Below are 115343 nucleotides of genomic sequence, written 5' to 3' on the forward strand. Positions count from 1 at the left end.
TAACATCCTATTAAAGATGCTGGGTTCCCCCATTCGGAAATCTCTGGATCATAGCTTACGTACAGCTCCCCAAAGCATATCGGTGTTAGTCCCGTCCTTCATCGGCTCCTAGTGCCAAGGCATCCACCGTGCGCCCTTATTCACTTAACCTTATCAACCTTTCGGTTGGGTTTTGATCCTTCTTCTAGCGATAGAAGTTAGATCAAGAAAATAAGCAATTGAACTTATTAAAAAACTCATTCAACGCGGTGTTCTCGGTTTGTATTACTTACATTTACTTCAAATATCCAGTTTTCAATGAACAAAAGTGTTTGAGAGTAAACCTCTCAAAACTGAACAAAGTAAAAACAAATTGTGTAGTCTCCGTAATATTCCTTAGAAAGGAGGTGATCCAGCCGCACCTTCCGATACGGCTACCTTGTTACGACTTCACCCCAATCATCTATCCCACCTTAGGCGGCTGGCTCCAAAAAGGTTACCTCACCGACTTCGGGTGTTACAAACTCTCGTGGTGTGACGGGCGGTGTGTACAAGGCCCGGGAACGTATTCACCGCGGCGTGCTGATCCGCGATTACTAGCGATTCCGGCTTCATGCAGGCGAGTTGCAGCCTGCAATCCGAACTGAGAGAAGCTTTAAGAGATTAGCTTAGCCTCGCGACTTCGCAACTCGTTGTACTTCCCATTGTAGCACGTGTGTAGCCCAGGTCATAAGGGGCATGATGATTTGACGTCATCCCCACCTTCCTCCGGTTTGTCACCGGCAGTCTTGCTAGAGTGCCCAACTGAATGATGGCAACTAACAATAAGGGTTGCGCTCGTTGCGGGACTTAACCCAACATCTCACGACACGAGCTGACGACAACCATGCACCACCTGTCACTTTGCCCCCGAAGGGGAAGCTCTATCTCTAGAGTGGTCAAAGGATGTCAAGACCTGGTAAGGTTCTTCGCGTTGCTTCGAATTAAACCACATGCTCCACCGCTTGTGCGGGCCCCCGTCAATTCCTTTGAGTTTCAACCTTGCGGTCGTACTCCCCAGGCGGAGTGCTTAATGCGTTAGCTGCAGCACTGAAGGGCGGAAACCCTCCAACACTTAGCACTCATCGTTTACGGCGTGGACTACCAGGGTATCTAATCCTGTTTGCTCCCCACGCTTTCGAGCCTCAGCGTCAGTTACAGACCAGAGAGCCGCCTTCGCCACTGGTGTTCCTCCATATATCTACGCATTTCACCGCTACACATGGAATTCCACTCTCCTCTTCTGCACTCAAGTCTCCCAGTTTCCAATGACCCTCCCCGGTTGAGCCGGGGGCTTTCACATCAGACTTAAGAAACCGCCTGCGCTCGCTTTACGCCCAATAAATCCGGACAACGCTTGCCACCTACGTATTACCGCGGCTGCTGGCACGTAGTTAGCCGTGGCTTTCTGGTTAGATACCGTCAAGGGATGAACAGTTACTCTCATCCTTGTTCTTCTCTAACAACAGAGTTTTACGATCCGAAAACCTTCTTCACTCACGCGGCGTTGCTCGGTCAGACTTTCGTCCATTGCCGAAGATTCCCTACTGCTGCCTCCCGTAGGAGTTTGGGCCGTGTCTCAGTCCCAATGTGGCCGATCACCCTCTCAGGTCGGCTATGCATCGTGGCCTTGGTGAGCCGTTACCTCACCAACTAGCTAATGCACCGCGGGTCCATCCATCAGCGACACCCGAAAGCGCCTTTCAAATCAAAACCATGCGGTTTCGATTGTTATACGGTATTAGCACCTGTTTCCAAGTGTTATCCCCTTCTGATGGGCAGGTTACCCACGTGTTACTCACCCGTTCGCCACTCTTCTTTTTCCGGTGGAGCAAGCTCCGGTGGAAAAAGAAGCGTACGACTTGCATGTATTAGGCACGCCGCCAGCGTTCGTCCTGAGCCAGGATCAAACTCTCATAAAAAGTTCGAACAATCTTGCGATTGTTAAGCTCAATTTGTTTGCTAGCATATTGCTTGCTTGTTAAAAATGTTTGTTGTCTTGAATTGAATCAAGACGCCCTACACATTTGGTTTGTCTTACTTTGTTCAGTTTTCAAAGGTCTACTTCATCGGAAATGTTTTTCCGATTTATTTTGGCTGCCGTAGCAACTTTTACATCATATCAGAGTGGCAAGTAATTGTCAACTCTTTTTTAAAAGTTTTTTTCGATTTCGTTTTTCGAAATCTTTCAGCAACTCATTCATTATAACTTGTCGTTTGTTATTTGTCAAGAACTTTTTTGAAGTTTTTTTCAATAGAATCAACCTTCGCAAGCTGTTCTTTTTTAACGACTCAGTTATCTTATCATGTCACTATCAACATGTCAATAACTTATTTTTTATTATTTTAAGTTATTGGTGTTCTTTTGAACAAATAATAATATATCAACATCACATACGAAAGTCAATAAGAAAATGCTTATTTATCAACATTTCCAGCTTATATGATCGTTAGTTAGTTCTGCTCCTTTTTTGTTCGTCTTTATAACCTTAAAAAACGAAAAATCCTTTTATTTTCAGTTTAACGTTCATGTTTTTGTCCTATTTATGAGGACCAAATCTCTCACCTTCTAAAATTTTCCTTAACAAAGTGCTGCTTTTATCTATTTCTGCTTTTTTTTGCTAGAATAATAGTAACAATATGACTCTGGAGGATTTATTTATGAAAATTTTGATTGCTGACGACGATAAAGAAATCGTTGAATTATTAAGTATCTATGTTCACAATGAAGGCTATGAAGCAGTAAAAGCTTATGATGGGAAAGAAGCATTATCTAAAATCAGAACAATCCCTGATATTGAATTACTTATTTTAGATATCATGATGCCAGAGATGGACGGGATGCAAGTAGTGAAAGAGCTACGAAAAGAATCTCAAATCCCAATCATTATGCTGACAGCAAAAACTACTGATATGGATAAGATCAAAGGACTGGTGGCTGGTGCAGATGATTATGTAACCAAACCGTTTAATCCATTAGAAGTAATGGCTAGAGTAAAGTCTCTATTACGACGTACAAAAATGCAGATCGCCCCAGATCAGCCTGATGTATTAGAAGTAAATGCATTAATCATCAACAAAGACTCTCATGAAGTTAAAACAATTGATGGGAAAGAAATCCAGTTAACAGCTTTGGAATTCGGTATCCTCTACTTACTTGCTAGTCATCCTAATCGAGTATTTAGCGCAGATGAAATTTTCGAGCGTGTTTGGAAACAAGAAAGTATTGTCTCTGCTAAAACTGTCATGGTTCATGTTAGCCATTTAAGAGATAAGATCGAAGAAGCAACTGGTGGTGAAAAAGTCATTCAAACCGTTTGGGGAGTGGGCTATAAAATTGACGCAAGATAGTAAACGAGCAACTGAAAAACGCCGTCGGATCAACTTGACTTCAAAAGAAATCAGCGAATTGTTAGCGGAAGGAATCATCACGATCATCCTTTTACTTCTATTAAATGTTTCTATTTTGGTTGTTATCAGTTCGGTAATTAATAGTTCACCTTCTTTAACGAATGCGATTTGGGATTCAAAGAATATTTTTGCGGAACGATTGAACACTGATTTATTTTGGAACGGTCGAAACTTTATTATTCCCTTTTTCTTTCTATTAGATATCGGTGTTTTGTATTGGCGTTTGATTCGAAGATATCGCCAAATGCAATTACGACATATCATCAGTGAACTTCATTACATCGCAAATGGAAATTATGATCATCGTATCCCTTTTGAACTTAGTGGTGACTTAAGCCGAGTTGTAACAAGTATCAATGGATTGGTAGATAGCACAGTAGCAGCGATTGAAGACGAACGTAAAATCGAGAAATCAAAAGATGAATTGATCACAAATGTTAGTCACGATATCCGTACCCCACTTACTTCTATCATTGGATATCTAGGATTGATAGAAGATGGTCAGTATCACTCAGAAGAAGATCTTTTAAAGTATACACATACCGCTTATATTAAAGCAAAGCAGATGAAATCTTTAGTGGACGACTTATTTGAATACACTAAGGTACGCCAGCCTGCTGTCCCAGTAAATTTTTCTGCCTTTGATATGATCCAGTTGATCGAACAGTTAGCAGCTGATTTTGAGTTGGAAGCTTCTAAAAAAAATATCCAAATACTTGTGCAGTCAAAAGTAGATTCCCTTATCATGGATGGCGATACAGAAAAACTTGTACGTGTCTTCAATAATCTTTTGACGAATGCGTTGAAATATGGAAAAGGAGCAACGAAAATCGTGATCGAAGTAGAACGTGTCGGTTCAGAAGTTGTTGCAACGGTCAAAAATAATGGAGCAATGATCCCACAACAGGCAATCGATAATCTATTCGACCGCTTTTATCGTGTAGAAGAATCTCGGTCACAAGCAACTGGAGGAACTGGGCTTGGTTTAGCAATCGCTCAAAGTATTGTGGCTTTACATGGTGGCTACATTTATGCAAAATCAGATAAGCAATGGACTTCTTTCATCATGCACCTTCCAATCAAGAAAAATGAAAAATTACCTATTGATGCACAGGAAGTTATTGACGAAAGCTGAAATATTCGCTATTCTTATTACAATTATTAGAATAAATGAAAAACACAGAACCCAGTACACTTTATTCTTTTTCAGAGAGCTGATGGCAGGTGCAAATCAGCAAAGGGTAATTTGGAAGTTCCAGTTCGTTTACGTGCCCTTTCGAAATAAGAAAGGTCGGTTCAACAGCCGTTATGTGTTCAACAAGTGCAGCTTATGCTGAACTTGGGTGGTACCGCGAATTTCAGACTGATTCGTCCCAAGAATAAGGGGATGGATCAGTCTTTTTTTATTTTCAAAAAGGAGGAAATCATATGTTAGATGTAAAAATGATGCGACAAAATATCGAAGAAATACAAGAAAAATTGATGACTCGGGGCGTTAAAAAAGAAACATTAGCTGAATTCATGGAACTAGATGAAAACCGCCGCAAATTACTAGTCAAAAGTGAAGAATTGAAAAAATACCGAAATGACGTTTCTGCTGAGATCGCTCAATTAAAGCGTGCAAAAGAAGATGCTTCTGCTAAAATCGCTGAAATGAAAGAAGTTGGTGGCAACATCAAAGCATTGGATACTGAAATTGCTGAAGTAGATGAAAAATTGAAACAAATTGCCACTACTTTGCCAAACCTTCCCCATGATTCTGTGCCAGTTGGATCAGACGAAGAGGACAATGTAGAAATCCGTCGTTGGAGCGAACCACGTACATTTGCTTTTGAGCCAAAACCACACTGGGAAATTGCAGAAAATCTGGATATTTTAGACTTTGAACGTGGCGCAAAAGTAGCCGGTAGCCGTTTTGTTTATTATAAAGGGTTGGGCGCTCGATTAGAACGTGCAGTCTACAACTTCATGCTTGATCAGCATATTTACGAACACGGCTATACTGAAATGATCACTCCTTATATCGTCAACAGTAAAGCGATGTTTGGTACAGGACAATTTCCAAAATTCAAAGAAGATGTTTTCCAATTGGAGAATACTGATTTAACATTGATTCCGACAGCTGAAGTCCCATTGACTAACTATTATAATGATGAAATTTTAGATGGTGCGGATTTACCTGTTTATTTCACTGCACTAAGTCCTGCTTTTCGTTCTGAAGCTGGAAGTGCCGGTAGGGATACTCGAGGACTGATCCGACTTCACCAATTCAATAAAGTAGAAATGGTCAAATTCTCGGATGCAGAACATTCTTACGAAGAATTGGAAAAAATGACAGCTGATGCAGAAGATATATTGAAAAAACTGCATTTGCCTTATCGTGTAATGGCCTTATCAACTGGAGACATGGGCTTTTCTGCAGCTAAAACTTATGATTTAGAAGTATGGATTCCTGCACAAGATACTTATCGTGAAATCAGTTCTTGTTCTAACTGTGAAGATTTCCAAGCACGCCGCGCCATGATTCGTTATCGCGATAATGATGGAAAAATCCACTACGCTCATACTTTGAATGGTTCAGGACTTGCGGTTGGCCGTACAGTAGCTGCCATTTTGGAGAACTACCAAAATGAAGATGGTTCTGTCACAGTTCCAGAAGCGCTCGTTCCTTATATGGGTAATCTGAAAGTTATTAAATAAAGAGGTTGTGAAAAAGCTGTCCTGCATCAAGTAATAAGAACTGCCAAACAAAAATAGCTCCTCTGATTTTTCGTTTGGTTGGGCTTATTACCGCAGATGCAAGCTTTTGAACACCGTTTATCGAAAGGTTGTGAAATCAGCGTCCTGGCCTGAGTATTAGAGAAAAAAATGGAAAAATAGCTCCTCATATTTTGCCGTTTTTTGAGCTAATACCGAGGGCCAGCTGATTGAACACCGTTTAAAAAAGAAGTCGTGAGCCTGCCGTTTAACTCCAAACCACAAGGAGTAATTTCAAAAAACAGCTCTTCATATTTTATGAATGTTCTACTTGTGATTCGGAGTTGACAAAGGAACATTGTTTACTTAAAAAAAGAGTGGTGACACAACATGTGTCACCACTCTTTTTTAGTATTTTTAAGATTCAACTGAATAGTTTGGTGCTTCTTTCGTGATTTGTACATCATGAGGGTGTGATTCTTTTAATCCACTGCCGCTCATTTGGATGAATTGCGCTTCATCACGTAATTGCTGTAAATTGGCTGCCCCAACATAACCCATCCCTGAACGCAAACCGCCGATCATTTGGAAAATAATGTCTGCAACACTTCCTTTGTAAGCAACCCGACCTTCGATTCCTTCTGGTACTAATTTATTTGCTTCATTGACACTACCTTGGAAGTAACGGTCTTTTGAACCTTTTTCCATCGCGCCTAATGAACCCATACCTCGGTATGTTTTGAATCGACGGCCTTGGAAGATTTCGAATTCACCTGGTGATTCATCTGTCCCCGCCAACATACTGCCTAACATAACTGCATGTCCGCCGGCAGCTAATGCTTTGACGATGTCACCAGAGTACTTGATTCCTCCGTCTGCAATAATCGCTTTGCCATATTGACGAGCAACTGATGCTGCATCATAGATAGCTGTGAGCTGAGGTACACCTACACCGGCTACCACACGTGTCGTACAAATCGATCCTGGTCCGATACCGACTTTTACGACATCCACCCCTGCATCATATAAAGCTTTTGTCGCTTCAGCCGTTGCAACGTTCCCAGCAATCAATGTTGCATCTGCAAAAGTTGAACGGATTTCTTGGATTTTTCGGATTACACCTGCACTATGTCCATGAGCTGTATCGATGATGATTGCATCTACCCCTGCTTCTAATAAAGCATTCGCACGCTCGAATGTATCGCTTGTTACACCAACGGCTGCTGCTACAAGCAATCGACCATGTTCATCTTTTGCTGCATTTGGAAATTCGATTACTTTCTCGATATCTTTGATTGTAATCAATCCGCTTAAACGACCTTCGTTATCAACGATTGGTAATTTTTCGATTTTATGTTTTTGCAAAATCTTTTCTGCATCTTTTAGAGAGGTACCTACTGGGGCAGTCACTAAGTTGTCTTTTGTCATCACATCAGCAATGGGCATGTGGTAATCTGTTACAAAACGCATGTCGCGGTTTGTAATGATCCCTACCAATTTTCTGTTTTCAAGTGTTTCAACGATTGGCACACCGCTGATACGGTATTTGCTCATCAATTCTTCTGCATCTGCTACAAGATGCTGTGGTGTTAAGAAGAACGGATCAATGATGACACCACTTTCAGAACGTTTGACTTTTCTTACTTCATCCGCTTGCTGGCTGATCGTCATGTTTTTATGGATCACACCTAATCCGCCTTGTCTTGCCATAGCGATGGCCATCTTGCTGTCGGTAACGGTATCCATACTTGCACTGATGATTGGAATATTCAACTTAATATTTTTAGCTAATTGTACGCTCATATCCACTTCGTTTGGTAACACGTGACTTTCTGCTGGTATCAATAAGACATCATCAAAAGTAAATCCTTTTTTCGTGAACTTTGTTTCCCAGTTGGACATTTTTAGTACCACTCCTCTAATTTAGTTTATCTATTAAAATAATTGATTTTTTCATTTAAGTCAATGATCTACATGGAATCAAATTAGCTTTCTCATAGAATACCAATATAAACCGCTTACATATGTGTGTATGCTAAATGAGGTTGTGAAAAAGCCACTTAGTTTCGAGTATTAATAAAAATTTTGTGAAAATGACTTTCCATATTTTTGCATAGATTTGGCTTAATACCGATAAACTGGCTTTTGAAGACCGTTTATTTACAAATAAGGACTGTGACAAGAATTTTGTCACAGTCCCTTGCTATTATTTAACTATGGATAAACGGAATAAGGTCCTTTACTACCTCTTAATATTTAGTAAAGCTACTGCTCTGCTTTCTGGTTTATCTTCTTGGAACGGATAAACTTCCAATGATCCCATACTTTTTCTTCAAGTAGTAACGGACGGCTAAAGCTGCTGCTCCGATGATGATAACTACTATCGGATCTAATACTGGGTTGATAACTGGTGGCAATAGCGTTGTCGCAGAAAACAGCACGACCCAAAGAAGTGTCGTTCCACCTAGGATAAGCAATGTTTTACCCATTCCTGGTTTCTTGCTTCGATCTGCTCCTGGGTATTCATACTGATAGATGTACTTGTACATCATATAAAAGACCCAGCCACCGATTGCAGAACCTAGAACGAGTGTAGAGAATCCATAAGCTGGCGTTGTTCCACGTGAAAACAATCCGGTAATCGCGATCATGATACTTAATAGACCAAGCAGTAATAACGTATTATCCAACCACATCAATAAAGGGGTCGATGTATTTTGTACTTCTGCTGGTTTATTGATGATTGCTTCCGTTCTTTCAGAGACTGTCCCGAACAATTGGCGAGCTGTTTTTCCGCCTTTTTGTTCTGCAACTAAAGTAGGCAGAATGTCATGAAGGGCTTTTACTTTTTCTTCTTCAGACAAATTCGCTGCTTCTAAAGATTTTTTCAAATCAAAAATGTACTGTTGATTTCTTTTGGTTAATTTTGTTTCTAAACTATTGTTTTCTTTTACGATTTCTCGTAATTGTTCTGGTTCCATTATCTAATAGTCCTCCTTAGCCGTTCCTTTTCTCAACGGTCGTCACAAAAGACATTCTACCATATTCTACAGCTAGTTTGATAGCCCTTTTACACATTAAAGCGGAATAACATTACATCGCCGTCTTGTACGACATAATCTTTTCCTTCTAATCGAACACGTCCAGCTTCTTTTGCTGCATGCATGTTTCCATAATGATCCAAGTCTTCAAAAGAGACAGTTTCCGCACGAATAAATCCACGTTCGAAATCTGAATGGATGATTCCTGCTGCTTGTGGCGCTTTGATTCCTTTTTTGAATGTCCAAGCACGTACTTCTTGTTCCCCAGCAGTAAAGTAAGTAGCTAAGCCTAACAAATCGTAAGCGGCACGGATCAACTGATCCAAACCTGATTCTTCGATTCCTAAAGCTTCTAGAAATTCCGCTTTGTCTTCTTCATCTAATTCTGCGATTTCTTCTTCTGCACGAGCGCTGACCACGATTACTTCTGCATTTTCTTCTGCAGCAAAGTTGCGCACTTCTTGTACATAATGATTCGCGTCTGCATCTGCCACATCATCTTCTGACACATTTGCTACGTAAAGAATCGGTTTTGTCGTCAATAAGAATAGTGATTTAACGATTTTTTGTTCTTCTTCTGTGAATTCGATCGTTCGAGCAGATTTTCCTTCTTCCAGTACAGGTTTGATTTTGTCCAATACAGCTAGCTCTGCCACTGCATCTTTATCTTTGGTTTTAGCAACTTTTGCTACACGAGTATAGCGTTTGTTGATAGATTCCAAGTCTGCTAACACTAGTTCCAAGTTGATTGTATCAATATCTTCTAGTGGATCGACGCGTCCTTCTACGTGAGTGATATTATCATCATCAAAACAGCGTACAACGTGACAAATAGCATCTACTTGGCGGATATGGCTTAAGAATTGATTCCCCAAACCTTCTCCTTTACTTGCGCCTTTTACGATCCCAGCAATATCTGTAAATTCAAAAGTCGTCGGAACAGTTTTTTTCGGATGTACAAGTTCTGTTAAGCGTTGCAGACGCCAGTCAGGTACTTCTACCATCCCTACGTTAGGGTCGATCGTCGCAAAGGGATAGTTTGCTGCTTCTGCTCCTGCTTTTGTGATCGCATTAAACAAAGTTGATTTTCCTACGTTGGGCAACCCAACAATTCCAGCAGTCAATGCCATAAATTTATTCACTCTTTCTCTGCATTTTTTTCAATTACTTTTTTTAATTTCTTTTCAAAATCTCGACGGGTCATCATGACGATATGTCCGCAATTCATACATCTGATTTTGATATCTGCGCCCATTCGAATGACTTCCCAGCGGTTCGTCTGGCAAGCGTGAGGTTTTTTCATTTCAACGATATCGTGCAAGTCGTACATAAAAATAGCCTCCTTTTTGTTTATTCTTCATCAAATTGAATATTCAAGATATCAAGAATTCGTGTCAAATCTTTTTGAGAAAGGTATTCGATCTCGATCTTACCTTTCCCGTTTTTTTCTTGGATAGCTACGCTCGTACCGAATTTATCCATCAAACGATCTTCGCTTTCTCGGATATAATATGGTTTTTCCTTTGCTAGCCTTGGGATTTTTTTCTTTTCTTTTCCATCGTTTTGATTTAACTCAGAAACGATCTGTTCCAGTTGGCGGACAGTTAAATTTTCAGTTACTGCACGATTGGCTAATTTCAAGATCAATGATTTGTTTTTCAAGCCTAACAGCGTACGAGCTTGTCCCATAGATAAACGTTGATCTTGCACCATTTCCTTAACAAGATCTGGTAAAGAAAGCAAGCGCAAATAATTGGCGATATAAGGTCTGCTCTTTCCTAAACGACTAGCCACTTCTGCTTGTGTCAGTTTCAGATTTTTCATCAGCATTTCATACGCTTCTGCTTCTTCTAATGGATTCAGATCTTCCCGTTGCAAGTTTTCCAACACGGCTACTTGCATCATTGCTTCTTCGTCAAAGTCTCTGACGATAGCAGGGATCGTTTCTTTTTCAGCTAGTTTGGACGCTCGAAAACGTCTTTCCCCTGCGATGATCTCATATCCTTTTACTGCAGAACGGCGTACGATGATTGGTTGGAAGACGCCTGATTGTTCAATAGAATTAGCTAGTTCTTGCAAAGATACTTCTTCAAATGTCTTACGCGGCTGATACGGATTTGGTCGCAGCTCATTCAATGGCAACTGGACCACAGTATCATCTTTTACATCCACCGTCTCTAAGTTTTCTAAATCTTGGAACAATGCATCGATTCCTCGGCCTAATCCTTTACTTTTCTTCACGACTTACCACTTCCTTTGCCAATGCTTGGTAGACTTCAGCTCCCCGAGAACGTGGGTCGTAGTCGATGATCGGTTTTCCATGACTAGGTGCTTCTGATAAACGAATATTTCTTGGGATGATTGTTTCATAGACTTTTTCGCGGAAGTATTTGCGTACTTCTTCTACGACTTCATTTCCCAGATTTGTTCGTGCATCATACATGGTCAGCAAGACACCTTCTATTTCTAATTCTGGATTGAAGTGCTTTTGAACTAAACGAACCGTATTCAGTAATTGGCTTAATCCTTCCAATGCGTAATATTCACACTGAACAGGTATCAAAATCGAATCACTTGCTGTAAATGAATTGATTGTCAAATGGCCAAGAGAAGGCGGACAGTCGATCAAGATATAATCATACTGGCTGCTGACTTCTGCTAAAGATCCTTTTAATCTTGATTCTCTTGCCATCATTGATGTCAATTCGATCTCTGCTCCTGCTAATTGGAGAGTCGCAGGCACAATACTCAAATTTTCGTGTTCAGTGATCAAAGTCGCCTCATCAATTGGCAATTCATTGACTAGAACGTCATAGATGTCTTTTGTCACATCGGGTTTTCTGATCCCGACACCACTGGTAGCATTTCCTTGGGCATCCATATCCACTAGCAATACTTTTTTGCCAAGGCTGGCAAGACAAGCACCTAGATTTACCGTCGTCGTTGTTTTGCCGACGCCACCTTTTTGGTTCGCAACAGATATTATTTGTGCCATCTCTTCTCCTCCTATTTGATTGGCTGCTTATTAGGCAGACCGGGCTTTCTTGGGTATTTCTTTGGGGTTATTTTCTTTTTTTGAATGACGATAATATGCCGTTGGTCAGAGACATTCGGCAAGGTAACTGCCTCTTCTTTGAGGAATTTACCACCTAATAAAGCAATCGCTTGTTTTGCTTCTGTCAGTTCCTCTTCACTTTTTGCTGCTTTCAATGCATAAAAATAGCCTTCTTGTTTAGCCAAGGGCAAACATAATTCTGCTAACACATTCAAACGAGCAACTGCACGAGCAGTGACAAGGTCAAATGATGCACGAAATTGAGGATTTTGTCCAAATGTTTCTGCCCGGTCATGATATAAGGAAGCATCGATTCCTAATAATCGAGTTAGTTCAGACAAGAAGGTTATTCGTTTATTCAGAGAATCAACAATCGTTATCTGCAATTCAGGAAAGGCAATTTTTAAAGGTATGCTAGGAAACCCTGCTCCTGAACCGACATCGCATAAAGATAAAGGTTGCGTAAAGTCTACTTCAAATGCTAATGTAAGCGAATCGTAAAAATGCTTCAGGTATACGTCTTTTTCATCCGTAATGGCTGTAAGATTCATTTTTTCGTTCCATTCGACTAATGTCCGATAATAGATAGCAAATTGATCCATTTGATGATCGGTAAGCTCTATCCCTTTTTCTGCCAAAGATTGGCGAAATTCTTCTGGTATCATAATTATTCCTTTCATTGTGAAACAGCAATTGTTTCACAGATTCTCTCCCTACTTTAACGCAAAATCCCAAGACATGCAATCCTTCCATATGGATTCTTAAAAATTTGAAAAGTAAGAAAAGTCGATAGATTTTTTCTTTCTATTATGGCACTTATAAAATACACATAGAAGAGAGAACTAGCTTTGAGCAATTTCTGCAAAAACTGGTTCTCTCTTCTATTTATTATTACGTATTACGCTGGTTCACTGACTTTCGCAATCTTCCCTTGTTCAATGTAGACCATTAAGATGCTTAGATCTGCAGGATTTACCCCGCTGATCCGGCTAGCTTGGGCAATCGTTTCTGGTTGGATTTTCTGCAATTTTTGTTTTGCTTCTGTTGCTAATCCGTTGATTGCTGCGTAGTCGATGTTTTCTGGAATCTTTTTCGCTTCCATGCGTTTTAATTTTTCTACTTTTTCCATGGCTTTTTTGATGTAGCCTTCATATTTGATTTGGATTTCTACTTGTTCGATTTCTTTTCGTGTCAATTCTTCATTCTCTGGGATAAACCGTAGAAGATCTGCATAAGTAATCTCAGGGCGTCTTAAAAAGTCGCTTGCTAGTACGCCATCTTTTAGAGGTGCCGCATTAATCGTCGCTAAAAAGGCTTGAACTTCTTCTGTTGGTTTGATCCGTACATTCATCAAACGTTTGATTTCTTGTTCAACTGCTTCTTTTTTCTTCAAATAAGCCTTGTATTGGTCTTCTTTTACTAAGCCCACACGGTGGCCCATTTCTGTCAATCGCAAATCTGCATTATCATGACGTAAAAGCAGACGGTATTCAGCACGTGAAGTCAGCAAACGGTAAGGTTCGTTCGTTCCTTTTGTCACCAAATCATCGATCATGACACCGATGTAACCGTCACTTCGTTTGATTACTAAAGGTTCTTTTCCTTGAACTTTCAAAGCTGCATTGATACCAGCAATCAGCCCTTGTCCAGCCGCTTCTTCATACCCGCTTGTACCATTTGTTTGTCCAGCTGTATAAAGATTTTCAACGACTTTAGTTTCTAATGTCGGACGGAGCTGGTGTGGTTCTACTACGTCATATTCGATAGCATATCCTGTACGCATCATTTCTACTTTTTCCAAACCGGCGATGGAATGAAGCATGTCGACTTGGACATCTTCTGGTAAAGAAGTAGATAACCCTTGAACATAGACTTCTTCTGTGTTCAAGCCTTCTGGTTCTAAAAATAGTTGGTGACGTTGTTTGTCTGCAAAACGCACGATCTTATCTTCGATGGATGGACAATAGCGAGCACCTACCCCTTCAACGATCCCTGTAAACATTGGGGCACGATGTAAGTTGTCTCGAATGATTTGGTGAGTCGTCTCACCTGTATAGGTTAGCCAGCAAGATTCCTGATCTAGTTTATAGGCACTATCTGGTGTGCTGAAACTAAAATGATTCGGCTCTTTGTCACCAGGTTGTTCTTCTGTAACAGAATAATCGATCGTACTTGATTTTACTCGAGGCGGCGTTCCTGTTTTGAACCGTTCGATAGCAAAGCCAAGTTCTTTTAGATGATTCGCTAGTCCAATAGAAGGTTGAGAGTTATTCGGACCTGATGAATATTTCAATTCACCGATAATGATTTCTCCGCGAAGTGCTGTTCCGGCTGTAATAACAACTGCTTTTGCCCGGTAGCTCGCTCCTGTGGAAGTCACTACACCATGACAAATACCATCTTCGACGATCAGTTCTTCGACGATTCCTTGTCTTAGCGTCAAATTTGGTTCTTTTTCGATCGTATGTTTCATTTGTGTTGAATAAGCATGTTTGTCTGCTTGTGCTCGCAATGCTCGGACAGCTGGGCCTTTTCCTGTGTTCAACATACGCATTTGGATATAGGTTTTATCGATATTCTTACCCATTTCTCCACCTAGCGCATCGATTTCTCGAACAACAACGCCTTTAGCTGGTCCGCCTACAGAAGGATTACATGGCATGAATGCTACCATATCCAAATTTATTGTCAGTAATAACGTTTTCGAGCCCATACGTGCAGCAGCAAGTGCAGCTTCTGAACCGGCATGTCCTGCGCCGACAACGATCACGTCATATGCATCTGCTTCATAATGTTTCAATCGTTTGTTCCTCCTTTTATTTTCCTAAACAAAATTGACTGAATAATTGAGTGATCAATTCATCTTGTACACTGTCGCCAACTACTTCTCCTAGATAATCCCAACAACGCGTCATATCGATTTGAACGAGATCCACAGGCATTCCTGCATCAATACCTGCAATGACTTCTTCAAGTGACAGAGAAGCTTTTTCTAACAATGCGATATGGCGGGTATTGGAAACATAAGTAGCGTCTCTTTCTCCTGTTTCTCCGCTGAAGAATAAATCAGAAATAGCTGATTCCAAACGATCTAGTCCGTCGTTTTTAGCTACGGAAATTGAAAAAACTGGTTCATTTTCGATCAATTTGTTCAATTTTTCTTGTTCCAACTGTGCTGGCAAATCTGTTTTATTTAGAAGAATGATCCGTTTCAATCCCTTTGTCGCTTCCAGTAATTGTTCATCTTCTGCTGTCAGTGGTTCGCTTTGGTTTAGAACAAGTAAGATCAAGTCTGCTTCTGCTAATGCTTTACGGCTTCTTTCGACCCCGATACGTTCCACCACATCTTCTGTTTCCCGAATTCCAGCTGTATCGATTAACTTGAGCGGTACCCCCCGAACATTGACATACTCTTCGATTACATCTCTAGTCGTTCCTGCAATGTCCGTAACGATTGCTTTTTCTTCTCTTAACAAATGGTTCAACAAACTTGATTTACCGACATTTGGCCGGCCGATAATCGCCGTACTTAACCCTTCCCGCAGAACCTTTCCTTGCTTGGATGTAGCAAGTAGTGCTTGGATTCTTTGTTGGATCATCTGTGCTTTTTCAAGCAATAACTTCGTAGTCAATTCTTCGACGTCGTCATATTCCGGATAATCAATATTTACTTCTACTTGGGCTAATGTCTCTAAAATCTCTTGTCTCAATGAACGGATCAAGGCAGACAGATTGCCGTCTAACTGATTGAGGGCTAACCCCATTGCTTTATCTGTTTTTGCTCGAATCAAATCCATCACAGCTTCTGCCTGTGAAAGGTCAACACGACCATTCAAGAATGCTCGTTTTGTGAATTCGCCTGGCTCAGCTAATCTTGCCCCTTCTCTTAACAGTAACTGCAAAATTTGATTGACTACGACGATCCCGCCGTGACAATTGATTTCTACCACATCTTCCCGCGTAAATGTCTTTGGTGCTCTCATCACGGAGACCATGACTTCATCGACTAGCTGATCGCTCTTAGGATCAACGATATGTCCATAATGGATCGTATGGCTTGGTACTTCTGATAGTCGTTTATTCCCAGAATGATAAACTTTATCTGCTAGTTGCACAGCTTGATCGCCACTTAAACGAACGATACTGATTGCTCCTTCTCCAGGCGGGGTAGAAATTGCCGCAATCGTATCAAATTCTAAAGTAATTTCAGCCATTTTTTCACTTCCTTTTTCATTTTGCGCACAAAAAAAGTGCCCACTCCACCCTTTATGCATAATAAATGGTGAACTTCGCACTTTGACTGCTTGTTCTTGATTAAATTCTGGTCATAGGTTATCACACTTGTCATAAGGAATCAAGTGTTTAAAACAAGTTATATGAAGTTGTACCTTACTTGATTCCATTACCTTACATTTAATTGCCTTTGGCTGTCTCTTTGTGTTCTTTGATTCTTTTTTGAATTGGAATCAATAATGATTTTACGCAGTGTTTCTACTTTTTTCTGATCAAATTGATCACACCTATTTCTTATCGCTTTGATTTCCGCTCCTGTTATGTGACGGGATTCAGGAACTACTTCTTTCCGAGGAACAAATGGGATTGTCCAAATTGCATTGTTATATTTATCACCCCAAAATACTTTATGGATTTTTTTATTCTCCAGTGGAAGCTGTTCTCGCTCTTTTTTTCTATCCAAATAATGATCATAGGCTTTTGAAATAAAATTTCTCACTTCTTCTTTACCATATCCCGATTTTTCCAAGTGCATGATCATTAGTTCATTCATTACATAGTTGAATTTTTCTGTCGATAATGTTTTGTATTTCGTTTGCCAAAAGTTTCTGTCGTGGATAGTGACTTGTTTTCTGGTTCCCAAAATATATTTTAAAGAAGCATTCATATTATTTATTTCACAGTTTCCTTGAACATACTGAGTAGTAGCAATATGATTCGCAACATATTCTTTTTCTGTGCAGTTACTTAGCTTGTTTAAAATGTGATAAGTTCTTTTAGCTGTAGCAAATGGATTAATTCTTTCTTCAAAGGTAAGATGCTGCCTTCCTATCCGAAGCACTTCTTCCAATCCTTTCTTCTCTACTCCTTCATAGACATAAACTGGGGTGATTTTTAGGGTCTCTTGATCGAACCACAGCTTTTCTTGAATCTTTTTTTTCAATGCTCTTTTATCAGGGCAGTGCATTCTCATTTGTGCTTTATCATAAACTTCTACGTTCAGACGATCTTGCTCTTTTTTTATGATGAAAGTGACGCCATGACCATTTTTGAACCATGAATACCACTTTTCTTTATAAAACATCGAAACTGGTACAACTAAAAAACTATCTTTATGATTATTCTCTAGCTCATTGATGTAATTTTTAAATAATTTTGTATGGATTGAACCATAAATACTTTTTTGAATGGATTCTTTGATTTTGTTGATGTCCCGACCTTCGAATTCATCTGGATAAACATTGAGGATTTGTTGGTAAACGGTCATAAATTCAAGCGTCGGGCTTGTACTGGGTTTCGTCTTAAAAAAAATATCATTTCCAATCATGTTCCAATTTTGTAAAAGAACACTGCACATTTCTGGCACATATTTTTCGCTATTTACGTACTTTTCTCTTTTTTTATCCGCTGATTGAATCAGCATTTCTACTTGTGCTGCATCTAAAAGATCCATCTTTAAACGCTCCTTTCTTCTCTCTAACAAATGAATAATACTGTATGAGCAAGGATTTATCTTTCTTCAAAAAAGGGAGACTAAATAAATAGGATAACGCTATCTTAACGTTTCTTTTAAAAAGAAAAATGACCTATTTATCAAACTTCTCTTATAACACCTTGTTCTTGTTGTCTTCTTCGTCGTTCAACCATCGTACTAAACGAAGGAACTGATATTCTTCGGATAATATTGTGTAGTTGTTGTTGCCTAGATTCCGTACACTTTATTTTGACAGAGAGAATTTCAATAGGCGTTAAATGATAACAACTTTTCTGTTTATTTTCGCTAGAAGGCAGTCCATAAGAAAAACAAAGCGTATGGTCGATGGATTTTCTAATTTCAGTCGGGATAATCCAATGATTATTTTTGTTGATTCCTCCCCATTCTGATTTATGTGCTATTTTGTCAATCATATCAAGAGCTGATCGCTGACTTTTGGCTTCTTTATAGACTTCATAAGCATTTCTAATGAAATTTTCTGTCACTTGTCCATAGCCTATTTTTTTCAAATGCGTGAACATCAGCTCATTTATTGTGTGATTTAATTGTTCCGTAGATAACGTTTTGTATTTCGTTTGAAAGAATTTCTTGCCATCAATAATAATTTCTGACTTTGTTCCTAGTATGTATTTTAATGCCGCATTCATGTTTTTGATTTCGCTGTTATCTCTTACATATTGAATTGTCCCTACATGAGAGGAATATCCTTCTATTGTTGCGTACTTACTTAATTTATTGTAAATATAATAACTCTTCTTATATTTGGGAAAAGGAACTGCTTTTTCATGCCAATTGTAATGATTTCTTCCTATGCGTAAAACGTCAACCAGTGATTGAACATCGCTCAGTTCATATGTGTATATAGGAGTTAGTTTTGCTATTTCTTCCTTTGTCCATGAATTTTTATGAACATTTTTTTTCTTCGCATATTCATCTGGACGAACTGCTCTGATTTGAACTTTGTCATAAATCTGGACATTTATCTGATTATTTTGTTTTTGGATAATCACTGCAACATCAGATTTTTTTGTGAAATCAGCAGATCTATAACTTAGATAATAAAATGAAACAGGTACTACTAAAAAGCTGTCTTGATGATTGTTTTTCAATTCATTGATATAGTTACTGAACAACTCGGTATGGATCGAACCATAAATACTTTTTTGAATCGATTCTTTGATTTTTTTGATGTCACGTCCTTCGAATTCCTCAGGATGAATATCGAGAAGCTGCTGATAAATTGCCATAAATTCAATCGTGGGAGTTGTACTAGGCTTTTCTATTAGAAAAGTATCATTGTCGCGCATATTCCAATTTTGTAGAAGAAGACTGCACATATCCCGCGCATAGATATCACTTTTTAAATAACGATTTCGCTTTCGATTTGCTGATTTGATCAAATCTGTTACTTGTTTTTCAGTCAATATATTCATTCTATATGCCTTTCCTTCCTTCATTGAGTAAAACAACTTTTAAGACTACGAAATACCCAATTAATTATAACATCTGTGGTTTCTGTATATTTTCTAGCTTTTTCAAAATAAAGAAATAATTGTTTCTCTTCTATTCATGCTTTTTCTTTCTTCATAAAAACGGTAAACTAGAATGGGAGCGCTATCTAAAATATTTGTTTTTGAAAGGAGAAAAGGAATGAGCCAGTTCAACTCTGATGCATTGAAAGAAGAAAGTGATCCTCGGATCAATGATGTTGTTTTATCTACAGGAAATATCAATTAAAAATATATCGTCCGCGATATCGTTTTTGTTGTGGAATGCTTAGAAGCAGATTTGTTTGACCCAGCTTTTCCCAAAGAGGATCTTTTCTTGACAACGAAGAGGAAATTAAAAATGAAGGTTCTTGAATATGGTGCCAACGCGGTGATCAACTGTCATTTTGAGTATCAGCAAAGAAATCGGGATGGAAAGTATTTTCTGGAACTTTTTGCTTATGGAACAGTGATCCAATTTATCCAAACGACGATTGGTTAAATGAAATAGACAAAAAAAGCGGAGCAAAACTGAAAACAGTTTCGTTCCGCTTTTTTCTATCAAAGTTAGTGACTACTTCATCGTATACTCTGATAAGAATGATTTCTAGTAAAATATACTTGGTTTGAAAAACTTTGTCAACGTGATTTATTCAAAAAGTAATGGAATCAATAATATTTTTTAGCAGGTTCAACTACTAAGTAACGATAAGGTTCCTCACCTTCCGAATGTGTTTTTACATGTTCATCTTTGCTTAATGCCGCATGGATTTGTTTACGTTCAAAGGCAGGCATTGGTTCTAAGAAAACAGGCTGTCCTGTCCGTTTTACTTTTTCAGCCGTGCGATCAGCTAAACGCTGAATAATCTCTTGACGCTTTTCGCGGTAATTGCCTACATTGACCACTACAGATAGCTTATTTCTTGCTAAACGATGGATAAAGACTTGTGCCAGATATTGCAGTGCATTCAACGTTTTTCCATGTTTCCCAATCAGTAACCCTTGTTTTTGTGTTTCTAAATGAAAAACGACCATATTATTTGATTCTCTTTCCATTTTAACAAGTGCTGGAGCATCAAGTTGTTTTGAAATTTCAGTAAGATAGACTGCCAATTCCGTTAAAGCTGCTTCATCACCTAGCTCACTTACTTCTTCTGTTTTTTCTTCAAGAATCGTTTCGTTGACTACCTCGATCTCAGCTGTTGGTTCTTCTTCTAAAATCTCTTCTACCGTCTGTTCTACTGTTTCAGAAATTTTTTCGCTGATACTTGGCTGGATCGAAAGCCGTGCATTCTTTCGGCCCATTCCTAGGAAACCTTTTTTTCCTTCTTCCAATATTTCGATTTCAACTTGGTCTTTGGTCAAACCCAAATCAGCTAGACCTAGTTGAACAGCTTCATCTATTGTTGCAGCTTCATAAATCGGCATTAGCATTCCCTCCCCTATTATTTCCGTTTTTTCTTAGGATTCATTGCTTTCTTCAACGCACGTTCTCTTTCGCGGATTTTCCGTGCTTCTTCTTCCCGTTCTTTTCGAATTTTGAAAGGATTGTTGATCAGCAATGTTTGTACAACTTGGAAGGCATTGGAAACCACCCAGTATAATGAAAGACCGCTGGCTAAATTGACACCCATCACTAAAATCATTACAGGCATCACGAAATTCATGATCTTCATTGATGCATTCGATTCAATTTGACTCATACTAGATAAATACGTACTTGCAAAAGTAAAGATTGCTGCTAGAATCGGCAAGATAAATGTTGGATCCGCGTTCCCTAAGTTCAACCATAAGAAATGACCTTGTTTCAACTCAGGTACACGGGAAATAGATTGCCATAACGCCATCAAGATTGGCATTTGTACCAATAAAGGAAGACAACCAGCATATGGATTGACTCCATTTTCCGCATATAAACGCTGTTGCTCTTCTCTTAATTTACTTTGTGTTTCTGGGTCTCTTGAACTATATTGTTGCTGCAGTGCTTTTAATTTCGGTTGTAATTCTTGTGTCTTACGCATGCTCTTTGTTTGGAAATGCATCAGCGGCAACAAGATTACACGGATGATCAATGTAAATAAAATGATCCCTATTCCTGCATTACCAAATGACAACGCCTTGATCGCCTCAGCAAAGTAATAAACAATATAACGATCCCAAATTCCTGTACTTTGTGCGCTGACTTCCCCAGTTCCGCAACCGGATAAGACGATGACCAAACTAACGATAGCGGCCATCAAAAGTAAACGTTTGTATTTCTTCACTTACTCTTTTCCTCTCTGTCGATTATTTTTGCAAGTTTTAAGACGTGGACTAAATTGGAGCGAACCTCATCATAAGTCAGCCCCTTCACACTTGGTCTAGCAATCACAATAAAATCCAACTCCGGATCAATCTCTTCTTTTATAGAATAAACTGCTGCTCGGATTTTTCGTTTGACTTCATTGCGGCTTACCGCGTTGCCGACCTTTTTTCCTACAGATAAACCAACTCGAAAATGAGGCTGTCCCGGTTTTTTCAAACGGTAAACGACGAATTTGCGGTTAGCAAAAGAATCTCCCGTATGAAACACGGCTTGAAACTCTCGTTCTTTTTTTACTCGATACGCTTTTCTCATTAGTTTTCTTTCCTTTTCTATCTCTCACTTACGCTCATAATCATACCATAATTACGATTGTCCTTTCATCATTTCCCTAAAAAAGAGTATAAAAAAAACCACTGAAACCCCAGTGGCCTAAGCTGAAAGAACTTTTCTTCCTTTACGACGACGGCTAGCTAACACACGACGTCCATTTTTAGTACTCATACGTTTACGGAATCCGTGAACTTTTTGACGTTTACGTTTATTTGGTTGGTATGTTCTTTTCATATATTCCACCTCCAAAATGTTCTTATCTATTTTATAAACACAGACATACTTTGATAGTATAACGACAAAGTAGTGATTTTGTCAATATAAAATAGAAGATCGATTGTCAAAACTTATCCACAAGATTATTTTTTTCTATGGGAATCTCATGTGGAAAAAGTTATACACAGGAATTATCCACAAATAATAACGAGGCACTTTTACACAGAAAACACACGTGTAAAAAAAGTAATCCACAACCAGACGTTTTCCTGTGCATTTCGTCCCTAAACTATTGATAAATATACATTTGTTATCCACAGGTACAGGAGGAAACCTAGTGATTTTTACAAGTTGTCCACCTGTGCATTAGTGGTGTGGAAAACTTTTTTTGACAGCTGTGTTTTTCTCTTTTTTTTATTTGTCGATTGTGTGGATAATTGTAATTAAAAAATTTTTTTCTTCGGTTTCTGTGGAAAACTATTAAAAAAAATGCTAAATTAGTACTAGTTATTCACTTTTTAATGAAGGAGGAGGCCTTATATGGTATCCCTCGATGCTTTATGGAATGAATTAAAAGCAACATACCAAAAGGATTTATCGCCTGCTAGCTATAATACATGGATTGAAACAGCGAACCCTCGAACTCTTGATCAAAACCAGCTCGTTGTTGAGGTTCCTAGCAAGATTCATAAAGAATATTGGGAAAAAAACCTGGCAACAAAAATCGTTGAAGTCGGTTATATGTTATCAGGAAATGAGATTATCCCTCGCTTTATTACTGGCGAAGAAGCAGAGCAAGAAGAAGTTGTAGAAGAAAAAAATCCAAAAGTTGCGGCACCTAGCCCGCTAAAAAAAGCCATGCTGAATCCTAAATATACCTTTGATACGTTTGTCATTGGTAAAGGAAACCAGATGGCTCATGCAGCAGCGCTCGTTGTAGCAGAAGATCCAGGTTCTATTTATAACCCGCTCTTCTTTTATGGAGGCGTAGGACTTGGTAAGACTCACTTGATGCATGCCATCGGTCATCAAATGCTGCAAAGTCAGCCTAATGCCAAAGTAAAATATGTAAGCAGTGAAACTTTTGCTAATGATTTCATCAATTCGATCCAAAACAAAACAGCAGAAGAATTCCGTCAAGAATATCGAAATGTTGATTTACTATTAGTAGATGATATTCAATTTTTCGCAGAAAAAGAAGCTACGCAAGAGGAGTTTTTCCATACTTTCAATGCCTTGTACAATGAGGGTAAACAAATCGTTCTAACCAGTGATCGGTTGCCAAACGAGATTCCAAAACTACAAGAACGCCTTGTTTCTCGCTTTGCATGGGGGCTCTCTGTTGATATTACGCCACCGGATCTTGAAACAAGAACAGCGATTTTGCGTAAAAAAGCGGCAGCTGAACGTCTAGAGATCCCAGATGACACGCTGAGCTATATCGCAGGACAAATTGATTCTAATATTCGTGAATTAGAAGGGGCACTTGTTCGAGTACAGGCTTTTGCTGCAATGAATAGTGAAGATATTTCGACTAGTCTAGCTGCAGATGCGCTGAAAACGTTAAAGTCAGGAAAAGGACATCCTCAATTGTCGATTTTGCAGATCCAAGAAGAAGTGGCAAAGTATTATCACATCCAATTGAAAGATCTCAAAGGAAAGAAACGCGTCAAATCTATTGTTGTACCTAGACAAATCGCTATGTACTTGGCACGTGAGCTCACAGATAATTCTTTACCGAAAATTGGTGCTGAATTCGGTGGCAAGGACCATACAACGGTTATCCATGCCCATGAGAAAATCCAGCAGCTGATGGATTCTAGTGTCAGCATGCAAAATGAAGTATCAGAAATCAAAAACTTTTTACTAAATTAATTGTCGATTCTACCAACTGAAAATAGCATGTGGATAAAAGAAAAAAACAAGCAAAAGTTATACACACTTTTTCCACAGCTGTTTTTTCGTTTCTCTCTTGCGTTTTTTGAGTTTTCCACAGAATCAACATGCCCTATTACTTTTATTATTCTTTTTAACTAATAATAAATAAACAAACATTCAAAGGAGATACATCATGAAAGTTACTTTAAACCGAGCTAGCTTTATGCAGGAATTGCAAACTGTTCAACGAGCTATTTCAAGCAAAACCACTATCCCTATTTTGACAGGTGTAAAAATCACACTGACACAAGAAGGTTTGACTTTGACAGGGAGCAACGCTGATATATCAATTGAAACTTTTTTGTCTGTTGAAAACGAAAAAGCAAATATGCAAATCGAATCTACCGGATCAATTGTTTTACAAGCTCGTTTCTTTAGCGAAATCATTCGAAGACTTCCTGAAGAAACATTTACTTTAGAAGTATTAGAAAATAAACAAGTAGCGATCACTTCTGGAAAAGCGAATTTTATCGTGAATGGATTAGATGCAGATAATTATCCTCATCTTCCTGTTGTCGAAAGTCATAACCAGATGAAATTACCAGTACACGTATTGACTAAACTAATCAACGAAACAGTTTTTGCTGTTTCGCAGCATGAGAGCCGTCCAATCTTGACGGGTGTGCATTTTATTTTATCTGATCATTCTTTATTGGCTGTAGCTACCGACTCTCACCGTCTAAGTCAACGGGTGATCCCAGTAGAACAAACGGCTGATCATTTTGATATTGTTATTCCCGGGAAAAGTTTGATCGAATTGTCTCGCTCATTGACAAATGAAGAAGAAATCGTCGAAATCAGCATTATGGAAAACCAAGTCTTGTTTAAAACGGAAACAATGTATTTCTATTCCCGCTTGCTAGAAGGAAACTATCCTGATACCAATCGTTTGATCCCATCAAGCTTTAATACAGAGGTCGAATTTTCTGTTCCTAGCTTTCTAGCAGCAATCGAACGTGCTTCTTTACTTTCTCATGAAGGCCGCAACAATATCGTTCGTTTATCCATTCGTCCAGATGCGGTTGTTTTATACGGAAATTCTCCAGAAATCGGGAAAGTAGAAGAAAGCTTGAGCTATACAGCAAGCAATGGCGATCCATTGGAGATTTCTTTCAACCCGGATTATATGAAAGCAGCGTTGCGTGCATTTGGAGATATGAGTATCAAAGTAAAATTTATTTCCGCTATTCGACCATTCACGTTGGAACCAACGGAAGATGGCGTTCAATTTATCCAATTGATTACTCCTGTACGTACAAATTAACAAAGATTTTCAAAGATATTGAAAATTTAATTGAAAAGAATTAGAAAAAATAAAATTTAAACAGAAGGCCCTAAAATCTCTTTTAAGGCTTTCTGTTTATTTTTGTCTAAATCACCTTTTTTAGATTAAATCGTCTTATATGGAAAAATATATGGATAAATTTGTTTTATTGCGGAAAAAAAGGTATAATAGAGTATACTTTTAATAATGAAAATGAGGGATGGACATTGAAACAACAAGTCATTCTAAATACGGAATTCATGACGTTGGGTCAAATGCTGAAAGAAGCCACCGTTATCGGTAGTGGCGGACAAGCAAAATGGTATTTGGCAGAAAACACTGTGTTAGTCGATGGCGAGCCGGAAAATCGTCGTGGACGCAAGCTTTATCCCGGTATGATGGTTGAAGTTCCAGAAGTAGGAACTTTTTTTATGGTAAAAAAAGGAAACGACGATAATGAGGCTGAATAAGCTGTATTTAAAAAATTATCGAAATTACGAAGAGCTGAACATCGAATTTTCCAAGAATCTGGTCATTTTTTTAGGTGAAAATGCGCAGGGAAAAACAAATCTTTTGGAAAGTATCTATGTATTGGCTATGACGCGAAGCCATCGGACAAGTAGTGAGCAGGAATTGATTGGTTGGAATGACGATCAGGCAATGATCCAAGGAGAGATCGCAAAAGGTTCATCCACTCTCCCATTAGAAATCTTATTATCTAAAAAAGGCCGAAAAACCAAGATCAACCATATCGAACAAAAAAAGTTAAGTACTTACGTGGGACAAATGAATGTCATTTTATTTGCACCAGAGGATCTTTCGTTAGTAAAAGGCAGCCCGCAGATCAGGCGGAAATTTTTAGATATGGAATTAGGTCAGATCAATCCAATTTATCTTTATGATCTTGTCCAATACCAAGCGATTTTGAAGCAAAGAAACCAGTATTTGAAGCAATTGAATGAAAAAAAACAAACTGATTTGCTTTATTTGGATATTTTGTCCGAACAACTAGCAGCGTTTGGTAGCAAAGTATTGAAAGCAAGAGCACAGTTCATCAAGCGATTGGAGTTTTGGGCTAATTCTTTACATCAGCAAATCACACATCATAAAGAGCAGCTGGAAATCGAGTATCTCACCGCAGTCGATTCTTTAGAAACACATACGCAAGAACAAATCCAAGAACAATTTCTCACACTTTTGAATCAAAACAAAAAGAAAGACCTTTTTCGGGGAACGACGACAGTTGGTCCTCACCGTGACGATCTTTCCTTTTTTATTAATCAAAAAAACGTGCAGACTTATGGATCGCAAGGACAGCAAAGAACGACTGCTCTAAGTGTCAAATTAGCAGAAATTGATTTGATCAAAGAAGAGACAGGGGAATATCCAATCCTATTATTAGATGATGTGATGAGCGAGCTGGATGATAATCGTCAGCTCCATCTGCTGGAAACAATCGAAGGAAAAGTTCAAACGTTCTTAACAACGACGACACTTGACCATGTAAAAAATAAAATGACTGTTGAACCTGAGATTTTTTATGTTCGACAAGGGAAACTAAAAGGAGAAGAAACTGAATGACAGAAGAAAGAAGTTTAGTAGAACGCGCTAAAGAATATGATGCCAGTCAGATTCAAGTACTTGAAGGACTTGAAGCCGTTCGTAAACGACCTGGCATGTATATCGGTTCGACTAGTTCTGAAGGTCTGCATCACCTTGTTTGGGAAATCGTCGATAATTCGATCGATGAAGTATTAGCAGGTTTTGCAACGAAAATCCATGTGATTATAGAAAAAGACAACAGTATCACTGTTATTGACGATGGACGGGGGATACCAGTAGATATCCAAGCAAAAACCGGACGTCCTGCAGTTGAAACGGTCTTTACTGTTTTACATGCTGGAGGAAAATTTGGCGGTGGCGGATACAAAGTTTCCGGTGGTCTTCATGGAGTGGGATCTTCCGTCGTAAACGCACTTTCTACGCAACTTGATGTCAAAGTATACAAAGAAGGAAATGTGTACTATCAAGAGTATCGTCGTGGAGCTGTAGTGGACGACTTAAAGATCATTGAACAAACGGATCGCCATGGAACAACGGTTCACTTTACGCCAGATCCTGAAATTTTTACAGAGACAACTGAGTTTGATTTTTCAAAATTGGCTACCCGAATCCGTGAACTAGCTTTCTTGAACCGCGGGATGCGTATCTCGATTGAGGACAAACGAGAAGAAGAACCAGTCATCAATGAATACCATTATGATGGCGGGATCAAAAGTTATGTCGAATACTTGAATGCAAACAAAACCGTGATTTTCCCAGAACCTGTATATTTGGAAGGTGAGCAGCAAGATATCGCAGTTGAAGTCTCTATGCAATATACAGACGGCTACCATTCCAATATCATGAGTTTTGCCAACAATATCCATACGTATGAAGGCGGAACACATGAATCAGGATTCAAGACTGCATTAACTCGGGTAATCAATGATTATGCTCGAAAACAAAAGCTGATGAAAGAAAATGATGACAACTTGACTGGTGAAGACGTGCGAGAAGGATTGACAGCTGTTATTTCTATCAAGCATCCTGACCCTCAATTCGAAGGACAAACAAAAACAAAATTGGGCAATTCCGAAGTACGGACAGTCACTGATCGGTTATTTAGCGAGCATTTCATGAAATTCTTGCTAGAAAACCCAAGTGTGGGCCGTCAAATCGTTGAAAAAGGATTATTAGCTTCCAGAGCTCGTCTAGCAGCGAAACGTGCGCGTGAAGTAACGAGACGTAAAGGTGCTTTAGAGATCAGTAATCTGCCAGGAAAATTAGCAGACTGCTCTAGCAACGATCCTGAAAAATGCGAATTGTTCATCGTCGAAGGAGATTCGGCCGGCGGATCAGCTAAGCAAGGTCGTAATCGAGAATTTCAAGCTATCTTGCCTATTCGTGGGAAAATCTTGAATGTTGAAAAAGCAAGTATGGATAAGATCTTGGCAAATGAAGAGATCCGGTCTTTATTTACCGCTATGGGTACAGGGTTTGGAGAAGATTTCGATGTATCGAAAGCTCGTTATCATAAATTAGTGATCATGACTGATGCCGATGTTGATGGTGCGCATATCCGTACATTGCTGCTGACTCTTTTTTACCGTTACATGCGTCCAATTGTTGAAGCTGGTTATGTCTATATTGCTCAGCCGCCTTTATACGGGGTAAAACAAGGGAAGAATATCACGTATGTACAACCAGGAAAGAATGCAGAAGAAGAGTTGAAACAAGTCGTTGCTTCACTTCCTGCTTCACCAAAACCAAGTGTTCAGCGGTATAAAGGACTTGGAGAAATGGATGATCATCAACTATGGGAAACAACTATGGACCCAAGTAATCGAATGATGGCCCGCGTCAGCGTGGACGATGCTATTGCGGCAGACCAGATATTTGAAATGTTGATGGGGGATCGAGTAGAGCCTCGTCGTGCATTCATCGAGGAAAATGCACATTACGTGAAGAACTTAGATATTTAATCATGAAGGAGGAAAAAGAATGAGTGAAGAAATCAGAGAAAACATCCATGATGTCAATCTAACCAGCGAAATGAAAGACTCCTTCATCGATTATGCGATGAGTGTTATTGTCGCACGTGCACTGCCTGATGTCAGAGATGGTCTGAAACCCGTTCATCGCCGTATTTTATACGGCATGAACGAATTAGGTGTGACACCGGATAAAGCCCATAAAAAATCTGCCAGAATCGTCGGAGATGTCATGGGTAAATACCATCCTCATGGGGATAGTGCGATCTATGAGTCAATGGTACGGATGGCGCAGCCATTTAGCTACCGTTATATGCTAGTGGATGGCCATGGAAACTTTGGTTCTGTTGACGGTGACGGTGCCGCTGCTATGCGTTATACCGAAGCACGGATGAGTAAAATCGCTACAGAAATGCTGCGTGATATCAATAAGAACACTGTTGATTTCCAAAGCAACTATGATGACACAGAAAAAGAACCCGTTGTATTACCTGCTCGCTTCCCCAATCTTTTGGTGAACGGAACGACGGGGATAGCCGTGGGTATGGCAACGAATATCCCACCTCATAATTTATCTGAGGTAGTAGCGGCTATCGATTTGCTGATGGATAATCCTGATGTGACGACCAATGAATTGATGGAAGTATTACCTGGACCAGATTTTCCAACAGGTGGTTTAGTCATGGGAAAATCAGGAATCCGAAGAGCGTATGAAACAGGTAAAGGTTCTATTACCGTACGTGCAAAAGTTGAGATCACTGAGATGCCAAATGGCAAAGAACGGATCCTCGTGACGGAATTACCTTATATGGTCAATAAAGCCAAATTGATTGAACGGATTTCTGAGTTGCACAGAGACAAGCGTATCGAAGGAATCACGGATTTGCGGGATGAATCTTCCCGTGAAGGCATGCGAATTGTCATTGACATTCGTCGTGACGCCAGCGCATCAGTTATTTTGAATAACTTATACAAATTGACATCCTTACAGAATTCATTTGGATTCAATATGTTGGCCATCGAAAAAGGCGTGCCGAAAGTTTTAAGTTTGAAACAAATCCTTGAAAACTATATCGAACATCAACGCGAAGTCATCACACGACGGACGGTCTTTGAAAAAGAAAAAGCAGAAGCAAGAGCACACATCTTAGAAGGTTTGCGTATTGCTTTGGATCATATCGATGAAATCATTGCGATTATCCGCGGGTCTAAATCAGATGATGAAGCAAAAGCAACAATGATCGAACGGTTCGATTTATCCGATCGCCAATCACAAGCTATCTTAGATATGCGTTTGCGTCGATTGACCGGTTTGGAACGGGAAAAAATCGAAAATGAATATCAAGAACTATTGAAACTGATTGAAGATTTGACTGACATTCTGGCAAGACCCGAACGTGTCACGGAAATCATCAAGAATGAGTTAGCAGACTTGAATCAACGATTTGGTGATAAACGACGCACAGAATTACTAGTCGGTGAGGTCTTAAGTCTAGAAGATGAAGATTTGATCGAAGAAGAAGAAATCGTTATTACACTGACAAACAATGGTTATATCAAACGTTTGGCAAATAATGAATTCAGAGCTCAACGAAGAGGCGGGCGTGGTGTCCAAGGAATGGGTATCCACAATGACGACTTCGTCAAGAATCTAGTTTCTTGTTCTACCCATGATACATTGTTATTCTTTACGAATAACGGAAAAGTGTATCGGGCAAAAGGATACGAAATTCCAGAATACGGACGTACAGCCAAAGGTATCCCAATCATCAATTTGCTGGGTATCGACTCGAGTGAAAGCATCCAAGCAATTATTGCGGTGACGGGAGAAGCAGAAGAAGGCCACTATCTCTTCTTTACGACGCGTCAAGGTACAGTTAAACGTACGTCTGTCACTGCTTTCGCTAACATCCGAAGCAATGGTCTGATTGCAATTGGTTTGAAAGAAGATGACGAATTAGTCAATGTTCTATTGACAGATGGACAGTCAAATATCATCATTGGCACACATAACGGCTACTCTGTGACCTTCAAAGAGGAAGCAGTCCGCGATATGGGACGTACAGCTTCCGGCGTCAGAGGGATACGTTTGCGTGAGGAAGACTACGTTGTTGGGGCAGCCCTGATGAAGGAAGACCAAGAAGTACTAGTGATTACAGAAAAAGGTTACGGAAAACGGACCAAAGTATCGGAATATCCAGTGAAAGGCCGCGGTGGTAAAGGAATCAAAACGGCGAATATCACTGAAAAAAATGGTCCACTAGCCGGATTGACCACTGTTTCTGGAGATGAAGACATCATGCTGATTACAGATAAAGGTGTGATTATCCGTTTCAACGTATCGACTGTTTCTCAAACTGGACGTTCAACATTGGGTGTACGTTTGATGAAGATGGAAGCTGATACGAAAGTCGTCACAATGGCAGCAGTCGAGCCAGAAGCGGTAGAACAAACAGTTGAAGAGCAAGCAACAGAAGAATAATCATAAAGATGAAGTGTTTAAGTTAACAAAGAGGTTGTGACAGAAGTGGTCAGCTTCAAGAAATAAGAAGGAATTCACGAAAATTGCTTCTCAAATTTTTGTGAAATTTCGGCTTATTTTTCGAAGAAGTTACTTCTGGAACACCGTGTAGGAGGTTATGAAAAAGCTGCTCTGCATCAAGCAGTAAGAACAATCAGACAAAAATAGCATTCCATATTTTTCATCTGATTGGGCTTAGTGCCATAGATGCAAGCTTTTGAACACCGTTTAAGGAAGAGGTCGTGAGTCTGCCGTTTCACTCTGAGTCACAAGGAGTTGGCAGGAGAACACCGTTTATTCGAAAAAAGGGAACTGCGACAAGACTTTTGTCACAGTTCCCTTGCTTGCTTTTTTGATTAATTGAATTTCTCTTAAAATATTTGAAACTGTTTATTCTGTATTGCTTTTGACCAAAATAGAGTGTATAATCAAAGCTTGTGAGTAGTCTAATTAATTAGATAACTCTCCTTGCTCTTAGGAACCTAAGAGCCGAAAGTCCACAGGGAGGTGAATATCAATGGAAAACACGAAATATGAAATCATGTACATTATTCGTCCAAACATTGATGAAGAAGCAAAAACTGCTTTAATCGAACGTTTCGATGCAATCTTGAAAGATAACGGAGCAGAAGTTATCGAATCAAAAGATTGGGAAAAACGCCGTTTCGCTTATGAAATGAACGGTTACCGTGAAGGTATCTATCACATCGTTAAAGTATCTTCTCCATCATCAGCAAATGCTGTCAATGAATTTGACCGTCTTGCTAAAATCAACGACGACATCATTCGTCACATGATTGTTAAAGAAGAAGCTTAATTGTTGTTTCATGTGAAACAATAGAAAAACGATGAGAGGAGATGACTATTTTGATTAATAATGTTGTATTAGTTGGACGTCTGACGAAAGATCCAGATTTGCGTTACACAGCAAGTGGTACGGCAGTCGCAACATTTACTTTGGCTGTGAATCGTAATTTTACAAACCAAAGCGGCAATCGCGAGGCTGATTTTATCAACTGTGTGATTTGGCGCAAATCAGCAGAAACTTTAGCAAACTATGCTCGTAAAGGAACACTTTTAGGTGTTACTGGACGTATCCAAACTCGTTCTTATGATAATCAGCAAGGACAACGTGTATACGTGACAGAAGTAGTAGCTGACAACTTCCAATTGCTGGAAAGTCGTTCTGCATCTGAAAATCGCCAACAAAGCGGCGGATTCCAAAGTTCTGGTCAATCAGCTGGCGGATTTGGCGGAAACAATAACTCTAATCAAACATCTCAATCATCCAACGGTATGCCTGATTTCGACCGTGATACTTCTGACCCATTCGGCTCAAGTTCAACGATCGACATTTCAGATGATGATTTACCATTCTAAACGAATTTGATAGGAGGGAAATAGAATGGCACAACAAAGAAGAGGCGGACGTAAACGTCGTAAAGTAGATTACATTGCTGCTAACCATATTGAATATATCGATTATAAAGATATCGAATTACTAAAAAGATTTATTTCAGAACGCGGTAAAATCTTGCCACGTCGTGTAACTGGTACAGGCGCTAAAAACCAACGTAAAATTACTGTTGCAATCAAACGCGCACGTATCATGGGCTTGCTACCTTTCGTTAGCGAAGACTAATAAATCCGAGGAATTGAATGACTGATCCTTTTGATCAGCTATTCAATTCTTTTTTTTCTGTAAAAATAACCGATATTCGTTTAGTCGCTTGAATGACGAAAGTTATGGTAAAATCAAGTTAGTCATATATGGGAGGAAAATTATGGAAAATAAAAACAATCATTTATCCCCAAAACCTCTCTTCCTTATCCTGTTTATACTAATCGAAGTATTGGTAGTCTTAATTTTACCATTTCGTTTTGTTAGCGCTTTGGTCATTCTTTTGATGAATTTATGGGGCGTTCGCTATTGGTTGAAAATGAAACGCTGGCTTATTTTAAATAAACGTGAAAAAATCCAGCAGGCTTCGACCGTAGCCGAAACAAATCTGGCTTATGTCTCAGAAGTCATGCCTGTAGGAGTGATTGCTTATCAGCCATCAAGCCAAAAAATCGAATGGCTCAATCCTTTAGCATTGAAAGTCAAAGATCAAAGTGGATTAACAGAGGAAGAATTGTTAGATACTTTTTTTACTGCAAAAGAAAAAAAGAAAAACCAAGTCTATCTAGCAGATAAAACATTTCAGTTTGATATGGATACAGTAAAGGGTGTCGTTTATTTTAATGATATCACCCAAAACCAGTTGTTGAAACTTCATCAGGCGAACAGTCAGCCAGTAATCGGTATTTTATCTATTGATAACTATGCAGATGCTATTGATAAATTGGATGATAAAGAGATTTCTTATTTGAACTCTTTCGTCACTACACTAGTTTCTGACTGGATGAATGAATACCATGTCTTTTTCAAAAGAATCAACGCAGAACGGTTTTTCTTCGTCGCGCAGATGATCGATTTGAAAAAGATGATGGATAAAAAATTTGATTTGTTGGACCGCTTTCGAGCAGAAGCTGAAAAACAGAGCTCGCCTGTCACCTTGAGTATGGGGATTGCTTATGGCGCAAGATCCCTCGATGAAATCGGTGGAGAAGCTCAGAACAATTTAGATGTTGCTCTAGTCCGCGGAGGCGACCAAGTTGTCGTGAAAGAGGTAAAAGAAGGTGCGAAACCTGTTTATTATGGCGGTAAATCAGCTAAGAATGTCAAACGCACGCGTGTCCGTTCTCGAGCGATGAGTACTGCTTTGCGCCGGATTTTTGATGAAACAGGCGATGTGTTCATCATGGGACATAAATTTCCGGATATGGATGCTTTAGGCTCTGCTTTTGGTGTCAGTTGTCTTGCACGCTTCAACCAGAAAAAGGCTTATATCGTTATCAACGAGAACGAAATCATTCCAGATGTAGAACGTTGTCTCGAAGAAATCCATAAACATCCAGAATTAGAAATGCAATTGATCTCTCCAGAACGCGCCATAGAGCTGAAAAAAGATGAAGACCTCCTCGTGATGGTGGATTATCATAAACCTTCTCTATCGATCTCTCAGAGCCTATATGAGCAATTTGATAAGATCGTGATCATTGATCATCACCGCCGAGGGGAAGAGTTTCCAAGCAAGCCTTTGCTGACTTATATCGAATCTTCAGCCTCTTCCGCTTCAGAGCTAGTTTCTGAGCTGATCCAATACCAAAGCAGCAAAACGAATCGCTTAGATCGCTTTGAGGCCACACTATTACTTGCAGGGATGGTTGTAGATACGAATAGTTTCAATGTTCGTACAACTGCACGAACTTTTGATGTTGCCAGCTATTTAAGGTCTTGTGGAGCAGACGCATCCTTAGTACAATATTTATTGAGCTCGGACTTAGCGACATACTTGGAAATCAGTCATTTGATTGCTGGAAGCGAGTATGTGACTTCTGATATTGTTGTGGCGGCAGGAACAGATGAAAAAGAGTATAATAGTGTCATAGCGGCAAAAACAGCAGATACACTGCTTTCGATGATCAATATCAACGCAGCTTTCGTCATTACGAAGCGGACAGACGGATTGATTGGGATCAGTGCCCGAAGTACCGGTACGATCAATGTCCAAATCATCATGGAATCCTTAGGTGGTGGAGGACACTTCACAAATGCAGCTACTCAACTGGAGAATACGACAGTTGAAGAAACAAAACAGAAGCTTTTTGCTGCAATCAAAGAAAATATGAATCAAATATATGATAAGGAGTAATCCAAATGAAAGTAATTTTTTTACAAGACGTAAAAGGAAAAGGTAAAAAAGGGGACATCAAAGAAGTTCCAGCAGGTTATGCACAAAATTATCTAATCAAAAATAACTTGGCAAAAGAAGCAACGAAAAGTAGTATCAGTCAGTTAGCTGGACAGAAGAAAGCCCAAGAAAAACACGAAGCTGAAATCTTGGAAGAAGCTAAAAAATTAAAAGAATTCTTGGAAAAAGAAGATACGGTAGTCGAGTTAAAAGCAAAAGCAGGGGAAGACAGCCGTTTGTTTGGATCGATTCCTTCAAAACAAATTGCTGAAGGGCTAAACAAACAATACAAAATCAAATTAGATAAACGAAAAATCGAACTAGAAAACCCAATCCGTTCACTAGGCTACACAAACGTACCTGTGAAGTTGCATCATGAGGTGACGGCTACGATCAAAGTTCATGTCGTACAAGAATAACAAGTTTTGATAGTGATGTTCAGTTGGTAAGAAGAACCAGAAGGAGAAAAGACAAACCGAAATTTATCTGAGAAAAGCAGCTGTAGCAACAAAAGCACAAGCTGCATATCGATTTCAGATTGATTTCGGTTTCTTTTTTGAGAATAGTAAAATAGCATGAAGAAAACGAGTATAATAAAAGAGAGCTATTTTTTTAGGATACTTTCGATGCGAATGATGACTTTTCCATCATTTTCTTGTAAAATGAAGCAATTGAAGACAAGGAGCGATACGTATGAATGAAGTGTGGCAGGATCGAATCCCACCGCAAAATATTGAAGCTGAACAAGCGGTTCTAGGCTCTGTTTTTCTTGATGCAGAAACGATCATTGATGCCATGGAGTACATAGAGCCAAAAGACTTTTATCGTCGCGGCCATCAAATTATTTTTGAGACAATGATCGAGTTGAATGATCGTAATGAAGCGATTGACGTTGTTACTGTTAAAGACCGACTAGAACAAGCAAATTTGTTAGAAGATGCCGGTGGTTTAAGTTACCTATCAGATTTGGCTTTAGCAGTTCCGACAGCAGCAAATATCGTCTACTATGCAAAAATCGTTGAAGAAAAATCATTATTGCGTACATTGATCCAGACAGCAACGGGTATCGTTACAAAAGGATTCGAGCAAGGAGAAGAAGTTCAGACGATCTTAGATGATGCAGAACGCAGTATCTTGGAGGTTTCGGAAAAAAGAAATCGAAGCGGCTTTTTATCCATTGCTGAAGTACTGAACTCAACGATTGAAAATATCGATCGACTAGCTCAAAATAATGAAGAAATCACAGGCCTACCAACTGGCTATCAAGGTCTGGACAAAATGACAGCAGGTTTCCAGCCCGAAGAACTAATCATTCTGGCTGCTCGTCCGGCGGTAGGTAAAACTGCGTTCGCATTGAATATTGCTCAAAATGTAGGAACCAAAACAGATCGTTCTGTTGCGATATTCAGTCTGGAAATGGGGGCGGAATCTCTTGTAAATCGGATGCTTTGTGCAGAAGGTTCGATTGAAGCCAGCCATTTGCGTACAGGTCAGCTTTCGGAAGAAGAATGGTCGAATCTAATCGTTGCGATGGGAAGTCTTTCTCGAGCAAATATTTTCATCGACGATACACCAGGGATCAAGATCTCTGAGATCCGCGCGAAATGTCGGAAACTAGCGCAAGAAAAAGGCAACCTAGGCTTGATATTAATCGATTATTTGCAGTTGATTGAAGGTAACGGTAAAGAAAACCGTCAACAAGAAGTATCAGATATCTCTCGCCAACTGAAAAAACTGGCAAAAGAACTGAAAGTACCTGTCATTGCTCTGTCGCAGTTGTCTCGTGGAGTAGAACAGCGACAAGACAAACGTCCAGTACTAAGTGATATTCGTGAATCCGGATCAATCGAACAAGATGCGGACATCGTAGCCTTCTTGTATCGGGATGATTATTATGAAAGAGAAGGCGGAGATGACGATGATGGAAATGAGCCAAAAAATGACAACGTCATCGAAGTCATCATCGAGAAGAACCGAAGCGGTGCGCGAGGAACAGTTGAACTGCTGTTTATCAAAGAATACAATAAATTTTCGTCGCTTTCGCCAAGAGAAGAATTTTAAAGAAGAGGTTGTGGAAGCAGCGTTCAGCCTTGCGCAATGACCAAGAGCACTCGTATAAGATGCGACGAGTAACTGCAAAAGTGACTAGAGCACTTAATTAAAACAGATTTCCAAAGGGATTGTGACAAAAGTCTTGTCACAGTCCCTTTTTCCGAATAAACGGTGTTCCAGAAGTAACTTCTTCGGAAATAAGCCGAAATGCCACAAAAATTTGAGAAGCAATTTTCGTACATTCCTTCTTATTTCTTGAAGTTGACCACTTCTGTTACAACCTCTTTTTTAACAATCATTCTAAAACGATAAAAGTTCGTTTTTTAAGCGTTTTTATAAAATAAAAATAAAAATCATTCGATTTTATTTGAATTATGTATCTATTATTGATACAATGGTTCAGGATTAAATAATATAGAACGAGGTGTTCACATGTCATCTGTAGTAGTAGTAGGTACGCAATGGGGCGATGAAGGGAAAGGAAAAATCACAGACTTTCTCAGTGAAAATGCTGAAGTGATTGCACGGTACCAAGGTGGCGACAATGCAGGGCACACAATCAAATTCAACGGTGTGACTTATAAACTGCATTTGATTCCTTCTGGGATTTTTTATAAAGACAAGATCAGTGTGATTGGAAATGGCGTCGTAGTCAATCCTAAATCATTGGTCAAAGAATTAGCTTATTTACATGAAAAAGGTGTAGAAACAAGTAATCTGCGTATTTCTGACCGCGCACACGTAATCTTGCCTTATCATATCAAATTGGACCAATTACAAGAAGATGCGAAAGGTGAAAACAAAATCGGTACAACGATCAAAGGAATCGGACCAGCTTATATGGATAAAGCCGCTCGTGTAGGTATCCGTATCGCAGACTTATTGGATAAAGAAATTTTTGAAGAACGACTTCGTTTGAATCTAGATGACAAAAACCGTCAATTTGTAAAAATGTTCGATTCAGAACCACTTGATTTTGACGATATTTTTGAAGAATATTATGAATATGGTCAACAAATCAAACAATACGTCACAGATACTTCGGTTATCTTGAATGACGCCTTAGATGCAGGTAAACGAGTGTTGTTTGAAGGGGCACAAGGAGTCATGTTGGATATCGACCAAGGAACCTATCCTTTTGTTACTTCTTCTAATCCAGTAGCCGGTGGTGTTACAATCGGAAGCGGTGTAGGACCTTCAAAAATCAATAAAGTCGTCGGCGTCTGCAAAGCCTATACGTCACGTGTCGGTGATGGACCATTTCCAACTGAACTATTTGATGAAACAGGAGAACAAATCCGCAAAGTAGGACGAGAATACGGTACGACAACTGGACGTCCTCGTCGTGTCGGTTGGTTTGATTCTGTAGTTATGCGCCATTCTAAACGGGTTTCAGGTATTACCAACCTATCTTTAAACTCAATCGATGTATTAAGTAGATTGGAAACCGTAAAAATTTGCACGGCTTATGAATTAGATGGCGAACTAATCTACCACTATCCAGCAAGCTTGAAAGAGTTGAACCGTTGCAAACCAATCTATGAAGAATTGCCAGGCTGGTCAGAAGATATTACAGGATGCAAAACACTTGCAGAACTGCCAGAAAACGCACGTAACTATGTACGTCGTATCTCAGAGCTTGTTGGTGTACGTATCTCAACATTTTCTGTCGGACCTGATAGAACACAAACAAACATCTTAGAAAGCGTCTGGGCGCAAATCTAAGGATAAAAACGACGACTGAATCAGGACGTTCTTACCAGAGCGAGTCGAAGTGTTTATCTATACGATAATAATAACTTGAACACTGTTTATTCAGAATAAGGGACTATGACAAAAACCGTGTCACAGTCCCTTTTTTCGAATAAATGGTATTCAAAGGCTTGCATCTACGGCACTAAGCCCAATCAGATGAAAAATATGGAGTGCTATTTTTATCTGATTGTTCTTACTGCTTGATGCAGAGCAGCTTTTTCACAACCTCTTCCTTAAACGGTGTTCAATCAGCTGACCCTCGGTATTCGCTCAACAAACGGCAAAATATGAGGAACTATTTTTCCGTTTTTTTCTCTAATACTCAGGTCAAAACGCTGATTTCACAACCTCTTATTCACGGTGGTCCAGAAGTAGCTTCTACGGAAATAAGCCGAAATTCCACAAAAATTTAAGAAGCAATTTTCGTAAATTCCTTCTTATTTCTTGAAGCTGACCACTTCTGTCACAACCTCTTATTTTGATTAGAACTTGCGAAAATAAACCGGTTAAAGTGTGTCTAGCGCAAGAGATTTGCTATAATAGACGATAAGGGTAAAATGTAACGAGAAGGGGTTGAAAAATGTGTATCAAATTGTAACAGATTCTTGTTGTGATCTGCCATACCATGTATTAGCAGAAGAAAAAATTGATTTTTTATCAATGAATCTCCAATTGAATGATCAAGAGTTAGTAGATGATCTCGGAAAGACATTCAATTATGACCGCTACATGAATCAGCTGAAAAATGGTGCGATGCCTACGACATCACAAATCAATGTTGGCCGATATTTAGAATTTTTCCGTTCTTATGCGGAAAAACAGATTCCTGTCTTATATGTGGCTTTTTCCAGTGGATTAAGCGGCTCTTACAGCAGTGCGCTTCAAGCTGTTGAATTACTGAAGGAAGAATATGAAGACCCTGAGATCTATGTTTTTGATACAAAAGCTGCAAGTATCGGGGAAGGGCTTTTAGTATTGGAAGCTGCAAGATTGAAAAAAGAAGGGAAAAGTATCGAAGAAACCTTAGAGTGGCTGGAAAAAAATTATTTGAAAGTCCATTCATGGGTAACTGTAGACGATTTGAAGTATCTAGAACGAGGCGGTAGGATTTCCAAAGCAAGTGCTACTCTGGGCAGTCTATTGAGTGTAAAGCCTATTATTACGGTAGATAAAGAAGGAAGGCTGACGAATGTTGACAAAGTTCGCGGAAGGAACAAGTCGATCCAGACAATCGTCAATGAGACAGTAAAAACAATCGTTGCGCCACTTGATCAAATCGTTTATGTGGCTTACGCTGGGGATCTAGAGAGCGCGGAGAAGGCAAAACGGCTTTTGGAAGAGCAGATAAAGATGAAAGATGTCAAGCTTTATCCCTTAGGACCAACGATCGCCAGTCACACAGGCTATGGCTGTATCGCGATTTTTTCGATGGGAATCAGTCGATAAAAGCAGTAACTCATTCTGTAAAAATGCCTAGGATTTGAATGTAACAAAAATAGCGACTCTTAAAAGATAGATGAGCATTCTATCTCTTAGAGGTCGCTGTTTTTTTGTTTTTTAAGCTAAATAGGTCGTTACGCCCATAACTCGTTCAATTGTTTTTGAATATCTGTGTTTTCCAAGAATTCATCATATGTCGTATCAGCCCGATCAATCACACCTTTATCTGAAACAGCAATGATACGGTTTGCCAATGTTTGGATAAATTGATGGTCATGAGAGGCAAACAGGATCGAGCCAGTAAATGCCATCAAGCCATCATTCAATGCGGTGATTGATTCTAAGTCTAAATGGTTCGTTGGATCGTCTAATACAAGTACGTTAGCTTTCGAAAGCATCATTTTTGAGAGCATACAACGGACTTTCTCTCCACCAGATAAAACATTTACTGGTTTCAATACTTCTTCACCAGAAAACAGCATTCTTCCTAAGAAACTTCTTAAGAAGGTGTTGTCATCTTCTTCTTTACTTGCATATTGGCGCAACCAGTCTAAAATCGTTAGATCCGTGTCGAATTCTTTCGTTGTATCCTTTGGTAAATAAGAATGACTGGTTGTTACTCCCCAACGTACTGTTCCAGTATCTGGTGTAATTTCACCCATTATAACTTTGAATAGCGTTGTTGTTGTTATATCATTTTCTGCGACAAAAGCAACCTTGTCTTCTTTGCTTAAATTAAAAGATATATCATCTAAGATTTTCTTTCCATCAATCGTTACACTTACATTTTCTACCTGCAATAAGTCGTTTCCGATCTCACGTTCAGGTTTGAATCCAACGAATGGGTAACGTCTAGAAGAAGGCTGGATATCGTCCAAAGTAATTTTTTCAAGCATTTTTTTACGTGAAGTTGCTTGTTTTGATTTTGATGCATTCGCACTAAAGCGAGCAATGAATTCTTGGAGCTCTTTGATTTGTTCTTCTTTTTTGGCATTTGCATTCGCTTGGAGTTTAGCCGCTAATTGACTAGATTCCAACCAAAAATCATAATTTCCTACATAAAGTTTGATTTTACCAAAATCCAGATCCGCCATATGTGTACATACTTTGTTCAAAAAGTGACGGTCATGGGAGACAACGATCACAGTATTTTCAAAATTAATCAAAAATTCTTCCAACCAATTGATCGATTGGATATCCAGACCGTTTGTTGGTTCGTCTAGTAAAAGAACATCAGGTTTACCAAATAGTGTTTGTGCTAACAACACTTTTACCTTTTGTCCGCCAGTCAATTCACTCATTTGCTGATGGTGCAATTCTTCAGGGATGTTCAGTCCTTGCAGTAAAACAGCTGCTTCTGGTTCTGCTTCCCATCCATTAAGCTCAGCAAATTCTCCTTCTAATTCAGCTGCTCGAATACCATCTTCGTCAGTGAAATCTTCTTTCATGTAAATTGCATCTTTTTCTTTCATCACTTCATACAGACGCTTGTGTCCCATGATGACTGTTTCAAGTACAGTATAGTCTTCATAGTCGTAATGGTTCTGTTTCAATACGGCCATCCGTTCATCTGGTCCCATAGTAACGGAACCTGTGGAAGGCTGCAGATCCCCTGATAACACTTTAAGGAACGTTGATTTACCTGCACCATTTGCACCAATCAAGCCATAGCAGTTTCCGGGGGTAAATTTAATATTCACATCATCAAATAGTTTGCGGTCTGAAAAGTGCAAACTCACATCATTTACAGTAATCAATTTTTTTCCTCACTTTTATCATTATTAGTTTTTGACAAGTCTTATAGAATTATATAGGGGAAAGGTAAAAGATTCAAGGCAATCGAACATTCTTTGTGTTTCACGTGAAACAGAATGAAGAAAATAAACATAAAAGAGGAGTAGAAATAGCTGCTATAGGATTTTTTAGTTTGAAACAGCATAATTTTTGACGTTATTTATAAGAAGGAGTACTATAAAACTGTAAAAGAAATGAAAGAAGGATAGAAAATGGATGAAAAAAGAACCATCGACTGGGGCTCATTGATTTTGGGAATTTTATTTGTACTTGTCTCATTGTTATCATTTCAAGACCCTGTCGGAAATTTAGTTGCAATTGTAGTAGTCTTTGCGATTTTTGCATTTATTAAAGGAATATTTGAACTGTTTGTACGTAACAGATTAAAAGAGTTAACAGGATATAAAGGAAAAATGCCCTTAATAATCGGGATCATCGATATTCTAGTTGGCGTCTTTTTCTTATTCAATATTGGTGCAGGAGTCGCAGCATTACCTTTTGTTTTTGCAGTATGGTTTATTGCTGATTCCGTTTTAGCGTTATTTACTGCTGACTTGGCAAGAGGAGTAAGTGAAGGTTATTATTGGTTTACGATCATCGTCAATATTTTAGGAATTTTATTAGGAATTTTCTTATTGTTTAATCCAATTTCTTCTGCGTTGACATTAAGCTTTTTAGTTGGGTTCTATTTTATGTTATTCGGCATCACACATATCGTCTATGCGTTTAGATAAGTGAAATCAAACAAATAAAAAAGCCAGCTTCCGGTAACAGTTTGACTGTTGCAATTGGTAGCTGGCTTTTTTATCATGGACAAATATGCACGAGGTAATCTTTAGGTGTCGAGAAAAATTTATGCAAAAATGTGAAAAGCAATACGCATAAATTTTATCTTAATACTTGAAACATACCGCAGTTATCACAACCTCTTGATATACGGTGTTCAAAAGTTTGCATCTGCGGTAATAAGCCCAACCAAACGAAAAAATATGACGAGCTATTTTTGTTTGGCTGTTCTTATTACTTGATGCAGGGTAGCTTTTTCACAACCTCTTGATACACGGTGCTCCACCTGCTGCTTCTCGGTAATAAGATCGCCGTCCTAGAAAATATGAGGAACTATTTTCTGTCCATCGTTCTTATTACTCGAAGCATAGCGCAGTTTTTACAACCTCTTTTCATATAATTCATTCAATACTGGCAAATCATGGACTTCATATTTTTCTTTGAATGCTTGGATTTCTTCTTCAGAATATTTTCTTGGATCTAAATGCAGATCTTCTACTGGCAATGGGCGCTTGTTATTGATTTTCACATCGATCACTACAGGACGATCTGATTTTGCGGCTGCATCAAAGGCAAACCGAAGTTGCGAGTATTCTGTGACTGTAAAGCTTTTTGCTCCGAGTGCTTCTCCAACTTTACCGAAATCTGCATCTTCTAAAAATACACCGAATTTCTTTTGTTCCGTATCTTCTTGTTCTGCTTCGATGAAACCATAAGAATCATTAGAAAAAACAACATTGATAATTGGAAGCTGATATTTAACTTGTGTAATGATATCTTGCATGACCATAGCAAATCCGCCATCACCACTTAAGGTAAATACTTGTTTTTCTGGGTAGCTTAGTTGTGCGGCAATTCCTCCAGGCACACCATTACCCATAGTGGCGAACCATCCAGAGGTTGTATGTTTTTGTTTACCGTTCATATTTAATAAGCGAATAGAATGGATAGTCGTGTTACCGACATCTGTGACGAAAATCGCATCGTCTTCAGCAATCCGATTGATTTCTTTATAGACAGCCTCTGGTCGAATCGGTTCTTCCTCACGATCTTCAAAAGATTTCAACCAATTTACCCATTTTACTTTATTTTCCTGATTTGCTAGGTACCAGCTATCAGCAGGACGAGTATCACCTAATTCGACCAGTCTTTGCAAAGCTGTGTTTGCATCACCGAGAATCGACAGAGATGTTTCATGGCGCCGCCCGAATTTTGACGCATCAATATCGATTTGGATAAATTCAGCAGTTGGATTAAAAAATGCACGTCCAAACGGGAAGTCGCTGCCGACAAATAAGATTAGATCGGCTTCTGCCAATGCTTCATTTCCGGGTTTAGTAGCGACACGTCCAGCAAAACCAAGAAAGTTTTCATAATCATCAGGAATAATTCCTTTTGCTAGAACGGAAGCGACAATAGGAACTGAAAAATGTTCTGAAAATTCTTTGATTTGCGGAAATCCGTTTCGCGTTCCTTGACCAACATAAAGAACTGGTTTTTTTGCTTTTTCAAGATAAGGCAAAGCAGCCAGCAAATCTTTTTCTTCTGGTAATATCACACTTGTTTTATGAGTGTGAGCAGTAGAGAAAGGTTGTTCATCAATTTCTTCAAACCCAAGATCAACAGGAATAGTTACGATAGCCACACCTTTATGCTCATAGGCGGCTTTAATGGCTTCATCTACGACATGTGGAAGACTTTGGGGCGTCATGACTGTACGATTGTATACGCTGACATCTGCGAAAATAGGATTTTCATTTAATTCTTGGAAAGAGTTATAGTTCATGGATGTAGAAGCAACTTGTCCTAAGAACGCTACTAGAGGTACATGGTCCATCTGTGCATCATACAAACCATTGATCAAATGTGTCGCACCAGGTCCTGCAGAGCCGAAGACAGCGCCAACTTTCCCGGTTAATTTTGCATCTGCGGCGGCTGCTAGTGCACCGACTTCTTCATGACGGACTTGAATATATTTGATTTCGTTTTTTTCGTGATATAGCGCATCCATAATCGAATTGAAAGATCCTCCGGGAATGCCATAAATATGGTCGATGCCCCAGCTTTCAAGAACTTTTACCATTGCGACTCCTGCATTGATTTTTGACATGGTGTTTCACTCCTTTAGCAATGATGATTCATAATTTTTTGGTATCTAGAGTATAGAACTTTTTATCGAAAATCCCAACTAATTCGTCTTTTCACAAAAATGTAGTCATGTTTTTGGGAATATGCTAGAGTAGTACATAAATAGATTCAAGAGAGGGGAATGGCATGGTTGAATGGCTATTGAGGCTTGATCCTTGGCAGCAAGCACTTGCTGGGACAGCTTTTACTTATTTTATGACAGCTCTTGGTGCCGGATTGGTTTTTTTCTTTAAAGAAATCAAAAAAGAAGTGCTAAATTTGATGTTAGGATTTGCTTCTGGTGTCATGATTGCTGCAAGTTTTTGGTCCTTGCTCGATCCAGCAATTACAAAAGCAGAAGAAAATGGAGATATTGCTTGGCTAGTTGTAAGTATTGGATTTGGTTTAGGTGGGGTGTTTTTATATATGGCAGATAAAACACTGCCCCATATGCATTTTGGACCGCAACATGAAGCAGAAGGATTGCCTACCCATTTAAAGCGGACAATCTTGCTTGTTTTTTCTATTACATTGCATAATGTTCCTGAAGGTTTAGCCGTGGGGGTAGCATTCGGTGCAGCAGCAACTGCGAATAATCCGACAGCCGCTATACTAGCCGCTGTTTCGGTGGCGCTAGGTATTGGTATCCAAAACTTCCCAGAAGGAGCAGCTGTATCAATCCCATTGCGACAAGAAGGTCTGAGCCGTAAAAAGGCCTTTGTTTACGGACAAGCTTCTGGAATCGTTGAACCAATCGCTGGGGTAATTGGCGCACTACTAGTAACGAAAGTGGAGCTGCTGCTTCCTTATGCACTTGCTTTTGCTGCAGGAGCGATGATTTATGTCGTGGTGGAAGAATTGATTCCCGAAGCACAGCAGACATTGTCCAGCAAACGTCATTTTGCAGTTTTTGGTGTTATGAGCGGATTTATCATTATGATGATCTTGGATGTAGCATTAGGATAATTGGGAAAATTCATATATGATATATCAAATAGGGTCGCGAACTTATGTCGTGACCCTATTTTTAAGTAAGTTATATCATAACGGAGTGATTATGTGATTCATTAATAATAGTTTTTTCGATGTGTATTGCCTTTGATCCAACGAACGAGCCAGATGATAAGTGCGATTGGAATCAAAACTTTGACCGCAAACCATAAAAGGCCACTTACGACACTAACAAAAAGACTGATGACAAAGCTAGCAGCAATCAACACTAAAAGAACCATGAAGATATTTAAGAACATATTTTTTTGACGCATACAAAACCCTCCTCTTGTTCATTCTTTACTATAGAAAAAGTATAACAGGGATTCTCTAAAAACACCTCCAACTGCAGACTGATTTTTACTTCATCTGCTTAAATGATCAAACAATTGCTTTTTCCCTTGTTTATCATCTAAAATAGAGCGGAAAAGGAGGAGAATATCATGCCTAAAAATCGTCTTGAAGCATTTACAGATGCTGTAATCGCCATTATCATGACTATTTTAGTTTTAGAACTTCATGAACCTAACGGAGATACGTGGGAGGCGCTCGCAGCATTAGGCTACCGATTTTTTATCTATATTGTCAGTTTCATCATCTTAGCGATTTATTGGAACAATCATCATCATTTATTTCAAGTTGTACATAAGATAAATGGACGGGTCTTATGGGCGAATAGTTTCTTTATTTTTGCGCTTTCACTTTTTCCATTTGCCACTTCATGGATCAGTGAGTACATCAATAGTCTGGCTCCAGAAATGACTTATGGTTTTGTTACCTTGATCGCTAACATTGCGTATTATATCTTGGCAAAAGAACTTGTCAAAGCAAATAAGGGTCACGAGAAAGCATTGAAGGCGATGCTGAATGATTACAAGAAATCGTACTTATCGATTGGCTTGAATGTCTTAGGAATTGTCTTAGGCTATTTAGTAGCGCCAGTAGCCGTGCTGATCGCAAACATCGTGATTCTGGCTGCTTGGATCATCCCCAGCCGTACCATCGAATCACAATATCGGTAAAATGATCTTTGTTTAAAATTTAAGAGAAAAATATAGAAAAAATAATCAAACGATCAAATATCCGAGTGATACTAGTATTCAAAGAGGGATGCAGATGGATCAAAAAAGACTTCATGTAGGACTGATTACTAGTTTTGTCACGATGCTTATTTATTTGGATCAAGGTCATTTGACTTGGACAGTAGTTAGTGTCACGGTATTTTTGACATTATTCGCAGCAATAAAAAAATAAACATCTTTATGTAAGCTAACATTCTATCTATTTAATAAAAACAGGTTTACAGCAGTATGATTCTGTTGTAAACCTGTTTTTATTTGTGGAAAATTTTTATTTTTAGGAAAGTGTATTGAAATATAAATCGTTAGTTTTTCCACAGTGGATAACTTTATGATAGCTAAAAAAGCAATAGATTAGTTAAAGGAGGCATATAGCTTTCTTTTGTCAGGGGATATACAATAGAAATGAATAAATATTAACGAGAATTCAGATGGGGTTAAAAAAGTAAATTCAGAGGAGTGAAAAATAACTAAACAACTATATTTAACTTGTTATTTAATAGTTAAAAAATAACGATACACTTGTTTTGATTTCTCTGCTACTTCTAAGAAACTGCTGCTTTTTCCTTTGAAATGTCTTCAAAAAGTAGGATCAGGTAAAATCTACTGGCAGAAATCAAGGAAAAAGATACCTTCATAAGAGAGAAAAATGATAGAAAAGAAGAAAAATTATTTATAGAACAAGCTTTTTGTAACAAATTAATATACCTATACGGGGTATAAAGAAGAGCGAAGATTTCTCAATCGATTTAAGTGTCGAATAGGAAAATGCTAAGATTTAAAGCATGTAAGCTAAAAAAATAATCATTTTTGATTAAAATGCGTACTTAAATTATGAACGGCTTATGGTAATACTTGTTTTTCAAGTAAAAAGAGCAAACCTAACCAATTTAACGAATAAAAAGGGAAAGTAAACAAAATATATATTTCTGTACTTTTTGTGATAGCGCTTTAATGATACACTTGAAAGGAGGAATAAGCCTATCTAAGAGTTTCTTTATAAACTATCAGACAATGTTTCCTTTAAACATATGGAAAACTGGAGCAGGTATTCTACTCCAGTCATATGAGTGTGTTGATACTATTTTTTTGAATAGGGATTGCTAAATGGAAAATCGTACCCTCTTTGTTGCTTTTAACTCGAAGAAGCCAATCATTTTTTCGAACGAGGGAGGCAACAATAAATAGTCCGAGCCCAGTTCCTCCAGCTGTAGTTTTCGTTGTAAAAAACGGAGTGAATATCTTATCTCGTATTTCTTCTGGAATACCAGGTCCATTATCTGCTATTTTGATAAAGACCCAATTTTTTCCTTGTTGCGAAACAGGGATATCCGTCATGCATTTAGAAAGTTCCGCGCATTTTTTTGATGTGATGTGTATATGGGCATCGTTTTTTGCTTGATAAGCGTTCATTATCAAATTATAGAGGACGATTTGCAGATCTTCTTTTTCAAATCTGCTACTTCCATTAGCGGAAAGTTCAGTATCTAGAATGATTGTCTTAGGAAGTAAAATACGAATCGTTTGTATCGCTTCTTGAACCGTTTCTGATACTTGATGGACTGACTGTTCCCCTGAATGTACTTTTGAAAAGCGCAAGACATTGGTAGAAAGTTGCAGTCCTTTTTCTGCAGATTGATAGATTTCTTTTAAATCTTCAGTTAATTGTTCATCTTCTTGGCGTTCTTCTATCAAAAGCTGCAAGTTACCGATCATGGGTGTCAAGAAGTTGTTCATGTCATGAACGATCGTAGTAGTCAATAAACCGATTGTCTCTAATTTGGATTCTTGAAGGATACTTTTTTCCAGCTCATATTTTTCTTGTAAAAGCAGTTGTCGTTCTTGTAGACGAATATTCTCTAAGTAAGTTTCATTTCGTTTTACATAATAGCGGATGGAAACAGTTAACAAAAAAATAATGACTAGCAAGAACATTAACAATCCTAGTGTAATCAGGTTATCCTGTAGGAGCAGCCCATTTCTTTCGTAATAATCTTCATTGCTAGCAGCGATAAGTCGAGCGTTACCAACTGTAAACCACTCATAGGAAGAAATCTTTATCACTTGTTTAGGATGTTTTTTTGTCCACCAGTATGAATAGTAGGTCAGGCTGCCTTTTTTATGTTTCAGTTGTTCTTTTTCTAGCTGCTCCAAACTAGCAAAATCAAAAGTTGGGAATTTTTCTTTTCGATCATCTACCACTGTTAAGCCAATCTGTTCCTGAGAAGGATGCATGATGATCTTCATTTCTGCATTTTTGACCATTGTATAGCCGATGACTGCAGAATCTTTTGAAATATTGGTCTGATAAATCTGTTGTAAATCAAGCGGCATGACGAGTAGAACTTGTTTTTTAGAGGCGAGAGAAACTTGCTGGTATAAATTTATGTAAGCGTGATGTTGATGGAAATACACATCACCATTTTCAATAGTATTCTCTGACAAAGCTGTTGAAAACAAAGGATCAGCTGTTAGGGTTTTTGGTATATCAATAAAGGCACTCTGAAATTTATATTGGTGAATAAGTTGACCATTAGAAGAGAAAAGGAAAATACCGATTGCAGCTTTTTGATTTTTAGATATAGAGACATCAGATAAATCAGAAGCAAGTTCCTCGTTTTTTATTTGTCCGCTGTACTTGTCCAGTAAGCATTGATAAGAAAAAATCTTTTCTTTGATCAATTCAATAGCAGAATGATTGATTTGAGCTAATTGCACTTCTGCAGATTTTACAGCTTTTTCTTGTGAAGTATGAAAACTGGCAAGTGTAAAAATAATTCCGCTGATCGTCAGCAGCAGGATCAGTGCGATGGGAGCATAGAGACCTTTGTTTGTAGGTTTTTTCATTGTTCGTTCCTTTCTGTTGCTAATCTATCAAATAAAAATAGAGGAGGAGTTTTTGTGCGAAATGAAAAAATTTTAGTTGTAGACGATGAGCCGGCGATTCGGAGACTGATTTGGAAGTCTCTATAATCTACAGGCATTTTAGTTTATCAAAGCGACTCAGTAGAAAAGACGATTGAAATCATGTCACGTGTGACATTTGATCTTTTTTTACTTGATATCAGCCTTGATTATGAAAACGACGGATATCATTTAGCGCAATTGATCCGAGAAGAAGATCTAGCCGTTCCATTACTTTTTCTAAGTGGTAAGAAAAGCGAAGAGGCGATGATTACCGGTTTAGAAGTAGGAGCAGATCAATATTTGACTAAGCCTTTTTCTTTAGATCTTTTACGCGCACAAGTGACAGCAGCTTTAGATCGTAATAAAGCGATTCGCAACCAGTCTGCCCATCCTATAAAAGGAGAGATCAAAGCCGGAGATTTTCGATTTGACCCAATACGTTATCAATTGTTTAAAAAAGATTGTCTGATCAAATTATCATCTAAAGAACTTCAGTTGATCCGTTTTTTCATGGAAAATCCAGATCAGGTCTTTTCCAAAGAACAAATTTATCGCAGTGTTTGGAATGATGAGCATTTTGATGCCAATACGATCATGGTTTTTATCAATCATTTAAGAAATAAAATCGAAGCCAACCCCAAAAACGCAAAGTATTTAAAAACGATTTGGGGGATCGGCTATACATTCTTGCCTGATGGAGACAAGGAATGTTCTAAAAATGAAAAATAAATACTTAAAGCAAGTAGATCAGCAGAACCGCCGGGGCTTAAATGCCGTTTGGTCAAATGGAGGTCATAAATTGTCAGTTCATGGATAAATGCTTGCGCTGATAAATTTTTTTTGAACAGATAGCTGCTTTCAGCTTGTACTTGCTTTAAAGCTTCAAAGCCGCCACGATGGAGCAAATTGCTGTCTTGTGTCTCACTCATCAAAAAAATCAATGCATATAAGTATTTTATCTCTTGGTTGTTCTGCGTATGCTGCCGTAAAAAATCTAACAGCTTATTTAGTGTAGGGTAGCCGCTTGCTGCTTCGCCTCGGATTCCGGTACTGCCGTGTTCGAGATAAAGTTTTTCTCCATAAGTCAATGATTCTTTATCTTTACATGAGAGGTGCTGAAAATCTTTTTCTACTATTCCGGAGACGATCTGCTTTGCTATTTGAAGGACAGACTCAGTATCTTTCTTTGTAAAGGGAAGGGTAGCACCTTTTTTGATATATAGCCCTGTAGCACCTAGAAGAATCGCAAAAGAGAAATTAGCACCCTTATGTGTATTTATACCATTTGTTGCGTGTAGCATTGCTTTTTCTGCTTTTTTTCCAATCTTTCGTAACTGTTCAAAAAGTAAAGGAGCATCTCCTTTATGATTATAACCAGCCTCTGCATATTGATAAAAAAAGGGGGCTAAACTGACGATACTGTCGAGAAAAGTATAAAAATCCATATCGTGATGAGCGCCATTCGAGTAGCGATCGACCAGTCCGGGTTTTGGAGTAAGTGAGACTTCGTATAGCAAAGCCTTTTCTGCATAACTACTGATGGTCTTTAATAAAGGATTAGTCAATTTTTTGCCGCTCCATTTCTTCTAGAATGAATTTTAGCGAGTGATCTAAATGTTCATGGATCAATAAAGTGAGTTGCTCTTTGTTTTTTGTTTTAATTCCTCGATAGATAAGCCAATGTTCCTCCAGGGCTGTATTTCTACGTTTAGAGGAACGAATGGCAATATCACGAAAGTAGATAAGGTAAGATTGCAATTCTAATACAATTCCTTTTAGCCGAAGCATTTGGCTCTTTTCATAAATAAATGCATTGAAATTGGAGAAATTTTGTAGTAATTCATCTACTCGATCTTCTCTATTTAATTTCTCCCCATATATCAACAGCGCTTTCATTTTTTTAAAATCGTCAGTTGTCATTTGATCCATAGCTTTAATTGCGGCGAGTGTATCAAGCGATTTTCGAATATCGTAGATTTCATGAGCATCTTTCGTACTTATTCCCTTTACTACGACACCGATTTTAGGAACATATGTGACTAATTTTTCTGTAGTTAATTGCTTTAGCGCATAACGGATCGGGGTACGGCTGATATTCAAGATCTCAGAAAATTCTTTTTCGTTGATTCGCGTACCAGCAGGAATTTCTCCTAAAATAATCGTTTTTCGAAACGCTTCGTAAAGTAAGATTTTCAAGGTCTTATTTTGTGAAAAATCAAGATTTTTTTTGACTGCATCAATAATCGAGCTCATTTGCCAACTCCTTTCTGACTATCTGAATTGGATTCTAAAAATCAAATAATCAAGCAACTAAAGGAATCATAACGAAAAAAATAACAAAAAACAATTATATATAAAAACAAATTTTCGAATTAATTTTTTTATGGTTATTTATTGAGGAATGTAAAGCGGCATATGTCCTAAAAGAATGATCGTAACGACGAAAATGATGAAGATCCCTAATGCATACTTTGCCGCTTCTTTTTGCCATTGTCCCATATCTAAACCTGTCAGGCGCAAAAGCAGATAAATAAATGCGACTAGCGGACTCAGTAAATGAAAAGCCTGTCCTAATAAGGAGGCAAGAGCCATCTGCATATTAGTAAATCCATAAGCACGACCTGCTTCTGCTAAGACTGGTAAAACACCAAAATAGAAACCATCATTTGAAATAAAAAATGTTCCTGGTGCAGAGATCAAAGCAATGACCAATCCCCAAAACCCAGCAAGCTGCTGAGGAATAAGGTGCGTGAAACTATTAGCTAAAGCGGTGGCCATACCGGAACCTTGGAATAAGCCCATGAAGATTCCTGCGGCAAAAACAAGGATGACTACTTGAACAGCATCGCCACCATTTGCGCCGATTCGTTCTGATTGCTCTTTCAATACTGGGTAATTGACCATCAAAGCAATACATGTTCCTACTAAAAACAAAAGGATAGGTGGAAGAGCAATACTTGAGATGAAAGAACTGGCAACTAACCAGCCGATGAGAAGAATCGTCAATGCAGCATTGAATAAAAAATTTTGTGGACAACGAATCTTTAGCATATCTGGATCAGAAACAGTTGTCATTTCTTTGATTTCTGCATCTGTCAACTCAGTGATTCCAAGCCTCGCCCGCTCTTGTTTTCCCATACGACGAGCAACAAATAAGATGACATAAAGCAATGAGAAAAACATTCCTGGGAGCAAATAAGTCAAGATATCCGCATCAACTTCTAGAACTGCCATTGCACGAGCAGTTGGTCCACCCCAAGGAAGCAGATTCATGATAGTGTTTTGAAGGATGATCAGCACACCAAGATTCATCATTTTCATCTTTAGTTTTTTATAGATCGGGATGAACGCAGAGCAACAAATCAATGTAGTTGTCGTTCCATCCCCGTTTAGTGATACTGCTGCTGCAACGACTGCAGTCGCCACTAGGACTTTCATTGGATCTCCCTTAGCAAAATAGATCATTTTCCTTGTAATCGGGTCAAATAAACCTGCGTCTAACATAATTGAAAAGTATAAAATAGCAAAAAGTAGCATAATCCCTGTATTTGCTGTAGTAGCTACACCTTCTAAGACAAAATCGCCGATATTTCCTTTATCGGCTACACCAGCTAGCATCGCGATAATTGTAAAACAAAGTGGGATAATAACTAACGCTGTAAATGGTGACATTTTCTTTTTCATAATGACAAACATAAACACGATAATCATTGCATAAGATAAAATTGTAAGTATCATGATAGTTCTTCCTCTCTAATTCTAAAATAAATGTAAGCGTTGACATGTTGCTGTAAAAAAATAAATACATTTGGCTCTTGAGCCACCTCACGCCTCCTTTTTGTTTTTTATCAATTCATTGCTTAACGTGGTTAAGAATAATCAATATGAAATACAGTGAAAAGATGAATGATGAAAAAGAACAGAGAAAAAACAATTCCTAAACTTATTTCTTAGCTTTAGCTTAATAAGTTCTTAACGAAATATTAATTCGAAGAAAATACTTATATACCAACGTTTTAAAGAGTTTTATTTATTTTTTGAAAAAAAGGAACAGCGAAAAAACAATTCAAACATAAAATAATGCTAGCTGATTTTTTAGTTATTTTTATAATGGAAATGAGTCGAATAACGGAGAAAGGAGAAAGGACTTGAACTTTTTGAAAAACTTGTTCAAAAAAGAAAAGCAGCAAAAAGAAGAATTTCACACAAAACATCCATCAAACGAAGCTTTATTTTCAGATGAATGGGAAGCGGTTCCAGAATATATTCCCACAAGTTCCGAAAATAACGAGATAGTGAGTGTAATCTCTGCTGCTATTGTTGCCAACGATCAGCCAAAAAGCCGATTCGTAGTCAGAAGTATCCAAGAACGCAATCCTGAAGCTGTACTTGTCTCCATGATTGCGACAAGTATCGTAGCAGGAGAAAAAGAAAAATCGCAATTCATTGTAAGAAAAATTATGAGAAAAAAAGAGAAATAATTATTGGAGGTCGAAAAAATGCTACGTAAATTCAAATTAACGATTGATGGAAAAGAGTATTTAGTAGAAATGGAAGAGATTGGCGGCACTCCTCAACAACTGTCTATGCCTAGCCAATCTGTTGTTCAGAAGCCAATAAGTCAAGAAGAGGAAACACCGTTAAAAAGAGAGACAGCACCCCTTACGCCGATAGCTCAAGGAACAGATGATGCCATCACTGCTCCGATGCCTGGCACGATCTTAAGAATACTTGTTGACAATGGGGAAGCTGTTCAGGAGAATCAGCCATTGATGATTTTAGAAGCCATGAAAATGGAGAATGAAATTGTAGCTGGAAAAGCTGGAACAGTAGCTGCTATCCATGTTACTGCGGGGGATATGGTCAATCCTGGTGATGCATTGATTACGGTTTCGTGATCGTTAATTTAAAAAGAGGAAGTGAAGTTTATGGAGACATTGATTGAAGGTGTAACTGGGATCGCAACGGAACCTGGACGCTTAGTTATGATGATCATCGGTGGCATACTGATGTATCTAGGAATAAAAAAGGAATATGAACCAACCTTACTTGTGCCTATGGGACTAGGTACGATTTTGGTCAATTTTCCCAATTCAGGGGTACTTAGTGCGGGCGGAGAAGCGGGGCCGTTTCAAGTTTTATTTGAAATGGGGATCAGCACAGAATTATTTCCTTTACTTTTATTTATTGGGATTGGCGCGATGATCGATTTTGGACCGTTATTGCAAAATCCGTTTTTGCTGTTGTTTGGGGCAGCAGCTCAATTCGGGATTTTCTTTACGGTAATCGTGGCCGTCTTATTAGGATTTGATTTAAATGACGCAGCCTCGATTGGGATTATCGGAGCCGCAGACGGGCCAACATCTATTTTTGTAGCGAATACGCTGAATTCAAAATATATGGGAGCGATTATGGTTGCTGCTTATTCGTATATGGCACTAGTTCCAATCATCCAACCAGTCGCCATCAAAGCAGTAACGACCAAAAAAGAACGTCAAATCCGTATGAGCTACCGTGCAGGCGAAGTTTCTCAAACAGCTAAGATATTGTTTCCTGTAGTGATTTCGGTCGTAGCTGGGCTTATTGCACCTGTGTCTTTACCTCTTGTGGGTTTCTTGATGTTTGGGAATTTGTTGAGAGAATGTGGCGTGTTGGATCGATTATCTATTACAGCACAAAACGAATTAGTGAATATCATCAGTATTTTGTTAGGTCTGTCGATTTCTGTCAAGATGCAGTACGAAGAATTTTTGAAAGTCGATACATTGATAGTGATCGGTCTAGGGCTAGTAGCCTTTATCATGGATTCTGTCGGTGGAGTGCTATTCGCAAAACTGCTGAATCTATTCCGCAAAGAAAAAGTGAATCCAATGATTGGTGCAGCTGGGATCTCTGCTTTTCCAATGTCTAGTCGAGTCATACAGAAGATGGCAACAGATGAAGATCCGCAGAATTTTATTTTGATGCATGCAGCTGGAGCGAATGTTTCAGGTCAGATTGCTTCCGTTATCGCAGGTGGACTGCTTTTGGCACTGCTCACATAAAAAGGAGGAATAAAAATGACAGAAGATTTATATAAGGAATTCGAATTACTATTGTTTGGCTGGGGCGGCGTATTCGTAGTGATTTTGATTATTTATTTAGCTTCTTTACTGCTGACCAAGACATTTCCGATAAAAAAATAAAGAAGGGCTTTTATGTACGTACTTAAACAGCTTTGGCTATCTAAAGAACATCAAACAATGATTAAGTGGCAGGAATTGTTGCATACTGTAGGGTTGAGTGGAAACGAGTGTCCAGATTATACAGTTGGTATTTATGATGGTGATCAGTTGATTGCCTCAGGGTCTTATGAAGGGCAGGTCATTAAATACATTGCTGTCTGTAAAAAATATCAGTCGGAAAAACTTCTGATTCGGATCATCAACCATTTAATCGAGAAGCTTAGAGAAGAAGGCAAGTTGCATTATTTTATTTATACTAAATTGGAAAATCAAAGAGTGTTCCGATCGTTAGGTTTTAAAGAAGTCTTTTCAACGAGAGAAGTCGCTTTTATGGAGTTAGGAGCACCGAATTTCAATGAATACAAAGCACTACTGAAACAGTCTAAGAAGGCAGAAAGTGCTAGCGGGATCGTCATAAATGCAAACCCATTTACGAAAGGACACCAATATTTAGTCGAATCTGCTGCAAAAGAAAGTGAATATGTGTATCTCTTTGTTTTATCCGCAGAAGAATCAATGTTTTCAGCGGCTGATCGTTTTGAAATGGTCAAAAGAGGTGTAGCCCATCTTAAAAACGTCAGTGTACTGCCAACAAATGATTATCTTATATCTGCTGCGGTGTTTTCTGCATATTTTTTAAAGGAAAAAGCACCAATCGAACAAGCTCGTATACAAGCAACTTTTGATTCACAGCTTTTCAAAGAAAAAATAGCACCAATTTTACACATCAATAAACGCTTTGTAGGGGAAGAACCTTTTTCAGAGGTCACGAATCTTTATAATCAAACCATGAAAGAAGTTTTTGATTCGGACATTTCTCTTATTATTCTTCCTCGTTTGAGCTGTAACGGCGAAACCATTAGTGCGACAAAAGCACGGCAAGCAATAAAAGAACGAAATGAACAAAAACTAATGAAATTCCTACCTGAGACTACGCTTGAATACTTACATCAAAAAGGAGTGATGACATGTGGAAATAAAACAAGTTGCAGCTGCTGGTACCGTTGAATCCAGCGATATTTTGATAACGATCGAACCAAATGAAAAAGAGACACTTAGCATTTCTTTAGACAGTAGTGTAGAGAAACAGTTTGGCAAGCAGATTCGACAAGTAATAACAGAAACACTGACTCATTTAAAGGTAACTTCAGCAAAAGTAACAGCAATCGACAAAGGAGCATTAGATTGTACGATTATTGCTCGATTGATTACTGCCGTTTATCGGGCTGCCGAGAAAGACGCTTATGATTGGGGGGAAATCGACAAATGGAAAAATTGAGAAGAACGATGATGTTTGTTCCTGGTGCAAATGATGCTATGTTGAGGGATGCCCCATTATATGGTGCTGATTCCATCATGTTTGATTTGGAAGATGCTGTATCGCTGAAAGAAAAAGATGCTGCTCGTACCCTTGTGCATTTTGCTTTAAAAACTATAGATTACGGTAATGTAGAAACAGTTGTCAGAATCAATGCTTTGGAACAAAGTGGTGAAGAAGATATCAAAGCTGTTGTCTCAGCCGGTGTGGATGTTATTAGGTTGCCTAAAACAGAAACAGCTCAAGAGATCATTGCAGTGGATAAAGTGATTACCAAAGCAGAGGAAATATTCGGCTGTACAGTCGGCACGACTAAAATGATGGCTGCTATTGAATCAGCAGAAGGTGTGCTGAATTCACGGGAAATCGCACAAGCATCTCCACGAATAGTTGGTATTGCTTTAGGAGCCGAAGACTATGTGACGAATATGAAAACAAAACGTTACCCTGATGGACAAGAATTGTTCTTTGCTCGGAGCATGATTTTGCACGCTGCACGTACTGCTGGTATAGCCGCTATCGATACGATTTATTCAGATGTAGAAAACATGGCTGGATTTCAAGCGGAGACGGCGCTTATCAAACAACTAGGCTTTGATGGTAAATCAGTGATCAATCCTCGCCAAATCCCTGTCGTACACGAAATCTATGCACCAACTAAAGCAGATATCCAACATGCAAAAGAAGTTATTTGGGCAATTGAAGAGGCAGATTCCAGAGGTTCTGGCGTTATTTCTTTGAATGGAAAAATGATCGATAAACCAATCGTGGAGCGTGCTGAGCGGGTGATTGCACTTGCAAAAGCTACCAATCTACTAAGTGAAGAGGAGTGATGAAAATGGTTTTGAATCAAGCAGGTAGAGAGATACCAAAAGAATATGCTGAACATTACGGTATTTTCGAAGGTGAACTTGCGCACATCAATTCGTATAAAGAAGCCAGTCGCAACATTAAACCAAAAACACCACGTGAAACAAAATTGTTAAGCAATTTACGCGAAGCAATTGAGCGAACAGGCTTGAAAGACGGTATGACGATTTCATTCCACCATCATTTTCGCGAAGGAGATCAAGTCATGAACAAGGTTTTGGCAGAAATTTCAGCGATGGGTATCAAAGATTTAACGATTGCGCCTAGCTCGATTGCCAATATTCATGAACCTTTGATCGATTATATCAAAAATGGAGTCGTCACCCATATTACAACTAGTGGATTACGAGACGAGGTTGGGGCAGCAATTTCTTCTGGAATAATGGATGCTCCTGTGATTATACGGTCTCATGGTGGAAGGGCAAGGGCGATAACGGCAGGAGACCTATCTATCGATGTTGCGTTTTTAGGTGCGCCTAGTTCAGATGTTTATGGAAATGCAAATGGAACAGTTGGTAAAGCAACATGTGGTTCTTTAGGCTATGCAATGGTTGACGCAAAATACGCAGATCAAGTAGTAATTGTGACGGACACGCTTGTACCTTTTCCTAATACACCTATTAGCATCCCACAAACAGATGTTGATTTCGTTGTTGAAATAGATTCGATTGGAGACCCAGAAGGTATTGCTAAAGGGGCTACACGATTCACTAAAAATCCAAAAGAGTTACTAATCGCAGAATATGCGGCTAAAGTAATCACTCAGTCTCCTTATTATCATGAAGGTTTTTCTTTTCAGACAGGTACAGGTGGAGCAGCATTAGCGGTGACACGCTTTTTACGTGAATCGATGCTTCAAGACGGGATTAAAGCAAGCTTTGCTCTTGGCGGTATCACGAAAGCGATGGTCGATCTATTGCAAGAAGGATTAGTAGAAAAAATCATTGATGTCCAAGATTTTGATCATCCTTCTGCTTGTTCACTGGGAGAAAACAGACATCATTATGAGATTGATGCCAATATGTACGCGTCTCCTTTGAGCAAAGGATCATTTATCAATCAGCTAGACACAGCTATCCTTTCTGCTTTAGAAATTGATACGGATTATCATGTCAATGTCATTACTGGATCAGATGGGGTGATTCGAGGCGCAGCAGGAGGACATCCTGATACTAGTATGGCTTGCCAAATGAGTTTAGTAATTGCGCCACTTGTACGAGGACGGATTCCGACAATTGTAGATAAAGTCAATACTGTAGTAACACCTGGTTCGAGTATTGATGTGGTTGTTACGGAATTTGGGATTGCTATCAATCCTAAGCGGAAAGATCTGATCCAACACTTTAAACAAATAGATATCCCACAATTTACGATTACTGAACTGAAAGAAAAAGCATATGGGATCGTAGGGACACCAGAACCGATCAATTATGGCGAAGAGATTGTTGCTTTGGTCGAATATAGAGATGGGACGATTATCGATGTGGTAAAAAATGTGTAATCAATTATTCCAAGGAACAACTGTTGGTTTGGAGCAAATGCTTACAGCACGTACGAAACGAGCAGAAATCCAAAAAGAAATGTTATCGATGAAAGAAAATACTGTTTTGCTTTGTGCAACGTTGAATATACCTGGGCCTGTCAAATACTCTGTAGGATTAGCAGAACTATTTGAACAGATCATTGAAGTTGTAGAAGATGCGATAGCTTTACATGCCATCCTTCGTTTATATCGAAAAGAAGTCACTGGACCAGAATATTATTTGCTACTTTCAATGCCTGAAAAGGAAGCGAAGGAGACCATGTTAGAAATCGAAGAAAGACATCCGTTTGGGCGTCTGGTTGATCTAGATATTTTGTGTTTAGTTGACGGGCAGCCGAACCCAATCAGCAGAAGCAGTTTAGGTCATCCCCCAAGAACTTGTTATCTCTGTCAGGAGCAAGCAAAAGTATGTGGACGTTCACGAAAACATAGTATGAAAGAAATGCAGGAAGCGATTCTGCTAATTACAGCAAAGGGGAGGGGAAAAAATAATGGCAAAAAAAATCCGATTGATGGAAACAGTCTTACGTGATGGACAGCAAAGTTTGATTGCTACACGTATGCCAACAAAAGATATGCTACCAATCTTGCATACAATGGATCAAGCCGGTTATTCTGCCTTGGAAGTATGGGGAGGAGCAACATTTGATTCTTGTATACGGTTTTTGAATGAAGATCCTTGGGAAAGATTGAGAAGTATCCGAAAAGAAGTAAAAAACACAAAATTGCAGATGCTTTTGCGCGGACAAAATTTATTAGGCTATAAAAATTATGCAGATGACGTGGTACGATCTTTTGTCGAAAAGTCAATCCAAAACGGGATTGATATCATAAGAGTGTTTGATGCATTAAATGATACGAGAAACCTGCAAACGGCGATTAGTGCTACAAAAGAAGCTGGTGGTCATTGCCAAACAGCAATCTCATATACCACAAGTGATGTTCATACGGTGGAATATTTTACTGAATTAGCAAAAGAAATGGTTCAAATCGGTGCAGATTCTATTTGTATCAAAGACATGGCGGGCGTATTGACCCCCAATACCGGATACGAATTAGTTAGGCGTATCAAAGATGCTGTAGATGTTCCTTTGGAGATCCACACGCATGCAACTAGTGGAATTTCAGAGATGACTTATTTGAAAACAGCTGAAGCAGGAGCAGATATTATCGATACAGCAATTTCTTCATTTGCTGGCGGAACGAGCCAACCGGCAACGGAGTCTATAGCGATGGCTTTGGAGGATATGGGCTTCGATACAGGATTGGATCTACAAAAAACAGAAGAAATCGCAGAATATTTCAATCCTATCCGAGATCGATTTAGAGAAGAAGGACAATTGAATCCAAAAGTAAAAGATACAGAACCTAAAGCATTAATTTACCAAGTTCCTGGAGGAATGCTTTCCAATCTGTTAAGTCAATTGACTTAACAAGGACTGCAGGACAAATATGAAGATGTATTGAAAGAGGTACCGAGAGTACGGGCAGATCTAGGATTCCCGCCGCTTGTTATGCCTCTTTCCCAGATGGTAGGAACTCAAGCATTAATGAATGTGATTACCGGCGAACGCTACAAGCTTGTCCCAAGTGAAATCAAAGATTATGTACGAGGCTTATATGGGCATCCACCAGTTCCTATACAGAAAGAAATAAAAAAATTGATCATTGGTGAGGAGAATGTAATCACCGTTCGTCCAGCAGATTTCATTGAGCCCCAACTTCCAGCTTTTCGTCAAGAAATTTCAAATTATGCAAAATCTGAGGAAGATGTCTTGATGTATGCTTTGTTTCCAATACAGGCAAAAGATTTTCTAGGAAGAAGAGAAGATCGATTTTACGATGTCCCACTCCAAATGGTAGAGGTGAAAATCGATTTTTTTGAAAATCAATAATTGAATAAAAAAGGACTGTCATAGGTACACACTGGAATGTATCTGTGACGGTCCTCTTTTATGAACGATTTTATCGAAGACGGATAGTACGTGTCAAAAATAAAAAAGCTACGATTAGAAATAACAATAAAATGTACCCCAAAATAACGGCTAGGCGATCCAATTTATTTGTCGATATGTGTTTGTTTAAAAGCTGATAGAACCATAATCCAATCAGACCTCCTGTTGTATTAGTAATTACATCAGTGATATCCGCTACGCCAATAACGAATAGGAATTGAATAAACTCTGCGAAGAAGCTTACAAGGAAAATGATCCCTAATTTTTTAGAAAAGGAAAGCCCTTTGAAATTGACATCCAAAAGCACCCCAAAAGGAAAAAAGACAATCAAGTTATAAGTGGTCTCGCGCAAAACCGTCGTATTTTCAAAAGAAAAAGTAGAAAAAGGGACGAGATTGACATTGCTATAAGAATAAGTGAGAAATTGTGGAAGATTAAATGACAGCTTGAATAAAATCAACCATAATAGAAAGAATAAATAAATCCCTAATAAAAATTTTGATACATACCGCATAGACATCTCCTCCATTTAAAAAGTATACCATCGAAAACCGCTGAAAAATCATAAAAAAGTATGAAGTTTAAGGGCCAATGTAGTTATCGTACGAAAATTAGAAGCTTTTTTTGTTGGGAATCCGGTTTCTTTTAAATGAGTTTAAAATGAGAAAATATTCAAATGTATAACTTAAGTAATTTTTATTCATCCACATTTTCCTCTCAAAGATTATTTTTAATAATTATATAAACTAAATGCATATATATATTATTTTTTGTATAAAGATGGAATATGCTATACATGAAAAAATTATGGAAAGATAAGTCTTTCAACACTTTTTTCTTCGGATTCATTCGTTTTACGCTCATTTCATTAATGATATTTACTTTTTTATTTTCTTGATGATAAAAAGAAAAAGTTAGATAATTGCATATATAGTTATATATATAAATTTCAGATAATTCGAATTATTTTGCCGAATCACCTTGACATTGCCTAATACCAATTGTATTATTTCAATAACTTTCATTATCTTTTAATTATTTCAGGTGATTTATTAATTAAACATGTTGCGCAATTATCTGGTTAATAGGGGTTGAAAAGGGTGAAAGCAGTATAAATAAGAGGGGGATATACATTATATGAAAAAAGTTTTAGCTTTGCTTCTAGTAAGTGCCGTTATGCTGGGAGCATGCGGGAGTAATGCAAAAGGGTCTAGCTCTTCAAAGAAAAGTGACCTTGTATCAGAATATAGTTCTGTATATGTAACAGATCTTGAAACGCTAGATTACACATTCTCATCCCGTAAAACGAATAGTGACCACTATACTAACTTTGTGGAAGGTCTTTTGGAAAATGACCAATACGGGAACCTGAAAGGCGATATGGCTAAGTCATGGGAAGTTAGTGATGACGGGTTGACTTATACGTATCATCTTCGCAAAGGTGTTCCTTGGGTGGATAGTGAAGGAAATGAGTATGGGGCTGATGTGACAGCAAATGACTTTGTTACTGGGTTGAAACACGCGGTAGATGTACAATCACAAACGTTATATATCGTGGCAGATAGTATCAAAGGCTTATCTGATTATATAGATGGTAAAACGAATGATTTTTCTACTGTTGGGGTAAAAGCAGTAGATGACTATACGTTGCAATACACATTGAATAAACCTGAACCATTCTGGAACTCAAAAACGACTTACGGTATCTTATATCCAATCAATGAAGAGTTCCTAAAATCAAAAGGGAAAGATTTCGGTAAACCAACACCAGACTCCATCCTTTATAATGGACCCTTCATCCTTGCAAACAATACAGCTAAATCAGTTATCGAATATACGAAGAATGAATCTTATTGGGATCCTAAAAATGTCCATTTAGACACAGTAAAATGGACCTACAATGATGGAAGTGATCCCGATGGGTTATTTAAATCTTACGAAAATGGAGAATTATCTCTTGCTCGTGTTTATCCAAACTCACCAGGATATAAAGACGTAACAAAAGCTTATCCAGATGGTGTGACTTGGTCTCAAACAGGTGGATCCACATACAATTTAACATTTAACTTTAACCGAGGTACATTTGATGCAACTTCAAAAACAACAGATAAAGAAAAAGAAGATACACAGAAAGCTATTTTAGATCGCAATTTCCGTTTAGCTATTCTATTCGGATTTGATAAGAAAAGCTATAACGCACAAAGTGTAGGAGAAGAAGGAGCCAATAAAGCATTACGTAATACACTTGTTCCTACCGATTTTGTAGAAATTGGCGGAAAACCTTACGGTGATACAGTGGCAAGTAAATTAAAAGCACTGGATTCCGATGCTTTTGGCGATGTAAATTTATCTGATGGACAAGATGGGTATTATAACGCAGACAAAGCCAAAGAATATATGGAAAAAGCAAAAACAGAACTAGAAGCAAAAGGTGTGCAATTCCCTATTCATTTAGATATGCCAGTTGAGGAAACTTCTGAGATTAGTGTCAACATGGTCAAATCTTTGAAAAAATCAGTGGAAACTTCTTTAGGATCAGATAACGTAGTGGTTGATGTTCAACTATTGAATGAAGATAAATATTTAGCTGCTACTTATCAAGCAACGACCGGACAAGCTGGCGACTTTGACATTACAAATGCCTCTGGTTGGGGTCCAGACTACACTGATCCATCTTCTTACTTGAATATCTATGATTCACGCAAAGGGGATATGATCCATACACTTGGACTGGAAGCTTCTGCCGTAGTACAAGGAACGGATCCATCAACTGCTGCGAAAAAAGCAATCAACTTACCTGAATACGACGCATTATTGGATAAAGCCGCTGCTATCACTGATGATTTAGATGCTCGTTACACTGCTTATGCAGATGCAGAAGCTTGGTTGTTAGATAATGCTTTGCAAGTACCAATTTATGCGGATGGTGGGACGCCGCGTGTCACAAATGTAGTGCCATTTAGTGGACCATATGGTTGGGCAGGAATTGCTGCAAACAAACTGAAATATGTAGAAGTACAAAGCGATATCGTCACAACAGATCAATACGACAAAGCGAAGAAAGCTTGGGAAACGAAAAAAGAAGAAACTGCGAAAGAAGCAGAAACAACAAGTTCTAAGTAATTTAGCTGAATGAATAGTAAAAAAGGCTTTCAATTTCTATTGTAGCCTTTTTTACTTATATGATGAAAGAGAGGGAAAATTGTGAAAAGATACCTTTTATTTAGAGTCCTGCGCTCTATACTTAGTATTTTTCTTGTAACTACCTTAACCTATGCGGTGATCTATTCACTTGTTCCGAGAAAAACGATATTTCAAAATGATGTGAATTACGGAAAATTAAAGGCAAAACCAGATGAACTGGCAGATTATGAAAACACAGCTTTCAGCAAGATGGGTTATATCGAATACCACACGACGAAAGAACTGAAAAAAGAAGTAGGAAGTAGTTCATCAGAAAAAGCCTCTTCTGAGCAGTTAGAAGAAAAATACCAAGATTGGGCGAAGAAAAATGGTTGGACGCTCAAACAATTTCCAATCAGCAAAGAATATTATGCGACAAAAGATATCCCATTAGTAAAACGCGTAGTGAATTTCTATGCGAATATGATCCAAATCGATCACCCTTGGAAAGTAAAAGATGCCAGCAATCCTAACTTAAAACATTCTCTGCGTATCGAAAACGATGAGTTGGTCGGTTGGGCACTTGTCGGTTCAGGAACACAATATAAATACCAAATCTATTTCAATGGACAATTTCCTTATATCCATCAAAATATCGTTCATTTGAATCTAGGCACTTCATATCCGACATTTGCTGGACAAGCGGTAACAAGCATCCTTTCAGGAGGACAAGGGAAAACAGAAAGTACAGAGACAACATTTAATGATGATTTTACAGCGCGCTCTTCTGCTAACATCTATCTCCGTCAATATCAGAAAACAAAAAACATCTCTTCACGAGACAAAAAATATTTTTCTGATAATTATGTCATCACAGATACGAATTACCAAGACCCATCGATGATCGGCACATCATTTCGTATGGGAGCCATCGCTGTTGTTATTGCTTATGCGATCGGCATACCTGCTGCGATGTTGATGGCTCGTTACAAAGGAAAGATACCAGATAAAGCAGGGATCGCTATCGTAACGGTGCTGATTTCCGTGCCAAGTCTAGCCTTTATCTATTTCTTCCGATTTATTGGAAGCAGCTGGTTTTCTTTGCCAGATTCCTTCCCAGCATTGGGCGCACAAGATATTCGCTCCTATATATTACCGACAGTGATTCTAGGACTATTGTCTGTTTCTGGAATCGTTATTTGGCTGAGACGTTACATGATCGACCAACAGTCTTCCGATTATGTTAAATTTGCGAAAGCAAAAGGTTTGAATGCGAAAGAAATTGCTAGAAAACACATTTTCAAAAATGCAGCTATCCCAATCGTCAATGGGATTCCAGGAAGTATCATCGGAGCGATTGCTGGGGCGACGATCACAGAAACAGTGTTTGCTGCACCAGGTATGGGGAAAATGCTACCTGATGCGATCATTACCCATAACAATCCATTAGTTATCGCAATCGTTTTTGTCTTTACCACAGTATCCGTATTTTCAATCTTAGCCGGGGATATTGCAATGGCATTAGTCGATCCGCGAATCAAACTATCGTCAGGAGGAAAATAGCTTGGAAAATGTGAAAACAGAACAAATGAATGAATTCATTTTTGTAGAAACGAATTCGTTAGCTTCAGAAAAGATTGATACGCCGAAGTATTCGTATTGGCGTTCGGTCATGCGTAAATTCTTTTCAAATAAAGTTGCGATTTTTATGCTGATACTGATGCTGGCTGTCTTATTGATGAGCTTTATCCAGCCATTATTCAGCGGATATAAATTTATGGATGTAAAAGATATCAATGACTTTACGAAACGCTATAATCCACCAAGTGCAAAATTTTGGTTTGGTACAGATGCTAACGGCATGTCCTTATTCGATGCAGTTTGGGCAGGGGCAAAAACATCAATTTCCATCAGTGTCATTGCTACATTGATCACTACAGTTATTGGTGTAGTAGTAGGGGCGATTTGGGGAACATCTAAAGCAATTGACCGTTTCATGTTGGAAATTTACAACATCATCTCGAATGTGCCAACTTTACTGATCGTTATCGTTCTCTCTTATACGTTTGGTTCCGGATTTTGGAATTTGATTTTTGCGATGTGTGTGACGAGCTGGCTGAGCGTAGCTTACTTTATTCGGGTACAAGTCATGATCATCCGCGACCGCGAGTATAATCTAGCCTCAAAAACACTAGGAACACCGACCTTGCGGATGATTTTTCGTAATATCCTGCCTTATCTGATTTCTATCATCGTGACAGATATATCTAGAGCGCTACCTTCGTTTATTTCATATGAAACATTTCTTTCATTCTTAGGCGTTGGGTTAAGCAGTGATGTTCCTTCCCTCGGACGATTGATCGCAAAATATACGAATAACATGAGCAATTACCCTTATCTTTTCTGGATTCCTGTGACTGTACTGGCGTTAGTTTCTGTTTCTTTATACATCGTAGGACAAACTCTTGCAGATGCGGCAGATCCAAGAACACATATTTAGGAGGCAAACAATGGAGAATCAAACAATTTTATCAGTAGAAAACATCTCGGTCAGCTTCCATGTTCGTCACCGTGAATTAAAAGCGATCAGAAATGTCTCATTAGAGCTAAAAGAAAAAGAAACATTAGCCATCGTTGGTGAATCAGGATCAGGAAAATCAGTTCTGACAAAAACATTCACCGGGATGCTGGAACAAAACGGCAATATCACTTCAGGAACGATCCGCTATAAAGACAAGATATTAAGCGAATTGAAAAAGGATGAAGAATGGGAAGATATTCGGGGAAAAGAAATCGCGACGATCTTCCAAGATCCTATGACTTCACTGAATCCTATCAAAACAATTGGCTCACAAATCTCAGAAGTCATCATCAAACACCAGAAGAAATCAGCGAAAGAAGCGAAACGCTTAGCTGTCGAATTGATGGAAAAAACAGGAATTCCTAATGCGGCAAAAAGATATGATGAATATCCTTTCCAATACTCTGGTGGGATGAGACAACGGATCGTCATTGCTATTGCATTGGCTTGCCGACCTAAAATCTTGATTTGTGATGAACCGACAACCGCTTTGGATGTAACGATCCAGGCACAAATCTTGGAACTAATCAAAGAGCTTCAGGAAGAATATCAATTCACAACGATTTTTATCACCCATGATTTGGGCGTTGTCGCGGCTATAGCAGACAAAGTAGCTGTTATGTATGCTGGACAGATCATCGAAAGCGGAACAGTTGAAGAAATTTTTTATGATCCAAAACATCCCTATACATGGAGCTTGCTTTCTTCTTTACCACAATTAGCACAAAAAGGAGATGTGCTTTACTCTGTACCAGGAACACCACCTTCTTTATATAAAGATATCCAAGGAGATGCTTTTGCGCCTCGCAGCGCCTATGCGATGAAGGTCGATTTTACTAGTGAACCGCCTATGTTCCAAGTATCCGAAACCCATTTTGCGAAGACTTGGCTGCTGGATCCTCGTGCACCGAAAGTACTTAAACCAAAACAAATCGAAAATCTTCATGAAAAAATGATTGCTTTGGCTGCAGAATTGGATAGTGAAGAACAAGACGGGGGGAAGCAAGTTGTCAGCTGATAAAAAAACTTTGTTAACTGTAAAAGATTTAGAAATCACTTTTGGAGAAGGAAAAAGCAAGTTCGTAGCTGTCCAAGACGCCAACTTTGATATTTATAAAGGAGAAACATTCTCTCTCGTAGGAGAATCTGGTTCAGGCAAAACGACGATTGGCAGAGCAATCATTGGGTTAAATCCGACAAGCAAAGGGGATATTCTCTTTGAAGGGAAAAAGATCAATGGTCCCTTGTCGAAAAAAGAACAAGCAGAAAAAATCCGTAAGATCCAAATGATATTCCAAGACCCATCCGCATCGTTGAACGAACGGGCAACAGTAGAATATATTATCTCAGAAGGCCTCTATAATTTTAACCTGTTCCACTCGGAAGAAGAACGTTTGGAAAAGGTGGCAAAAATCATCAAAGAAGTCGGACTACTTCCAGAGCATATGTACCGCTATCCTCACGAATTTTCCGGCGGTCAAAGACAACGGATCGGAATCGCTCGTGCATTAGTGATGGAACCTGAATTAGTCGTAGCAGACGAACCAATCTCTGCTTTAGATGTTTCGATCCGTGCGCAAGTGTTGAACTTACTGAAAGATGCACAAAAAAAACGAGAAGTGACATATCTTTTTGTCGCTCATGATCTATCAGTCGTACGTTTTATTTCAGATAGAATCGCTGTGATCAGACAAGGACATATTTTAGAACTAGCTGAAACGGAAGAGTTATTCAACCATCCGATTCATCCATATACAAAGGCATTGCTTTCAGCTGTGCCTATACCAGATCCTATTTTAGCAAGGAAAAGAAAATTACATGTGTATGATCCTAGCATACACGATTATACAAAACACGGTCCGGTTTTCGAGGAAGTACGCCCCGGACATTTTGTATACGGGAATCAAAAGGAATTAGAAGCGTATCGAAAATTGTGAGATCTGCAGTTTGACTGAGCACCGAAAATCAGGTGATCAAACATAATAGTTAATCGATATTTTGGTAAAAGCAAGGGGAAGACAGAGGAGTCTTACCCCTTCTTAGTCCACAAAGGGGTGGATGAATTGGAGGATTGTTTATTTTGTAAAATAGTGAATGGAAGATTGCACCGAAGAAAAATAGTTGAGAGTGAAAATATTCTTGTATTTTTAGATAACGCAAGAGATGTCGATGGTCATATAATCGCTCTAGTCAAAAAACATCGGGTCAATTTAATTGATTGCGAGCAAGAACTATTTATCGAATTGATGAACGTCATTCGAGCGGTTTCTCTTCATTGTGTCGAAAATTGCGGTTTTGATGGCGTCAATTTGATCAAAGCAGAAGATGAGACAGTAGAAGAACATGTCTCTCATCTTCATTTCCATATTATTCCTAGAAAAAAACAAGATGGGGTGGATGCTTGGCCCTTATTTACCGGCGCGATGAATGATTTAGAGACTATGCACCAGCTTCTTGATATGAGACAAAGGACAGGAGAAAAATCCAGTGCATAAAAGAGAAGAATGTACGCTCTTAGATACGATTCATTCGGTTTTTAATAAAAAAAGATAAGGTAGCGAGTTGCTTAGAAAACTTGCTATCTTTTTTTGTTAAAACGACTCGGAATGTTTGTTCTTTGTTCTGACTTTTCCAAGCCTTTTTCTTCTTGATACTAATTTTATGAAAAATCAAGAAACAATTGTTATACTAGGTAATGCTGACAAACGGGATTGGCATTTCATTTTGATTCAGCTTCTTTTCAAATCACTAGGAAGGAGGGATAGATTGTTCAAGACTTATTTTCGTTTCAATAAAATACAAGATAATCCTTTTCGTATCATGAACCTGATGCTACTTATCTTTATCGTATTGTGGTTAGGTTACATAAATCATGACTTTTTGATTTCAAGTTTTTCATCCTTAGGGATCTTTACTTTTTTCTATTATCAAAACATACCGATGAAATCTTTGTTGAAACGTATGTTTTTGATTGGTTGTGGTCTTTTGTTTGCTTTCGTTCTAGGGATTTTGTCAACTTATGTTTTATGGCTTGAACCATTTGCTGTAGCTTTGGTTGCTTTTTCCAGCAGATTTGTGTTGCGATTATTCCATATCTCTAAACCAGGTGGCTTGTTTTTTGCAATGCTTTCTGCCATGGGAACGAGCATGCAGCTGCCAATCGCTCAATTACCGATCGTCTCGCTTTATTTTTTTATGGGTGTCGTTTTTGCCCTGATTGCGGCAGTGATTACAAAATTACTGGATTCACGGCCTGAGCAGACAATTGAAAAAGCGACTCTAAAAGAAAGGTTTTATGAAGAGCCTTTGGTGATCATTGATTCTGTTTTCTACAGTGCCGCCTTGTTTCTGTCCGTTTATGTCAGTCATGGCTTGAATCTGCATAATCCTTATTGGTTGACCTTGTCATGTGCATCGATTTTGCTGGCGGAAAATTTGGATGCGATGAAGCATCGACAAGTCCAATATCTGATTGGATCGATGGGTGGGTTATGTGTGTCAGCAGTCTTGTCATTTGTGCCGTTCACGCAACTGCAGACGATTTTTCTGATTACGTTTCTTTATGGAATCGCACAATTTCTAGTTGCTAGAAATTACGCGGTTGCTAATATTTTTCTTAATCCCATGGCGTTGATGCTATCTACACTTATTCGCGGGGCCTATCTGATGTCTTTGATCGAATATCGTTTTTTAGGAATCATCATAGGAAGTTTCATCGGTTTAGGTGTTGCGTGGGTAATGAATGTCGGACTGCAACATTATTTAAATGTCGTTCGAAAGAAATTAGAATAGAAGGACAAATAGAAGTATATGTGCTAAAAAAGGTTGTGAAAAAGTCATTTTCACAACCTTTTTCTTAATACTCAAAACTGAGCGGCTTTTTCACAACCTCATCTAATCGAATGATACCTCAAAGCGGACAGAAGAGGGGAATTCCGCAATGATTTCGTTTAACATAGTTGGTTTCACGTTTTTTACCTCTTTTCTGTGTTTCCAAACTGGTCGCACTTTTTCTTCTGATGCAACGATTTTATATCTATCCGAGTGAGCTACATGTTTCAAAAGATAGACGAAATTGATTTGCTGATAGGCTTTATCTGTGTTTCCTTCAATTGAAAAGGTAGTTTCAATAAGGGCAAGCAAACGGACGATTTCTGTTTCATAACCAGTTTCCTCCAGCATTTCGCGAACAACGGCTTGTCGACTTGTCTCCAGACGTTTGACCGCTCCGCCAAGCAACACTTGGATGACCTGTTTATCGTTTTCCCTGTTCAAAAGAATATCATCTGTTTCCTCATTCCATAAAATTCCAGATGCCCGTATATCAAATTGAAAATTTTCTTCTACCATACGCAAATCATTTGTTTCCATTCCAACGCCCACCAATCTTTTTCGCAAAAAATTTTTATTTATGTTGGCGGATGGATAAACTTTTTTGAGATAATCAACGTTTTACTTGAAAGTCGTACAGATATTCTTGCTTTCTCCATAGTGAAGGTTCTACACGTCGCTTTTCCGTAAGAGACAAGCTACTTAGGTCGAGTTCCCAAATGATTAGATTATTATCATGATCATGGGTAGCAATCGCTACGTGTTCATCATCAATCACGGAGACAATAAATACCCCACTAAGATCCATGTTTGTCGGGAGTTTTTTAGTAGTTTCTGCAGTCTCAAGATCAATAAAGTAGATCGTGCCGTTACTTGAAAAGTAAACAAGCTGATCTTTATAAATAAAACTTCCTTTTGAAAAACTGAATCCTATATCTTCCAGTATTATTTCTCGGTCTGTTTCTTTAAATGTATACGATGAATCTTTCAGCGAATAGCTAAATAATCCAGCTCGCCGATTATTAGCAAAATCAAAAGCCACTCCGTATAAGTGGTTTTCATGAACATTTAGCCGATAACCTATCAGATATTCACTCCCTTCTATATTGGGGAACGAACCAAGGTTCTCACTGATAAGCGTATCTTCAGAAAGATAGAGTCTATCAACAAATAATTTTCCTATTTCTTCGTCACGTAAAATATAGAGAGACTGCTCATCGTTTCCAGTCGAAAAAATATGCCCGTTGATAATCGTATAGTCATTATTAAAATAAAGATTGTTTTGATAAAGGATGTCATCGGTATCTGGATAGCCATGATTGAACAAAGTAACCAGCTTCCCGTCCAATATGACGCTGTCTATTCCTGTATGTTCTTTTGTTTGGCGCTTTTCCTTTTCGATTTTTCCTGAATGAGGTGTATAAACGAAGTCATGCATTCGATCAGATAAAAAGACTTTTTGATCATGTTGTACGAAAGTGCCTAGTTCCAGTCCTTCTGTTTTTAAAATCACTTGATCCTTCTTTCCGATACCAACGAATCTGCCAGATGTTACAAACTTGTCCATTGTATTCGACAAATAGAGATAATAATCATAATCACCTGTCAGTTCTTTTCCTACACCAGTACATCCCGATATCCCTAACAATAAAAGGAATCCCAAGCTAAGAAATAGGTATTTATATTTCATGACATCTCCTTGTTAACGGTCATATTCTAAAAAACATTCCCATATTATTCCACCTATTACCGATTTTTTCATTCTCTAACACTCCTTTTATTTTTTTATATTTCAACAATTACAGTGTATTCTAACTAGCAATCAAATGTAAGACACAAATCATTGCGCCATATATTCAATTCCTAAATTTTCCGTTATAGTTAATATGGGAGAGAATACTTAAATGAAAGGAGCGAGGGATGGAGATCCATCAGTGGTTGCGTGAGAAGAGAAGGGAAAAAGGGTATACTCAAAAATGGGTGTCACTTCAGTTACATATTACAAGACAAGGTTTGTCCAATTGGGAAAATGGCCGGTCATATCCAAGTTATGAGATGCTCTATAAATTGATTTGTTTGTATGGATGCTCAGCTAAAGAGATTTCAGAACTGTTTACAAGAGAAAGAGAAACAAAGAACTAGGATACACCATTTCTTTTTTAAGATCCCAATCGTTATAGACTCTTTTCAATTACAAATGTTTCTAATATAGTTGATATTGAAGGAAATGGATGCGGTTTAACAACGAGGAGGATGCTTGGATGGTATTTGCTCGATGGCTGACAAAAAAAAGAAAAGACCGAAGTTATACACAAGATTTCGTTGCACGACAATTAGGTATCACAAGACAAACACTTTCCAAATGGGAAACAGGTCTATCGCGTCCCAGTTACGAGATGTTACAAAAAATTTTTCGTTTTTACGACTGTTCGCAAAAAGAAGTAGCTGAATTGTTTAAGACAATCGGAAACGGTAAGATGTGAATGTGGGAAGAATAATTGGTAGATCATATGTAATAATAAAACTTATTTCCGAAGAAGCACCTTTTGGAACACTATTCATTCGGAAAAAGGGATTGTGACACGACTTTTGCCATAGCCTCGTTTTAGCAGGTTGACTTTCTTTTTGACATTTGATACCATTCAAAATGCAAATCGTAATTATTTCGATTTGCATTCTTTAACATGACTACAATCAAAGAAGAAAGTGGGTCGTCTATATGGAAAAAACAGATATCTCAAGTGCGTATCGCCGTTTGAAAAGCCCAAATATCAAAACACGAAAACGTGCGTTGAAAATCATCAAATATGTGAAACGAAATAGTGGAAAAAGGTAAGAAGAAGGAAACTTAATAAAAAAATAGCCGAAAAACGTTGTTAAAAAACGTTTTTCGGCTATTTTCATTTATTTTTGTTCATTCCCACTCCACTGTAGCTGGTGGTTTAGAAGTGATGTCATACACGATGCGGTTGACATGGGCTACTTCGTTTACGATACGTACAGAGATTTTTTGCAAGACTTCCCATGGGATACGGGCAAAGTCAGCTGTCATTCCGTCGATTGAAGTCACCGCACGGATACCGACTGTGTAGTCGTAAGTACGTCCGTCACCCATAACACCGACAGAGCGGATTCCTGGAAGAACAGTGAAATATTGCCAGATATCACGGTCAAGTCCAGCAGCTGCGATTTCTTCACGCAAGATAGCATCAGATTCGCGTACGATTTCTAGCTTGTCTTCAGTGATTTCGCCAAGAACACGAATACCAAGACCAGGGCCAGGGAATGGCTGACGCCAAACGATTGAATCAGGCATGCCTAATTGAGTACCTAATTCACGGACTTCGTCTTTGAATAGTGTGTTTAATGGTTCGATCAATTCAAATTGCATATCTTCTGGCAGTCCACCTACATTATGGTGAGATTTGATCGTTTGTGCTGTTTCTGTACCAGATTCGATAACGTCAGTATACAACGTTCCTTGTGCTAAGAAAGAGACGCCTTCTTTACCAGCAAGTTTTGTTGCTTCGTCATCAAAAACATATACGAATTCATTCCCAATGATTTTACGTTTTTGTTCTGGGTCAGATACACCTTTCAACTTGTCTAAGAAGCGATCTCTTGCATCGACTTTGATGATGTTCAAGCCGAATTTTCCGCCTAGACTTTCCATTACTTGTTCCGCTTCGCCTTTGCGTAGCAGACCATGGTCAACGAAGATAGATGTCAATTGGTCACCAATCGCTTTTTGTAAAAGAACCCCAACGACACTAGAATCAACGCCGCCTGAAAGACCAAGCAAGACTTTTTTGTCACCAACTTGTTCACGGATTTTTTCTACTTGCATATCGATAAAGTTATCCATTGTCCAGTTACCTTCACAGTGACAAACATCAAAGGCAAAGTGGCGCAGCAATTCGATTCCGTATTCGGAATGACGTACTTCTGCATGGAATTGGATACCGTAAAAATTACGTGTGGTGTCTTGGATAGAAGCAATCGGACAATCTTTGCTTGTTCCGACTGTTTCAAAGCCTTCAGGAACTTTGGTTACCAAGTCGCCATGGCTCATCCATACTGTTTGTTGTTTTGGTGTTTCTTTAAACAAGACAGCTTGATCGCTTGTTACTTCTAACAAGGCTTTCCCATATTCGCGGTTTTTAGCAGGCTCTACGGAACCACCAAGTTTGTATGTGATCAATTGCATACCATAGCAAATCCCTAATACAGGAATACCTAAATTGAAGATCTCAGGATCGATCCCAAATGCATTCTCATCATATACACTGTTTGGTCCGCCAGAAAGAATGATTCCCTTTGGATTCATCGCTTTTACTTCTTCTGCAGTAATGCGGTGGCTCAATAATTCGGAAAAGACTCCAAGATCACGAATACGTCTTGTGATCAATTGGTTATACTGACTACCGTAGTCTAATACGATAATCTTTTCAACGTTCGTCATATCGGCAACGTTTGTCAAATTTATTACCCCTATCCCTTTAAATTTTATCTCAAAATAGTCAAACTATTTTAAAATGCTAATATTTTCGCATGAAAATCGAATCGATGATATGATTTTCAGTTTTATGGAGAATTATATCGGCTCTTCCTCGTGTAGGCAAGATATATTCCTGTAAATTTTTCAAATTCACATTTTTCCATACATCTTTTGCCATTTTAAAGGCTTCTTCACGGTCTCCGATAGCAAAACGATAATAATAATTCTCTGGATTTTGGAAAGCCGTATCCAGTAACGCGCCAAAACGATCCAAATACCATTTTTCGATCAGCACGGGATCGGCATCGACATAGACAGAAAAATCAAAAAAGTCGCTGACGTAGATTTGCTGATTCGCAGGTAATTGAAGCGTATTGATCCCCTCAACGATCAAGATATCAGGTTGCTGGATCAGCTCGTACTTATCTGGAATGATATCATACACATCATGTGAGTAAACAGGTACTTTTATCTCTTCCTGACCAGATTTTACACGATTCAAGAAGTCGATCAGCATCTCCATATCATAACTTTCAGGAAATCCTTTGCGATCCATAATTCCACGCTCTTTTAATATACGATTTGGATAAAGAAATCCATCAGTCGTGATCAGCTGAACATTTCTTCGTTTGAAGGTACGAGACAAAATCGTCTGCAGCAGTCTGGCTGTGGTACTTTTACCAACGGCTACGCTTCCGGCGATCCCGATAATAAAAGGCGGTACTTCTACGTATTTATGAAGAAATAAACCTTTACTCAAGAACAAAGATTCGAATTCTTTCATATATAGATATATCAGATGAGCAAGAGGTACGTAGATATCTCGAACATCCTGCATGGAAATGCGGTCATTCAAACTTTTGATATTATCTAGTTCATCTTGTGTCAAAGGTGCTTGCCCATTACGATAAAATTCTCGCCATTCTTCTCTTGCCACACGGTAGTAGTTCATTGGATCATTCATATTAGCCTCCTGCGTTCTCCCATCAATGGAACTATTTTAACACAAAATAAACACAAACCCCACCACTTAAGAGAGATTGCCAATTTTTTTGTACAATCTTTATAATAGAAAGAAAAGGAGTTTTATTATTGACTTGCGCACGGATACATAAAAGGATAGACTGTTGACATGAAAGAAATGAGAAGGATGGAAGACATGACAAATCATTACTATTCTGAACGCCCAGATACGGCGCACGATTTTGAACAATGGGCTTTTGAGTTAAAAGGCAGAACCTTTCAATTTGTAACTGATTCTGGTGTATTTTCACGTGAAACAGTGGATTATGGTTCACGTGTCCTGATTGATGCTTTTGATTGGGAAGAGTTACCTGACGAAGGAAAGATCTTAGATGTGGGATGCGGGTATGGACCGATTGGGCTAGCTTTGGCATTTGCGACACAACGGTTTGTTGAAATGGTCGACATTAATGAGCGAGCAGTGAGTCTAGCGCAAGGAAACGCAAAGCGTAACCAAATCGAACAAGTGGACATCCACCAATCAAATATCTATGAAGTACTTCATGAAGAAACCTATGCAGCTATCGTCAGCAATCCGCCAATCCGTGCTGGAAAAAAAGTCGTACATGAAATCTTGACAGGCGCATATCCTCGATTGAAGCAGGGCGGTACACTGACAATTGTGATCCAGAAGAAACAAGGAGCGCCGAGTGCGCAAAAGAAGATGGAAGAAACATTTGGCAATGCAGAAATCGTTACAAAAGATAAAGGATATTATATCATCAAAAGTGTGAAAGAATAACTAGCTGAAAAATAATAGAGCGACGAAAAAGTGGAACTGGGCGTGCATGTAAGGGTACGTATCAGTTCTTTTTTTGCTGAGAAATTTTTAAAAAACAAAGAACTATTTTTTCTTCAAAAATAAATAGTAGGAACAGAGTCGTTGTTTTTTACGATAAAATAAACAAGATACAGAACTTGTATAGAAGGCTGCCAAGTTGGTAGATAAAGGAGATTTTTATCAAAAAACATACTTTCTTTTTTTCTCTATTCTTTTCTTGGGGGTTTTGGTACACTGATAGGGAATTTAGATAGAAGGGAGCCACTAGGGTGAAGCTGACCATCAGAGATATTGCAGAAATGGCAGGGGTATCAGTAACAACTGTCTCACAGATTTTGAATAACAAAGGAAGCCGATTTAGTGATAAGACAAGAAAAAAAGTGTTGTCGATCGTGAATGAACATCATTATAAACCCGATTATTTCGCTTCAAATGTGATCAATCGACATTCAAAGACCATCGGAATGATCGTTCCTGATGTCACCGATTTCTTCTTCTCCAAACTGATCGAAGGTGTAGAGAGCTATTTGAATCCTTTGGGCTATGTGATCATGTTATGCAATTCTCGTCATAGCCAAGAAAATGAGATCAAGTATTTACAAGAGCTTTCCCACCGCTCAGTGGACGGGATCTTGCTGGCAACACCAAATATTTTACCTGAGAAATACGCATTAGACAGCGGATTTTATCAAAAAATGCCGATTATTTTAATCGATCGCGGATTGAATCGTCGGGATAACGGACGGCTTATCGTAAAGGAATATGAGGGAGCCTATCAAGCTGTTTCACTATTTATTGAAAGTGGCCATACGAAGATCGGCATGCTGAAGGAAACCACTGGATACTATCAATTAGAAGAACGTTTCAACGGATATCGTCATGCGCTGAAAGATCATGGCCTGCCTTTTAATGGGAAATTTGTTGAACATGGAGAGTTGACTGTCCAAGGTGGATATACTGCATCAAAAAAATTACTCAAACATAAAGATATCACGGCTATTTTTTGCGGGAATGATGCCATGGCGATTGGCTGTTATCAGGCGATAGATGAATTGGGCAAAAAAATCCCAGAAGATATCTCAGTCATAGGATTCGATGGATTAAAGCTGTCAGAATACATGATTCCGCAATTGACGACAGTGCAGCAACCAAGTTTTGATATTGGATTTTATGCTGCGCGTTTCCTGATCGATACGATCGAATTTCCTCAAAGAAAAGTTCCGAACAAAGTGTTCGAAACAAAATTAATTATTCGTGAGAGCGTAAAAGTATTGACAAAGGGCTAACTCGGCGGTATATTGCTTATGTAAGCATTTACAAAGGCGAGTTAGTGCTTTTTTTATTTTTAGTAAACCAGTTTACTAAAGTGGTTTACCTTTTCTAAAAATAATGTATAATACCGAATGAAGACAAGGAGGATCAGGCAATGCGAATGGTGGATCTGATTGAAAAAAAGAGGGATGGAAACGAGCTGTCGAAAGAGGAAATCGAGTACATCGTCACGAACTATACGAATGGAAAGATTCCAGATTATCAAGTCAGTGCATTATTGATGGCAATTTTTTATCAAGACATGACAAATGAAGAAATCACGAACTTAACATTGGCGATTGCTAATTCTGGTGATGTCATCGATTTGAGTTCTCTTGAAGGAATAAAGGTAGATAAGCATTCGACAGGTGGCGTTGGTGACACGACCACATTGATTTTAGCCCCCCTAGTAGCTAGTGTCGGAGTGACAGTGGCTAAAATGTCTGGACGCGGTCTAGGTTACACAGGTGGCACATTAGATAAGCTAGAAGCAATTCCCGGATTTCAGATCGAGCTTTCGGATGAAGCATTCGTGCGCATTGTCAATGAAAGCAAAGTAGCAGTAATCGGTCAATCAGGAAACTTGGCACCGGCGGACAAAAAATTGTACGCTTTGCGTGACGTCACAGCGACCGTTGATTCTCTTCCGCTGATTGCCAGTTCGATCATGAGTAAAAAGATCGCGGCAGGAGCAGATGCAATCGTTTTGGATGTGACCACTGGAGACGGTGCTTTCATGAAGAATATCGAAGATGCAAGACGTCTGGCAAAGACCATGACAAGCATTGGCAAACTAGCGAACCGAGAAACAGTGGCGGTAATCTCGGATATGTCAGAACCTCTTGGCGAAGCAATCGGAAATAGTCTAGAAGTTGTCGAGGCAATCGAAACATTACAAGGAAATGGTCCAGAAGATCTAGTAGAAATGTGCTACGCCTTAGGAAGCCAAATGGTTGTCCTTGCTGGCAAAGCTAAAACAATCGATGAAGCAAGAACGTTGCTTCAAGAAGCTCTGGAATCAGGTAAAGCGTTAGCAAAATTCAAAGAAATGATTCAAAATCAAGGGGGAGACCCAACCATCGTGGAAAAACCAGAACGAATTTTGACTGCACGTTACACAATGGAACTTCCTGCTAAACAAAGCGGAGTCGTGTCAAAAATCGTGGCAAACGAATTAGGAATTGCTGCAATGATGCTAGGTGCTGGGCGTAAAACCAAAGAAGACGATATTGATCACGCCGTTGGATTGAAACTGCATAAAAAAATCGGGGACACTGTGACAAAGGGCGAGTCATTATTGACAATCTATAGTAATGATGAAGAAATCTCTTCGGTTATTGAATTATTATATAAAAATATTGAAATTGGCGAATCAGCAATGAAGCCAACATTGATTCATGACATTATCACAGAATAAAAGGAAAAAAGCGGATTTACCGTTTGAAAGAAAAGGGGAAAAGAAATGGAACTAAACCGAATGATCGACCATACTATTTTGAAAGCAGACGCATCTAAAGAAGCTGTGATGCAAATTATCGAAGAAGCGAAAAAATATCATTTTTACTCTGTCTGCATCAATCCAGCATGGGTTGCGCTAGCAAAAGAACAATTACAAGGCGAACCAGTAGCCGTATGTACAGTGATCGGGTTTCCTTTAGGAGCAAACACATCCGAGACAAAAGCATTTGAAACGACAGATGCCATCAATAACGGTGCTGATGAAGTCGATATGGTCATCAATATCGGTGCGTTGAAATCAAAAGATGATCAAAAAGTTCAAAAAGATATCGAAGCAGTTGTTGAAGCAGCAAAAGATCGTGCACTTGTCAAAGTGATCATCGAAACATCTTTATTAGATAGAGAAGAAATCATCCGAGCATGCGAATTAGCAAAAGCTGCAGGCGCTGATTTTGTCAAAACATCAACTGGTTTCTCAACGGGTGGTGCAAAGGTAGAGGATGTCCGCTTGATGCGTGAAACGGTAGGACCTGAAATGGGCGTTAAAGCTTCTGGCGGTATCCATAACGAAGAAGAAGCAATGGCAATGATCGAAGCGGGTGCTACAAGAATCGGAACAAGCGCAGGAGTAGCAATCGTATCTGGTTCAACTGGCGAAGGCTATTAATTTTCAAAGGAGAAACTCATGGCAGAACTCAAACAAGAATGGATCAACATAGCTATTGAAGCGTTAGATAAAGCATACGTTCCTTATTCCCATTTTCCGGTAGGTGCTTGTCTCGTAACAGAATCAGGCAAGATTTATCAAGGTATCAACATCGAGAATGCATCATTTGGATTAACGAATTGTGCCGAGCGCACAGCTTTCTTCAAAGCCGTATCAGAAGGAGAAAGATCGTTTACCCATTTAGTCGTAGCAGGGCACACCCCGGATCCTATTTCTCCATGTGGTGCATGTCGGCAAGTAATGGCAGAGTTCTGTGCTCCTGATATGCCGGTTACGCTAGTGGGAGACAATGGTGTGACGAAGGCAACGACCGTTCGAGAACTACTGCCTTATGCATTTACTGAAAAAGATCTATAACTCATGTTCATTCAGTCAGCTGACTGTTGAAAAATAAAACAATTATTTTAGGAGGCTTTACAGAAATGAAAAAAGCAAAATTATTTGGTTTAGGTGCTGTCGCACTAGCAGCAGGGTTATTTTTAGGTGCATGCGGCAACAACGGCTCTACTGATTCATCCGGTGGCAAAAGCTCATCAGACACAACAACTGCAGCATTGATCACAGATACAGGTGGTGTAGACGACCGTTCATTCAACCAGTCAGCTTGGGAAGGATTACAAAAATGGGGGAAAGATCAAGGTCTTTCACGAGGCAATGATGGCTTCCAATACTTCCAATCTTCAAACGAATCAGATTATATCCCAAATATCGACCAAGCATTGAATGCTGGATTCAAAACGATTTTTGGTATTGGTTATAAACTAAAACCAGCGATCCAAGAACAAGCAACAAACAATACAGGTACGAACTTCGTTATCATCGATGATGTGATTGACGGATTAGATAACGTTGTATCTGCTACATTCAAAGACAACGAAGCTTCTTATCTTGCAGGGGTTGCAGCAGCTTACACGACTGAAACGAACGTAGTCGGCTTTATCGGCGGTGTAAAAGGTGAAGTAATCGATCGTTTTGATGCTGGATTCAAAGCCGGTGTTGATGCAGGTGCGAAAGAACTAGGAAAAGAAATCAAAGTATTGAACCAATATGCTGGTGACTTCTCTGCTCCAGATAAAGGACGTTCAATTGCTCAAGGTATGTATGCACAAAATGCAGATATCATCTTCCATGCTTCAGGTGGTACAGGTAATGGTGTATTCCAAGAAGCAAAATCATTGAACGAATCAGGCGACAAAAAAGTTTGGGTTATCGGTGTTGACCGCGACCAATCAGACGAAGGCGAATACACATTGAACGGCGAAAAGAAAAACTTCACATTGACATCTACACTGAAAGCAGTAGGAACAGTAGTAGAAGATTTGGCACAAAAATCAGCTGACGGTAAATTCCCTGGTGGTGAACACACTGTTTATGGATTGAAAGAAGACGGTGTTGGTCTAACAGAAGGACAACTTTCTGACGAAGCGAAAAAAGCAGTGGATGAAGCAAAAGAAAAAATCATTTCAGGTGACGTAAAAGTTCCAGAAACTCCTGAAGAAAATTAAAACCATTTCTATAGCCTTGTTAGACACATGTTTGACAAGGCTATGGTTTGATTAGAACAAGAATTGTTCATTTATCCAAGCTGCCTTGAGACAGTTTGGATAAGGGAACAATTCCCTGAAGTAATGTTTGTTTCAAAAGAAGAACGCTCGCTAAGCGTGAATCTTAGTCAATCGTTGCCCTAGATAGAAATCGTTAGGATGTGAAAAAAAGGTGGTTCAAGAAAATATTGTCATAGAAATGCAGAATATTACCAAAGAATTTGGAACATTCAAGGCAAATGACAACATCAATTTACAAGTAAAGGCAGGAGAGATTCATGCGTTGCTTGGAGAAAACGGTGCTGGCAAATCTACATTGATGAACGTGCTTTCCGGATTATTAGAGCCGACATCAGGAAAAATTTTGATGCGTGGGAAAGAAGTACAAATCACAAGCCCGACAAAAGCCAATCAATTAGGGATTGGGATGGTCCATCAGCACTTTATGCTTGTTGATGCCTTTACTGTAACAGAAAACATCGTGTTGGGAAGCGAACCTAGTCGTGCAGGGATGCTTGACCATAAAAAAGCGCGAAAAGAGATTCAAAAAGTTTCTGAACAATATGGATTATCAGTCAACCCAGATGCTTATGTTCGTGATATTTCAGTTGGGATGGAACAACGGGTAGAAATTTTAAAAACACTTTACCGAGGAGCAGATGTACTGATTTTTGATGAGCCGACAGCTGTATTGACCCCTCAGGAAATTGATGAATTAATCGTGATCATGAAGGAATTAGTCAAAGAAGGCAAGTCAATCATTTTGATTACGCATAAGTTAGATGAAATCAAAGCAGTAGCTGACCGTTGTACAGTTATCCGCCGTGGAAAAGGAATCGGTACAGTCAACGTTAAAGACGTTACCTCACAGCAATTAGCTGATATGATGGTCGGAAGAACGGTTTCATTCAAAACGATGAAAAAAGAAGCGAAGCCTCAAGAAGTCGTTTTGTCTATTGAAAATCTAGTGGTGAAAGAAAATCGTGGATTAGAAGCCGTGAAAAACTTGAACTTAGAAGTTCGTGCTGGCGAAGTACTTGGTATCGCTGGAATCGATGGAAACGGGCAGTCGGAGTTGATCCAAGCTTTAACTGGTTTGCGAAAGGCAGAAAGCGGACATATCAAGCTAAAAGGGGAAGACATCACCAATAAAAAACCTCGAAAGATCACTGAACATGGTGTAGGACATGTGCCAGAAGACCGTCATAAATATGGGTTAGTCTTAGATATGACATTGTCTGAAAACATTGCCCTACAAACGTACCATCAAAAACCTTACAGTAAAAACGGTATGCTGAATTATTCAGTGATAAATGAACATGCCAGAGAATTGATCGAAGAATATGATGTTCGAACAACGAATGAACTTGTTCCTGCAAAAGCTTTATCAGGCGGAAATCAGCAAAAAGCAATCATCGCTCGGGAAGTCGACCGAGATCCTGATCTGTTGATCGTTGCAAATCCAACTCGTGGACTGGATGTAGGTGCGATCGAATTTATTCATAAACGTCTGATCGAACAAAGGGACAAATACAAAGCAGTGTTATTGATTAGTTTCGAATTAGAAGAAATTTTAAATGTTTCGGATCGTATTGCTGTTATCCATGAAGGAGAAATCGTCGGGATCGTTGATCCGAAAGAAACATCTGAAAACGAATTAGGTCTATTGATGGCGGGCTATACCTTAGAAGAAGCACGAAAAGAGTTAGAAAAGGGGGCTGGCGCACATGAATGATCGCAGCGAGAAATTCCGTAATTTATTAGTGCCTGTACTTTCAGTTGTTTTAGGATTAATCTTAGGCGCGATATTGATGGCTGCTTTTGGTTTTCAGCCCATCCAAGGTTATTCTTCTATGTTAGATGCAGCTCTTGGTTCGCAAAGAGGAATCGGTGAAACATTAAGGCAAGCAACGCCGTTGATTTTTACAGCATTAGGGTTTTCTGTAGCTAACTCAGCTGGGTTCTTCAATATCGGGCTTTCTGGACAAGCACTTTGCGGATGGATCGTCAGTGTCTGGGTGGCACTTGCTTTTCCAGATCTTCCAAAAGTCGTTTTGCTTCCATTGTGTGTGATCCTAGGTGCCTTAGCAGGTGCGATGGCAGCGGCTGTTCCTGGGTTGCTACGAGCATTTTTTGGAACAAGTGAAGTGATCGTAACGATCATGATGAACTATATCTTGTTATACGTAAGCACATTTGCTTTACATGAAGTGATGCCTGAAAGCTACCGATCAAGTTTGGACTCTTCCAATATGATCAGTCAAAATGCATCGTTGCGGTTACCTTGGTTAACACAAGCTTTTGGCGGCTCTCGCGTAAACTCAGGTTTGTTTTTAGCCATCATCGCGCTTATTTTTGTTTGGCTATTGATGAAGAAAACGACTTTAGGATTTGAGATCCGTTCCGTTGGTTTGAATCCTTTTGCTTCTGAGTATGCAGGGATGAGTAGTAAACGTACGATCGTTTTGTCGATGGTCATTTCTGGCGCTTTGGCAGGGCTTGGCGGTGTGGTTGAAGGATTAGGAACGTATCAAAACTTCTTCGTTCAAACGACTTCACTATCTATTGGATTTGATGGGATGGCTGTTTCCTTACTTGGATCTGGATCAGCAATCGGTATTCTTTTATCAGCGATTTTGTTCAGTATTTTGAAGATCGGCGGACTTGGCATGCAGACAGGAGCTGGTGTTCCGTTTGAGATCGTCAATGTATCGATTGCTCTGATTATCTTCTTTGTTGGGATCAATTTCTTGATTCGTTTCGTCATGGCTAAGTTCTTCCAAGGAAAAAAACAAGAAGAAATCGTTGCGACAATCGAAGCGAAGCCAACGAATCAAAACCATGAAGGAGGCGAACTATAATGTCGACTATCGAATTAATTGCCTTGATTCTTACTTCAACACTGGTTTATTCAACACCGTTAATTCTAACATCACTAGGCGGAACGTTTTCTGAACGCAGCGGGATTGTAAATGTAGGGTTAGAAGGAATCATGGTCATGGGTGCTTTTAGTTCCATCGTTTTCAACTTGACGATGAGCCCCTCACTTGGTTCCATGACGCCATGGATCGCTATTTTAGTGGGTGGCGTCGTAGGTATCCTATTTTCTTTGATCCACGCAGTAGCAACAGTCAGCTTGCGTGCTGACCATATTATCAGCGGTACAGTGATCAATCTGATGGCACCAGCTTTAGGTGTTTTCTTGATCAAAGCATGGTATGGGAAAGGTCAAACAGATAACATCACGCAGAATCTGGGATATTTCTCTTTCCCAGGTTTAGCAGATATTCCGGTCATTGGACCAATTTTCTTCAAAAATACATTCTTGCCTGCTTATTGTGCAATTTTGATTGCTGTCATTGCTTGGGTGATCATCTTTAAGACGAAATTCGGCTTACGCCTCCGTTCAGTTGGTGAAAACCCTCAAGCTGCCGATACATTAGGTATCAATGTATATGCTATGCGTTATTCAGGCGTGCTGATTTCAGGCTTGTTAGGCGGTATGGGCGGTGCTGTTTTTGCTCAGTCGATTTCCGGTAACTTTTCAGCTGGTACGATCGTTGGACAAGGGTTCATCTCCATGGCTGCTATGATCTTTGGTAAATGGAATCCTTTAGGCGCAATGGGTGCCTCACTGTTCTTTGGTTTTGCACAAAGCTTGAGTATCATCGGTGCACAATTACCAGTTATTTCTTCGATTCCACCAGTATTGCTGCAAATTGCTCCATATCTGCTGACAATCATTGTGTTGGTTGTTTTCTTAGGGAAAGCTTCTGGACCAAAAGCAAACGGGAAGAACTATATCAAATCAAAATAATCTTTTAGCGAATAAAAAGGGTGGGTTACGGGAAGTGTTTTTCGTCTCGCCCTTTTTGTTTTAAAGGTAATAAAAATAAAAAGAAAGAAGGAATAATCATGTTTAAACGCGTACATCTGATCGTCATGGATTCAGTAGGAATTGGAGAAGCACCAGATGCCGAGAAGTTCGGTGACGTTGGTTCTGATACATTAGGACACATTGCAAAAGAAGCAGGATTGAATATTCCGCATTTAGAGCAGCTTGGTTTGGGAACGATTCGGCCTCTTGAAGGTGTGGAATCAATGAAAGATCATCAAGGCTATGCGACGAAATTAGAAGAAGTTTCTGTAGGGAAAGATACGATGACAGGCCATTGGGAAATCATGGGATTGAATATCAAGACGCCGTTTCGTGTGTTTCCGAACGGATTCCCTGATGATCTGATCAAACAAATCGAAGAGTTTTCTGGCCGTAAAGTCGTATGCAACAAACCATATAGCGGAACGGCTGTTATTGACGATTACGGTGAACACCAAATGAAGACAGGTGATTTAATCGTATATACTTCTGCCGATCCTGTCCTTCAGATCGCGGCACATGAAGAAATCATTCCTTTAGAAGAACTATACCGGATTTGCCAATTCGTTCGTGATATAACAAAAGATGACCCGTACATGATTGGTCGAATCATTGCACGTCCATATGTGGGAGAACCAGGAGACTTCACACGAACAAGCAATCGTCATGATTATGCGTTGAATCCATTCGGACACACCGTCCTTGATTCTTTGAAAGAAGCAGGAAAAGATGTGATTGCTGTAGGAAAGATCAACGATATTTTCAATGGACAAGGAATCACTGAATCTGTCCGCACGAAAAGTAATATGGATGGCGTCGACCAGTTGCTGAACGTTATGAAAAAAGAGTTTATAGGTATCAGCTTTACCAATTTAGTAGATTTTGATGCATTATACGGTCATCGCCGGGATGTAGTCGGTTATGCGCATGCGATTGAAGAATTTGACTTGCGGATCCCAGAATTGCTTGAAGCGATGGAAGAAGACGACTTGCTAATGATTACAGCCGATCACGGAAACGATCCAACATTTACTGGTACCGATCATACACGAGAATATGTACCGTTATTGGCTTACAGTAAAAAAATGAAAGAACAAGGGGCGTTGCCTCAAGGATATTATTCCGATATCTCCGCAACGATTGCTGAGAACTTTAGTGTTTCTTCGACTGAAAATGGCGAAAGCTTCTTAAAATTATTAAAATAATCTTTTTAAAATAGGAGAAAGCAAATGACCAAGTTAAGCGAGATGTTACAAGAAACGACCCAGTTTATCCTTGATAAAGGAGTAAAAGAAATTGATTTTGGTTTGATCCTAGGTTCAGGATTAGGTGAATTAGCAGATGAAATCGAAGATGCTGTAATGATTTCTTATGATGAGATCCCGTTCTTTCCTGTTTCGACAGTAGTTGGACATGCAGGACAGCTGGTTTACGGATCTCTAGCAGGTAAGAAAGTGTTAGCCATGCAAGGAAGATTCCACTACTATGAAGGTCATTCCATGCAAACAGTGACCTATCCAGTACGTGTGATGGCCGGACTAGGTGCCCATTCAGTCATTGTGACCAACGCATGTGGCGGTGTCAACAAATCCTTTGTACCAGGAGATTTGATGCTGATTACCGATCACATCAATTTTACTGGTGAAAATCCTTTGATCGGTCCGAATGAAGATGAAATGGGCCCTAGATTTCCAGATATGAGTCAAGCATATACGCCTGACTATCAAGCAACAGCAAAAGCAGCAGCAGAAAAACTAGGTTTGGATCTTAAAGAAGGCGTATATATGGGCTACTCTGGACCAACTTATGAAACGCCTGCTGAGATTCGGATGTCTCGAACAATAGGGGCCGATGCAGTAGGGATGTCGACTGTTCCAGAAGTCATCGTAGCAGCTCACAGCGGATTAAAAGTGTTAGGAATTTCTTGCATTACCAACTTAGCAGCAGGTATGCAAGCGAATCTGAGCCATGAAGAAGTTGTAGAAACAACTCAGAGAGTCAAACAATCTTTTAAAGCATTGGTTAAAGAAACATTGACATTATTGTAATAGGAGGAGCAACAAAATGAGTGTGCATATCGAAGCGAAAGAAGGCGAGATTGCCGATAAGATTTTACTTCCAGGCGATCCTTTACGAGCTAAATATATTGCGGAGACTTTTTTTGAAGAACCAGTTTGCTACAATCAGGTCCGTGGTATGCTAGGCTTTACCGGCAAATATAAAGGAGAACGTATTTCTGTTCAAGGAACAGGGATGGGGATGCCATCAGCCACCATCTATGCCCATGAATTGATCCAGTCATATGGCGTAAAGAAATTGATCCGAGTAGGTACATGCGGGGCATTGTCAAAAGATGTCCATGTTCGTGATTTAGTACTAGCGCAAGGCGCAGCAACCAGCTCTTCGATGATCGAAAAAAATTTCCAAGCCTTTCATTTTCCACCAATCAGTGATTTCAATCTATTACTGAAAGCATATGAGATAGCGAAAGAAAAGGGCTATACGGTTCATGTAGGAAATGTCCTTTCGGAAGATTCTTTCTACAAAGATGATTTGACAGAGACATTCCAATTAGCTGAACTTGGCGTCTTAGGAGTTGAAATGGAAGCAGCCGCTCTTTATTACTTAGGCGCGAAATACCATGTGCAGACATTAAGTTTGATGACCGTTAGCGACCATTTGATTACTGGAGAAGAAACAACAGCTGCAGAACGTCAATCGACGTTCAATGAAATGATCGAAGTAGGATTGGAAACGGCGATTCAAGGGTAAAGTAATAGCTAAATAGCAAGAAAGTGTGACTGCCTAAACTTCTATTAATAGAAATTAGGCAGTCACATTTTTTGCAGAAACTGTCTCACATAACCTGAAATCAATGACAACCGTTGCTTCAGTTACTTCGAGAGTCCTCCTAAAGTCAACCATTTGAATGTCTAAAATGTGAATCGACATTCTTTTTAAATTGCAGACGAATGGCACAATCTTAATCAAATAAAAAAGAACAGAAAGAAGCGAGTTACGCTCTTTCTGTTCCGAACTAGGCCACCAACAGGAGATGACAAATGGGTCATCTCCTGTTGGTGGCTTCGTCTAAATGAATACCTTAATCATTCAATTGCTCATGTGATGATGCTTGAAGAATGAAAAATTCAACTTAAATCAAGTCTGCATCAATAATAAGTGTTTCGAATAATACAGCGTACTCAAGTGAGGTGCTTGATCCAGGACGTCCTGGTAGGCGATATACTTCTACTCGCTGTCCTGCTTTTCCAGGAAATGCTCGACGTATTTGAATATTACCATCAACTATTCTTGTAAAGCTATAGAATGTTCTGCCGTCAAATGTTTCAAAATGATATCTTCCATCAATGTAAACGACCAATCTTTCTTGACTGTAAAAACGTTCAGGTGTCAATGTTAAATAAGCAAATGCTCGAGAGCCTTCTCGCCCTGCAGACAACAAGTTTGTTTCTGTTACGCCTGTTTCCACTTGGATATTGTCATATTTCGCCCAACCATTCCATGTAGAAGCAAATCGTATAAGGTATGTATTTTCATCGTCTGGAGTCGTAAAAGTAAGTTTACCACGTTCCCAGTTCTCATTATTATGTTCACTGCGCTCTAATACATCAAAACCGACATCATGATTCATGATCCCTAATTCAACACGTCCTGGTGCTGATTCGCTTGCTGCAACATCATAACTAAATGTATACGTGGTACTTGGTTTTAATGTCACGTATTGATGAACATTTTCACCATCTCTTGCTAAAGCAAAGTTATTTCCATTAACGGTTTGCAGTGTGGGATTATTTGGCTCTTGGCCACTAGTGATCCAATGATCAAACCCGTCATTAAAGTCACCATTATGTATATACAATTGTTGCTCAATGGCCTGTTTACTTGTACTAACGAAGTCAGTTGTTGATAGACTTGTTGCGAATGTCGAAACGGATCCTCCTAAACTTAAAAATACCATACCTGCTGCCATCACTGTTTTTAAATTATTTTTGATCATCTTGTATCTCTTCGCTCTCTATTTTTATTTTTTGATTTTGTTTGTAAGATGCAGCCGTGTAATCTGTCTGTATCTCACAAATTAATCATAACCGAGAAAATAACGGTCGTGTAAACGCTTTTTTCTATGTAACATTTATTATTAGAAAAAAATGATAAAATAAATAGTTTTATGAGGTTGACTTCTATCTAAATTTCATTTATTAGCAACATAAAAAAAGATGGAGAGTTGTGGTAATAGCTCATACAAATGAAACTTCCTCTTAGAAACAGGATAAAAGAATGAAATTTAAATAAGTTTCTACAAAAAATGTTCGCTCCACATCTGAATGTTTGTCAGACATTCTTTTTTCTCTCAATGCTACGCCTTCTCTCTTATTTTTTTATTTATTCAAACAGTACTTACTATTATAATCATATAGTTATTATGTAAATTGATGTCATTCGTATTAGATAGCCAAGACTACCGTCTTCCAATATCTAAAAAAACAGCCCCTTCATCTCTTACAATAATAGGAGGTGAGAGGGCTGTCTTACTTACAATAGAATATCTATTATAGGTAGTATTTTTTAGCTACTGTTAAGTCATCATTTAATTCATAAACAAGTGGTTGACCTGTTGGGATTTCAAGATCCATGATGTCTTCGTCAGAGATACCTTCGATATGTTTAGCTAGAGCGCGTAATGAGTTACCGTGTGCAGCTACTAAAACAGTTTTGTTGTCTAGTAATGCTGGAGCAATTTCATCTTGCCAGAATGGCAAAGCACGTTCTAATGTTACTTTCAAGTTTTCGCCACCAGGAATATCGCGTTTGTCTAACATTGCGTAACGACGGTCGTTTACTGCAGAACCTTCGTCAGTTTCTTCCATTAATGGAGGAAGAGTATCGTAAGAACGACGCCAGATGTGTACTTGTTCGTCGCCGTATTTTTCAGCTGTTTCTTTTTTGTTCAAACCTTGTAATTTACCATAGTGACGTTCGTTCAAGCGCCATGATTTGATTTGTGGTACCCAAAGTTGATCTGAATATTCTAAAATCAAGTTACATGTTTTGATTGCACGAGTTAAAACAGAAGTATAGGCAACATCAAATTCGATTCCAGCTTCTTTGATTTTGCGTCCGCCTTCTTTTGCTTCTTCGATTCCTTCTGGTGCTAGGTTTACATCAGCCCAACCAGTAAATTGGTTCAATGCATTCCATTCACTAAGACCGTGACGAGAAAAAACTAATTTTGGCATGTTTAGCTCTCCTTTAAGATAGGTTTATATTTCTGAAAATTTCAGTTCTGTTTTATTGTACAATTTTTTGGAAGAGATTTCCATCGAAAAATTGGATAAGATTCTATGAGAAAACGAGTAGAGAAGATAAAAAAACGAACAGCTGCGAAAGCACTGTTCGTTTTTAGGCATTAGATGCATAATTGCTCGATTTCTTTTTCAGGCAAATTGATATATTTATAACATGTTCCAACTGAAACACCGCATTTTGAAGAAATAAATTGGATTGTTTCTTTTTTTTCATAATAGAGACGCCGGATTTTTTTGATCGTTTTTGCATCAATTTTTGGTCTTCCGCCGATTTTTCCTTTTTTACGAGCTTCATCTAATCCAACTAATGTACGTTCTTTGATCAATGCGCACTCCATGTTTGCTAGGTTTTCCATCAATTGGAAATAGATTTTTCCCATTTCGCGCGTATCGATTCCTTCATCAATGCTAATCAAGTGCAGCCCGCGGTCTTTGAATAATTGCGTAAGTTCTGTTAATTGCCGTGTAGATTTGCCCAATCGATGAAGTTGGCAGACGACTAGTGCATCGCCTTGCTGCATGTCAGCAATCACTGACTCCAAATGAATAGCAGTAGCATCGTTTTGTTCCACTTCATATGTCTCATGGAAAATTTCTTGACAACCAAAGTCAGATAATTGTTCAACCTGAGTTGTTAAATCAACATCATTTATGGTTGTGCGTGCATAACCAATAATTTTCATGGTGATTCCTTTCTAGCAGTGATTTTCTAACTGGATATAACAGTAAAAATGTAGCATAAAGTACGTCAAAAAGATAGTTTTTTCGCAAATTTTCCGCTGTCTTTTTTTATTGGATGATCAAGCAGTTTTTCTTTATTTATGGCGGATGGCATCAAGAATCTCAACACCTTTTTCTGAGCCAACAACAACTTTTGAAACCATATTTAGGAAAAGTCCATGTTCGACTACCCCAACAAGTTCATCTAAATAGGTAGCTAAGCTTTCTGGTTGTTTAATAACTTCTAGATGCAGATCAATGATATGATGACCACCATCTGTGGTTAGGACTTCGCCGTTTTCGTCTGTACGCAAAACAGGTTGGAATCCTTTTTCGTCAAAAATATGAAGTAGCTGTTGGGAGCCATAAGGGATGACTTCAACTGGGAGTGGGAACTTCCCGAGTTTATGGACTAATTTAGAAGAATCAACGATCCAAATCGTTTCTTTTGAGTACGTAGCGACTATTTTCTCGAAAAGCAAAGCAGCACCGCCGCCTTTTATTCCTTGAAAATCAGCACTGATTTCATCAGCACCATCTATCGTCAGATCGACTACTGGAACTTCGTCGATACTCTTTAGCGGTATTCCTAATTTTTCCGCTTGTTCTTTTGTCGCATTTGAAGTAGTGACTCCTGTGATACGTAATCCTTCTTCACGCATGCGGCGACCAATCTCTTCTACCATATAATAGGCGGTTGAACCGGTCCCGAGACCAACGATCATCCCGTCCTTTACGAATTTCGCGGCTTCAATGCCAGCTAATTGTTTTAAATTCATCTTTGCATCCACCTTTTTTTAGTTTGAGCTTCGTGCTTTCCTCACTATTTTAGCGTGATTTACGGCAAAAAGATACCATTCTTTTTTATTCCAATAAAGCTTTTTCAAAAAAATTTCCGTCTCTTGTTGACATGCTTTTTCATTCATGATATTCTAACAAAGGTGCTTTATCTACAGGTTTCTGTGAAGAAACGTGCTGACTGTTTATCAAAGCATATTTGATAAGGATGCAGACATTGCATTTATTTTTTATCGCAAAAAAAGAACCACCTGGATGTGTGGAACTAGACGCAAATCGTGGGAAGGAGGAAACAAGGAATGCCTACAATTAACCAATTAGTACGTAAACCTCGTAAATCAAAGGTGGAAAAATCTAATTCACCTGCTTTGAACAAAGGATATAACAGCTTTAAGAAAACTCAAACTAACGTAAACTCACCTCAAAAACGTGGGGTAGCAACTCGTGTGGGTACAATGACACCTAAAAAACCGAACTCAGCTTTACGTAAATATGCACGTGTTCGTTTGTCAAACTTAATTGAAGTTACTGCTTATATCCCAGGGATTGGTCATAACTTACAAGAACACAGTGTTGTATTATTACGCGGTGGTCGTGTAAAAGACTTACCAGGGGTACGTTACCATATCGTTCGCGGTGCTTTAGATACTGCTGGTGTTAACGACCGTAAACAAAGCCGTTCTAAATACGGAACTAAAAAACCTAAAGCTTAATTTTAATTATTAAACAAATGAAACTTGCTTCTATTATATAGAAGTAATTACTATGAACAATATTTCGGAAGGAGGAGTTACGGATGCCACGTAAAGGTCCTGTTGCAAAACGTGATGTTTTACCAGATCCTATTTATAACTCAAAATTAGTAACTCGCTTGATCAACCGTGTAATGGTTGACGGAAAACGCGGGATTGCAGCTAACATTATCTATAATGCCTTTGATTTGATCAAAGAATCTACAGGTAACGATCCATTAGAAGTGTTTGAACAAGCAATGAAAAACGTTCAACCTGTTCTTGAAGTTAAAGCACGTCGTGTTGGGGGTTCAAACTACCAAGTACCAGTTGAAGTTCGCCCTGAACGCCGCGTTACTCTAGGTCTTCGTTGGGTAGTAAACTACGCTCGCTTGCGCGGTGAACACACAATGGAAGAACGCTTAGCAAAAGAAATCATGGATGCTGCAAACAACACAGGTGCTTCTGTTAAAAAACGTGAAGACACTCATAAAATGGCTGATGCCAACCGCGCGTTTGCTCACTATCGCTGGTAAGATTCTCTCTGTTTGGTCGGCTTTTATAAGTCGACCTCAGATAGTGTCCTTATTTTTAGCAACTAGATAGTAAAGAGAGGAGAAACAAGGAGAATGACCAGAGAATTTTCTTTACAAAACACTCGTAATATCGGTATCATGGCCCACATTGATGCTGGTAAAACGACTGCTACTGAACGTATCTTGTACTATACTGGTAAAATCCATAAAATTGGTGAAACTCATGAAGGAGCTTCACAAATGGACTGGATGGAACAAGAACAAGAACGTGGTATTACGATCACTTCTGCTGCTACTACAGCACAATGGAAGGGTCATCGAATCAACATCATCGATACACCAGGACACGTAGACTTCACAGTTGAAGTTGAACGTTCCTTGCGTGTACTTGATGGTGCTGTAACTGTTCTTGATGCACAATCAGGTGTTGAACCTCAAACTGAAACAGTTTGGCGTCAAGCAACAACTTACGGTGTACCTCGTATCGTATTTGCAAACAAAATGGACAAGATTGGTGCTGACTTCTTATATTCAGTATCAACTTTACATGACCGTTTGCAAGCAAACGCTCACCCAATCCAATTACCAATTGGTGCGGAAGACGACTTCACAGGAATTATCGACCTTGTAACAATGAAGGCTGAAATGTATACAAACGATCTTGGAACAGAGATTGAAGAAACAGAAATTCCTGAAGAATACCGCGAATTAGCTGAAGAATGGCGCGAAAAATTGGTTGAAGCTGTAGCTGAAACTGATGAAGAACTTACTTTGAAATACTTAGAAGGTGAAGAAATCACTGAAGCTGAGTTAAAAGAAGGTATCCGCCGCGCAACAGTTAACGTAGAATTCTACCCAGTACTATGTGGCTCAGCATTTAAGAACAAAGGGGTTCAATTACTATTGGACGCTGTTCTTGATTACTTGCCATCACCGTTAGATATCCCAGCAATCAAAGGGATTGACCCTAAAACTGATGAAGAAGTAGAACGTCCTGCAGACGACAGCGCTCCTTTCTCAGCTTTAGCATTTAAAGTTATGACTGACCCATTCGTAGGTCGTTTAACTTTCTTCCGTGTGTACTCTGGTGTTTTAAAATCAGGTTCATACGTACAAAACGCAACAAAAGGCAAACGCGAACGTGTTGGTCGTATCCTACAGATGCATGCCAACTCTCGTTCAGAAATCTCTGAAGTTTACGCTGGAGATATCGCTGCTGCTGTTGGTTTGAAAGACACAACTACTGGGGACACACTGTGTGATGAAAAGAATCTAGTTATTCTTGAATCAATGGAATTCCCAGAACCAGTTATCCAAGTCGCTATTGAACCTAAATCAAAAGCTGACCAAGATAAAATGGGTGTGGCTTTACAAAAACTATCTGAAGAAGATCCTACTTTCCGTGCTGAAACAAACGTGGAAACAGGCGAAACAATCATCGCTGGTATGGGTGAACTTCACTTAGATATCATCGTTGACCGTATGCGTCGTGAATTCAAAGTTGAAGCTAACGTAGGTGCGCCTCAAGTATCTTACCGTGAAACTTTCCGTGCCGGCACTCAAGCCGAAGGTAAGTTTGTACGTCAGTCTGGTGGTAAAGGTCAATACGGTCACGTATGGATCGAATTTACACCAAACGAAGAAGGTGCTGGTTTCGAATTTGAAAATGCGATCGTCGGTGGGGTTGTTCCTCGTGAATACATTCCAGCTGTTGAAACTGGTTTGAAAGATGCTATGGAAAATGGTGTCTTAGCTGGCTATCCATTAGTAGATATCAAAGCTAAACTTTACGATGGTTCATACCATGATGTCGATTCAAATGAAACTGCCTTCCGTGTTGCTGCTTCTATGGCATTACGTGCAGCAGCTAAGAAAGCTAATCCAGTAATCCTTGAACCAATCATGGCTGTAGAAGTTGTTATCCCTGAAGATTACTTAGGTGATGTTATGGGTCACGTAACTGCTCGTCGTGGACGTGTTGAAGGTATGGAAGCTCGCGCTGGCGGCCAACAAGTTGTTCGTGCGATGGTTCCACTTGCTGAAATGTTTGGTTATGCTACAACTCTTCGTTCTGCTACTCAAGGTCGTGGTACATTTACAATGACATTTGACCACTACGAAGATGTACCAAAATCAGTACAAGAAGAAATCATTAAGAAAAACGGCGGAAAAGCTGAATAATTTCTTAAAACCGGATAGTCCTGCAAAGAGATTATCCAAAGAGACTATATTTTTAATATAGTTTCGTGTAAAATAATTATCGATGATATGGGCATGTGATGTACCTAGTGTACATCATATACCTATCAGACAAATAAAAAATATATTGTATTTTTAGGAGGACATTTTAAAATGGCAAAAGAAAAATTTGACCGTTCTAAACCACACGTTAACATTGGTACTATCGGACACGTTGACCATGGTAAAACTACATTAACAGCTGCAATCACAACTGTACTATCTAAGAAAAACGGCGGCCAAGCTATGGCTTACGATCAAATCGATGGTGCTCCAGAAGAACGCGAACGCGGAATCACAATCTCAACAGCTCACGTTGAGTATGAAACAGATACACGCCACTACGCTCACGTTGACTGCCCAGGACACGCGGACTACGTTAAAAACATGATCACTGGTGCTGCTCAAATGGACGGAGCTATCTTGGTAGTTTCTGCTGCTGACGGCCCAATGCCTCAAACTCGTGAACACATCCTATTGTCTCGTCAAGTTGGTGTTCCTTACATCGTTGTATTCTTGAACAAAGTAGACATGGTTGATGACGAAGAATTACTAGAATTAGTTGAAATGGAAGTTCGTGACCTATTAACAGAATACGAATTCCCTGGTGACGATGTTCCTGTAGTTGCTGGTTCAGCTTTGAAAGCTCTAGAAGGCGACGCTTCATACGAAGAAAAAATTCTTGAATTGATGGCTGCAGTTGACGAATACATCCCAACTCCAGAACGTGACAACGACAAACCATTCATGATGCCAGTTGAAGACGTGTTCTCAATCACTGGACGTGGTACTGTTGCTACAGGTCGTGTGGAACGTGGACAAGTTCGCGTTGGTGACGAAGTTGAAGTTGTCGGTATTGCTGAAGAAACTTCAAAAACAACAGTTACTGGTGTTGAAATGTTCCGTAAATTGTTAGACTACGCTGAAGCTGGAGACAACATTGGTGCTTTACTACGTGGTGTTGCACGTGAAGACATCCAACGTGGACAAGTTTTAGCTAAACCAGGTACAATCACACCTCATACAAAATTCTCTGCAGAAGTATACGTGTTGACAAAAGAAGAAGGTGGACGTCACACTCCATTCTTCACTAACTACCGTCCACAATTCTACTTCCGTACAACTGACGTAACAGGTGTTGTTGAATTACCAGAAGGAACTGAAATGGTTATGCCTGGCGACAACGTAACAATGGAAGTTGAATTAATCCACCCAATCGCTATCGAAAACGGTACTAAATTCTCAATCCGTGAAGGCGGACGTACAGTTGGTGCCGGTGTCGTTACAGAAATCAAAGCTTAATTGATTTAAGCAAAACTAAGCAACATTTATTCGGACGTAATCGCTTGGAATGAAGATCTCAGGATCTTTGTTCCGAGCTTTTTTATTTATTGTAGGATCAGGGAAAAAGACAGGAGCATTATAATAGAAGAAACACGAAATAAAAGAGTCAGTATTTTCTAAATGAAACTTTATGAAAACAAAATGTTTTTTACAAGAAAAAGCCTTGCGTTGTGAGTTTATATATATTATAATGACAAAGGTGCGTTTACTTTAGTGAATTGCACAGACGTAATCAGATTGATTTCGTCGGCTAAGAAACGAGAGGTTGCGACACGCCCGGACGCTTTGCCACGAACGAGCGTGACGGAAATTTTCGTGGAGCTATGTCTACTTTTCAAAATAGGCGAAGGAGGGAACAAGATGGCAAAACAAAAAATTCGTATCCGTTTAAAAGCGTATGAACACCGTATTTTAGATCAATCAGCGGATAAAATCGTGGAAACTGCAAAAAGAACTGGAGCTAGCGTGTCTGGTCCAATTCCATTACCAACTGAACGCAGTCTTTACACAATCATTCGTGCGACTCATAAATACAAAGATTCACGCGAACAATTCGAAATGCGTACACACAAACGTCTTATCGACATTGTGAACCCAACACCAAAAACTGTTGATGCTTTGATGAAGCTAGACTTACCATCTGGTGTAAACATCGAAATCAAATTATAAAACTAAAACAAAAATAATGGAGGTGTACTCATGACCAAAGGAATCTTAGGGAAAAAAGTGGGAATGACACAAATCTTCACTGAATCTGGTGAATTAATTCCAGTTACTGTTGTAGAAGCTACGCCAAACGTAGTACTACAAGTGAAAACAATGGAAACGGATGGCTACGAAGCTATTCAAGTTGGTTACCAAGATATGCGTGAAGTTTTATCAAACAAACCTGCGAAAGGTCATGTTGCAAAAGCAAACACGGCTCCTAAGCGCTTCATTCGTGAATTCAAAAATGTTGAGCTAGGAGAATATGAAGTAGGAAAAGAAATTACAGTAGATGTTTTCCAAGCAGGAGACATTATTGATGTAACAGGTACTACGAAAGGTAAAGGATTCCAAGGGGTTATCAAACGCCATGGACAAAGCCGCGGACCAATGGCTCACGGTTCTCGTTACCATCGTCGTCCTGGGTCAATGGGTCCAGTTGCACCTAACCGTGTATTCAAAAACAAACGTCTTGCTGGCCGTATGGGTGGCAACCGCGTAACTATCCAAAACTTGGAAGTTGTACGTGTAGATGCAGAAAGAAATGTTATCTTGATCAAAGGTAATGTTCCTGGAGCGAAAAAATCTTTAATCACTATCAAATCAGCTGTGAAAGCTAAATAATTGTAGGAAGAAAGGAGGAACTAAGGAATGCCGAATGTAGCATTATTCAAACAAGATGGAAGCCAAAACGGTGAAATCACACTTAACGAAGAAATCTTCGGAATTGAACCTAATGAAAGTGTTGTTTACGATGCAATCGTAATGCAACGTGCGTCATTAAGACAAGGAACACACGCGGTTAAAAACCGTAGCGCTGTTCGTGGCGGTGGACGTAAACCATGGCGTCAAAAAGGAACAGGTCGTGCACGTCAAGGATCTATCCGCTCACCACAATGGCGTGGAGGTGGCGTAGTCTTTGGACCAACACCACGTTCTTACAGCTACAAACTTCCTAAAAAAGTTCGTCGTTTAGCAATGAAATCTGTATTGTCAGAAAAAGTTGCTGAAAACAACTTGGTAGCAATCGAAGGCTTGAACTTCGACGCACCAAAAACAAAAGAATTCAAACAAGTTCTTGCTAACTTATCTATCGACTCTAAAGTATTGGTTGTTCTAGAAAAAGGTAACGACTTTGCTGCTTTATCAGCACGTAACTTACCAAACGTTTCTGTAGTAACTTCTGATAATGTGAGTGTGCTAGACGTTGTATCAAATACAAAAGTGTTAGCAACACAAACTGCTCTTACTCAAATTGAGGAGGTGCTTGCATAATGAACTTACTAGACGTAATCAAACGCCCAGTGATCACTGAAAAATCAATGCTTGCCATGGACGACAAGAAATACACTTTTGAAGTGGACACTCGCGCAAACAAAACTTTAGTAAAACAAGCGGTAGAAGCTGCTTTTGACGTTAAAGTCAAAAACGTGAACATCGTGAACGTACGTGCGAAATTCAAACGTATGGGCAAATATGCAGGATATACAAAAAAACGTCGCAAAGCGATCGTTACATTGACTGAAGATTCAAAAGAAATCCAATTATTCGAAGCTGCTGAATAAGCGCTAATAGATAACTCATTAAATTAGGAGGGAAAAACGTGGCGATTAAAAAGTACAAACCTACCTCAAATGGTCGTCGTAACATGACAGGTTCTGATTTTGCTGAAATCACAACATCAACACCTGAAAAATCATTGTTACAACCATTGAAAAACCATGCTGGACGTAACAACAACGGCCGCATCACTGTACGTCATCAAGGTGGCGGACACAAACGCCAATATCGCGTGATCGACTTCAAACGTAACAAAGACAACGTTGTTGCAACTGTTCAAACGATCGAATATGATCCAAACCGTTCAGCTAACATCGCGTTAGTACACTATGAAGATGGAGTGAAAGCTTACATCTTAGCACCTAAAGGACTAGAAGTGGGTATGAAACTTGTTTCAGGTCCAGAAGCAGATATCAAAGTCGGAAATGCTCTTCCATTAGAAAACATTCCAGTTGGTACTGTTATCCACAACATTGAAATGAAACCTGGTAAAGGTGGACAATTGATCCGTTCTGCTGGTACAAGTGCTCAAGTACTTGGTAAAGAAGGCAAATACGTATTGATCCGCTTGAACTCTGGTGAAGTTCGTATGATCTTAGCTGCATGCCGCGCAACAATCGGTTCTGTAGGTAACGAACAACACGAATTAATCAACATCGGTAAAGCTGGACGCTCTCGTTGGATGCGTAAACGCCCAACTGTACGTGGTAGCGTAATGAACCCTAATGATCACCCACACGGTGGTGGTGAAGGTAAAGCTCCTATCGGACGTAAAGCACCAGTTTCTCCTTGGGGTCAACCAGCTCTTGGTTACAAAACTCGTAACAAAAAAGCTAAATCAGACAAACTTATTGTTCGTCGTCGCAAAAATAAATAATTACTTTGACCATGTGTCGCACATTTTGAGAGGAGGTTCACCATGGGTCGTAGTTTAAAGAAAGGACCTTTTGTCGATGAGCATTTAATGAAAAAAGTTGAAGCTCAAGCAGGGGTTGAAAAGAAAAAAGTTATCAAAACTTGGTCACGCCGTTCAACAGTTTTCCCAAGTTTTGTTGGATATACCATCGCAGTTTATGATGGACGTAAACATGTACCAGTTTACATCCAAGAAGACATGGTAGGACACAAATTAGGTGAATTTGCACCTACAAGAACTTATCGTGGACATGCTGCTGACGATAAGAAAACGAAACGCTAATTTGAGGGGAGGATAAATCCAAATGGCAGAACAAATCACATCAGCTAAAGCAACTGCAAAAACAGTTCGCACTTCACCTCGAAAAGCCCGTTTAGTAATTGACCTTATCAGAGGTAAAAGTGTCGCAGATGCAATTTCAATCTTGAAATTCACACCAAACAAATCTGCTGGAATCATTGAAAAAGTATTGATGTCAGCAGTTGCGAATGCAGAAAATAACTTTGACTTAGATGTTGAAAACTTGGTAGTAACCGAAGCTTTTGTTAACGAAGGACCTACAATGAAACGTTTCCGTCCTCGTGCAAAAGGATCAGCTTCTCCAATCAACAAACGTACAAGTCATATCACGGTAGTCGTATCAGAAAAATAAGGAGGGATAATCAGTGGGTCAAAAAGTACATCCAATTGGAATGCGTGTAGGCATCATCCGCGACTGGGATGCTAAATGGTATGCTGAAAAAGAGTATGCTGAGTTCTTACACGAAGATTTAAGAATCCGTAAATTTATTTCAACTAAACTTGCTGATGCTGCTGTATCAACAGTTGAAATCGAACGTGCAACAGGTCGCGTAAACATTTCAATTCACACAGCTAAACCAGGTATGGTTATTGGTAAAGGCGGTTCTGAAGTCGAAAGCCTAAGAAAAGAATTAAACAAATTAACTGGTAAAAGAATCCACATCAACATCGTGGAAATCAAAAAACCAGATCTAGATGCAAAATTAGTAGGTGAAGGAATCGCACGTCAATTAGAAAACCGTGTTGCTTTCCGTCGCGCTCAAAAACAAGCGATCCAACGCTCAATGCGTGCTGGCGCTCAAGGTATCAAAACTCAAGTATCTGGTCGTCTAAACGGAGCAGATATCGCTCGTTCAGAAGGATACTCAGAGGGAACTGTTCCTCTTCATACTTTACGTGCGGACATTGATTACGCATGGGAAGAAGCAGATACAACATACGGAAAACTAGGAGTTAAAGTGTGGATCTATCGTGGAGAAATTCTTCCAACTAAAAAAAACACTGAGAAAGGAGGGAAATAATCATGTTAGTACCTAAACGTGTAAAACACCGTCGTGAATTCCGCGGAAAAATGCGCGGGGAAGCTAAAGGCGGAAAAGAAGTAGCATTCGGTGAATACGGTTTGCAAGCTGTTGATTCACATTGGATCACAAACCGCCAAATCGAAGCTGCTCGTATCGCAATGACTCGTTACATGAAACGTGGTGGGAAAGTATGGATTAAAATTTTCCCTCACAAATCTTATACTGCCAAAGCAATTGGGGTACGTATGGGTTCTGGTAAAGGGGCACCTGAAGGATGGGTTGCACCAGTAAAACGTGGTAAAATCATGTTTGAAATCGCAGGCGTTCCTGAAGAAGTAGCTCGTGAAGCGTTACGTCTAGCTTCTCACAAATTACCAATGAAAACTAAGATCGTAAAACGTGAGGAAATGGGTGGTGAATCGAATGAAGGTTAAAGAAATCAGAGAATTAACCACTGCCGAAATGCTTGATCAAGAAAAACAATTAAAAGAAGAATTGTTTAATCTTAGATTCCAATTAGCAACAGGTCAATTAGAAAACACTGCACGTATTAAAGAAGTACGTAAATCGATTGCACGCATCAAAACTGTGTTGCGTGAACAAGCTAAGTAATTATGGAAGGAGGCCATTAAGCGTATGACTGAAGGAAGAAATCAACGCAAAGTTTATCAAGGTCGCGTGGTTTCAGACAAAATGGATAAAACAATTACCGTTGCTGTCGAAACAAAGAAAAACCACCCTATCTATGGCAAACGCATGAACTATTCTAAGAAATACAAAGTGCATGATGAAAACAACACAGCAAAAGTTGGCGACATCGTGAGAATTATGGAAACTCGTCCATTATCAGCTACAAAACGTTTCCGTTTGTTGGAAGTAGTCGAAGAAGCAGTTATTATCTAATAACACGAGATTTTCCTATATAGATTGAATGCAAAATCTGAAAGGAGGATACACAACGTGATCCAAGCAGAAAGTCGTTTAAAAGTCGCTGATAACTCAGGCGCACGTGAAATTTTGACGATCAAAGTCCTTGGTGGATCTGGTCGTAAAACTGCTAACATCGGTGATGTGATCGTTGCTACGGTTAAACAAGCAACGCCAGGTGGGGTTGTCAAAAAAGGTGACGTCGTTAAAGCCGTTATCGTTCGAACAAAATCAGGAGCTCGTCGTACAGACGGTTCATATATTAAATTTGATGAAAATGCTGCAGTGATTATTCGTGATGATAAAAGCCCTCGTGGAACACGTATCTTTGGGCCAGTTGCACGTGAACTACGTGAAAACAACTTCATGAAGATCGTTTCACTAGCACCAGAAGTTTTATAATCTTGAGACACTTATCAAAGGAGGTGCGAAACAGTTATGTTTGTTAAAAAAGGCGATAAAGTTAAAGTTATCACTGGAAAAGACAAAAACAAAGAAGGCGTTGTACTAGCAGCGTTCCCGAAAAAAGATAAAGTTATTGTCGAAGGTGTAAATGTCGTTAAAAAACACCAAAAACCATCTCAAGCTGCTCCTCAAGGTGGAATTGTTGAGATGGAAGCGCCAATTCATGTTTCTAACGTGATGGTGGTTGACTCTACTGGTGTAGCTGGCCGAGTTGGCTACAAAGAAGTAGACGGCAAAAAAGTCCGTGTTTCTAAAAAAACCGGTGAAGTTTTAGATAAATAAAAGTTTAAGGAAGGAGGGTCTTACTGAATGAACCGCCTAAAAGAAAAATATCTTAAAGAAGTAACTCCATCATTGATGGAAAAATTTAACTATAGCTCTGTTATGCAAACACCTAAAGTTGAAAAAATCGTCATCAACATGGGTGTTGGTGATGCGGTATCAAACGCTAAAAACTTAGATAAAGCAGTTGAAGAATTAACTTTGATCACTGGTCAAAAACCAATGATTACAAAAGCTAAAAAATCAATCGCTGGATTCCGTTTACGTGAAGGAATGCCAATTGGTGCAAAAGTTACATTGCGCGGAGAAAGAATGTACGAATTCTTAGACAAATTGGTTTCAGTTTCACTACCACGTGTACGTGACTTCCATGGTGTAAGTAAAAAAGCCTTTGACGGTCGTGGAAACTATACTTTAGGTATTAAAGAACAATTGATCTTCCCAGAAGTAGATTATGATTTAGTAGATAAAGTACGTGGTATGGACATCGTTATTGTAACAACAGCAAACTCTGATGAAGAATCTCGTGAGTTGTTGACACAATTAGGCATGCCATTCCAAAAATAATTAAAGGAGGCGAACTACGTGGCTAAAAAATCAATGATTGCTAAAAACAAACGTCCTGCAAAATTTTCAACACAAGCTTATACTCGTTGCGAACGTTGCGGACGTCCACATTCAGTTTATCGTAAGTTCCATCTTTGCCGTATTTGCTTCCGCGAACTTGCCTATAAAGGTCAAATTCCCGGCGTGAAGAAAGCTAGCTGGTAAAAAGTAAATTCGCATAAGAAGGAGGTAAAAGATCAATGGTCATGACAGATCCAATTGCAGATTTTCTAACTCGTATCCGTAACGCAAACATGGTTAAACATGAGTCTTTAGAAGTACCTGCATCAAAAATTAAACGTGACATCGCTGAAATCTTGAAACGTGAAGGTTTCGTTCGTGATGTTGAATACATCGAAGATGACAAACAAGGCGTGATCCGTGTTTTCCTAAAATTTGGTAAAAACGGCGAACGTGTTATCACAAACTTAAAACGTATCTCTAAACCAGGTTTGCGTGCTTATGTCAAAGCTGACGAAGTACCAAAAGTATTGAACGGTTTAGGTATCGCAATCATTTCGACTTCTGAAGGTGTTGTCACTGATAAAGAAGCTCGTGAAAAAAATATCGGCGGCGAAGTTATCGCTTACGTATGGTAATCAAGTAGAATCTACAAGGAGGTGTCTTTAAGTGAGCCGTATCGGAAATAAAGTCGTTGTTATCCCTGAAGGAGTAACAGTTACTCAAGAAGGAAACAACGTTACAGTTAAAGGACCAAAAGGTGAATTGACTCGTACTTTCTCAGCAGATATCAAAATGAATATCGAAGGAAACGAAGTGACTTTCACTCGTCCAAACGACAGTAAAGAAATGAAAACAATTCATGGAACAACTCGTGCGAACTTCAACAACATGGTTGTAGGTGTCAGCGAAGGTTTCCAAAAAGCGTTAGAACTAATCGGGGTTGGGTACCGTGCACAATTACAAGGATCAAAACTTGTATTGAACGTTGGTTACTCACATCCAGTAGAAATCACACCACCAGCTGGAGTAACTGTTGAAGTACCAGCTAACACACAAGTAATTGTTAAAGGTGCGAACAAAGAAGAAGTTGGCGAATTAGCTGCAAATATTCGCGGAACTCGTCCTCCAGAACCTTATAAAGGTAAAGGTATTCGTTATGTTGGCGAATATGTACGCCGTAAAGAAGGTAAAACTGGTAAATAATCGTTTAGAAAAATTGCATAGAAGCCAGCAGCAGGAAAAAGGCATTTGGCTGAAGTTTACCTTCAAAAAAATAAATTTTTACTTGTGCCGCAGCTTCTATTTTTCGAAACGTATTTACTGCTTGAAATAGTAGTACAATAAAAATAAAGAGGTGACAATTGTGATTACAAAACCAGATAAGAACAAAACACGTCAAAAGAGACATCGTCGTGTACGTAACAATATCTCTGGTACTGCTGAGCGCCCACGCTTGAACGTTTTTCGTTCTAACAAAAACATCTACGCTCAAATTATTGATGACGTAGCGGGTGTAACGCTAGCAAGTGCCTCTACCTTGGATAAAGAAATTTCAGGTGGAACAAAAACAGAAGCAGCACAAGCTGTCGGTAAACTAGTTGCTGAACGTGCAGCTGAAAAAGGCATTAAAGTAGTAGTCTTTGACCGTGGTGGATACCTTTACCATGGCCGTGTGCAAGCTTTAGCTGAAGCTGCTCGCGAAAATGGACTAGAATTTTAGAAGAAGGAGGAATACCATTCATGGTTTATATCGATCCAAAACATTTGGAATTAGAAGACCGCGTTGTTGCAATTAACCGTGTGACAAAAGTTGTTAAAGGTGGACGTCGTCTACGTTTTGCTGCTTTAGTTGTTGTCGGTGACAAAAACGGACACGTAGGATTTGGTACAGGTAAAGCTCAAGAAGTTCCTGAAGCAATCCGTAAAGCAATTGAAGATGCGAAGAAAAACTTAGTTGAAGTACCTATGGTTGGTTCAACAATCCCACACGAAGTAATCGGTGCTTTTAGTGGTGGTAGAATCCTAATGAAACCTGCTGTAGAAGGTTCTGGGGTTGCTGCTGGCGGACCAGTTCGTGCCGTATTAGAATTAGCTGGGGTAGCAGATATCACTTCTAAATCTTTAGGCTCAAATACACCAATCAACGTTGTTCGCGCAACAGTTGAAGGTTTGAAACAATTGAAACGTGCAGAAGAAGTTGCAGAACTTCGCGGCAAATCAGTTGAAGAATTAATCGGATAAGGAGGACAACAATAATGGCTGAATTAAAAGTTACTTTAAAACGCAGTATTATCGGACGTCCTCAAAACCAACGCGATACAGTTAAAGCGTTAGGTCTTACAAAGATTAACAGTTCAGTGGTTAAGCCTTCTAATGAAGCAATTAAAGGCATGATCAATACTGTTTCTCACCTAGTGGACGTTGAAGAAGTTTAATTAAAAAAATCAGAACTAGAATATTAAGGAGGTGCCAAACCTATGAAACTTCATGAATTAAAACCTGCTGAAGGTTCACGCCAAGTACGTAACCGTGTTGGTCGTGGTACTTCATCTGGTAACGGAAAAACTGCCGGACGCGGACAAAAAGGACAAAAAGCCCGTTCAGGCGGTGGTGTGCGTTTAGGATTTGAAGGGGGACAAACACCATTGTTCCGTCGTTTACCAAAACGAGGATTCACAAACGTGAACCGTAAAGACTATGCAGTCATCAATCTTGATGTATTGAACCGCTTTGAAGACGGAGCTGAAGTAACTCCTGTTGCTTTAGTTGAAGCTGGAATCGTGAAAAACGAAAAAGCTGGAATCAAAGTATTAGCTAACGGGGAACTAAACAAGAAATTAACTGTGAAAGCAGCAAAATTCTCTAAAGCAGCTCAAGAAGCAATTGAAGCGGCTGGTGGATCAATCGAGGTGATCTAATGTTTAGACTATTAAAAGATGCTTTTAAAGTAAAAGACATTAGATCGAAAATCCTATTTACTGTATTTGTGTTGTTTGTATTTCGCCTAGGTGCACATATCACTGTACCAGGCGTAAATGCTGCTTCATTGCAAAACCTTTCTTCTTTGCCATTTTTCAACATGTTGAACTTGGTAAGTGGTAGTGCGATGCAAAACTTCTCCATTTTCTCAATGGGGGTTTCACCATACATTACTGCTTCTATCGTCATTCAGCTTCTTCAAATGGACATCGTGCCTCGATTTGTTGAATGGTCGAAACAAGGGGAAGTTGGTCGTAAAAAATTGAATCAAGCCACTCGATATCTGACATTAGTATTGGCATTTATCCAATCTGTCGGTATCACTGCTGGATTCAATCAATACGCTCAATTAGGTTTCGTGAATAATCCTAACGTAGCAACTTACGTAACGATCGGTTTGATTCTAACAGCCGGTACGATGTTTGTTACTTGGCTAGGAGAACAGATCACAGAAAAAGGTATCGGAAATGGCGTATCAATGATCATTTTTGCAGGGATCATTTCTAGATTGCCTGAAAGTATCAGAGAAATTTATGAAGATTACTTTATAAATATCGATCCTTCAGACATATGGAAATCTGCTATTTTTGTGGCCATTTTATTAGTAGCGGTCTTATTGATCGTGACATTCGTAACATTTTTCCAACAAGCTGAACGCAAGATCCCGATTCAATATACGAAACGCGTCGCTGGCGCGCCTACAAGCAGCTATCTGCCGTTGAAAGTAAATGCAGCTGGAGTTATTCCAGTTATCTTTGCTAGTTCGTTTATTGCTACGCCAAATGCTGTTTTACAAGCATTGAGTGGTAGATTCGGTTCTGAAAACTGGTATAAAGTGATGATGGAGATCTTTAACTATAATACAGCACCTGGTGCTACGATTTATACGATTCTGATCGTTGCCTTCACTTTCTTCTACGCCTTTGTACAAGTAAACCCTGAGAAATTAGCGGAAAACTTGCAAAAGCAAGGAAGTTATATACCAAGCGTACGCCCTGGTAAGGGGACTGAAGAGTATGTCTCAAGATTACTGATGCGCTTAAGTACAGTTGGTGCAGTCTTCCTTGGTTTAGTGGCATTGCTTCCAATCATTGCTCAAATGGTTTGGGATCTTCCAAAATCAATCGGATTAGGCGGTACAAGCTTACTGATCGTTATCGGTGTAGCTTTAGAAACTGCGAAACAGTTAGAAGGCTTAATGCTGAAACGTAAATATGTTGGATTCATTGAGTAAGAAAGCGTGTTGAGGTTCTTCCTCAACACACGTTCTCACACATTTATTAGGAGGGAAAACAATGAACCTCATTTTAATGGGGCTGCCAGGCGCAGGTAAAGGAACACAAGCTGAAAAAATCATTGACGCTTATGGTATTCCGCACATCTCAACAGGAGATATGTTCCGCGCAGCGATGCAAAACGAAACAGCTCTTGGCCTGGAAGCAAAGTCTTATATGGATAAAGGTGCATTAGTTCCTGATGAAGTAACAAATGGAATCGTGAAAGAGCGACTAGCTGAACCAGATACAGAGAAAGGCTTCTTATTAGACGGCTTTCCACGTACACTAGATCAAGCAAAAGCTCTGGACGCAATGCTAAAAGATTTGAATAAAAAAATTGATGCTGTCATCGATATCCATGTTGGTGAAGAAATCTTGGTCGAACGTCTAGCCGGCCGATTTATCTGCAGCAATTGTGGAGCAACTTACCATAAAATTTTCAACCCTACAAAAGTTGAAGACACATGTGATCGTTGCGGTGGGCATGAATTCTATCAAAGAGAAGATGATAAACCTGAGACGGTTAAAAATCGTCTGGCTATCAACATCAAAAATAGTGAACCAATCTTGGCTTATTATAAAGAACAAGGTTTGCTAAACACTATTGATGGTGCTCGTGAAATCGATGCTGTATTTGCAGATGTACAAAAAATCATTGAAAAATAGCACGATTGCCCGTAGCCGACTTGCATTATGCAGTTACTCTTGTCAAGTTCAATAAATTATGATAGAATATGTCAGTCCGACTTCTAGAGAATCCTCTAGATGATCCATTTTGAGAATTTTGAGGTGGGAACTGCAGTTTCCGCCATTTTATCGTGTGAAAATGCGAAACAAGTACAAGGAGGTACTGTGCGTGGCAAAAGAAGATATGATTGAAGTCGAAGGTACAGTCGTCGAAACTTTGCCGAATGCAATGTTTAAAGTTGAACTAGAAAACGGACACCAAGTTCTTGCTACTGTTTCAGGTAAAATTCGTATGCATTACATCCGTATCTTACCTGGTGACAAAGTAACGGTTGAATTGTCTCCATACGATCTTAACCGTGGCCGTATTACTTATCGCTTTAAATAATTGTACTCCGTAAAACTACAGGAGGTATTATCATGAAAGTAAGACCATCAGTAAAACCAATGTGCGAACATTGTAAAGTAATTCGTCGTAAAGGACGCGTTATGGTGATTTGCCCAGCAAATCCAAAACATAAACAACGTCAAGGATAATTGGAGGTGCTATAAATATGGCTCGTATTGCAGGAGTAGATATTCCTCGTGATAAACGTGTGGTAGTTTCACTTACTTATATCTATGGTATTGGTAACACTACTGCTAAAAAGATCTTAGCTGATGCTGGTGTATCTGAAGATGTTCGCGTTCGTGAATTAACGAATGAACAAACAGATGCTATCCGTGCGGAAGTAGATAAATTAAAAGTTGAAGGGGATCTTCGTCGTGAAGTGAACTTGAACATCAAACGTTTGATGGAAATCGGTTCTTACCGTGGAATCCGTCATCGCCGTGGATTGCCTGTTCGTGGACAAAACACGAAAAACAATGCACGTACTCGTAAAGGCCCAGCTCGCGCTATCGCTGGCAAGAAAAAATAATTCTTAAGTGAAGGAGGTTAAAACTTCATGGCAGCAAAAAAAGTGAATCGTAAACGCCGTGTGAAGAAGAATATAGAAGCAGGTATTGCACATATCCATTCTACATTCAATAACACTATCATCATGATCACTGATACTCACGGAAATGCATTAGCGTGGTCATCAGCTGGTTCATTAGGTTTCAAAGGAAGCAAAAAATCAACTCCTTTTGCCGCTCAAATGGCAGCAGAAACTGCTACAAAAGCAGCAATGGAACACGGATTAAAGACTGTTGAAGTAACAGTTAAAGGACCTGGTTCTGGACGTGAAGCAGCAATTCGTTCATTACAAGCTACAGGTTTAGAAGTGACTGCAATTCGTGACGTGACTCCAGTTCCTCATAATGGTGCCCGCCCTCCAAAACGCCGTCGTGTTTAATGAGTGCCGCTCATTTTGAGTTTTATCAGTAACGTCATTGAACAAGACACTTTTCGTTTTGAAAGGGGTAAAGATAAGAATGATTGAGTTCGAAAAACCAAGAATCGCAAAAATTGATGAAGAAAAAGATTATGGCAAGTTCATCGTTGAACCTCTTGAAAGAGGGTATGGGACTACTTTAGGGAATTCCCTACGTCGTATTTTATTATCTTCTTTGCCAGGTGCTGCCATCACTAATATTCAAATCGATGGTGTACTGCATGAATTCTCTACCATCAAAGGTGTTAGAGAAGACGTCACTCAAATCATCTTGAACATTAAAGGCTTAGCGCTGAAAATGTATGGCCAAGAAGAAAAAACCCTTGAAATCGATATTACCGGACCTGCTACAGTAACTGCTGGCGATATTATCGTTGATAGTGATGTAGAAATTCTTAACAAAGATATGTACATCTGTAGTGTCTCTGAAGGAGCTACGTTCCATGCTCGCTTAACAGTGAAACCTGGACGTGGTTATGTTCAAGCAGATGAAAATAAAAAAGAAGATATGCCAATTGGCGTTCTTCCAGTCGATTCAATCTACACACCTGTTCGTCGTGTGAACTATCAAGTTGAGAACACACGTGTTGGACACCGTGAAGATTTTGATAAATTGACGATGGAGATTTGGACAGATGGTTCAATCGAACCGTTGGAAGCAATGAGTTTATCTGCGAAAATCATGACTGAACATTTGGATATTTTTGTGAACTTAACTGATGAAGCAAAAAATGCTGAAATCATGGTCGAAAAAGAAGAAACACAAAAAGAAAAAATGTTGGAAATGACGATCGAAGAGTTAGACTTGTCTGTTCGCTCTTACAATTGTTTGAAACGTGCAGGAATCAATACTGTACAAGAACTTACAAATAAATCTGAGCCTGAAATGATCAAAGTCCGTAATTTGGGACGTAAGTCATTAGAAGAAGTTAAAGCAAAATTGCACGACTTAGGTTTAGGTTTACGTAAAGAAGATTAAAACCTTTTACGAAGGAGGGAAACCAACGTGAGTTATCGTAAACTAGGACGCACATCTAGCCAACGTAAAGCGATGTTGCGTGATTTAACAACTGATTTATTAATCAACGAACGTATTGTGACTACTGAAGCTCGTGCGAAAGAAGTTCGCTCAACTGCAGAAAAAATGATCACTTTAGGTAAACGCGGAGATTTGCATGCACGTCGTCAAGCTGCGGCTTTCGTACGTAATGAAGTTGCCAGCGTGCGTGAAGAAAATGAGGACATCGTCATTGAATCAGCTTTACAAAAACTATTCAACGATATTGCACCTCGTTACGCAGAACGTCAAGGCGGATACACACGCATTTTGAAGACAGAACCAAGACGCGGTGATGGTGCACCAATGGTTGTCTTAGAACTTGTCTAAAATCACACTAATAACATCACTTTATAGATGATTCTTTTAGAGTGTTATGATGTTGGAAGATATTTTTCCGAGTCTAGCTCAGCGCTGCTCCTCAAGCGAATATCGCTTGGGGAGTAAGCACTCATCATAAAGTGTTTTTTTATACCTTCAATTAACTGTCATGACATCTCTGCTTGAAGGCATAAAAAAACATTTTAAGCGAGAAATAATTGAAAATTTTGTCTTTTTTTGATAGTGTTAGTAGGAACTTTAGGATGAAGAAGGAGTAATCATGGAGCCAATTATTGAATTAGAGAAAATAAATTATAAATACCAGCCAGATGATCTTCGCCCCGCATTGAAAGATGTCTCCTTTACAATTGATAAAGGTGAGTGGATCGCTATTATTGGACACAATGGTTCAGGAAAATCGACACTTGCCAAAACAATCAATGGGCTACTTCTGCCAGAATCAGGGGTCGTGAAAGTCGGAAATCAAGTATTGGATGAAGAAAACATTTGGACGATCCGGCAAATGGTTGGAATGGTTTTTCAAAATCCAGACAATCAGTTCGTTGGTTCGACAGTAGAAGATGACGTTGCGTTTGGTCTTGAAAATCAAGGGATTCCCAGAGAAGAAATGCTGATACGTGTGAAAGATGCACTTGAGAAAGTTAGAATGGCTGAGTTTGCTACACGCGAGCCTGCTCGTTTATCAGGAGGACAAAAACAACGTGTTGCTATTGCCGGCGTGGTTGCCTTACGCCCTGATATCATTATTTTAGATGAAGCAACAAGTATGCTAGATCCAGAAGGTCGTGAAGAAGTGATTTCTACGATCAAGAAGATCAAAGAAGAAAGTCAATTGACCGTTATATCTATCACTCACGATATTGATGAAGCAGCTAATGCCAATCGGATATTAGTGATGAGGCAAGGAGAACTTGTCCGTGAAGGTACACCAAAAGAAATCTTTTCTGCGGGACCCGAACTGATTGATTTAGGTCTAGATCTACCATTTCCTGAAAAACTGAAGCGTGCACTGAAAGAACGCGGGGTAGATGTGCCAAGTGAATATATGACAGAAGAAAGGATGGTGGATTGGTTATGGACATCCGTTTTGAACAAGTAGACTTCACTTATCAGCCGAATACACCATTTGAACAACGAGCCTTATTTGACATCAATATGACGATCAAAGAAAACAGTTATACAGCATTAGTAGGGCATACCGGAAGCGGGAAATCAACTTTACTCCAACATTTGAATGCGCTTGTTAAGCCAACAAGCGGTACCGTCCATATTGGAGAACGCGACATTCAGCCAGATACGGATAATAAAAATCTAAAGCCGATCCGAAAAAAAGTCGGCATCGTCTTTCAGTTTCCAGAAGCACAGCTATTCGAAGAAACGGTGGCAAAAGATATTGCCTTCGGTCCTAAAAACTTTGGTGTCAGTGAAGAAGAAGCGCTGATACTAGCAAAAGAAACGTTAGAACAAGTTGGACTGGATGAAAGCTATTTGGACCGTTCACCATTTGAACTTTCAGGAGGGCAAATGCGTAGAGTAGCAATCGCTGGTGTGCTTGCCATGAAGCCTGAAGTACTTGTATTGGACGAACCAACGGCAGGACTTGATCCTCAGGGCAGAAAAGAAATGATGGAGATGTTTTGGCGTCTTCATAAGGAACAACAGATTACTATTGTTTTAGTGACGCATTTAATGGATGATGTAGCCAATTTTGCAGACTATGTCTATGTACTGGAGAAGGGGCGAATCGTTAATAGCGGGCAGCCTCAAGAGGTTTTTCAAAACATCAAATGGCTAAAAGAAAAACAGTTAGGCGTACCTACTGCCACAGAATTTGCAGAAGAATTAATGGCTAAAGGGATGGACTTCACTACCTTACCTTTAACAGCTGAAGAATTAGCAGACGCCATCGTCCATTCTGCTGGAGGAAATGCCCATGATGAATAAATTGATATTTGGTCGTTATATGCCAGGAGATTCCTTGATCCATCGATTGGATCCCCGAGCCAAATTATTAGCCAGTTTTTATTTTATTGGTATCATTTTTTTAGCAAATAATTGGGAAACATATCTTGTATTGGCAGTTTTCACATTATTTTCCGTCTTCTTATCAAAAGTAGACTTGAAATTTTTTATCCGAGGTATTCGCCCATTGATTTGGCTGATCCTCTTTACTGTAGCTTTGCAAATCTTGTTCACCAGCGGAGGAGAAACTTATTGGAGTTGGGGTGTTTTCCATATCACTGAAT

General features: G+C 39.1%; 119 protein-coding genes, 2 rRNA genes, 3 pseudogenes and 1 other annotated feature (2 of these 125 running past the window's edge). Of the genes and pseudogenes, 91 read left to right on the forward strand and 33 right to left on the reverse strand.

All coding sequences use genetic code 11. From position 1 onward, the window contains the following. Together AC1F25_RS09910 and AC1F25_RS09915 are read right to left on the reverse strand one after the other, a co-directional pair. Positions 1 to 150 (reverse strand): 23S ribosomal RNA (locus AC1F25_RS09910) (it extends 2765 nt beyond the left edge of the window). Positions 151 to 379: 229 nt separating this feature from the next. Further along, a 16S ribosomal RNA gene (locus AC1F25_RS09915) occupies positions 380 to 1940 on the reverse strand. The 16S and 23S rRNA genes sit together here, the layout of an rRNA operon. A 739-nt stretch (positions 1941 to 2679) precedes the next feature. On the opposite strand from AC1F25_RS09915, the gene croR reads away from it, so the two are divergent. The 3 genes from croR to serS all read left to right on the forward strand — a co-directional run bounded on the left by croR (position 2680) and on the right by serS (position 6129). After that, entirely contained in the window at positions 2680 to 3369 is a 690-nt protein-coding gene (gene croR, locus AC1F25_RS09920; RefSeq protein ID WP_002295268.1) for a response regulator transcription factor CroR, read from the forward strand. Then, the gene (locus AC1F25_RS09925; protein WP_002309915.1) at positions 3356 to 4564 is read left to right on the forward strand and encodes a sensor histidine kinase; all 1209 of its coding nucleotides are present in this window, start codon (positions 3356 to 3358) and stop codon (positions 4562 to 4564) included. The genes croR and AC1F25_RS09925 overlap by 14 nt, the downstream gene beginning before the upstream one ends. Before the next feature lie 38 nt (positions 4565 to 4602). Next, positions 4603 to 4808 (forward strand) — a binding site (T-box leader). Positions 4809 to 4857: 49 nt separating this feature from the next. Then, complete coding sequence (gene serS, locus AC1F25_RS09930; protein WP_479994081.1) at positions 4858 to 6129, forward strand: serine--tRNA ligase; 1272 nt, start codon at positions 4858 to 4860, stop codon at positions 6127 to 6129. A gap of 414 nt (positions 6130 to 6543) precedes the next feature. On the opposite strand, the gene guaB is transcribed toward serS, so the two are convergent. The 11 genes from guaB to AC1F25_RS09985 all read right to left on the reverse strand — a co-directional run bounded on the left by guaB (position 6544) and on the right by AC1F25_RS09985 (position 19383). After that, the gene (guaB, locus tag AC1F25_RS09935) at positions 6544 to 8028 is read right to left on the reverse strand and encodes an IMP dehydrogenase (RefSeq protein ID WP_002293341.1); all 1485 of its coding nucleotides are present in this window, start codon (positions 8026 to 8028) and stop codon (positions 6544 to 6546) included. Between the two features lie 383 nt (positions 8029 to 8411). After that, positions 8412 to 9107 carry a DUF1129 domain-containing protein gene (locus AC1F25_RS09940; protein ID WP_002309913.1) on the reverse strand — a complete coding sequence of 232 codons (696 nt, stop codon included), beginning with the start codon at positions 9105 to 9107 and terminating at the stop codon, positions 8412 to 8414. Positions 9108 to 9196: 89 nt separating this feature from the next. Further along, a complete protein-coding gene (gene ychF / locus AC1F25_RS09945) occupies positions 9197 to 10297 on the reverse strand; it encodes a redox-regulated ATPase YchF (protein ID WP_002293105.1) in 1101 nt (366 codons plus the stop codon). Between the two features lie 8 nt (positions 10298 to 10305). Further along, positions 10306 to 10497 (reverse strand): DUF951 domain-containing protein, encoded by a 192-nt coding sequence (locus AC1F25_RS09950; protein WP_002293106.1) that lies wholly within the window; start codon positions 10495 to 10497, stop codon positions 10306 to 10308. A gap of 20 nt (positions 10498 to 10517) precedes the next feature. Then, positions 10518 to 11408 (reverse strand): ParB/RepB/Spo0J family partition protein, encoded by an 891-nt coding sequence (locus AC1F25_RS09955; protein ID WP_002293107.1) that lies wholly within the window; start codon positions 11406 to 11408, stop codon positions 10518 to 10520. Then, entirely contained in the window at positions 11395 to 12162 is a 768-nt protein-coding gene (locus AC1F25_RS09960) for a ParA family protein (RefSeq protein WP_002293108.1), read from the reverse strand. Before AC1F25_RS09960 ends, AC1F25_RS09955 begins: the two co-directional genes overlap by 14 nt. Before the next feature lie 11 nt (positions 12163 to 12173). Continuing rightward, on the reverse strand, positions 12174 to 12887 hold the full coding sequence (gene rsmG / locus AC1F25_RS09965) for a 16S rRNA (guanine(527)-N(7))-methyltransferase RsmG (protein ID WP_002309910.1): 714 nt from the start codon (positions 12885 to 12887) through the stop codon (positions 12174 to 12176). A 233-nt stretch (positions 12888 to 13120) separates the two neighbouring features. Then, entirely contained in the window at positions 13121 to 15022 is a 1902-nt protein-coding gene (mnmG, locus tag AC1F25_RS09970) for a tRNA uridine-5-carboxymethylaminomethyl(34) synthesis enzyme MnmG (RefSeq protein ID WP_002313911.1), read from the reverse strand. Between the two features lie 16 nt (positions 15023 to 15038). Then, complete coding sequence (mnmE, locus tag AC1F25_RS09975; protein ID WP_002344775.1) at positions 15039 to 16436, reverse strand: tRNA uridine-5-carboxymethylaminomethyl(34) synthesis GTPase MnmE; 1398 nt, start codon at positions 16434 to 16436, stop codon at positions 15039 to 15041. A 188-nt stretch (positions 16437 to 16624) separates the two neighbouring features. Continuing rightward, positions 16625 to 17908: a hypothetical protein gene (locus AC1F25_RS09980; protein ID WP_104760338.1), complete on the reverse strand. Its 1284-nt coding sequence runs from the start codon at positions 17906 to 17908 to the stop codon at positions 16625 to 16627. 140 nt (positions 17909 to 18048) lie between these two features. Continuing rightward, entirely contained in the window at positions 18049 to 19383 is a 1335-nt protein-coding gene (locus tag AC1F25_RS09985) for a hypothetical protein (RefSeq protein WP_479994082.1), read from the reverse strand. A 217-nt stretch (positions 19384 to 19600) separates the two neighbouring features. On the opposite strand from AC1F25_RS09985, the pseudogene AC1F25_RS09990 reads away from it, so the two are divergent. Then, positions 19601 to 19939 (forward strand): annotated as a pseudogene (locus AC1F25_RS09990) (hypothetical protein). Positions 19940 to 20106: 167 nt separating this feature from the next. Here AC1F25_RS09990 and jag read toward each other — a convergent pair. From jag to rpmH, 4 genes are all read right to left on the reverse strand, one after another. Beyond that, positions 20107 to 20865 carry an RNA-binding cell elongation regulator Jag/EloR gene (gene jag, locus AC1F25_RS09995; RefSeq protein ID WP_002320644.1) on the reverse strand — a complete coding sequence of 253 codons (759 nt, stop codon included), beginning with the start codon at positions 20863 to 20865 and terminating at the stop codon, positions 20107 to 20109. A gap of 17 nt (positions 20866 to 20882) precedes the next feature. Then, positions 20883 to 21701 carry a YidC/Oxa1 family membrane protein insertase gene (locus AC1F25_RS10000; protein ID WP_151668856.1) on the reverse strand — a complete coding sequence of 273 codons (819 nt, stop codon included), beginning with the start codon at positions 21699 to 21701 and terminating at the stop codon, positions 20883 to 20885. Then, complete coding sequence (gene rnpA, locus AC1F25_RS10005; RefSeq protein ID WP_002293120.1) at positions 21698 to 22054, reverse strand: ribonuclease P protein component; 357 nt, start codon at positions 22052 to 22054, stop codon at positions 21698 to 21700. The genes AC1F25_RS10000 and rnpA overlap by 4 nt, the downstream gene beginning before the upstream one ends. 117 nt (positions 22055 to 22171) lie before the next feature. After that, positions 22172 to 22306, reverse strand: a complete 135-nt coding sequence (gene rpmH / locus AC1F25_RS10010) for a 50S ribosomal protein L34 (protein ID WP_002293121.1) — start codon at positions 22304 to 22306, stop codon at positions 22172 to 22174. Positions 22307 to 22828: 522 nt separating this feature from the next. On the opposite strand from rpmH, the gene dnaA reads away from it, so the two are divergent. The 14 genes from dnaA (at position 22829) to AC1F25_RS10080 (ending at position 40594) form a co-directional block, all read left to right on the forward strand. Next, positions 22829 to 24163 (forward strand): chromosomal replication initiator protein DnaA, encoded by a 1335-nt coding sequence (gene dnaA, locus AC1F25_RS10015; RefSeq protein ID WP_002293122.1) that lies wholly within the window; start codon positions 22829 to 22831, stop codon positions 24161 to 24163. A gap of 196 nt (positions 24164 to 24359) precedes the next feature. After that, positions 24360 to 25490: a DNA polymerase III subunit beta gene (gene dnaN, locus AC1F25_RS10020; RefSeq protein ID WP_002313917.1), complete on the forward strand. Its 1131-nt coding sequence runs from the start codon at positions 24360 to 24362 to the stop codon at positions 25488 to 25490. Positions 25491 to 25717: 227 nt separating this feature from the next. Further along, positions 25718 to 25960 (forward strand): S4 domain-containing protein YaaA, encoded by a 243-nt coding sequence (yaaA, locus tag AC1F25_RS10025; RefSeq protein ID WP_002293125.1) that lies wholly within the window; start codon positions 25718 to 25720, stop codon positions 25958 to 25960. Further along, a complete protein-coding gene (gene recF, locus AC1F25_RS10030; RefSeq protein WP_479994083.1) occupies positions 25947 to 27071 on the forward strand; it encodes a DNA replication/repair protein RecF in 1125 nt (374 codons plus the stop codon). Before yaaA ends, recF begins: the two co-directional genes overlap by 14 nt. Further along, the gene (gene gyrB, locus AC1F25_RS10035) at positions 27068 to 29014 is read left to right on the forward strand and encodes a DNA topoisomerase (ATP-hydrolyzing) subunit B (RefSeq protein WP_002288364.1); all 1947 of its coding nucleotides are present in this window, start codon (positions 27068 to 27070) and stop codon (positions 29012 to 29014) included. The genes recF and gyrB overlap by 4 nt, the downstream gene beginning before the upstream one ends. A gap of 19 nt (positions 29015 to 29033) precedes the next feature. Further along, the gene (gene gyrA, locus AC1F25_RS10040) at positions 29034 to 31505 is read left to right on the forward strand and encodes a DNA gyrase subunit A (protein WP_002309898.1); all 2472 of its coding nucleotides are present in this window, start codon (positions 29034 to 29036) and stop codon (positions 31503 to 31505) included. 556 nt (positions 31506 to 32061) lie between these two features. After that, positions 32062 to 32361, forward strand: coding sequence for a 30S ribosomal protein S6 (rpsF, locus tag AC1F25_RS10045; protein ID WP_002288366.1), 300 nt, complete (start codon positions 32062 to 32064; stop codon positions 32359 to 32361). Positions 32362 to 32411: 50 nt separating this feature from the next. Further along, a complete protein-coding gene (gene ssb / locus AC1F25_RS10050; RefSeq protein ID WP_002288368.1) occupies positions 32412 to 32924 on the forward strand; it encodes a single-stranded DNA-binding protein in 513 nt (170 codons plus the stop codon). 25 nt (positions 32925 to 32949) lie between these two features. Further along, positions 32950 to 33186: a 30S ribosomal protein S18 gene (rpsR, locus tag AC1F25_RS10055; RefSeq protein WP_002288370.1), complete on the forward strand. Its 237-nt coding sequence runs from the start codon at positions 32950 to 32952 to the stop codon at positions 33184 to 33186. A 142-nt stretch (positions 33187 to 33328) separates the two neighbouring features. After that, positions 33329 to 35302 (forward strand): DHH family phosphoesterase, encoded by a 1974-nt coding sequence (locus tag AC1F25_RS10060; RefSeq protein ID WP_002313920.1) that lies wholly within the window; start codon positions 33329 to 33331, stop codon positions 35300 to 35302. A gap of 5 nt (positions 35303 to 35307) precedes the next feature. Further along, entirely contained in the window at positions 35308 to 35760 is a 453-nt protein-coding gene (gene rplI / locus AC1F25_RS10065; RefSeq protein ID WP_002288372.1) for a 50S ribosomal protein L9, read from the forward strand. Between the two features lie 274 nt (positions 35761 to 36034). Then, positions 36035 to 37402: a replicative DNA helicase gene (gene dnaB, locus AC1F25_RS10070; protein ID WP_002288373.1), complete on the forward strand. Its 1368-nt coding sequence runs from the start codon at positions 36035 to 36037 to the stop codon at positions 37400 to 37402. 423 nt (positions 37403 to 37825) lie between these two features. Further along, positions 37826 to 39118: an adenylosuccinate synthase gene (locus tag AC1F25_RS10075; RefSeq protein ID WP_479994084.1), complete on the forward strand. Its 1293-nt coding sequence runs from the start codon at positions 37826 to 37828 to the stop codon at positions 39116 to 39118. 612 nt (positions 39119 to 39730) lie between these two features. Beyond that, positions 39731 to 40594, forward strand: coding sequence for a DegV family protein (locus tag AC1F25_RS10080; RefSeq protein WP_002316532.1), 864 nt, complete (start codon positions 39731 to 39733; stop codon positions 40592 to 40594). A gap of 128 nt (positions 40595 to 40722) precedes the next feature. On the opposite strand, the gene AC1F25_RS10085 is transcribed toward AC1F25_RS10080, so the two are convergent. Further along, entirely contained in the window at positions 40723 to 42345 is a 1623-nt protein-coding gene (locus AC1F25_RS10085; RefSeq protein WP_002309893.1) for an ABC-F family ATP-binding cassette domain-containing protein, read from the reverse strand. A 249-nt stretch (positions 42346 to 42594) separates the two neighbouring features. Here AC1F25_RS10085 and AC1F25_RS10090 point away from each other — a divergent pair, with 249 nt between their 5' ends. Continuing rightward, positions 42595 to 43116 (forward strand): HdeD family acid-resistance protein, encoded by a 522-nt coding sequence (locus AC1F25_RS10090; protein ID WP_002309892.1) that lies wholly within the window; start codon positions 42595 to 42597, stop codon positions 43114 to 43116. 431 nt (positions 43117 to 43547) lie between these two features. On the opposite strand, the gene spxB is transcribed toward AC1F25_RS10090, so the two are convergent. After that, positions 43548 to 45278, reverse strand: coding sequence for a pyruvate oxidase (gene spxB, locus AC1F25_RS10095; protein WP_002313922.1), 1731 nt, complete (start codon positions 45276 to 45278; stop codon positions 43548 to 43550). Positions 45279 to 45442: 164 nt separating this feature from the next. Here spxB and AC1F25_RS10100 point away from each other — a divergent pair, with 164 nt between their 5' ends. Next, positions 45443 to 46261 (forward strand): ZIP family metal transporter, encoded by an 819-nt coding sequence (locus AC1F25_RS10100; protein ID WP_002309890.1) that lies wholly within the window; start codon positions 45443 to 45445, stop codon positions 46259 to 46261. Between the two features lie 101 nt (positions 46262 to 46362). On the opposite strand, the gene AC1F25_RS10105 is transcribed toward AC1F25_RS10100, so the two are convergent. Then, positions 46363 to 46560: a hypothetical protein gene (locus tag AC1F25_RS10105; RefSeq protein WP_002309889.1), complete on the reverse strand. Its 198-nt coding sequence runs from the start codon at positions 46558 to 46560 to the stop codon at positions 46363 to 46365. Positions 46561 to 46728: 168 nt separating this feature from the next. Between AC1F25_RS10105 and AC1F25_RS10110 the strand changes: the two genes are divergently transcribed. Then, positions 46729 to 47307: a TMEM175 family protein gene (locus AC1F25_RS10110; protein ID WP_002309888.1), complete on the forward strand. Its 579-nt coding sequence runs from the start codon at positions 46729 to 46731 to the stop codon at positions 47305 to 47307. Positions 47308 to 47401: 94 nt separating this feature from the next. Further along, positions 47402 to 47539: a hypothetical protein gene (locus AC1F25_RS10115; RefSeq protein WP_002320647.1), complete on the forward strand. Its 138-nt coding sequence runs from the start codon at positions 47402 to 47404 to the stop codon at positions 47537 to 47539. An 887-nt stretch (positions 47540 to 48426) separates the two neighbouring features. Here the strand turns inward: AC1F25_RS10115 and AC1F25_RS10120 are convergent. Next, entirely contained in the window at positions 48427 to 50211 is a 1785-nt protein-coding gene (locus AC1F25_RS10120; RefSeq protein WP_151668861.1) for a sensor histidine kinase, read from the reverse strand. A 54-nt stretch (positions 50212 to 50265) separates the two neighbouring features. Here AC1F25_RS10120 and AC1F25_RS10125 point away from each other — a divergent pair. Further along, positions 50266 to 51000: pseudogene (locus AC1F25_RS10125) on the forward strand (response regulator transcription factor). On the opposite strand, the gene citG reads toward AC1F25_RS10125, so the two are convergent. The 3 genes from citG to AC1F25_RS10140 all read right to left on the reverse strand — a co-directional run bounded on the left by citG (position 50949) and on the right by AC1F25_RS10140 (position 54009). Continuing rightward, positions 50949 to 51836 carry a triphosphoribosyl-dephospho-CoA synthase CitG gene (citG, locus tag AC1F25_RS10130; RefSeq protein WP_002309884.1) on the reverse strand — a complete coding sequence of 296 codons (888 nt, stop codon included), beginning with the start codon at positions 51834 to 51836 and terminating at the stop codon, positions 50949 to 50951. The pseudogene AC1F25_RS10125 and the gene citG overlap by 52 nt on opposite strands. Continuing rightward, complete coding sequence (locus AC1F25_RS10135) at positions 51829 to 52524, reverse strand: GntR family transcriptional regulator (RefSeq protein ID WP_479994085.1); 696 nt, start codon at positions 52522 to 52524, stop codon at positions 51829 to 51831. The genes citG and AC1F25_RS10135 overlap by 8 nt, the downstream gene beginning before the upstream one ends. Positions 52525 to 52662: 138 nt before the next feature. Next, positions 52663 to 54009 carry a CitMHS family transporter gene (locus tag AC1F25_RS10140; RefSeq protein WP_002312305.1) on the reverse strand — a complete coding sequence of 449 codons (1347 nt, stop codon included), beginning with the start codon at positions 54007 to 54009 and terminating at the stop codon, positions 52663 to 52665. 410 nt (positions 54010 to 54419) lie between these two features. Between AC1F25_RS10140 and AC1F25_RS10145 the strand changes: the two genes are divergently transcribed. The 10 genes and pseudogenes from AC1F25_RS10145 to AC1F25_RS10190 all read left to right on the forward strand — a co-directional run bounded on the left by AC1F25_RS10145 (position 54420) and on the right by AC1F25_RS10190 (position 62121). Further along, complete coding sequence (locus AC1F25_RS10145) at positions 54420 to 54752, forward strand: hypothetical protein (RefSeq protein WP_002312306.1); 333 nt, start codon at positions 54420 to 54422, stop codon at positions 54750 to 54752. Between the two features lie 18 nt (positions 54753 to 54770). Beyond that, positions 54771 to 55169 carry an acetyl-CoA carboxylase biotin carboxyl carrier protein subunit gene (locus tag AC1F25_RS10150; protein WP_002309879.1) on the forward strand — a complete coding sequence of 133 codons (399 nt, stop codon included), beginning with the start codon at positions 54771 to 54773 and terminating at the stop codon, positions 55167 to 55169. Between the two features lie 30 nt (positions 55170 to 55199). Then, a complete protein-coding gene (locus AC1F25_RS10155) occupies positions 55200 to 56315 on the forward strand; it encodes a sodium ion-translocating decarboxylase subunit beta (RefSeq protein WP_002316535.1) in 1116 nt (371 codons plus the stop codon). Positions 56316 to 56330: 15 nt separating this feature from the next. Continuing rightward, positions 56331 to 56456, forward strand: a complete 126-nt coding sequence (locus AC1F25_RS10160; protein ID WP_479994086.1) for an OadG-related small transporter subunit — start codon at positions 56331 to 56333, stop codon at positions 56454 to 56456. A gap of 12 nt (positions 56457 to 56468) precedes the next feature. Continuing rightward, positions 56469 to 57503, forward strand: a complete 1035-nt coding sequence (citC, locus tag AC1F25_RS10165; RefSeq protein WP_479994087.1) for a [citrate (pro-3S)-lyase] ligase — start codon at positions 56469 to 56471, stop codon at positions 57501 to 57503. Beyond that, positions 57466 to 57774, forward strand: a complete 309-nt coding sequence (gene citD / locus AC1F25_RS10170) for a citrate lyase acyl carrier protein (RefSeq protein ID WP_002309875.1) — start codon at positions 57466 to 57468, stop codon at positions 57772 to 57774. The genes citC and citD overlap by 38 nt, the downstream gene beginning before the upstream one ends. Beyond that, positions 57762 to 58646: a citrate (pro-3S)-lyase subunit beta gene (citE, locus tag AC1F25_RS10175; RefSeq protein WP_479994088.1), complete on the forward strand. Its 885-nt coding sequence runs from the start codon at positions 57762 to 57764 to the stop codon at positions 58644 to 58646. Before citD ends, citE begins: the two co-directional genes overlap by 13 nt. Before the next feature lie 5 nt (positions 58647 to 58651). Beyond that, positions 58652 to 60184 carry a citrate lyase subunit alpha gene (gene citF / locus AC1F25_RS10180; RefSeq protein WP_479994089.1) on the forward strand — a complete coding sequence of 511 codons (1533 nt, stop codon included), beginning with the start codon at positions 58652 to 58654 and terminating at the stop codon, positions 60182 to 60184. Further along, positions 60177 to 60758: a citrate lyase holo-[acyl-carrier protein] synthase gene (gene citX / locus AC1F25_RS10185; RefSeq protein WP_002309871.1), complete on the forward strand. Its 582-nt coding sequence runs from the start codon at positions 60177 to 60179 to the stop codon at positions 60756 to 60758. The genes citF and citX overlap by 8 nt, the downstream gene beginning before the upstream one ends. Further along, positions 60718 to 62121: pseudogene (locus tag AC1F25_RS10190) on the forward strand (oxaloacetate decarboxylase subunit alpha). Before citX ends, AC1F25_RS10190 begins: the two are co-directional and overlap by 41 nt. Positions 62122 to 62191: 70 nt before the next feature. On the opposite strand, the gene AC1F25_RS10195 reads toward AC1F25_RS10190, so the two are convergent. Further along, positions 62192 to 62695, reverse strand: a complete 504-nt coding sequence (locus AC1F25_RS10195; protein ID WP_002309868.1) for a VanZ family protein — start codon at positions 62693 to 62695, stop codon at positions 62192 to 62194. 623 nt (positions 62696 to 63318) lie between these two features. Between AC1F25_RS10195 and AC1F25_RS10200 the strand changes: the two genes are divergently transcribed. From AC1F25_RS10200 to AC1F25_RS10230, 7 genes are all read left to right on the forward strand, one after another. Further along, positions 63319 to 65304, forward strand: a complete 1986-nt coding sequence (locus AC1F25_RS10200) for a peptide ABC transporter substrate-binding protein (RefSeq protein WP_002309867.1) — start codon at positions 63319 to 63321, stop codon at positions 65302 to 65304. 81 nt (positions 65305 to 65385) lie between these two features. Next, on the forward strand, positions 65386 to 66867 hold the full coding sequence (locus tag AC1F25_RS10205) for an ABC transporter permease (protein ID WP_002313930.1): 1482 nt from the start codon (positions 65386 to 65388) through the stop codon (positions 66865 to 66867). Positions 66868 to 66892: 25 nt separating this feature from the next. After that, positions 66893 to 67804 (forward strand): oligopeptide ABC transporter permease OppC, encoded by a 912-nt coding sequence (gene oppC, locus AC1F25_RS10210; protein WP_050396368.1) that lies wholly within the window; start codon positions 66893 to 66895, stop codon positions 67802 to 67804. Positions 67805 to 67814: 10 nt separating this feature from the next. Then, on the forward strand, positions 67815 to 68903 hold the full coding sequence (locus AC1F25_RS10215; RefSeq protein WP_002292656.1) for an ABC transporter ATP-binding protein: 1089 nt from the start codon (positions 67815 to 67817) through the stop codon (positions 68901 to 68903). After that, positions 68893 to 69822 carry an ATP-binding cassette domain-containing protein gene (locus AC1F25_RS10220; protein ID WP_002316542.1) on the forward strand — a complete coding sequence of 310 codons (930 nt, stop codon included), beginning with the start codon at positions 68893 to 68895 and terminating at the stop codon, positions 69820 to 69822. Before AC1F25_RS10215 ends, AC1F25_RS10220 begins: the two co-directional genes overlap by 11 nt. Positions 69823 to 69948: 126 nt before the next feature. Next, positions 69949 to 70380, forward strand: a complete 432-nt coding sequence (locus AC1F25_RS10225; RefSeq protein ID WP_104869344.1) for an HIT domain-containing protein — start codon at positions 69949 to 69951, stop codon at positions 70378 to 70380. 271 nt (positions 70381 to 70651) lie between these two features. Further along, complete coding sequence (locus AC1F25_RS10230) at positions 70652 to 71677, forward strand: FUSC family protein (protein ID WP_147606806.1); 1026 nt, start codon at positions 70652 to 70654, stop codon at positions 71675 to 71677. Positions 71678 to 71779: 102 nt separating this feature from the next. Here AC1F25_RS10230 and AC1F25_RS10235 read toward each other — a convergent pair whose 3' ends face one another. Together AC1F25_RS10235 and AC1F25_RS10240 are read right to left on the reverse strand one after the other, a co-directional pair. Next, positions 71780 to 72256 (reverse strand): NUDIX domain-containing protein, encoded by a 477-nt coding sequence (locus AC1F25_RS10235; RefSeq protein ID WP_151668865.1) that lies wholly within the window; start codon positions 72254 to 72256, stop codon positions 71780 to 71782. Between the two features lie 73 nt (positions 72257 to 72329). After that, positions 72330 to 73406 carry a hypothetical protein gene (locus AC1F25_RS10240; RefSeq protein WP_479994090.1) on the reverse strand — a complete coding sequence of 359 codons (1077 nt, stop codon included), beginning with the start codon at positions 73404 to 73406 and terminating at the stop codon, positions 72330 to 72332. Between the two features lie 230 nt (positions 73407 to 73636). On the opposite strand from AC1F25_RS10240, the gene AC1F25_RS10245 reads away from it, so the two are divergent. From AC1F25_RS10245 to AC1F25_RS10255, 3 genes are all read left to right on the forward strand, one after another. Then, positions 73637 to 73858, forward strand: a complete 222-nt coding sequence (locus AC1F25_RS10245; protein WP_002309857.1) for a helix-turn-helix domain-containing protein — start codon at positions 73637 to 73639, stop codon at positions 73856 to 73858. Between the two features lie 119 nt (positions 73859 to 73977). Further along, on the forward strand, positions 73978 to 74199 hold the full coding sequence (locus tag AC1F25_RS10250) for a helix-turn-helix domain-containing protein (protein WP_002335117.1): 222 nt from the start codon (positions 73978 to 73980) through the stop codon (positions 74197 to 74199). 236 nt (positions 74200 to 74435) lie between these two features. Next, positions 74436 to 74552, forward strand: coding sequence for a putative metal homeostasis protein (locus AC1F25_RS10255; RefSeq protein ID WP_479994091.1), 117 nt, complete (start codon positions 74436 to 74438; stop codon positions 74550 to 74552). 78 nt (positions 74553 to 74630) lie between these two features. Here AC1F25_RS10255 and guaA read toward each other — a convergent pair whose 3' ends face one another. Together guaA and coaA are read right to left on the reverse strand one after the other, a co-directional pair. Then, complete coding sequence (guaA, locus tag AC1F25_RS10260; RefSeq protein ID WP_151668751.1) at positions 74631 to 76196, reverse strand: glutamine-hydrolyzing GMP synthase; 1566 nt, start codon at positions 76194 to 76196, stop codon at positions 74631 to 74633. A 58-nt stretch (positions 76197 to 76254) separates the two neighbouring features. Continuing rightward, a complete protein-coding gene (gene coaA, locus AC1F25_RS10265) occupies positions 76255 to 77178 on the reverse strand; it encodes a type I pantothenate kinase (protein ID WP_002288627.1) in 924 nt (307 codons plus the stop codon). Positions 77179 to 77373: 195 nt separating this feature from the next. Here coaA and AC1F25_RS10270 point away from each other — a divergent pair, with 195 nt between their 5' ends. From AC1F25_RS10270 to deoD, 12 genes are all read left to right on the forward strand, one after another. Continuing rightward, positions 77374 to 77979, forward strand: a complete 606-nt coding sequence (locus tag AC1F25_RS10270) for a class I SAM-dependent methyltransferase (RefSeq protein ID WP_002309852.1) — start codon at positions 77374 to 77376, stop codon at positions 77977 to 77979. 308 nt (positions 77980 to 78287) lie between these two features. After that, on the forward strand, positions 78288 to 79304 hold the full coding sequence (locus tag AC1F25_RS10275; protein ID WP_002291103.1) for a LacI family DNA-binding transcriptional regulator: 1017 nt from the start codon (positions 78288 to 78290) through the stop codon (positions 79302 to 79304). Between the two features lie 140 nt (positions 79305 to 79444). Then, positions 79445 to 80746, forward strand: coding sequence for a pyrimidine-nucleoside phosphorylase (locus AC1F25_RS10280; RefSeq protein WP_025478062.1), 1302 nt, complete (start codon positions 79445 to 79447; stop codon positions 80744 to 80746). 45 nt (positions 80747 to 80791) lie between these two features. Further along, the gene (gene deoC, locus AC1F25_RS10285; RefSeq protein WP_002291107.1) at positions 80792 to 81454 is read left to right on the forward strand and encodes a deoxyribose-phosphate aldolase; all 663 of its coding nucleotides are present in this window, start codon (positions 80792 to 80794) and stop codon (positions 81452 to 81454) included. Positions 81455 to 81472: 18 nt separating this feature from the next. After that, positions 81473 to 81871, forward strand: coding sequence for a cytidine deaminase (locus tag AC1F25_RS10290; protein ID WP_002309848.1), 399 nt, complete (start codon positions 81473 to 81475; stop codon positions 81869 to 81871). A gap of 65 nt (positions 81872 to 81936) precedes the next feature. Further along, a complete protein-coding gene (locus AC1F25_RS10295; RefSeq protein WP_002332024.1) occupies positions 81937 to 83019 on the forward strand; it encodes a BMP family lipoprotein in 1083 nt (360 codons plus the stop codon). Between the two features lie 211 nt (positions 83020 to 83230). Beyond that, positions 83231 to 84793, forward strand: coding sequence for an ABC transporter ATP-binding protein (locus AC1F25_RS10300; RefSeq protein WP_002291113.1), 1563 nt, complete (start codon positions 83231 to 83233; stop codon positions 84791 to 84793). Further along, a complete protein-coding gene (locus AC1F25_RS10305) occupies positions 84786 to 85919 on the forward strand; it encodes an ABC transporter permease (protein ID WP_002291115.1) in 1134 nt (377 codons plus the stop codon). Before AC1F25_RS10300 ends, AC1F25_RS10305 begins: the two co-directional genes overlap by 8 nt. Next, positions 85919 to 86875 carry an ABC transporter permease gene (locus AC1F25_RS10310; RefSeq protein ID WP_002309847.1) on the forward strand — a complete coding sequence of 319 codons (957 nt, stop codon included), beginning with the start codon at positions 85919 to 85921 and terminating at the stop codon, positions 86873 to 86875. Before AC1F25_RS10305 ends, AC1F25_RS10310 begins: the two co-directional genes overlap by 1 nt. 98 nt (positions 86876 to 86973) lie before the next feature. Continuing rightward, complete coding sequence (deoB, locus tag AC1F25_RS10315; protein ID WP_479994092.1) at positions 86974 to 88140, forward strand: phosphopentomutase; 1167 nt, start codon at positions 86974 to 86976, stop codon at positions 88138 to 88140. A gap of 24 nt (positions 88141 to 88164) precedes the next feature. Continuing rightward, complete coding sequence (locus AC1F25_RS10320) at positions 88165 to 88983, forward strand: purine-nucleoside phosphorylase (protein ID WP_151668755.1); 819 nt, start codon at positions 88165 to 88167, stop codon at positions 88981 to 88983. 16 nt (positions 88984 to 88999) lie between these two features. After that, positions 89000 to 89707 (forward strand): purine-nucleoside phosphorylase, encoded by a 708-nt coding sequence (deoD, locus tag AC1F25_RS10325; RefSeq protein ID WP_002309845.1) that lies wholly within the window; start codon positions 89000 to 89002, stop codon positions 89705 to 89707. A gap of 382 nt (positions 89708 to 90089) precedes the next feature. Here the strand turns inward: deoD and AC1F25_RS10330 are convergent, their stop codons facing one another. The 4 genes from AC1F25_RS10330 to rpiA all read right to left on the reverse strand — a co-directional run bounded on the left by AC1F25_RS10330 (position 90090) and on the right by rpiA (position 93761). Then, a complete protein-coding gene (locus AC1F25_RS10330; RefSeq protein ID WP_479994093.1) occupies positions 90090 to 90953 on the reverse strand; it encodes a carbohydrate binding domain-containing protein in 864 nt (287 codons plus the stop codon). Positions 90954 to 91506: 553 nt separating this feature from the next. After that, positions 91507 to 92193: a 2,3-diphosphoglycerate-dependent phosphoglycerate mutase gene (gene gpmA, locus AC1F25_RS10335; protein ID WP_047929617.1), complete on the reverse strand. Its 687-nt coding sequence runs from the start codon at positions 92191 to 92193 to the stop codon at positions 91507 to 91509. A gap of 170 nt (positions 92194 to 92363) precedes the next feature. After that, complete coding sequence (locus AC1F25_RS10340) at positions 92364 to 92945, reverse strand: recombinase family protein (protein WP_047929618.1); 582 nt, start codon at positions 92943 to 92945, stop codon at positions 92364 to 92366. 132 nt (positions 92946 to 93077) lie between these two features. Beyond that, positions 93078 to 93761: a ribose-5-phosphate isomerase RpiA gene (gene rpiA / locus AC1F25_RS10345; protein ID WP_151668756.1), complete on the reverse strand. Its 684-nt coding sequence runs from the start codon at positions 93759 to 93761 to the stop codon at positions 93078 to 93080. A 318-nt stretch (positions 93762 to 94079) separates the two neighbouring features. Between rpiA and rpsL the strand changes: the two genes are divergently transcribed. The 36 genes from rpsL to AC1F25_RS10525 form a co-directional block, all read left to right on the forward strand. Then, positions 94080 to 94493: a 30S ribosomal protein S12 gene (gene rpsL, locus AC1F25_RS10350; protein ID WP_002294318.1), complete on the forward strand. Its 414-nt coding sequence runs from the start codon at positions 94080 to 94082 to the stop codon at positions 94491 to 94493. 83 nt (positions 94494 to 94576) lie between these two features. Beyond that, positions 94577 to 95047: a 30S ribosomal protein S7 gene (rpsG, locus tag AC1F25_RS10355; protein ID WP_002290440.1), complete on the forward strand. Its 471-nt coding sequence runs from the start codon at positions 94577 to 94579 to the stop codon at positions 95045 to 95047. 93 nt (positions 95048 to 95140) lie between these two features. Next, entirely contained in the window at positions 95141 to 97228 is a 2088-nt protein-coding gene (fusA, locus tag AC1F25_RS10360; RefSeq protein WP_002309841.1) for an elongation factor G, read from the forward strand. A 171-nt stretch (positions 97229 to 97399) separates the two neighbouring features. Beyond that, complete coding sequence (gene tuf, locus AC1F25_RS10365; RefSeq protein ID WP_002290442.1) at positions 97400 to 98587, forward strand: elongation factor Tu; 1188 nt, start codon at positions 97400 to 97402, stop codon at positions 98585 to 98587. A gap of 402 nt (positions 98588 to 98989) precedes the next feature. After that, the gene (gene rpsJ, locus AC1F25_RS10370; protein ID WP_002290443.1) at positions 98990 to 99298 is read left to right on the forward strand and encodes a 30S ribosomal protein S10; all 309 of its coding nucleotides are present in this window, start codon (positions 98990 to 98992) and stop codon (positions 99296 to 99298) included. Between the two features lie 30 nt (positions 99299 to 99328). After that, positions 99329 to 99958 carry a 50S ribosomal protein L3 gene (rplC, locus tag AC1F25_RS10375; RefSeq protein ID WP_002290445.1) on the forward strand — a complete coding sequence of 210 codons (630 nt, stop codon included), beginning with the start codon at positions 99329 to 99331 and terminating at the stop codon, positions 99956 to 99958. Between the two features lie 27 nt (positions 99959 to 99985). After that, positions 99986 to 100609 (forward strand): 50S ribosomal protein L4, encoded by a 624-nt coding sequence (gene rplD, locus AC1F25_RS10380; RefSeq protein ID WP_002290446.1) that lies wholly within the window; start codon positions 99986 to 99988, stop codon positions 100607 to 100609. Continuing rightward, positions 100609 to 100899 carry a 50S ribosomal protein L23 gene (gene rplW / locus AC1F25_RS10385; protein WP_002290449.1) on the forward strand — a complete coding sequence of 97 codons (291 nt, stop codon included), beginning with the start codon at positions 100609 to 100611 and terminating at the stop codon, positions 100897 to 100899. The genes rplD and rplW overlap by 1 nt, the downstream gene beginning before the upstream one ends. 38 nt (positions 100900 to 100937) lie before the next feature. Next, a complete protein-coding gene (rplB, locus tag AC1F25_RS10390; protein WP_002290451.1) occupies positions 100938 to 101771 on the forward strand; it encodes a 50S ribosomal protein L2 in 834 nt (277 codons plus the stop codon). 42 nt (positions 101772 to 101813) lie between these two features. Then, positions 101814 to 102092, forward strand: coding sequence for a 30S ribosomal protein S19 (rpsS, locus tag AC1F25_RS10395; protein ID WP_002288655.1), 279 nt, complete (start codon positions 101814 to 101816; stop codon positions 102090 to 102092). Positions 102093 to 102114: 22 nt separating this feature from the next. Next, positions 102115 to 102462 (forward strand): 50S ribosomal protein L22, encoded by a 348-nt coding sequence (rplV, locus tag AC1F25_RS10400; RefSeq protein WP_002290452.1) that lies wholly within the window; start codon positions 102115 to 102117, stop codon positions 102460 to 102462. 13 nt (positions 102463 to 102475) lie between these two features. Beyond that, complete coding sequence (gene rpsC / locus AC1F25_RS10405; protein WP_002288659.1) at positions 102476 to 103132, forward strand: 30S ribosomal protein S3; 657 nt, start codon at positions 102476 to 102478, stop codon at positions 103130 to 103132. A 2-nt stretch (positions 103133 to 103134) separates the two neighbouring features. Next, a complete protein-coding gene (rplP, locus tag AC1F25_RS10410; RefSeq protein WP_002288661.1) occupies positions 103135 to 103569 on the forward strand; it encodes a 50S ribosomal protein L16 in 435 nt (144 codons plus the stop codon). Next, positions 103559 to 103747 carry a 50S ribosomal protein L29 gene (gene rpmC / locus AC1F25_RS10415; RefSeq protein WP_002288664.1) on the forward strand — a complete coding sequence of 63 codons (189 nt, stop codon included), beginning with the start codon at positions 103559 to 103561 and terminating at the stop codon, positions 103745 to 103747. The genes rplP and rpmC overlap by 11 nt, the downstream gene beginning before the upstream one ends. A 24-nt stretch (positions 103748 to 103771) precedes the next feature. Next, on the forward strand, positions 103772 to 104038 hold the full coding sequence (gene rpsQ / locus AC1F25_RS10420; protein ID WP_002288668.1) for a 30S ribosomal protein S17: 267 nt from the start codon (positions 103772 to 103774) through the stop codon (positions 104036 to 104038). Between the two features lie 57 nt (positions 104039 to 104095). Further along, a complete protein-coding gene (rplN, locus tag AC1F25_RS10425) occupies positions 104096 to 104464 on the forward strand; it encodes a 50S ribosomal protein L14 (protein ID WP_002288669.1) in 369 nt (122 codons plus the stop codon). 36 nt (positions 104465 to 104500) lie between these two features. Beyond that, entirely contained in the window at positions 104501 to 104809 is a 309-nt protein-coding gene (rplX, locus tag AC1F25_RS10430) for a 50S ribosomal protein L24 (protein WP_002288670.1), read from the forward strand. A 27-nt stretch (positions 104810 to 104836) separates the two neighbouring features. Beyond that, positions 104837 to 105376, forward strand: coding sequence for a 50S ribosomal protein L5 (rplE, locus tag AC1F25_RS10435; RefSeq protein WP_002288671.1), 540 nt, complete (start codon positions 104837 to 104839; stop codon positions 105374 to 105376). Between the two features lie 18 nt (positions 105377 to 105394). Continuing rightward, the gene (locus AC1F25_RS10440; protein ID WP_002288673.1) at positions 105395 to 105580 is read left to right on the forward strand and encodes a type Z 30S ribosomal protein S14; all 186 of its coding nucleotides are present in this window, start codon (positions 105395 to 105397) and stop codon (positions 105578 to 105580) included. A 35-nt stretch (positions 105581 to 105615) separates the two neighbouring features. Continuing rightward, entirely contained in the window at positions 105616 to 106014 is a 399-nt protein-coding gene (rpsH, locus tag AC1F25_RS10445) for a 30S ribosomal protein S8 (RefSeq protein ID WP_002288675.1), read from the forward strand. A gap of 31 nt (positions 106015 to 106045) precedes the next feature. Continuing rightward, a complete protein-coding gene (gene rplF, locus AC1F25_RS10450) occupies positions 106046 to 106582 on the forward strand; it encodes a 50S ribosomal protein L6 (RefSeq protein WP_002309839.1) in 537 nt (178 codons plus the stop codon). A gap of 160 nt (positions 106583 to 106742) precedes the next feature. Then, positions 106743 to 107099 carry a 50S ribosomal protein L18 gene (gene rplR, locus AC1F25_RS10455; protein WP_002288679.1) on the forward strand — a complete coding sequence of 119 codons (357 nt, stop codon included), beginning with the start codon at positions 106743 to 106745 and terminating at the stop codon, positions 107097 to 107099. 20 nt (positions 107100 to 107119) lie between these two features. Next, positions 107120 to 107620 carry a 30S ribosomal protein S5 gene (gene rpsE / locus AC1F25_RS10460; protein ID WP_002288681.1) on the forward strand — a complete coding sequence of 167 codons (501 nt, stop codon included), beginning with the start codon at positions 107120 to 107122 and terminating at the stop codon, positions 107618 to 107620. Between the two features lie 14 nt (positions 107621 to 107634). Continuing rightward, positions 107635 to 107814: a 50S ribosomal protein L30 gene (rpmD, locus tag AC1F25_RS10465; RefSeq protein WP_002290455.1), complete on the forward strand. Its 180-nt coding sequence runs from the start codon at positions 107635 to 107637 to the stop codon at positions 107812 to 107814. 42 nt (positions 107815 to 107856) lie between these two features. After that, entirely contained in the window at positions 107857 to 108297 is a 441-nt protein-coding gene (rplO, locus tag AC1F25_RS10470; protein WP_002288687.1) for a 50S ribosomal protein L15, read from the forward strand. Continuing rightward, the gene (gene secY, locus AC1F25_RS10475; RefSeq protein ID WP_087063508.1) at positions 108297 to 109592 is read left to right on the forward strand and encodes a preprotein translocase subunit SecY; all 1296 of its coding nucleotides are present in this window, start codon (positions 108297 to 108299) and stop codon (positions 109590 to 109592) included. The genes rplO and secY overlap by 1 nt, the downstream gene beginning before the upstream one ends. A gap of 61 nt (positions 109593 to 109653) precedes the next feature. After that, positions 109654 to 110301 carry an adenylate kinase gene (locus tag AC1F25_RS10480; RefSeq protein ID WP_002288690.1) on the forward strand — a complete coding sequence of 216 codons (648 nt, stop codon included), beginning with the start codon at positions 109654 to 109656 and terminating at the stop codon, positions 110299 to 110301. Between the two features lie 190 nt (positions 110302 to 110491). Next, positions 110492 to 110710 carry a translation initiation factor IF-1 gene (infA, locus tag AC1F25_RS10485; RefSeq protein WP_002288695.1) on the forward strand — a complete coding sequence of 73 codons (219 nt, stop codon included), beginning with the start codon at positions 110492 to 110494 and terminating at the stop codon, positions 110708 to 110710. A gap of 32 nt (positions 110711 to 110742) precedes the next feature. Further along, a complete protein-coding gene (gene rpmJ, locus AC1F25_RS10490) occupies positions 110743 to 110859 on the forward strand; it encodes a 50S ribosomal protein L36 (protein WP_002288710.1) in 117 nt (38 codons plus the stop codon). 17 nt (positions 110860 to 110876) lie between these two features. Then, positions 110877 to 111242 carry a 30S ribosomal protein S13 gene (rpsM, locus tag AC1F25_RS10495; RefSeq protein ID WP_002288713.1) on the forward strand — a complete coding sequence of 122 codons (366 nt, stop codon included), beginning with the start codon at positions 110877 to 110879 and terminating at the stop codon, positions 111240 to 111242. A gap of 27 nt (positions 111243 to 111269) precedes the next feature. Further along, positions 111270 to 111659 carry a 30S ribosomal protein S11 gene (gene rpsK / locus AC1F25_RS10500; protein ID WP_002288714.1) on the forward strand — a complete coding sequence of 130 codons (390 nt, stop codon included), beginning with the start codon at positions 111270 to 111272 and terminating at the stop codon, positions 111657 to 111659. Between the two features lie 79 nt (positions 111660 to 111738). Then, positions 111739 to 112677, forward strand: a complete 939-nt coding sequence (locus AC1F25_RS10505) for a DNA-directed RNA polymerase subunit alpha (protein ID WP_002288715.1) — start codon at positions 111739 to 111741, stop codon at positions 112675 to 112677. Between the two features lie 27 nt (positions 112678 to 112704). Further along, complete coding sequence (gene rplQ / locus AC1F25_RS10510) at positions 112705 to 113085, forward strand: 50S ribosomal protein L17 (RefSeq protein WP_002288716.1); 381 nt, start codon at positions 112705 to 112707, stop codon at positions 113083 to 113085. Positions 113086 to 113356: 271 nt separating this feature from the next. Continuing rightward, positions 113357 to 114196 carry an energy-coupling factor ABC transporter ATP-binding protein gene (locus tag AC1F25_RS10515; protein ID WP_002290456.1) on the forward strand — a complete coding sequence of 280 codons (840 nt, stop codon included), beginning with the start codon at positions 113357 to 113359 and terminating at the stop codon, positions 114194 to 114196. Next, positions 114172 to 115041 carry an energy-coupling factor ABC transporter ATP-binding protein gene (locus AC1F25_RS10520; protein WP_002290457.1) on the forward strand — a complete coding sequence of 290 codons (870 nt, stop codon included), beginning with the start codon at positions 114172 to 114174 and terminating at the stop codon, positions 115039 to 115041. Before AC1F25_RS10515 ends, AC1F25_RS10520 begins: the two co-directional genes overlap by 25 nt. Next, positions 115031 to 115343, forward strand: the 5' end (the start) of a protein-coding gene (locus AC1F25_RS10525; protein WP_002312339.1) for an energy-coupling factor transporter transmembrane component T family protein. 485 nt of this gene lie beyond the right edge of the window; only the first 313 of its 798 coding nucleotides appear in the window; the start codon lies at positions 115031 to 115033; its stop codon lies off the right edge, out of view. Before AC1F25_RS10520 ends, AC1F25_RS10525 begins: the two co-directional genes overlap by 11 nt.

The sequence above is a fragment of the Enterococcus sp. M-BR2 genome, from assembly GCF_056612775.1.

Excerpts from the sequence above, each read along its gene's own strand:
- deoD (WP_002309845.1), top strand. The coding sequence starts at position 89,000 with ATGAGTGTGCATATCGAAGCGAAAGAAGGCGAGATTGCCGATAAGATT.
- AC1F25_RS10255 (WP_479994091.1), top strand. The coding sequence starts at position 74,436 with ATGGAAAAAACAGATATCTCAAGTGCGTATCGCCGTTTGAAAAGCCCA.
- AC1F25_RS10320 (WP_151668755.1), top strand. The coding sequence starts at position 88,165 with ATGACCAAGTTAAGCGAGATGTTACAAGAAACGACCCAGTTTATCCTT.
- croR (WP_002295268.1), top strand. The coding sequence starts at position 2,680 with ATGAAAATTTTGATTGCTGACGACGATAAAGAAATCGTTGAATTATTA.
- rpmC (WP_002288664.1), top strand. The coding sequence starts at position 103,559 with ATGAAGGTTAAAGAAATCAGAGAATTAACCACTGCCGAAATGCTTGAT.
- AC1F25_RS10135 (WP_479994085.1), bottom strand. The coding sequence starts at position 52,524 with ATGAGCTCGATTATTGATGCAGTCAAAAAAAATCTTGATTTTTCACAA.
- AC1F25_RS10515 (WP_002290456.1), top strand. The coding sequence starts at position 113,357 with ATGGAGCCAATTATTGAATTAGAGAAAATAAATTATAAATACCAGCCA.
- rplO (WP_002288687.1), top strand. The coding sequence starts at position 107,857 with ATGAAACTTCATGAATTAAAACCTGCTGAAGGTTCACGCCAAGTACGT.
- AC1F25_RS10295 (WP_002332024.1), top strand. The coding sequence starts at position 81,937 with ATGAAAAAAGCAAAATTATTTGGTTTAGGTGCTGTCGCACTAGCAGCA.
- rplE (WP_002288671.1), top strand. The coding sequence starts at position 104,837 with ATGAACCGCCTAAAAGAAAAATATCTTAAAGAAGTAACTCCATCATTG.
- AC1F25_RS10060 (WP_002313920.1), top strand. The coding sequence starts at position 33,329 with ATGGAAAATAAAAACAATCATTTATCCCCAAAACCTCTCTTCCTTATC.
- AC1F25_RS10155 (WP_002316535.1), top strand. The coding sequence starts at position 55,200 with ATGGAGACATTGATTGAAGGTGTAACTGGGATCGCAACGGAACCTGGA.
- fusA (WP_002309841.1), top strand. The coding sequence starts at position 95,141 with ATGACCAGAGAATTTTCTTTACAAAACACTCGTAATATCGGTATCATG.
- rpmD (WP_002290455.1), top strand. The coding sequence starts at position 107,635 with ATGGCTGAATTAAAAGTTACTTTAAAACGCAGTATTATCGGACGTCCT.
- AC1F25_RS10160 (WP_479994086.1), top strand. The coding sequence starts at position 56,331 with ATGACAGAAGATTTATATAAGGAATTCGAATTACTATTGTTTGGCTGG.
- AC1F25_RS10245 (WP_002309857.1), top strand. The coding sequence starts at position 73,637 with ATGGAGATCCATCAGTGGTTGCGTGAGAAGAGAAGGGAAAAAGGGTAT.
- rpsS (WP_002288655.1), top strand. The coding sequence starts at position 101,814 with ATGGGTCGTAGTTTAAAGAAAGGACCTTTTGTCGATGAGCATTTAATG.
- rpsF (WP_002288366.1), top strand. The coding sequence starts at position 32,062 with ATGGAAAACACGAAATATGAAATCATGTACATTATTCGTCCAAACATT.
- rplX (WP_002288670.1), top strand. The coding sequence starts at position 104,501 with ATGTTTGTTAAAAAAGGCGATAAAGTTAAAGTTATCACTGGAAAAGAC.
- ychF (WP_002293105.1), bottom strand. The coding sequence starts at position 10,297 with ATGGCATTGACTGCTGGAATTGTTGGGTTGCCCAACGTAGGAAAATCA.
- AC1F25_RS10215 (WP_002292656.1), top strand. The coding sequence starts at position 67,815 with ATGGAGAATCAAACAATTTTATCAGTAGAAAACATCTCGGTCAGCTTC.
- citF (WP_479994089.1), top strand. The coding sequence starts at position 58,652 with ATGGTTTTGAATCAAGCAGGTAGAGAGATACCAAAAGAATATGCTGAA.
- rpsH (WP_002288675.1), top strand. The coding sequence starts at position 105,616 with ATGGTCATGACAGATCCAATTGCAGATTTTCTAACTCGTATCCGTAAC.
- AC1F25_RS10240 (WP_479994090.1), bottom strand. The coding sequence starts at position 73,406 with ATGAAATATAAATACCTATTTCTTAGCTTGGGATTCCTTTTATTGTTA.
- rpsJ (WP_002290443.1), top strand. The coding sequence starts at position 98,990 with ATGGCAAAACAAAAAATTCGTATCCGTTTAAAAGCGTATGAACACCGT.
- rpsQ (WP_002288668.1), top strand. The coding sequence starts at position 103,772 with ATGACTGAAGGAAGAAATCAACGCAAAGTTTATCAAGGTCGCGTGGTT.
- rpiA (WP_151668756.1), bottom strand. The coding sequence starts at position 93,761 with ATGAATTTAAAACAATTAGCTGGCATTGAAGCCGCGAAATTCGTAAAG.
- AC1F25_RS10480 (WP_002288690.1), top strand. The coding sequence starts at position 109,654 with ATGAACCTCATTTTAATGGGGCTGCCAGGCGCAGGTAAAGGAACACAA.
- AC1F25_RS10200 (WP_002309867.1), top strand. The coding sequence starts at position 63,319 with ATGAAAAAAGTTTTAGCTTTGCTTCTAGTAAGTGCCGTTATGCTGGGA.
- rplC (WP_002290445.1), top strand. The coding sequence starts at position 99,329 with ATGACCAAAGGAATCTTAGGGAAAAAAGTGGGAATGACACAAATCTTC.
- AC1F25_RS10195 (WP_002309868.1), bottom strand. The coding sequence starts at position 62,695 with ATGCGGTATGTATCAAAATTTTTATTAGGGATTTATTTATTCTTTCTA.
- deoB (WP_479994092.1), top strand. The coding sequence starts at position 86,974 with ATGTTTAAACGCGTACATCTGATCGTCATGGATTCAGTAGGAATTGGA.
- mnmE (WP_002344775.1), bottom strand. The coding sequence starts at position 16,436 with ATGGCTGAAATTACTTTAGAATTTGATACGATTGCGGCAATTTCTACC.
- gpmA (WP_047929617.1), bottom strand. The coding sequence starts at position 92,193 with ATGCCAAAATTAGTTTTTTCTCGTCACGGTCTTAGTGAATGGAATGCA.
- dnaN (WP_002313917.1), top strand. The coding sequence starts at position 24,360 with ATGAAAGTTACTTTAAACCGAGCTAGCTTTATGCAGGAATTGCAAACT.
- coaA (WP_002288627.1), bottom strand. The coding sequence starts at position 77,178 with ATGAATGATCCAATGAACTACTACCGTGTGGCAAGAGAAGAATGGCGA.
- AC1F25_RS10310 (WP_002309847.1), top strand. The coding sequence starts at position 85,919 with ATGTCGACTATCGAATTAATTGCCTTGATTCTTACTTCAACACTGGTT.
- AC1F25_RS10120 (WP_151668861.1), bottom strand. The coding sequence starts at position 50,211 with ATGAAAAAACCTACAAACAAAGGTCTCTATGCTCCCATCGCACTGATC.
- AC1F25_RS10505 (WP_002288715.1), top strand. The coding sequence starts at position 111,739 with ATGATTGAGTTCGAAAAACCAAGAATCGCAAAAATTGATGAAGAAAAA.
- AC1F25_RS10150 (WP_002309879.1), top strand. The coding sequence starts at position 54,771 with ATGCTACGTAAATTCAAATTAACGATTGATGGAAAAGAGTATTTAGTA.
- rplD (WP_002290446.1), top strand. The coding sequence starts at position 99,986 with ATGCCGAATGTAGCATTATTCAAACAAGATGGAAGCCAAAACGGTGAA.
- AC1F25_RS10280 (WP_025478062.1), top strand. The coding sequence starts at position 79,445 with ATGCGAATGGTGGATCTGATTGAAAAAAAGAGGGATGGAAACGAGCTG.
- AC1F25_RS10340 (WP_047929618.1), bottom strand. The coding sequence starts at position 92,945 with ATGAAAATTATTGGTTATGCACGCACAACCATAAATGATGTTGATTTA.
- rplP (WP_002288661.1), top strand. The coding sequence starts at position 103,135 with ATGTTAGTACCTAAACGTGTAAAACACCGTCGTGAATTCCGCGGAAAA.
- AC1F25_RS10090 (WP_002309892.1), top strand. The coding sequence starts at position 42,595 with ATGGATGAAAAAAGAACCATCGACTGGGGCTCATTGATTTTGGGAATT.
- AC1F25_RS10330 (WP_479994093.1), bottom strand. The coding sequence starts at position 90,953 with ATGATCAAAAATAATTTAAAAACAGTGATGGCAGCAGGTATGGTATTT.
- secY (WP_087063508.1), top strand. The coding sequence starts at position 108,297 with ATGTTTAGACTATTAAAAGATGCTTTTAAAGTAAAAGACATTAGATCG.
- rpmH (WP_002293121.1), bottom strand. The coding sequence starts at position 22,306 with ATGAAAAGAACATACCAACCAAATAAACGTAAACGTCAAAAAGTTCAC.
- rplV (WP_002290452.1), top strand. The coding sequence starts at position 102,115 with ATGGCAGAACAAATCACATCAGCTAAAGCAACTGCAAAAACAGTTCGC.
- AC1F25_RS09940 (WP_002309913.1), bottom strand. The coding sequence starts at position 9,107 with ATGGAACCAGAACAATTACGAGAAATCGTAAAAGAAAACAATAGTTTA.
- AC1F25_RS09960 (WP_002293108.1), bottom strand. The coding sequence starts at position 12,162 with ATGGCACAAATAATATCTGTTGCGAACCAAAAAGGTGGCGTCGGCAAA.
- rpsE (WP_002288681.1), top strand. The coding sequence starts at position 107,120 with ATGGTTTATATCGATCCAAAACATTTGGAATTAGAAGACCGCGTTGTT.
- rpsL (WP_002294318.1), top strand. The coding sequence starts at position 94,080 with ATGCCTACAATTAACCAATTAGTACGTAAACCTCGTAAATCAAAGGTG.
- serS (WP_479994081.1), top strand. The coding sequence starts at position 4,858 with ATGTTAGATGTAAAAATGATGCGACAAAATATCGAAGAAATACAAGAA.
- citC (WP_479994087.1), top strand. The coding sequence starts at position 56,469 with ATGTACGTACTTAAACAGCTTTGGCTATCTAAAGAACATCAAACAATG.
- rpsK (WP_002288714.1), top strand. The coding sequence starts at position 111,270 with ATGGCAGCAAAAAAAGTGAATCGTAAACGCCGTGTGAAGAAGAATATA.
- AC1F25_RS10250 (WP_002335117.1), top strand. The coding sequence starts at position 73,978 with ATGGTATTTGCTCGATGGCTGACAAAAAAAAGAAAAGACCGAAGTTAT.
- AC1F25_RS10140 (WP_002312305.1), bottom strand. The coding sequence starts at position 54,009 with ATGATACTTACAATTTTATCTTATGCAATGATTATCGTGTTTATGTTT.
- AC1F25_RS10290 (WP_002309848.1), top strand. The coding sequence starts at position 81,473 with ATGGCAGAACTCAAACAAGAATGGATCAACATAGCTATTGAAGCGTTA.
- rnpA (WP_002293120.1), bottom strand. The coding sequence starts at position 22,054 with ATGAGAAAAGCGTATCGAGTAAAAAAAGAACGAGAGTTTCAAGCCGTG.
- AC1F25_RS10110 (WP_002309888.1), top strand. The coding sequence starts at position 46,729 with ATGCCTAAAAATCGTCTTGAAGCATTTACAGATGCTGTAATCGCCATT.
- gyrB (WP_002288364.1), top strand. The coding sequence starts at position 27,068 with ATGACAGAAGAAAGAAGTTTAGTAGAACGCGCTAAAGAATATGATGCC.
- AC1F25_RS10305 (WP_002291115.1), top strand. The coding sequence starts at position 84,786 with ATGAATGATCGCAGCGAGAAATTCCGTAATTTATTAGTGCCTGTACTT.
- AC1F25_RS09980 (WP_104760338.1), bottom strand. The coding sequence starts at position 17,908 with ATGGATCTTTTAGATGCAGCACAAGTAGAAATGCTGATTCAATCAGCG.
- AC1F25_RS10520 (WP_002290457.1), top strand. The coding sequence starts at position 114,172 with ATGGACATCCGTTTTGAACAAGTAGACTTCACTTATCAGCCGAATACA.
- deoC (WP_002291107.1), top strand. The coding sequence starts at position 80,792 with ATGGAACTAAACCGAATGATCGACCATACTATTTTGAAAGCAGACGCA.
- AC1F25_RS10115 (WP_002320647.1), top strand. The coding sequence starts at position 47,402 with ATGGATCAAAAAAGACTTCATGTAGGACTGATTACTAGTTTTGTCACG.
- spxB (WP_002313922.1), bottom strand. The coding sequence starts at position 45,278 with ATGTCAAAAATCAATGCAGGAGTCGCAATGGTAAAAGTTCTTGAAAGC.
- jag (WP_002320644.1), bottom strand. The coding sequence starts at position 20,865 with ATGCCGATTTATGAAGCTGCAACAATAGATGAAGCTGTTCAACTAGGT.
- rplW (WP_002290449.1), top strand. The coding sequence starts at position 100,609 with ATGAACTTACTAGACGTAATCAAACGCCCAGTGATCACTGAAAAATCA.
- gyrA (WP_002309898.1), top strand. The coding sequence starts at position 29,034 with ATGAGTGAAGAAATCAGAGAAAACATCCATGATGTCAATCTAACCAGC.
- guaB (WP_002293341.1), bottom strand. The coding sequence starts at position 8,028 with ATGTCCAACTGGGAAACAAAGTTCACGAAAAAAGGATTTACTTTTGAT.
- rpsM (WP_002288713.1), top strand. The coding sequence starts at position 110,877 with ATGGCTCGTATTGCAGGAGTAGATATTCCTCGTGATAAACGTGTGGTA.
- dnaA (WP_002293122.1), top strand. The coding sequence starts at position 22,829 with ATGGTATCCCTCGATGCTTTATGGAATGAATTAAAAGCAACATACCAA.
- dnaB (WP_002288373.1), top strand. The coding sequence starts at position 36,035 with ATGAATGAAGTGTGGCAGGATCGAATCCCACCGCAAAATATTGAAGCT.
- rsmG (WP_002309910.1), bottom strand. The coding sequence starts at position 12,887 with ATGATACCAGAAGAATTTCGCCAATCTTTGGCAGAAAAAGGGATAGAG.
- AC1F25_RS10075 (WP_479994084.1), top strand. The coding sequence starts at position 37,826 with ATGTCATCTGTAGTAGTAGTAGGTACGCAATGGGGCGATGAAGGGAAA.
- rpsR (WP_002288370.1), top strand. The coding sequence starts at position 32,950 with ATGGCACAACAAAGAAGAGGCGGACGTAAACGTCGTAAAGTAGATTAC.
- tuf (WP_002290442.1), top strand. The coding sequence starts at position 97,400 with ATGGCAAAAGAAAAATTTGACCGTTCTAAACCACACGTTAACATTGGT.
- AC1F25_RS09985 (WP_479994082.1), bottom strand. The coding sequence starts at position 19,383 with ATGAATATATTGACTGAAAAACAAGTAACAGATTTGATCAAATCAGCA.
- citE (WP_479994088.1), top strand. The coding sequence starts at position 57,762 with ATGGAAAAATTGAGAAGAACGATGATGTTTGTTCCTGGTGCAAATGAT.
- AC1F25_RS10270 (WP_002309852.1), top strand. The coding sequence starts at position 77,374 with ATGACAAATCATTACTATTCTGAACGCCCAGATACGGCGCACGATTTT.
- AC1F25_RS09950 (WP_002293106.1), bottom strand. The coding sequence starts at position 10,497 with ATGTACGACTTGCACGATATCGTTGAAATGAAAAAACCTCACGCTTGC.
- citX (WP_002309871.1), top strand. The coding sequence starts at position 60,177 with ATGTGTAATCAATTATTCCAAGGAACAACTGTTGGTTTGGAGCAAATG.
- AC1F25_RS10105 (WP_002309889.1), bottom strand. The coding sequence starts at position 46,560 with ATGCGTCAAAAAAATATGTTCTTAAATATCTTCATGGTTCTTTTAGTG.
- rpsG (WP_002290440.1), top strand. The coding sequence starts at position 94,577 with ATGCCACGTAAAGGTCCTGTTGCAAAACGTGATGTTTTACCAGATCCT.
- rpmJ (WP_002288710.1), top strand. The coding sequence starts at position 110,743 with ATGAAAGTAAGACCATCAGTAAAACCAATGTGCGAACATTGTAAAGTA.
- AC1F25_RS10100 (WP_002309890.1), top strand. The coding sequence starts at position 45,443 with ATGGTTGAATGGCTATTGAGGCTTGATCCTTGGCAGCAAGCACTTGCT.
- rplI (WP_002288372.1), top strand. The coding sequence starts at position 35,308 with ATGAAAGTAATTTTTTTACAAGACGTAAAAGGAAAAGGTAAAAAAGGG.
- oppC (WP_050396368.1), top strand. The coding sequence starts at position 66,893 with ATGAATGAATTCATTTTTGTAGAAACGAATTCGTTAGCTTCAGAAAAG.
- AC1F25_RS10235 (WP_151668865.1), bottom strand. The coding sequence starts at position 72,256 with ATGGAAACAAATGATTTGCGTATGGTAGAAGAAAATTTTCAATTTGAT.
- recF (WP_479994083.1), top strand. The coding sequence starts at position 25,947 with ATGAGGCTGAATAAGCTGTATTTAAAAAATTATCGAAATTACGAAGAG.